The sequence below is a fragment of the Mesorhizobium sp. M4B.F.Ca.ET.058.02.1.1 genome (assembly GCF_003952505.1).
Lineage (GTDB): Bacteria > Pseudomonadota > Alphaproteobacteria > Rhizobiales > Rhizobiaceae > Mesorhizobium.
Genome location: NZ_CP034450.1, coordinates 1896701 through 2001129 on the forward strand (window position 1 = coordinate 1896701; position 104429 = coordinate 2001129).

The 104429-nt window shown below is 62.8% G+C and carries 133 protein-coding genes, 2 tRNA genes and 2 pseudogenes (2 of these 137 running past the window's edge); 74 read left to right on the top strand and 63 right to left on the bottom strand.

The window, feature by feature from the left end; all coding sequences use genetic code 11:
- Together EJ073_RS32060 and EJ073_RS09650 are read right to left on the bottom strand one after the other, a co-directional pair.
- Positions 1–13 carry the start of a hypothetical protein gene (locus EJ073_RS32060; RefSeq protein ID WP_245455523.1) on the bottom strand. 338 nt of this gene lie to the left of the window's left edge, so the window shows 13 of its 351 coding nt (coding positions 1–13); it begins with the start codon at positions 11–13; the stop codon falls past the left edge of the window.
- Positions 14–202: 189 nt separating this feature from the next.
- Positions 203–1945 (bottom strand): hypothetical protein, encoded by a 1743-nt coding sequence (locus EJ073_RS09650; RefSeq protein WP_126055518.1) that lies wholly within the window; start codon positions 1943–1945, stop codon positions 203–205.
- An 88-nt stretch (positions 1946–2033) separates the two neighbouring features.
- Here EJ073_RS09650 and EJ073_RS09655 point away from each other — a divergent pair, with 88 nt between their 5' ends.
- Positions 2034–2231 carry a hypothetical protein gene (locus tag EJ073_RS09655; RefSeq protein WP_126055519.1) on the top strand — a complete coding sequence of 66 codons (198 nt, stop codon included), beginning with the start codon at positions 2034–2036 and terminating at the stop codon, positions 2229–2231.
- Here the strand turns inward: EJ073_RS09655 and EJ073_RS09660 are convergent.
- From EJ073_RS09660 to EJ073_RS09705, 9 genes are all read right to left on the bottom strand, one after another.
- Positions 2228–4246, bottom strand: coding sequence for a hypothetical protein (locus tag EJ073_RS09660; RefSeq protein ID WP_126055520.1), 2019 nt, complete (start codon positions 4244–4246; stop codon positions 2228–2230). The two genes, EJ073_RS09655 and EJ073_RS09660, sit on opposite strands and share 4 nt — an antisense overlap.
- Entirely contained in the window at positions 4246–4527 is a 282-nt protein-coding gene (locus EJ073_RS09665) for a hypothetical protein (protein WP_126055521.1), read from the bottom strand. The genes EJ073_RS09660 and EJ073_RS09665 overlap by 1 nt, the downstream gene beginning before the upstream one ends.
- Positions 4524–4961 (bottom strand): hypothetical protein, encoded by a 438-nt coding sequence (locus EJ073_RS09670; RefSeq protein ID WP_126055522.1) that lies wholly within the window; start codon positions 4959–4961, stop codon positions 4524–4526. The genes EJ073_RS09665 and EJ073_RS09670 overlap by 4 nt, the downstream gene beginning before the upstream one ends.
- 2 nt (positions 4962–4963) lie before the next feature.
- Complete coding sequence (locus tag EJ073_RS09675; protein WP_210211281.1) at positions 4964–6613, bottom strand: hypothetical protein; 1650 nt, start codon at positions 6611–6613, stop codon at positions 4964–4966.
- Positions 6606–7415, bottom strand: a complete 810-nt coding sequence (locus EJ073_RS09680; protein ID WP_210211282.1) for a hypothetical protein — start codon at positions 7413–7415, stop codon at positions 6606–6608. The genes EJ073_RS09675 and EJ073_RS09680 overlap by 8 nt, the downstream gene beginning before the upstream one ends.
- Positions 7416–7606: 191 nt before the next feature.
- Positions 7607–7834 (bottom strand): hypothetical protein, encoded by a 228-nt coding sequence (locus EJ073_RS09685; protein WP_126055523.1) that lies wholly within the window; start codon positions 7832–7834, stop codon positions 7607–7609.
- Positions 7835–7916: 82 nt separating this feature from the next.
- Positions 7917–8234, bottom strand: coding sequence for a hypothetical protein (locus EJ073_RS09690; protein ID WP_126055524.1), 318 nt, complete (start codon positions 8232–8234; stop codon positions 7917–7919).
- Entirely contained in the window at positions 8234–9418 is a 1185-nt protein-coding gene (locus EJ073_RS31835; RefSeq protein WP_210211283.1) for a Gp49 family protein, read from the bottom strand. Before EJ073_RS31835 ends, EJ073_RS09690 begins: the two co-directional genes overlap by 1 nt.
- Positions 9415–9705 (bottom strand): hypothetical protein, encoded by a 291-nt coding sequence (locus EJ073_RS09705; RefSeq protein ID WP_126055525.1) that lies wholly within the window; start codon positions 9703–9705, stop codon positions 9415–9417. Before EJ073_RS09705 ends, EJ073_RS31835 begins: the two co-directional genes overlap by 4 nt.
- Positions 9706–10122: 417 nt before the next feature.
- Between EJ073_RS09705 and EJ073_RS09710 the strand changes: the two genes are divergently transcribed.
- The 34 genes from EJ073_RS09710 to EJ073_RS09845 all read left to right on the top strand — a co-directional run bounded on the left by EJ073_RS09710 (position 10123) and on the right by EJ073_RS09845 (position 24504).
- Positions 10123–10395: a hypothetical protein gene (locus EJ073_RS09710; protein WP_126055526.1), complete on the top strand. Its 273-nt coding sequence runs from the start codon at positions 10123–10125 to the stop codon at positions 10393–10395.
- Positions 10396–11032: 637 nt separating this feature from the next.
- Positions 11033–11359 (top strand): hypothetical protein, encoded by a 327-nt coding sequence (locus EJ073_RS09715; RefSeq protein WP_126055527.1) that lies wholly within the window; start codon positions 11033–11035, stop codon positions 11357–11359.
- Between the two features lie 366 nt (positions 11360–11725).
- A complete protein-coding gene (locus EJ073_RS09720; RefSeq protein ID WP_126055528.1) occupies positions 11726–11932 on the top strand; it encodes a hypothetical protein in 207 nt (68 codons plus the stop codon).
- Positions 11922–12155, top strand: a complete 234-nt coding sequence (locus EJ073_RS09725; RefSeq protein WP_126055529.1) for a hypothetical protein — start codon at positions 11922–11924, stop codon at positions 12153–12155. Before EJ073_RS09720 ends, EJ073_RS09725 begins: the two co-directional genes overlap by 11 nt.
- Positions 12155–12301 (top strand): hypothetical protein, encoded by a 147-nt coding sequence (locus EJ073_RS31475; protein ID WP_190233844.1) that lies wholly within the window; start codon positions 12155–12157, stop codon positions 12299–12301. The genes EJ073_RS09725 and EJ073_RS31475 overlap by 1 nt, the downstream gene beginning before the upstream one ends.
- Positions 12294–12440, top strand: a complete 147-nt coding sequence (locus tag EJ073_RS31480) for a hypothetical protein (RefSeq protein ID WP_190233845.1) — start codon at positions 12294–12296, stop codon at positions 12438–12440. Before EJ073_RS31475 ends, EJ073_RS31480 begins: the two co-directional genes overlap by 8 nt.
- Before the next feature lie 15 nt (positions 12441–12455).
- The gene (locus EJ073_RS31485) at positions 12456–12596 is read left to right on the top strand and encodes a hypothetical protein (RefSeq protein ID WP_190233846.1); all 141 of its coding nucleotides are present in this window, start codon (positions 12456–12458) and stop codon (positions 12594–12596) included.
- Between the two features lie 74 nt (positions 12597–12670).
- Complete coding sequence (locus tag EJ073_RS09730) at positions 12671–13084, top strand: hypothetical protein (protein ID WP_126055530.1); 414 nt, start codon at positions 12671–12673, stop codon at positions 13082–13084.
- Between the two features lie 85 nt (positions 13085–13169).
- Complete coding sequence (locus tag EJ073_RS09735) at positions 13170–13634, top strand: hypothetical protein (protein WP_126055531.1); 465 nt, start codon at positions 13170–13172, stop codon at positions 13632–13634.
- A gap of 474 nt (positions 13635–14108) precedes the next feature.
- A complete protein-coding gene (locus tag EJ073_RS09740) occupies positions 14109–14534 on the top strand; it encodes an NADAR family protein (protein ID WP_126055532.1) in 426 nt (141 codons plus the stop codon).
- 124 nt (positions 14535–14658) lie between these two features.
- Positions 14659–14871 carry a hypothetical protein gene (locus tag EJ073_RS09745; protein WP_126055533.1) on the top strand — a complete coding sequence of 71 codons (213 nt, stop codon included), beginning with the start codon at positions 14659–14661 and terminating at the stop codon, positions 14869–14871.
- Complete coding sequence (locus EJ073_RS32720) at positions 14868–14996, top strand: hypothetical protein (RefSeq protein ID WP_281033054.1); 129 nt, start codon at positions 14868–14870, stop codon at positions 14994–14996. The genes EJ073_RS09745 and EJ073_RS32720 overlap by 4 nt, the downstream gene beginning before the upstream one ends.
- Complete coding sequence (locus EJ073_RS31490) at positions 14993–15169, top strand: hypothetical protein (RefSeq protein ID WP_190233847.1); 177 nt, start codon at positions 14993–14995, stop codon at positions 15167–15169. Before EJ073_RS32720 ends, EJ073_RS31490 begins: the two co-directional genes overlap by 4 nt.
- Positions 15166–15630, top strand: a complete 465-nt coding sequence (locus EJ073_RS09750) for a hypothetical protein (protein ID WP_126055534.1) — start codon at positions 15166–15168, stop codon at positions 15628–15630. Before EJ073_RS31490 ends, EJ073_RS09750 begins: the two co-directional genes overlap by 4 nt.
- A 9-nt stretch (positions 15631–15639) precedes the next feature.
- Positions 15640–16230 (top strand): hypothetical protein, encoded by a 591-nt coding sequence (locus EJ073_RS09755; protein WP_126055535.1) that lies wholly within the window; start codon positions 15640–15642, stop codon positions 16228–16230.
- Positions 16227–16409, top strand: coding sequence for a hypothetical protein (locus EJ073_RS09760; RefSeq protein WP_126055536.1), 183 nt, complete (start codon positions 16227–16229; stop codon positions 16407–16409). The genes EJ073_RS09755 and EJ073_RS09760 overlap by 4 nt, the downstream gene beginning before the upstream one ends.
- Complete coding sequence (locus EJ073_RS09765) at positions 16406–16615, top strand: hypothetical protein (RefSeq protein WP_126055537.1); 210 nt, start codon at positions 16406–16408, stop codon at positions 16613–16615. The genes EJ073_RS09760 and EJ073_RS09765 overlap by 4 nt, the downstream gene beginning before the upstream one ends.
- A complete protein-coding gene (locus EJ073_RS09770) occupies positions 16612–16824 on the top strand; it encodes a hypothetical protein (RefSeq protein WP_126055538.1) in 213 nt (70 codons plus the stop codon). Before EJ073_RS09765 ends, EJ073_RS09770 begins: the two co-directional genes overlap by 4 nt.
- Positions 16814–17035 (top strand): hypothetical protein, encoded by a 222-nt coding sequence (locus tag EJ073_RS09775; protein WP_126055539.1) that lies wholly within the window; start codon positions 16814–16816, stop codon positions 17033–17035. The genes EJ073_RS09770 and EJ073_RS09775 overlap by 11 nt, the downstream gene beginning before the upstream one ends.
- 9 nt (positions 17036–17044) lie before the next feature.
- A complete protein-coding gene (locus EJ073_RS31495; protein ID WP_190233848.1) occupies positions 17045–17191 on the top strand; it encodes a hypothetical protein in 147 nt (48 codons plus the stop codon).
- 2 nt (positions 17192–17193) lie between these two features.
- Positions 17194–17517, top strand: coding sequence for a hypothetical protein (locus EJ073_RS09780; RefSeq protein WP_126055540.1), 324 nt, complete (start codon positions 17194–17196; stop codon positions 17515–17517).
- Positions 17514–17714, top strand: a complete 201-nt coding sequence (locus tag EJ073_RS09785; protein WP_126055541.1) for a hypothetical protein — start codon at positions 17514–17516, stop codon at positions 17712–17714. Before EJ073_RS09780 ends, EJ073_RS09785 begins: the two co-directional genes overlap by 4 nt.
- On the top strand, positions 17711–18094 hold the full coding sequence (locus tag EJ073_RS09790) for a hypothetical protein (protein WP_126055542.1): 384 nt from the start codon (positions 17711–17713) through the stop codon (positions 18092–18094). Before EJ073_RS09785 ends, EJ073_RS09790 begins: the two co-directional genes overlap by 4 nt.
- Positions 18079–19080, top strand: coding sequence for a hypothetical protein (locus EJ073_RS09795; RefSeq protein ID WP_210211284.1), 1002 nt, complete (start codon positions 18079–18081; stop codon positions 19078–19080). The genes EJ073_RS09790 and EJ073_RS09795 overlap by 16 nt, the downstream gene beginning before the upstream one ends.
- A complete protein-coding gene (locus EJ073_RS09800) occupies positions 19077–19592 on the top strand; it encodes an AP2/ERF family transcription factor (RefSeq protein WP_126055543.1) in 516 nt (171 codons plus the stop codon). Before EJ073_RS09795 ends, EJ073_RS09800 begins: the two co-directional genes overlap by 4 nt.
- A gap of 201 nt (positions 19593–19793) precedes the next feature.
- On the top strand, positions 19794–20012 hold the full coding sequence (locus EJ073_RS09805; RefSeq protein WP_126055544.1) for a hypothetical protein: 219 nt from the start codon (positions 19794–19796) through the stop codon (positions 20010–20012).
- Positions 20009–20335 (top strand): DUF4326 domain-containing protein, encoded by a 327-nt coding sequence (locus EJ073_RS09810; RefSeq protein ID WP_210211285.1) that lies wholly within the window; start codon positions 20009–20011, stop codon positions 20333–20335. Before EJ073_RS09805 ends, EJ073_RS09810 begins: the two co-directional genes overlap by 4 nt.
- The gene (locus EJ073_RS09815) at positions 20332–20535 is read left to right on the top strand and encodes a hypothetical protein (RefSeq protein ID WP_126055545.1); all 204 of its coding nucleotides are present in this window, start codon (positions 20332–20334) and stop codon (positions 20533–20535) included. Before EJ073_RS09810 ends, EJ073_RS09815 begins: the two co-directional genes overlap by 4 nt.
- Positions 20536–20539: 4 nt before the next feature.
- On the top strand, positions 20540–20812 hold the full coding sequence (locus EJ073_RS09820) for a hypothetical protein (protein WP_126055546.1): 273 nt from the start codon (positions 20540–20542) through the stop codon (positions 20810–20812).
- Positions 20809–21081, top strand: a complete 273-nt coding sequence (locus EJ073_RS09825; protein ID WP_126055547.1) for a hypothetical protein — start codon at positions 20809–20811, stop codon at positions 21079–21081. Before EJ073_RS09820 ends, EJ073_RS09825 begins: the two co-directional genes overlap by 4 nt.
- Positions 21082–21109: 28 nt before the next feature.
- Positions 21110–22312, top strand: coding sequence for a DNA-directed RNA polymerase (locus EJ073_RS09830; RefSeq protein WP_126055548.1), 1203 nt, complete (start codon positions 21110–21112; stop codon positions 22310–22312).
- Between the two features lie 78 nt (positions 22313–22390).
- Positions 22391–22879, top strand: a complete 489-nt coding sequence (locus tag EJ073_RS09835; protein ID WP_126055549.1) for an Ig-like domain-containing protein — start codon at positions 22391–22393, stop codon at positions 22877–22879.
- 147 nt (positions 22880–23026) lie between these two features.
- Positions 23027–23641, top strand: a complete 615-nt coding sequence (locus EJ073_RS09840; protein WP_126055550.1) for a hypothetical protein — start codon at positions 23027–23029, stop codon at positions 23639–23641.
- Between the two features lie 32 nt (positions 23642–23673).
- Positions 23674–24504, top strand: a complete 831-nt coding sequence (locus tag EJ073_RS09845; RefSeq protein WP_126055551.1) for a hypothetical protein — start codon at positions 23674–23676, stop codon at positions 24502–24504.
- Between the two features lie 3 nt (positions 24505–24507).
- Here EJ073_RS09845 and EJ073_RS09850 read toward each other — a convergent pair whose 3' ends face one another.
- Positions 24508–24708, bottom strand: coding sequence for a hypothetical protein (locus EJ073_RS09850; protein WP_126055552.1), 201 nt, complete (start codon positions 24706–24708; stop codon positions 24508–24510).
- Between the two features lie 270 nt (positions 24709–24978).
- On the opposite strand from EJ073_RS09850, the gene EJ073_RS32725 reads away from it, so the two are divergent.
- The 7 genes from EJ073_RS32725 to EJ073_RS09875 are packed head-to-tail and all read left to right on the top strand — an operon-like array spanning position 24979 to position 27549.
- On the top strand, positions 24979–25104 hold the full coding sequence (locus tag EJ073_RS32725) for a hypothetical protein (RefSeq protein ID WP_281033056.1): 126 nt from the start codon (positions 24979–24981) through the stop codon (positions 25102–25104).
- A gap of 42 nt (positions 25105–25146) precedes the next feature.
- Complete coding sequence (locus tag EJ073_RS09855; RefSeq protein WP_126055553.1) at positions 25147–25335, top strand: hypothetical protein; 189 nt, start codon at positions 25147–25149, stop codon at positions 25333–25335.
- Between the two features lie 19 nt (positions 25336–25354).
- Positions 25355–25663 (top strand): hypothetical protein, encoded by a 309-nt coding sequence (locus EJ073_RS09860; RefSeq protein WP_126055554.1) that lies wholly within the window; start codon positions 25355–25357, stop codon positions 25661–25663.
- A complete protein-coding gene (locus tag EJ073_RS09865; RefSeq protein ID WP_126055555.1) occupies positions 25647–26057 on the top strand; it encodes a hypothetical protein in 411 nt (136 codons plus the stop codon). Before EJ073_RS09860 ends, EJ073_RS09865 begins: the two co-directional genes overlap by 17 nt.
- A 49-nt stretch (positions 26058–26106) precedes the next feature.
- Positions 26107–26280 carry a hypothetical protein gene (locus EJ073_RS31500; RefSeq protein WP_190233849.1) on the top strand — a complete coding sequence of 58 codons (174 nt, stop codon included), beginning with the start codon at positions 26107–26109 and terminating at the stop codon, positions 26278–26280.
- Complete coding sequence (locus EJ073_RS09870; RefSeq protein ID WP_126055556.1) at positions 26277–26507, top strand: hypothetical protein; 231 nt, start codon at positions 26277–26279, stop codon at positions 26505–26507. Before EJ073_RS31500 ends, EJ073_RS09870 begins: the two co-directional genes overlap by 4 nt.
- Positions 26491–27549: a tyrosine-type recombinase/integrase gene (locus EJ073_RS09875; protein WP_126055557.1), complete on the top strand. Its 1059-nt coding sequence runs from the start codon at positions 26491–26493 to the stop codon at positions 27547–27549. Before EJ073_RS09870 ends, EJ073_RS09875 begins: the two co-directional genes overlap by 17 nt.
- A gap of 87 nt (positions 27550–27636) precedes the next feature.
- Here the strand turns inward: EJ073_RS09875 and EJ073_RS09880 are convergent.
- Both EJ073_RS09880 and EJ073_RS09885 read right to left on the bottom strand, forming a co-directional pair.
- Positions 27637–27713, bottom strand: a tRNA-Arg gene (locus EJ073_RS09880).
- Positions 27714–27768: 55 nt separating this feature from the next.
- Positions 27769–28074, bottom strand: a complete 306-nt coding sequence (locus tag EJ073_RS09885; RefSeq protein ID WP_126055558.1) for an ETC complex I subunit — start codon at positions 28072–28074, stop codon at positions 27769–27771.
- A 323-nt stretch (positions 28075–28397) separates the two neighbouring features.
- Between EJ073_RS09885 and EJ073_RS09890 the strand changes: the two genes are divergently transcribed.
- From EJ073_RS09890 to EJ073_RS09900, 3 genes are all read left to right on the top strand, one after another.
- The gene (locus EJ073_RS09890; protein WP_245455708.1) at positions 28398–29561 is read left to right on the top strand and encodes an NAD(P)/FAD-dependent oxidoreductase; all 1164 of its coding nucleotides are present in this window, start codon (positions 28398–28400) and stop codon (positions 29559–29561) included.
- Positions 29562–29655: 94 nt separating this feature from the next.
- Positions 29656–29732: transfer RNA gene (locus EJ073_RS09895), tRNA-Pro, on the top strand.
- Positions 29733–29831: 99 nt separating this feature from the next.
- Complete coding sequence (locus EJ073_RS09900; protein ID WP_126055559.1) at positions 29832–30320, top strand: hypothetical protein; 489 nt, start codon at positions 29832–29834, stop codon at positions 30318–30320.
- A gap of 198 nt (positions 30321–30518) precedes the next feature.
- Here EJ073_RS09900 and EJ073_RS09905 read toward each other — a convergent pair whose 3' ends face one another.
- The 5 genes from EJ073_RS09905 to EJ073_RS09925 form a co-directional block, all read right to left on the bottom strand.
- A complete protein-coding gene (locus tag EJ073_RS09905; RefSeq protein WP_126055560.1) occupies positions 30519–30941 on the bottom strand; it encodes a type II toxin-antitoxin system VapC family toxin in 423 nt (140 codons plus the stop codon).
- A complete protein-coding gene (locus EJ073_RS09910) occupies positions 30938–31192 on the bottom strand; it encodes an Arc family DNA-binding protein (protein WP_126055561.1) in 255 nt (84 codons plus the stop codon). Before EJ073_RS09910 ends, EJ073_RS09905 begins: the two co-directional genes overlap by 4 nt.
- An 80-nt stretch (positions 31193–31272) precedes the next feature.
- Complete coding sequence (gene hdaA, locus EJ073_RS09915; protein ID WP_126055562.1) at positions 31273–31977, bottom strand: DnaA regulatory inactivator HdaA; 705 nt, start codon at positions 31975–31977, stop codon at positions 31273–31275.
- Between the two features lie 6 nt (positions 31978–31983).
- Positions 31984–33186, bottom strand: coding sequence for an AI-2E family transporter (locus tag EJ073_RS09920; RefSeq protein WP_126055563.1), 1203 nt, complete (start codon positions 33184–33186; stop codon positions 31984–31986).
- Positions 33158–33715, bottom strand: coding sequence for a CDP-alcohol phosphatidyltransferase family protein (locus EJ073_RS09925; protein ID WP_126055564.1), 558 nt, complete (start codon positions 33713–33715; stop codon positions 33158–33160). Before EJ073_RS09925 ends, EJ073_RS09920 begins: the two co-directional genes overlap by 29 nt.
- Before the next feature lie 250 nt (positions 33716–33965).
- Here EJ073_RS09925 and purM point away from each other — a divergent pair, with 250 nt between their 5' ends.
- Genes purM through EJ073_RS09940 form a run of 3 tightly spaced genes read left to right on the top strand, consistent with a single transcriptional unit; the run spans position 33966 to position 36280 of the window.
- A complete protein-coding gene (gene purM / locus EJ073_RS09930) occupies positions 33966–35045 on the top strand; it encodes a phosphoribosylformylglycinamidine cyclo-ligase (RefSeq protein WP_126055565.1) in 1080 nt (359 codons plus the stop codon).
- The gene (gene purN, locus EJ073_RS09935; RefSeq protein WP_126055566.1) at positions 35042–35749 is read left to right on the top strand and encodes a phosphoribosylglycinamide formyltransferase; all 708 of its coding nucleotides are present in this window, start codon (positions 35042–35044) and stop codon (positions 35747–35749) included. Before purM ends, purN begins: the two co-directional genes overlap by 4 nt.
- Positions 35750–35764: 15 nt before the next feature.
- Positions 35765–36280: a histidine phosphatase family protein gene (locus EJ073_RS09940; protein ID WP_126055567.1), complete on the top strand. Its 516-nt coding sequence runs from the start codon at positions 35765–35767 to the stop codon at positions 36278–36280.
- Between the two features lie 199 nt (positions 36281–36479).
- On the opposite strand, the gene EJ073_RS09945 is transcribed toward EJ073_RS09940, so the two are convergent.
- Positions 36480–36707: a DUF680 domain-containing protein gene (locus EJ073_RS09945; RefSeq protein ID WP_126055568.1), complete on the bottom strand. Its 228-nt coding sequence runs from the start codon at positions 36705–36707 to the stop codon at positions 36480–36482.
- A gap of 565 nt (positions 36708–37272) precedes the next feature.
- Here EJ073_RS09945 and EJ073_RS09950 point away from each other — a divergent pair.
- Together EJ073_RS09950 and EJ073_RS09955 are read left to right on the top strand one after the other, a co-directional pair.
- Positions 37273–37941 (top strand): response regulator, encoded by a 669-nt coding sequence (locus tag EJ073_RS09950; RefSeq protein ID WP_126055569.1) that lies wholly within the window; start codon positions 37273–37275, stop codon positions 37939–37941.
- Positions 37931–39283 (top strand): sensor histidine kinase, encoded by a 1353-nt coding sequence (locus EJ073_RS09955; protein WP_126055570.1) that lies wholly within the window; start codon positions 37931–37933, stop codon positions 39281–39283. Before EJ073_RS09950 ends, EJ073_RS09955 begins: the two co-directional genes overlap by 11 nt.
- A gap of 11 nt (positions 39284–39294) precedes the next feature.
- Here EJ073_RS09955 and EJ073_RS09960 read toward each other — a convergent pair whose 3' ends face one another.
- The 9 genes from EJ073_RS09960 to EJ073_RS10000 all read right to left on the bottom strand — a co-directional run bounded on the left by EJ073_RS09960 (position 39295) and on the right by EJ073_RS10000 (position 48917).
- Entirely contained in the window at positions 39295–40173 is an 879-nt protein-coding gene (locus tag EJ073_RS09960; RefSeq protein WP_126055571.1) for an ABC transporter permease, read from the bottom strand.
- 97 nt (positions 40174–40270) lie between these two features.
- On the bottom strand, positions 40271–41125 hold the full coding sequence (locus EJ073_RS09965) for an ABC transporter ATP-binding protein (protein WP_126055572.1): 855 nt from the start codon (positions 41123–41125) through the stop codon (positions 40271–40273).
- Positions 41126–41289: 164 nt separating this feature from the next.
- Positions 41290–42303 carry an ABC transporter substrate-binding protein gene (locus EJ073_RS09970; RefSeq protein ID WP_126055573.1) on the bottom strand — a complete coding sequence of 338 codons (1014 nt, stop codon included), beginning with the start codon at positions 42301–42303 and terminating at the stop codon, positions 41290–41292.
- Between the two features lie 175 nt (positions 42304–42478).
- Positions 42479–43255, bottom strand: coding sequence for a 4-hydroxy-tetrahydrodipicolinate reductase (gene dapB / locus EJ073_RS09975; RefSeq protein WP_126055574.1), 777 nt, complete (start codon positions 43253–43255; stop codon positions 42479–42481).
- 62 nt (positions 43256–43317) lie between these two features.
- Entirely contained in the window at positions 43318–44127 is an 810-nt protein-coding gene (gene speB, locus EJ073_RS09980; RefSeq protein ID WP_126055575.1) for an agmatinase, read from the bottom strand.
- A 90-nt stretch (positions 44128–44217) separates the two neighbouring features.
- Positions 44218–46338: a molybdopterin oxidoreductase family protein gene (locus EJ073_RS09985; RefSeq protein WP_126055576.1), complete on the bottom strand. Its 2121-nt coding sequence runs from the start codon at positions 46336–46338 to the stop codon at positions 44218–44220.
- A 211-nt stretch (positions 46339–46549) separates the two neighbouring features.
- The gene (locus EJ073_RS09990) at positions 46550–47692 is read right to left on the bottom strand and encodes an FAD/NAD(P)-binding oxidoreductase (protein ID WP_126055577.1); all 1143 of its coding nucleotides are present in this window, start codon (positions 47690–47692) and stop codon (positions 46550–46552) included.
- A gap of 49 nt (positions 47693–47741) precedes the next feature.
- Positions 47742–48170 carry a hypothetical protein gene (locus EJ073_RS09995; protein ID WP_126055578.1) on the bottom strand — a complete coding sequence of 143 codons (429 nt, stop codon included), beginning with the start codon at positions 48168–48170 and terminating at the stop codon, positions 47742–47744.
- An 84-nt stretch (positions 48171–48254) separates the two neighbouring features.
- On the bottom strand, positions 48255–48917 hold the full coding sequence (locus tag EJ073_RS10000; RefSeq protein WP_126055579.1) for a peroxiredoxin: 663 nt from the start codon (positions 48915–48917) through the stop codon (positions 48255–48257).
- 149 nt (positions 48918–49066) lie between these two features.
- Between EJ073_RS10000 and EJ073_RS10005 the strand changes: the two genes are divergently transcribed.
- Entirely contained in the window at positions 49067–50788 is a 1722-nt protein-coding gene (locus tag EJ073_RS10005; protein ID WP_126055580.1) for a BTAD domain-containing putative transcriptional regulator, read from the top strand.
- 20 nt (positions 50789–50808) lie between these two features.
- Here the strand turns inward: EJ073_RS10005 and EJ073_RS10010 are convergent, their stop codons facing one another.
- The gene (locus EJ073_RS10010; protein ID WP_126055581.1) at positions 50809–52686 is read right to left on the bottom strand and encodes an ABC-F family ATP-binding cassette domain-containing protein; all 1878 of its coding nucleotides are present in this window, start codon (positions 52684–52686) and stop codon (positions 50809–50811) included.
- A 135-nt stretch (positions 52687–52821) separates the two neighbouring features.
- On the opposite strand from EJ073_RS10010, the gene EJ073_RS31505 reads away from it, so the two are divergent.
- Positions 52822–52959, top strand: a complete 138-nt coding sequence (locus EJ073_RS31505) for a hypothetical protein (protein WP_189347935.1) — start codon at positions 52822–52824, stop codon at positions 52957–52959.
- A gap of 122 nt (positions 52960–53081) precedes the next feature.
- Here EJ073_RS31505 and EJ073_RS10015 read toward each other — a convergent pair whose 3' ends face one another.
- The 4 genes from EJ073_RS10015 to EJ073_RS31510 all read right to left on the bottom strand — a co-directional run bounded on the left by EJ073_RS10015 (position 53082) and on the right by EJ073_RS31510 (position 55831).
- Positions 53082–53528 (bottom strand): MucR family transcriptional regulator, encoded by a 447-nt coding sequence (locus EJ073_RS10015; RefSeq protein WP_126055582.1) that lies wholly within the window; start codon positions 53526–53528, stop codon positions 53082–53084.
- A 168-nt stretch (positions 53529–53696) separates the two neighbouring features.
- Positions 53697–53900: a hypothetical protein gene (locus tag EJ073_RS10020; RefSeq protein WP_126055583.1), complete on the bottom strand. Its 204-nt coding sequence runs from the start codon at positions 53898–53900 to the stop codon at positions 53697–53699.
- The gene (locus EJ073_RS10025) at positions 53893–54942 is read right to left on the bottom strand and encodes a DMT family transporter (RefSeq protein ID WP_126055584.1); all 1050 of its coding nucleotides are present in this window, start codon (positions 54940–54942) and stop codon (positions 53893–53895) included. Before EJ073_RS10025 ends, EJ073_RS10020 begins: the two co-directional genes overlap by 8 nt.
- A gap of 55 nt (positions 54943–54997) precedes the next feature.
- Entirely contained in the window at positions 54998–55831 is an 834-nt protein-coding gene (locus EJ073_RS31510) for a hypothetical protein (protein WP_189347456.1), read from the bottom strand.
- Between the two features lie 110 nt (positions 55832–55941).
- Between EJ073_RS31510 and EJ073_RS10040 the strand changes: the two genes are divergently transcribed.
- On the top strand, positions 55942–56910 hold the full coding sequence (locus EJ073_RS10040) for a LysR substrate-binding domain-containing protein (protein WP_126055585.1): 969 nt from the start codon (positions 55942–55944) through the stop codon (positions 56908–56910).
- Positions 56911–57234: 324 nt separating this feature from the next.
- On the opposite strand, the gene EJ073_RS31515 is transcribed toward EJ073_RS10040, so the two are convergent.
- Positions 57235–57402 (bottom strand): hypothetical protein, encoded by a 168-nt coding sequence (locus EJ073_RS31515; protein WP_189347458.1) that lies wholly within the window; start codon positions 57400–57402, stop codon positions 57235–57237.
- Positions 57403–57539: 137 nt separating this feature from the next.
- On the opposite strand from EJ073_RS31515, the gene EJ073_RS31520 reads away from it, so the two are divergent.
- The 5 genes from EJ073_RS31520 (at position 57540) to EJ073_RS10060 (ending at position 61366) form a co-directional block, all read left to right on the top strand.
- Positions 57540–57710 (top strand): hypothetical protein, encoded by a 171-nt coding sequence (locus EJ073_RS31520; protein ID WP_189347460.1) that lies wholly within the window; start codon positions 57540–57542, stop codon positions 57708–57710.
- 77 nt (positions 57711–57787) lie between these two features.
- The gene (locus EJ073_RS10045) at positions 57788–59866 is read left to right on the top strand and encodes an ATP-dependent helicase (RefSeq protein WP_126055586.1); all 2079 of its coding nucleotides are present in this window, start codon (positions 57788–57790) and stop codon (positions 59864–59866) included.
- A gap of 404 nt (positions 59867–60270) precedes the next feature.
- Positions 60271–60567 carry a hypothetical protein gene (locus EJ073_RS10050; protein ID WP_126055587.1) on the top strand — a complete coding sequence of 99 codons (297 nt, stop codon included), beginning with the start codon at positions 60271–60273 and terminating at the stop codon, positions 60565–60567.
- Positions 60568–60634: 67 nt separating this feature from the next.
- Complete coding sequence (locus EJ073_RS10055) at positions 60635–60814, top strand: hypothetical protein (protein ID WP_126055588.1); 180 nt, start codon at positions 60635–60637, stop codon at positions 60812–60814.
- 249 nt (positions 60815–61063) lie between these two features.
- The gene (locus EJ073_RS10060; protein ID WP_126055589.1) at positions 61064–61366 is read left to right on the top strand and encodes a DUF982 domain-containing protein; all 303 of its coding nucleotides are present in this window, start codon (positions 61064–61066) and stop codon (positions 61364–61366) included.
- A gap of 101 nt (positions 61367–61467) precedes the next feature.
- Here the strand turns inward: EJ073_RS10060 and EJ073_RS10065 are convergent, their stop codons facing one another.
- The 3 genes from EJ073_RS10065 to EJ073_RS10075 all read right to left on the bottom strand — a co-directional run bounded on the left by EJ073_RS10065 (position 61468) and on the right by EJ073_RS10075 (position 63807).
- Positions 61468–62256, bottom strand: a complete 789-nt coding sequence (locus tag EJ073_RS10065; RefSeq protein ID WP_126055590.1) for a GGDEF domain-containing protein — start codon at positions 62254–62256, stop codon at positions 61468–61470.
- A gap of 237 nt (positions 62257–62493) precedes the next feature.
- Positions 62494–63069, bottom strand: coding sequence for a hypothetical protein (locus EJ073_RS10070; protein ID WP_126055591.1), 576 nt, complete (start codon positions 63067–63069; stop codon positions 62494–62496).
- A gap of 225 nt (positions 63070–63294) precedes the next feature.
- Positions 63295–63807, bottom strand: coding sequence for a DinB family protein (locus EJ073_RS10075; protein ID WP_126055592.1), 513 nt, complete (start codon positions 63805–63807; stop codon positions 63295–63297).
- A 272-nt stretch (positions 63808–64079) separates the two neighbouring features.
- Here EJ073_RS10075 and bluB point away from each other — a divergent pair, with 272 nt between their 5' ends.
- Positions 64080–64715, top strand: a complete 636-nt coding sequence (gene bluB / locus EJ073_RS10080; protein WP_126055593.1) for a 5,6-dimethylbenzimidazole synthase — start codon at positions 64080–64082, stop codon at positions 64713–64715.
- Between the two features lie 96 nt (positions 64716–64811).
- On the opposite strand, the gene EJ073_RS10085 is transcribed toward bluB, so the two are convergent.
- On the bottom strand, positions 64812–65018 hold the full coding sequence (locus EJ073_RS10085; protein WP_126055594.1) for a hypothetical protein: 207 nt from the start codon (positions 65016–65018) through the stop codon (positions 64812–64814).
- Between the two features lie 179 nt (positions 65019–65197).
- Here EJ073_RS10085 and ndk point away from each other — a divergent pair, with 179 nt between their 5' ends.
- Both ndk and EJ073_RS32730 read left to right on the top strand, forming a co-directional pair.
- A complete protein-coding gene (gene ndk, locus EJ073_RS10090; RefSeq protein WP_126055595.1) occupies positions 65198–65620 on the top strand; it encodes a nucleoside-diphosphate kinase in 423 nt (140 codons plus the stop codon).
- Positions 65621–66217: 597 nt separating this feature from the next.
- The gene (locus EJ073_RS32730) at positions 66218–66325 is read left to right on the top strand and encodes a class I SAM-dependent methyltransferase (protein WP_281033057.1); all 108 of its coding nucleotides are present in this window, start codon (positions 66218–66220) and stop codon (positions 66323–66325) included.
- A 59-nt stretch (positions 66326–66384) separates the two neighbouring features.
- On the opposite strand, the gene EJ073_RS10100 is transcribed toward EJ073_RS32730, so the two are convergent.
- Complete coding sequence (locus EJ073_RS10100) at positions 66385–66648, bottom strand: hypothetical protein (RefSeq protein ID WP_126055596.1); 264 nt, start codon at positions 66646–66648, stop codon at positions 66385–66387.
- A 237-nt stretch (positions 66649–66885) separates the two neighbouring features.
- Here EJ073_RS10100 and EJ073_RS10105 point away from each other — a divergent pair, with 237 nt between their 5' ends.
- Both EJ073_RS10105 and EJ073_RS10110 read left to right on the top strand, forming a co-directional pair.
- Positions 66886–68016, top strand: coding sequence for a helix-turn-helix transcriptional regulator (locus EJ073_RS10105; RefSeq protein ID WP_126055597.1), 1131 nt, complete (start codon positions 66886–66888; stop codon positions 68014–68016).
- A 183-nt stretch (positions 68017–68199) separates the two neighbouring features.
- Entirely contained in the window at positions 68200–68976 is a 777-nt protein-coding gene (locus EJ073_RS10110) for a DUF1194 domain-containing protein (protein ID WP_189347876.1), read from the top strand.
- A 15-nt stretch (positions 68977–68991) separates the two neighbouring features.
- Here the strand turns inward: EJ073_RS10110 and EJ073_RS10115 are convergent, their stop codons facing one another.
- The 6 genes and pseudogenes from EJ073_RS10115 to EJ073_RS10140 all read right to left on the bottom strand — a co-directional run bounded on the left by EJ073_RS10115 (position 68992) and on the right by EJ073_RS10140 (position 74146).
- A complete protein-coding gene (locus EJ073_RS10115; RefSeq protein ID WP_245455524.1) occupies positions 68992–69789 on the bottom strand; it encodes a YbaY family lipoprotein in 798 nt (265 codons plus the stop codon).
- A gap of 78 nt (positions 69790–69867) precedes the next feature.
- Positions 69868–70350, bottom strand: a complete 483-nt coding sequence (locus EJ073_RS10120) for a molybdenum cofactor biosynthesis protein MoaE (protein ID WP_126055599.1) — start codon at positions 70348–70350, stop codon at positions 69868–69870.
- A gap of 1 nt (position 70351) precedes the next feature.
- A complete protein-coding gene (gene moaD, locus EJ073_RS10125; RefSeq protein ID WP_126055600.1) occupies positions 70352–70609 on the bottom strand; it encodes a molybdopterin converting factor subunit 1 in 258 nt (85 codons plus the stop codon).
- A gap of 1 nt (position 70610) precedes the next feature.
- Positions 70611–71207 carry a CDP-diacylglycerol--glycerol-3-phosphate 3-phosphatidyltransferase gene (gene pgsA / locus EJ073_RS10130; RefSeq protein ID WP_126055601.1) on the bottom strand — a complete coding sequence of 199 codons (597 nt, stop codon included), beginning with the start codon at positions 71205–71207 and terminating at the stop codon, positions 70611–70613.
- A gap of 103 nt (positions 71208–71310) precedes the next feature.
- Positions 71311–73386 carry an excinuclease ABC subunit UvrC gene (uvrC, locus tag EJ073_RS10135; protein ID WP_126055602.1) on the bottom strand — a complete coding sequence of 692 codons (2076 nt, stop codon included), beginning with the start codon at positions 73384–73386 and terminating at the stop codon, positions 71311–71313.
- Positions 73383–74146, bottom strand: a pseudogene (locus tag EJ073_RS10140) (SDR family oxidoreductase). Before EJ073_RS10140 ends, uvrC begins: the two are co-directional and overlap by 4 nt.
- A 415-nt stretch (positions 74147–74561) precedes the next feature.
- Here EJ073_RS10140 and EJ073_RS10145 point away from each other — a divergent pair.
- Positions 74562–75206, top strand: coding sequence for an outer membrane protein (locus EJ073_RS10145; protein ID WP_126055603.1), 645 nt, complete (start codon positions 74562–74564; stop codon positions 75204–75206).
- Between the two features lie 95 nt (positions 75207–75301).
- Here EJ073_RS10145 and EJ073_RS32065 read toward each other — a convergent pair whose 3' ends face one another.
- The 6 genes and pseudogenes from EJ073_RS32065 to EJ073_RS10170 form a co-directional block, all read right to left on the bottom strand.
- Positions 75302–75451 carry a hypothetical protein gene (locus EJ073_RS32065; protein ID WP_245455525.1) on the bottom strand — a complete coding sequence of 50 codons (150 nt, stop codon included), beginning with the start codon at positions 75449–75451 and terminating at the stop codon, positions 75302–75304.
- A pseudogene (locus EJ073_RS32070) lies at positions 75452–75562 on the bottom strand (GFA family protein); the annotation flags it as partial.
- Between the two features lie 240 nt (positions 75563–75802).
- Entirely contained in the window at positions 75803–76186 is a 384-nt protein-coding gene (locus tag EJ073_RS10155; protein WP_245455526.1) for a TfoX/Sxy family protein, read from the bottom strand.
- A gap of 90 nt (positions 76187–76276) precedes the next feature.
- Positions 76277–76873 carry a glutathione S-transferase family protein gene (locus tag EJ073_RS10160; protein WP_126055605.1) on the bottom strand — a complete coding sequence of 199 codons (597 nt, stop codon included), beginning with the start codon at positions 76871–76873 and terminating at the stop codon, positions 76277–76279.
- A 271-nt stretch (positions 76874–77144) separates the two neighbouring features.
- Positions 77145–77528, bottom strand: coding sequence for a hypothetical protein (locus tag EJ073_RS31525; protein WP_189347729.1), 384 nt, complete (start codon positions 77526–77528; stop codon positions 77145–77147).
- A gap of 631 nt (positions 77529–78159) precedes the next feature.
- The gene (locus EJ073_RS10170; RefSeq protein ID WP_126055606.1) at positions 78160–78687 is read right to left on the bottom strand and encodes a DinB family protein; all 528 of its coding nucleotides are present in this window, start codon (positions 78685–78687) and stop codon (positions 78160–78162) included.
- 97 nt (positions 78688–78784) lie between these two features.
- Between EJ073_RS10170 and EJ073_RS10175 the strand changes: the two genes are divergently transcribed.
- A complete protein-coding gene (locus tag EJ073_RS10175) occupies positions 78785–79375 on the top strand; it encodes a TetR/AcrR family transcriptional regulator (protein WP_126059153.1) in 591 nt (196 codons plus the stop codon).
- Between the two features lie 6 nt (positions 79376–79381).
- Here EJ073_RS10175 and EJ073_RS10180 read toward each other — a convergent pair whose 3' ends face one another.
- From EJ073_RS10180 to EJ073_RS10195, 4 genes are all read right to left on the bottom strand, one after another.
- A complete protein-coding gene (locus EJ073_RS10180; RefSeq protein ID WP_126055607.1) occupies positions 79382–79834 on the bottom strand; it encodes a hypothetical protein in 453 nt (150 codons plus the stop codon).
- A gap of 183 nt (positions 79835–80017) precedes the next feature.
- A complete protein-coding gene (locus EJ073_RS10185; protein ID WP_126055608.1) occupies positions 80018–80866 on the bottom strand; it encodes a 23S rRNA (adenine(2030)-N(6))-methyltransferase RlmJ in 849 nt (282 codons plus the stop codon).
- Positions 80867–80873: 7 nt separating this feature from the next.
- Positions 80874–81497: a hypothetical protein gene (locus EJ073_RS10190; RefSeq protein ID WP_126055609.1), complete on the bottom strand. Its 624-nt coding sequence runs from the start codon at positions 81495–81497 to the stop codon at positions 80874–80876.
- Positions 81498–81513: 16 nt separating this feature from the next.
- Positions 81514–82158 (bottom strand): TetR/AcrR family transcriptional regulator, encoded by a 645-nt coding sequence (locus tag EJ073_RS10195; protein WP_245455527.1) that lies wholly within the window; start codon positions 82156–82158, stop codon positions 81514–81516.
- 135 nt (positions 82159–82293) lie between these two features.
- On the opposite strand from EJ073_RS10195, the gene EJ073_RS10200 reads away from it, so the two are divergent.
- The 3 genes from EJ073_RS10200 to galE all read left to right on the top strand — a co-directional run bounded on the left by EJ073_RS10200 (position 82294) and on the right by galE (position 85885).
- Entirely contained in the window at positions 82294–82767 is a 474-nt protein-coding gene (locus tag EJ073_RS10200) for a carboxymuconolactone decarboxylase family protein (RefSeq protein ID WP_245455528.1), read from the top strand.
- Between the two features lie 914 nt (positions 82768–83681).
- Positions 83682–84749: a UDP-glucuronic acid decarboxylase family protein gene (locus EJ073_RS10205; RefSeq protein WP_126055611.1), complete on the top strand. Its 1068-nt coding sequence runs from the start codon at positions 83682–83684 to the stop codon at positions 84747–84749.
- A complete protein-coding gene (gene galE / locus EJ073_RS10210) occupies positions 84746–85885 on the top strand; it encodes a UDP-glucose 4-epimerase GalE (protein WP_126055612.1) in 1140 nt (379 codons plus the stop codon). Before EJ073_RS10205 ends, galE begins: the two co-directional genes overlap by 4 nt.
- Before the next feature lie 228 nt (positions 85886–86113).
- Here galE and EJ073_RS10215 read toward each other — a convergent pair whose 3' ends face one another.
- Positions 86114–86593: a DUF995 domain-containing protein gene (locus tag EJ073_RS10215; protein ID WP_126055613.1), complete on the bottom strand. Its 480-nt coding sequence runs from the start codon at positions 86591–86593 to the stop codon at positions 86114–86116.
- Positions 86594–87036: 443 nt separating this feature from the next.
- Between EJ073_RS10215 and EJ073_RS10220 the strand changes: the two genes are divergently transcribed.
- Together EJ073_RS10220 and EJ073_RS10225 are read left to right on the top strand one after the other, a co-directional pair.
- Positions 87037–87963 carry a lysylphosphatidylglycerol synthase domain-containing protein gene (locus tag EJ073_RS10220; protein ID WP_126055614.1) on the top strand — a complete coding sequence of 309 codons (927 nt, stop codon included), beginning with the start codon at positions 87037–87039 and terminating at the stop codon, positions 87961–87963.
- Positions 87960–89003: a glycosyltransferase family 2 protein gene (locus tag EJ073_RS10225; protein WP_126055615.1), complete on the top strand. Its 1044-nt coding sequence runs from the start codon at positions 87960–87962 to the stop codon at positions 89001–89003. The genes EJ073_RS10220 and EJ073_RS10225 overlap by 4 nt, the downstream gene beginning before the upstream one ends.
- 395 nt (positions 89004–89398) lie before the next feature.
- Here EJ073_RS10225 and EJ073_RS10230 read toward each other — a convergent pair whose 3' ends face one another.
- The 3 genes from EJ073_RS10230 to EJ073_RS10240 form a co-directional block, all read right to left on the bottom strand.
- Entirely contained in the window at positions 89399–91819 is a 2421-nt protein-coding gene (locus tag EJ073_RS10230; protein WP_126055616.1) for a sulfatase-like hydrolase/transferase, read from the bottom strand.
- A gap of 375 nt (positions 91820–92194) precedes the next feature.
- Positions 92195–92935, bottom strand: a complete 741-nt coding sequence (locus tag EJ073_RS10235) for a hypothetical protein (protein ID WP_126055617.1) — start codon at positions 92933–92935, stop codon at positions 92195–92197.
- A 146-nt stretch (positions 92936–93081) separates the two neighbouring features.
- Positions 93082–93600 (bottom strand): hypothetical protein, encoded by a 519-nt coding sequence (locus EJ073_RS10240; protein WP_245455529.1) that lies wholly within the window; start codon positions 93598–93600, stop codon positions 93082–93084.
- A gap of 234 nt (positions 93601–93834) precedes the next feature.
- On the opposite strand from EJ073_RS10240, the gene EJ073_RS10245 reads away from it, so the two are divergent.
- Positions 93835–96504, top strand: coding sequence for a DUF6212 domain-containing protein (locus tag EJ073_RS10245; RefSeq protein WP_126055618.1), 2670 nt, complete (start codon positions 93835–93837; stop codon positions 96502–96504).
- Between the two features lie 226 nt (positions 96505–96730).
- Positions 96731–97018 carry a hypothetical protein gene (locus EJ073_RS10250; protein ID WP_126055619.1) on the top strand — a complete coding sequence of 96 codons (288 nt, stop codon included), beginning with the start codon at positions 96731–96733 and terminating at the stop codon, positions 97016–97018.
- Between the two features lie 35 nt (positions 97019–97053).
- Here EJ073_RS10250 and EJ073_RS10255 read toward each other — a convergent pair whose 3' ends face one another.
- Positions 97054–98058, bottom strand: a complete 1005-nt coding sequence (locus tag EJ073_RS10255; protein WP_126055620.1) for a glycosyltransferase family 2 protein — start codon at positions 98056–98058, stop codon at positions 97054–97056.
- Positions 98059–98199: 141 nt separating this feature from the next.
- Between EJ073_RS10255 and EJ073_RS10260 the strand changes: the two genes are divergently transcribed.
- Entirely contained in the window at positions 98200–101502 is a 3303-nt protein-coding gene (locus EJ073_RS10260; protein WP_126055621.1) for a DUF6212 domain-containing protein, read from the top strand.
- Positions 101503–101585: 83 nt separating this feature from the next.
- Positions 101586–102362 (top strand): OmpA family protein, encoded by a 777-nt coding sequence (locus EJ073_RS10265; protein WP_126055622.1) that lies wholly within the window; start codon positions 101586–101588, stop codon positions 102360–102362.
- Positions 102363–102413: 51 nt separating this feature from the next.
- On the opposite strand, the gene EJ073_RS10270 is transcribed toward EJ073_RS10265, so the two are convergent.
- The gene (locus EJ073_RS10270; protein WP_126055623.1) at positions 102414–103628 is read right to left on the bottom strand and encodes an MFS transporter; all 1215 of its coding nucleotides are present in this window, start codon (positions 103626–103628) and stop codon (positions 102414–102416) included.
- A protein-coding gene (locus tag EJ073_RS10275) for an FAD-dependent oxidoreductase (RefSeq protein ID WP_126055624.1) crosses the window boundary here: on the bottom strand, positions 103625–104429 show its 3' portion. It continues 590 nt past the right edge of the window; the window shows 805 of its 1395 coding nt (coding positions 591–1395); its start codon lies beyond the right edge, outside the window — the gene reads right to left on this strand; its stop codon occupies positions 103625–103627. The genes EJ073_RS10270 and EJ073_RS10275 overlap by 4 nt, the downstream gene beginning before the upstream one ends.

Here is a 104429-nt window from a genome sequence, read left to right on the forward strand (position 1 = left end):
CGACGAGCTTCATGACTGGTTCCTCTTGAACCAGCGGGAGAGCTCGATCGCACAGTGGTTCGGCTCGATCAGGCGGGACATGAGCCGGCAGAAGCGACATTGCGTGCCATGTTGCTCAGCCATCCGGGCACAGAGCGTCTGATCTCCTCGTCCACCGAGGAGACGGTTCAGAAAGCTCGATGCCCGGTAGAAGCTCATGGGATTACGGCACCATGGTCAGCACGCCGCCGTTGTTCCAAACGGCGCCCGAGACCAGCCCGGCGCTGCTCGTCGGAACGGCAAGCTTGAGATTGAGACGGGCACCGTCCCCATTCGGCAGGGTGGCCACATAGTTCGGATCCATGATGAATCGCTGAACCACCGTGGTCAGATGGTTCGAGAACATGAGGGTTGCGCCGTTGCAGTAGTTGCCGCCTGCCCGACCAACGTCGACACCGGTCCCTGCAGCGATCGTGCCTGCGAATGCCAGGCCGGCGGTCATGCCGTCGAAGTTGTTGCCGATGACGTTGAGGCACTTCACGCCACCGGTGCCGCCGCCAATATTGAGGCCGTAGGCATTGCCGCCAGCAACGGAGCCGCCCATGCGATTGCCGATGAAGTTGAAGACGTTGCCCCGGTAGGCGCGGATCGTGTTGTACTGACCATGCAGCGCGTCGTAGAAAGTGCAACCCAGGATGTTGACGTCCCGGAAATCCTGGTTCTGGCTCGTTTCCCAGAACTGCAGGTAGCCGGCGGGATAAGCCGCCTGGACGTTGCAGGACTGGAACGTGAGGCCTTCGCCCGAACCAAAGACAGGGGGCTTGATGCCGGTGGGCTTCATGTGGACTTCGTCCCACTTGTGGACGTTGCAGAAACCCACGCCACTGACGTCCTGCAGGCCCCAATGCACGCCACCACCCGTCGACTGACCGCGGCGGAACGAGCCCTGGGTGCAGCCGTAGAGATTGACGGCAACGCCGAGCTGGGAAACCGTGTTGATGAGGAAGTCTTCGAAGGAGGTGAGAGCCGACCCGGTCGTGATGAGACCGACGTCGAGAAGCGTGCCGTCGAACGTCGTCGAGCTCTGGATTAGGTACATGCGCGACAGGTTGAAGGCCATCGTATCGCGCGCATCGATCGCCCGGTTACCGGCGCCAATGGCACCAGCGGTACAACGAAGCTGCGAGCGCTGACCTGCTCCTGCACCATTGCCGCCGATGCCCTCGAAGCGCACGTTGCGGCGGGCGTTCAGATCGATCGAAGTGAAGTCGGCCGTTCCCTTCCAGGCGATGGTGCCGCCCTCGGTGGGCAGTCCGTCGATGAGGGCCTGGAGAGCAACCGTCTGATCCTCGCCCATGTTGCCGGTGAGGCCGTTCTGGTTGCCGTCGACATACAACAGGTCTGAGAATGACACTGCCCCCAGCAGGGCACGCACCTGAGCAAACGTCTTGTTCTCACGGGCCGTGGCATCGGCATTGTCGACCAGCATGGTGTTGGCCACCAGAGGCGGCAGAAGAGCATCGGCCGGGACATCGGTGGCAGCGACACCCGTGCCGTTCAGCTCGACGTACTCGTCGCCGGAGGCATTGCCGGTGTCGAAATAGATGCTGCCCGTCCGGGCGCCGAGAGCGGTCGGCGTAAAGGCCAACTGCACGGTCGCCGTCTCGCCCGGGAGAAGCTTGGCCGGCAGGCTCGACTTCAGGATGAAGTCGCCCTTCAGCTCATGGCCGTAGATGTTGACCTCGCCGTAGCCGCTGTTGGTCAGCACCGCGACCAGGCCGGACGACTCGCCATTGGTGACGGTGTCGTTGAAGGTCAGGGTCGACACCGAGATTTGCATTTCCTCCTTGCGTTTGCCATAAGGCATATCGCGGATTCGACGGCTGGACTGATCCTCGTCCTGGTCGATGAAATCCTGGAGGGGAATATAGCCCGCCATCTTCGGGTCAGTCGGGTCAACGGTCATGATTGTTTTCCTGAAAATGTAGGTTGAAAATAATCGGGCGATTTATCTGAAAATACCCGATCGATTATCGAAACACAAGGAGAGGATAATGCCATCGGACGAGAGAGCCACCGTGCTTTTCCTGCAGAATCTCACCGAGCAGGGATTTGAGGCCGAGATGGCGTATCCATCCTGGGCGGACGGTCAGCCGATCGTGAAACTCTCGGCCGACACCAAAATCACCGCCGCGGTCAAAGACGCATGGGACGAAGCAGTGGAGGAGGCTGATCGCCTCCCCCGTCGTTAGAGATATTGTCCCTGAGTTGCCGTAGTGCCAGCCACGTCGCCGGGGAACACATTGGCGCCGCCGCCACCCGTATTGATGATCGAGCTCGAATTGACGATGTAGCGCGTGCCTGTGGCAGCACCGGTCCAGGTAATGGGAGACGAGATCTGACCTGCCATTGTTGCATTGGCAAAGCTGGTGAAGGCCGGAGTACCGCTGACCGTCATCGCCAGACCACTCGCGAAGATGACCATGCCACCGTTCTGGGCTCCAACGTGAGTCGCGCCTCCGCCTGAGATGGTGGCATTGCCCTGGACCCAGATACGGCTCTGGTAGGCGGCGTTGAGCTGGGTGAAGCCAGCCGCCACCGGGCCATACTCCATCACCCCCACATAGAGATAGGAATCGTTGCCGTCGGCGTAGATGCCGTGACCGCTGGTGGTTGTCTGGACCTTGAAACCTTCAATCTTCCAGGCATCGCCCTGGTTCCGTGCGAGCACGGCGATGAACTGGCCGGTCGTGGAGATCACACAGTTCGCCGGCGTGGCGACATTGCCGCGCAGGACACAGGCGCTGCTCTTGGCGCCTTCCACACGGGGGAAGGCGATCGCCCCGGTGTAGGTGCCATCCGCAACCTGGACAGTGATGTTGAAACCATTGGCATCCAGCCCTGCGACGACATCGAGCGCCTTCTGGATCGTCAGGAAGGCGCCGCCGCTCGTGTTGGCCAGGCCGTTGTTGGCGTCATTGCCATCGGTGCGGACATAATAGGTTCGGGCGGCCGTGAGCACTTCACGCCGAGTCAGAGCAAGGAGCGTGCTCACGCTGGTCGAAAGATCGCTGACCTGCTTCTGCAGCTTGCCAAAAGCGGACAGCACGGTATCAGCAGCAGTGATCGCCGTGCCGGTTGCCAGGGACAGGCCGGTCAGGACACCCCCGAGAACCGTCGAGGCGAAGTCGGAGATCGTCGCCGCCAGCTGGGTGCCGGTGTGATTGGCCCGGTTTTTCAGGTTGGCGTCGGTGTCGTTGGCCGTGGCGCCACTCGCAATGCCGGCCAGCTTGGTGATCTGCGCTGCCGTCATGAACTTGTAGGCGGTCGCCGTATCGTCGATGTCGGCCGCGGTGAGCACAATCACACCGGTCCGACCAGCAACCGACTGCACCAGGTCAGTCTCGATCTTGAACCAGTTGCCGGCGAACGTCGTGGCCGAGGCATTGTCGACCGTGGCCAGGATCAGATCGTTGAGCTCGAACACGACACCGTTGACAGTGCCCGGGACCGAGACCTTGTACTGCCAACCGGCACGAGCTGCGCCGCCGGCCGGGAACGAACCGGTCGACGCATCCCACACACCCTTGAATGCCAGGGGCGTGCCGAGAGCGGTGATCGCCGCGACCACGGCATTGTAGGACGCCAGGGCAGAGGCGGCACTGGTAGCCGATTCATCGGCCGACGTATCAGCCGCAGCAGCCGATGCAGCTGCAGCCGCTACCTGGGCAGGGACGTCCAGGATCTCGGTCTCGAGACCCGCGACAGTCGTCACGTCCGCAGAGACACCAGCGACCGTGGTCACATCGCCGGAGATGCCGGCAACCGTCGTCACGTTGGGAGCGATGCCCGCTACGGTCGTGACATTGGCGGCGATACCGGCCACCGTCTGGATCTCGGTCAGATTGTCCAAGAGAGTGGCCAGGTTTGCCTGGATGTCCAGCAGCTCGGGAAGACTGCCGTGCAGCTCCAGGAGTTGCGTGAGATCGCCATGGATCGCCAGCAGCTGAGTGATGTTGTCGGCCAGGATGTTGAGGTCGCCGATGCTCGCGTCGATCGTGTCGATCTTGTCGATGATCAGGACCAATGCGTCGACCGCATCGATGGAACCAACGAGACGATACACCTCAGCCATGTGGGCCGAGACGTGCTTGACGTATTCGATGTATTCGGCGACCTGGCGGACGTGCTTGTAGGCCGAGCCGATCATCTTGTCGACGAGCTGGGCCTCATTGCCGCAGGCGCTGGTGGTGGGGGAGATGCCCATTAGACGAAGCCTCGCTGTTCGAGCTTGCTGTGCGATGTGGAGAAGGTCTGGTTCACCAGATCGCGCTGCTCGACTTCGAGACAGGCCGCTTCGTAGGCGCCGAGATACTCCTGACTTTTTACAATATTTTCCTGCCCGTTCATATGGCAAAACACTTTATAGGCGACAAATAGTCGGAGCGGATTTTCAAGGTAAATCGGGATTTCGATTTCCTGATCCAGAAGAGGATTGGGACCATCGATCCGATCATCGAGCTTCCGATGGCTGGCCTGGTAGGTCACCGTGAGCTCGGCGCCACCGACGGGACTGGGAACCTGGAGGATGTTCGGATAGGGCGTGAACAGCGAGTTGCAGTTCTCGGCGTCGTTGAGGACGAGCTTGCAGCCGGCGTCGTTGTAGACCCCAGGATTTTGATCAGATCGCCGGTGAACGGCTCGTCCGGCAGGTCCTTGATGTAGGGCCAGTCGACGTCGGAACCCGAGGTCTCGGCGTATTTCGGGATCAGGTGGTAGTTGGTGATCTGGTTCACCAGCTCGATCAACAGATCCTTCTCGCTCAGCAGGAAGCGGGAGTAGATCGCGAGCAGCGCATCGTTGGTGTATTGCACCAGCTGCGGCCGCTTTTCCAGGATGATCTGGCCGGAACCAGACTCCGAGATCGCCAGGTTGGAGAGCTCCCCAAACGAGAGCTGCCGGAACAGGTCAACGATTTTCATTATTAATCGCCTTTAAAAATCAGATAATCAAACGACATAAGAGGAAAGCGCGCTGGGCTCTTCGACGATCTCGTCGTCGTTCCAAGTCGGTCCGCCATTGTGCCCTCCCCGAGGACAGGCGCCTGTTCGCTTGGCTTCCACGCGTTCATGTACATTAGCATAGAAATCGTATCGAGGCAGTCGTCTTTTCCCTTGAGACCATTTTTGGTGGCCATCCGGATTTGTTGATAAAAATGCCCCATGATTTTCGAGGATTTCAACTCGGTCGGGAAATACATCTTCCCGGACTTGAACAGCGGCACGACCAGGTTGAAGCGGGCGAGCTTGTTGATCAGCGGCCGGATGCCGGGGTCGCCGGACTTTTCCGATGAGGCGAAGTTGAACCAGATGTTCCTGGTCAGCATCTCGGCCTGCAGCCACTTGATGAACGCCTTCTGCTGGCCGGACACTTCGATGCCCACCGACTGCGGCCGGTACATCTGAACCAGCTGGAAGAGCTTGTTGATCGACACGTCCATGGTCGTGCGCTCGCAGAAGCCGTCGACCCAGAACCAATCGCCATTGGCGTTGTAGGCCCAGACCGAGATCACCGAGAAGTCGGCCGTCTGCTTGTCGGAGGTGGCGAAGTCGGTGGTGATGTAGAAGTTGAACTGGCTCTGGCGCTCGAGCAGCTGGATGCGGGAGAACTCCCGGATCTCCTTGTCCTGGACCAGGCGTTCCTCGTCGGACGAGATGCGGAGCATGAGCTCCTGCATGAAGCCCTCGACCTTGCCATTCAGCACCGCATCTTCGTATTGCTTGACGATGAAGTCGTAGGTGAAGCGATCCTCCCAGGCGCCGCGGAATTCCTCGCGCGTGCAGGGGAAGCGCTCGCACACCGGCCAGACGTTGACGTCCCAGGCACCCGACTCGACAGCCTCGATGAGGATGTCTTCGTTGTTGAACGGCGTGCCGTTGAAGACGATCTTGCGACGGACCGGGTCGAGCGCGTAGTTGATACCCTTGTGGACCGTGTCCTTGATCGCCTGCATCGAGGCCTTGGACTTGGCGTCATCGTCGGAGACCAGGTCATCGAGCACCGCCAGCTTCGGGCGCTTGCCGAAGATCTTGGTGCCGCGGATACCGGTCTTGGCACCAAACATCTTGATGCCGAAGCGTTTACCTTCCTTGTTGGTGAACTCGATATAGTTGTCGGTGAAGTGCGCCTCGGGCAGCCACTCCTTCAGGAAGTCACTGTTATCATAGCGGAATTCGAGGTTCTTACGCGCCGACTTGACACCGTTGTCCATCGAGTCGGAGACGTAGATCATGCTGTCCAGCTCGCCGAATCCCGGCAGGTACTGGAAGATGGCGAGGAACGGAGCCAGGTATTCGAAGAACAGCGTGGTCTTGGCGGCGCCACGGAAACACAGGTTGGCGACGTTGCCGGTCGAGCTGGCCAGCTTGTCGAGCATCTTGAGATGCACCGGCGGCGTCTTGTGGCTCTCACCCTCGGCGCCATTCACCAGCTTGATGAAGTTCATGAACACCAGGCTGAAGTCCGCCGGCACGTAGGATCCGTCGTTGAGCCAGGTGTAATCGACCTCGTCCAGCCACTCGTCGAGCGACTTCTTGATGACCTCGCGGCCCGAGAGCTCCAGCCGATTAGACATCGGTGGCCTCGTCCTTGTTGATCAGGCGGGAGGCGGCGACGTCGATCGTCTTCATCTGGCCGCTCTCGATCAACTCGCGTTGCTGCTGGGCCAGCCTGCCCAGCATGTCGCGCATCTCCCTCATGCCGGAGTTGTCGTCGATGGTGATCTTCAGATCGCCGCCCTTGACTTCCGGCTTCTTGAGGTGGGTGAGCAGACCGATCGCTGCCTCGGCCTGGACCTTCTCCGAGTTGGCATTGACCATCAGGTTGGCCAGGTGGTTGATCGCTTTCTGGTGGATGTCCTGGTTCAGCACCCAGGTCGGAACCAGGGACTGCTCGAGAACCAGGTTGACCAGCTTGCCCCGGGCGAAGGCCGACACGTAGGCCGAGATGTCCTTCTTCGAGGCACCCTTGGCGATCAGGGCCGCGTAACGCTGCGGGAAGGTGCGGGCATAAGCGTCTTCGTTGCTGTGCCCCATCAGCTTGAACGACACGTAGGCGACGGCGCTGAGGTAATCCTCAGTCTTGAACTTGCCGTCCTTGAGCACGGCCGTGTAGCTGATGAAGTTCTCGCGGATGTTCTCGGCCACGATCGGGTCGGTCGAGATCTGGTTCAGCGTGTTGACCAGGTTCGGGGTGACCGACGCGCGAAGGTGCGAGGGCAGAGCCCGCTTGAGATCATCCTCGGTCAGCGAACCAGAAGCGGGAACCGGAGCGGATGCGGCGACTGCAGGTTGTGCCGGCTGTGGAACACTCGGGGGCGTTACCGCGGCAGCCGGTTGCGGCGCCAGCGGCGGATTATCAAAAAGGGACTTCGTCATATTATTTCCTTGCACGCAATTATTTTTATGGTAATCATAACACCATATTCGGTGTCCGAGTTTTTAAAAATCAATTTTTGATTATCTTTTGAAATCCCTCCGGCGTTTTGTGGGTTTCCGCCGTTGAGGGTTTGAGGGCCGAGAGCAGCTGTCCCCTCCTTGCGGTGCGCTCTCGGCCCTCGTCCGTTTCATCACTCCGCATCCTCGGACATATCGATGATCGTATCGCAGGCGGTACAGACCACGTCGAAGCCTGGGAACGTCGCGTCCTCGGCCGAGTTCGTGATCAGCGTGAACGCCTTGTTGTTGCAGACCGAGCATTCCATGATGGTGTCGTCGGGCAACTTCTCGACGATCACCTCGGCAGACGCCTCGATGCGCTCGATCTTCTTGGACCGGAAGTCGACGATCTCAGCCATCAACCCTGGCCCTTTCGAGCCAGGATCTTGCGGACGTGCTGCTGCATCTGCCGCAGCTCTTCCTTGTTGATGACGACGGCGGTCACCGGGCACCGACCTTGCGCTTGCCGGTCTCGGTCTTGAGCATCCGGGCCATCATCCAGACGGAACCAGCTGAGGTGGAGGCGACGTAGATCACGCCGGCGACGGCGATCTGCCACCAGGTTCCCTTGGTCGCGGCGTCCCAGATCATCCCCCAGATGAACAGCTGGTTGACGTACCAGATGCCATTGGAAGCGATCGACCATTTCCAGTGATGCATGACGTCACCCGAGTTTCTCGATCGGGAGACCGCGGTGAAGACGGCGTTCTGAACCAGGCAGAGCGCAGCGAAGACGAGCATTGTGAGGAGGAAGCTCATCACCAGTCCACCTTCATCTCTTCAGCCGCCGGCTTGCCGATCAGCGCCACGGCTTCGGCACGCGCCACCCGCTTGGCCAGGGCGTGCTTGTAGCCCTCCATGTTGTTGACCTGGACGTAGAGGTCCTTGCGGTCGGCGGCCGGCAGACGGTGGAAGTCTTCGGTGCGGAGGAAGGCTTCGAGCTTCTCGTAGCGTTCGGTGAGTTGGGAGAGTTCCAGCTTGGTACGGTCGAGCCAGGTGCCCCAGACCATCTTAGCATCCTCGGGCTTGCTCGCCTCCTCGGCCGGCTTGAAGGGGCAGAGATCCTTGTCGGCCAGTCGCTCGTTAAGCCGGTCGCGGAGAGCGACGTGAGCGCGGTAGATGGCATGCCAGTCTGCGTCGGTGTCGTGCTCGATGCCAACTTCCTTGGCATCCTCGGTGACGTAGGCAACCAGGAATGGCTCGGCATCCTCTTCTTCATCGAGAATGACGATGAGTGGTTTGGTGCCGCTGGTCTGGCTCGCCGTCCCGGACCCTTCCGCGCTTGCGGCTGCCGGCTGCGCCTCGGCCGCGCGCACGGGCCGGTAGGCTCGCTCGAACACGTCCTTGGGGGACCAGGAGACGTAACCCTTGAAGATGTCGGTGTTGGGCTTGTCGCGGGGGTCGGCGTATTCGACCAGGTAGCCAATATCGTCACCATCCTCGTCGGCCGGTAGCTGCCAACCACGAAGAAAGTTGTATTCGAGCCGGCTCATCACCTTGGCGTTGATCACCTTGGTTCCGATATAGGTGTGCATGTTGGGGCCGGGCGCAATGGCGCCTTCCAACAGCTTCTGGTCGCGGGCGATGCGGCTCTTCAGCTCGTAGCCCATCAGCGCCCACATCTTGTTGACGGCATCGGTGCGCGCCAGGCGCTGGCCGATCTCGGCATTGAAGTTGGCCGGGTCGGCGCACGCGCTCTGTCCCAGGACGGTGAAACCGTTCCACAGGCGCAACACACAGATGGTCAGGAGAGCCAGGTCAGCTGGCGTTCCCTTGATAGCGTTCTGTCCAGAGGTACTTGCGTAATCCTGGTTGGACTGCTGGTCGCCCTGCGATGCGGTGAAGTAGTGCTCGGAGATGATGGCCGCGTTGACGGCCTCGAGAGTCACGCGCTCGCCAGCGCTCTTCTCGATCAGCTCCTGTTCAGTGACGGGCTTGTTCATTTTGAAATAATCCCTTGTTGAAAATGGATGATAATCAGCGACGGCGATCGGCGCTGTACTGGGTCATGAGCTCGTCGTGCTCTTTGCTTTTTTGGGATCTTGACCAGGGTCCGCCAGCCGGGAGCGATCTCATGGGTCCAACCCCTGGCGTCGACGATCAGATGCCCGTTGGCGCCGTAGTCCGGATAGGGGACATTCTTCTCAGACACCGCGTCATGCACCTCGTACTTGGCGCCGTCGGGGTAGGTGTACTGGCGCCGGTGTTCGTTCTCGATCTGCTTGGTCATATTATTTCCCTTGCATTATCCGTTGTGGTTTATAAGATAATCGACGTAGGTTTTAGACCACTATTAGTTTCATAATGCAAGAGGGATTTTTTATGAACGTAATTCGGGATTATCTCCCATGGCTGATGTCAGCCATAACCATCTACATGACGGTCCTCGCCGGGAATAAGTCGCGGCGGGCTTGGCTGATCGGCCTGGGGAGCCAGGGGCTCTGGCTGACTTGGATCATTTCGTCCGGGGCTTGGGGCCTGCTGCCGGGGTGCTTTGCCCTGACGATCGTCTACGCCCGCAACCATCTCAAGTGGAGGAAGTCCTGATGGAACAGGTCCTCACCGAACTGCTTCGCCAGTGGCTGCCTTTGGGTGGCGCCTCGGTGGCTTTCATCGCCACCTACTTCCTGCTCAGGCACTTCGCCTGATGAGCCAGGAAGCAAAGACCCTCGCCCCGACGCTGAGCGACGATGAGATCGAGGACATCCTGGAAGGCCAGGAACCAATGGAGCCGATGACCGTCTGCATCGACTCACCCTACGGCAACCTGGTCCTGCCGATCGCCATGATGATGGACAAGTTCGGCAATCCTACCGAGATCGAGTACGACACGAAGACCCTGCTCTGTGGATCCGCGGAGCTCGGCTGGTACGAGATCGACGTCGAGGCCGGCTCCTGGGTGAAGCCCACTCTCCATTAAATCATAATGATAGACAGCGATTAATTCGATTTCAGAGGGGGCTTGCCAAGTGCGACCCCCTTTCTCTATGCTTATGTCATCCTGATTTGCGGAACCCCCGCCTACCCCTGTCGAATTCCTCTCCTCTCTTTCCCTAAGAAAGAAAATAAAGAGAAGGAAAAGACGGACGGGCGAAGCTATAGGTGAATCCTGTAAGGATTCCCCCACCCAGCTATAAGAAACCCACCCAAACATTATAACCATAATCAATACCACAGTGATTAGAAAATCATTATGGGAAAATCCCGCGCTATATTTTTGGGGGATTTAATAGGTAATCATTAAGCCCATTATCTGGTTCATTATATAAATAATATTATATAATTAATCGCAGTACGGATTTTGTGATAATTACGTCCAGCATTATGGGAAAAATATTATAATTATTTTCGCAGTACGGGAAATCCCATAGTTACGTTCTGACGTAGTATTCACACCGGGGTACTCCCCATCATCTTCAAGTACCCCCCGGGTGTGCATCCCATCACACCCTCACACCACCCCGGTGCTTCGCTCCTTCTGGTTCATCTGGCTCATCGGATGCGGGCTTCGCCCGTTCTGGATCATTCATCATCCTCAACCATTGGAGCTTATCATCATGGCTACTGTTCTCAGCGCTTCTAACGCTACTGCAACGTCTATCCTCAGCACGGTGCAGACGCTGGCTATCACTGCACAGCGTACCATCAACACGGCAGCTGCCGGGCTTGACATGCTGGACACATACGTCGAGGACGCAAGGACTCGTCAGGTCGACGCATCGAAGATCGCTCGTCATCACTATCGCAAGAACCTTTTGCTCGAGGCATCCATCGAGCAGGCCCGCAAGGAGCAGCAGCTCACAAGGGAGATCGGCAACGATCAGGTGCTCAGCAAACTGTTCTCTGACAATCACGCAGAACTGGAGGCGCTCTTCGCCTCCTAATACCACTCTGTGGTCTAGGCTTCGGCCTAGATCACCGGTATTTTCTCGATAGTATATTCTAATTATCGAGTTAATGCGCAGCATTAACCACGAGGGCATGACGAGCGAAGCGAGTCATAACCGAGTGAGTTAATCCCACACGATAATGTGGGGACAAATCCCCTGAATCAGATCATGTTCAACCCAACACAGCTGAGCTGCGTTGAGTTCAAGGCACACGACGTAGGGCCATTCGCTTCCCGCAAGGGCACACTGGCTTAGCTCTACCGGATCTGCATGCCTTGGGCTCTGCCCAGCTCAGCCGTAGGCCACGACCGAGATGCGTAGCATCGAGAGAGTGAGCTCCCAAACCTTGGAGACTGCACAATGGACCGCTCGTCCAATCGCACTCGCATGCCTGCTGTCGAATATACGATCACTCACTTCTCGAGTGATCCGCTCGCACAGCTCAATCATCAGGCTCACGGATCACATTCGTGGGTCGACGATGAGTTCGACCACTTCGCTGATGAGGACACGTTCCTCCATCACGATCGGCTCGCTCCCATCTGGGAGATGACCAATGCCCGCTAAGAAGCCCTTGGACTTCGAGCTCGATACCGACTTCAAAGCCTTGAAGCAGGTCGAGGTCGAGCATGATCGCATGCTCACCATCAAGCCCGTCTATAAGCTGATCGATCTCATTCTAATGATGTCGATCTGCGCTGGCATGGGCTTCGGTGCCATGGCGCTCTACGATCGCGCACTCGATCGTGGTCCGGTCATCTGCTCGGTCACCGCAGGGACCTGTCCCTGATGAACCAGATCCTCGCAGACGGGGCATCGCTCTATGAGCTCTTGTGGCTGATACCGATCATCGCGGCATTCGCGGTGATCAACGTGCTCTGGATCCTGTTCATCGATCGTATCTTCGACCGGGTCGAGGACAACGTCGATGAGTGAGATCCTCATCGAGCCAGAATGGGACAAGACCATCGCCGAGATCTCAACGTGGCTTCGTGCCACCAAGCAGATCGCGTTCACACCGCGGTCTGGCAAGCCATTCATCGTCCATCCAAAGCGCATCTCGATGAGGCGCTGAACCAAGGAGACCATCATGTCAGTTCGCAAGGCTGACCTCGTTCGCGAGAACATCGTCAAGCAAATGGACGATGCTCGCAGCTGTGGTGATGAGGAAGAATTCGAGCGTCTTCGCAAAGAACTGGAATACCTCGACACTCATCGCAGCGAATATTGATCGCTTTCTCTGGTTGGCGCTTCGCGCCTTCCGGACTGTTCAACCTCAAACCAAAACACATGGAGCTACCACTCATGTCCATCCTCGATTTCACTGCACCGAAGACCCAGCAGACCAGCCGCACGCCGTTCGCCGGTCTCACCAGCGTCGGTCATGCCAACTATGGCGAACGTCCCAAGGCCAAGGTCTGGCTGAACGTCGGCTACGAGAAGAACGGCAAGTTCATCAACCTGCCGATCGGCCTGCCCATCGACACCATGGAAGCGGGCGAAGTCCGCGGCCAGAACGAAGACTGGGTCAAGCAGCGCACAGCCCAGAACGAGCTGCTCAAGGCTCTGCAGGCCATGGGCGCCGCCTTCGCGCCGGGTCAGGAAGAGACCATCAACCTGACCATCAAGCTGCGCCGTGTGAACGAGCAGCTCGAGGTCGCCAAGGACCAGAACGAATACTCGTTCGATCCGGCCTCGCTGCTGGTCGCCGCCGAGTAAACCTCAACCGGGAACCAAGGATAAAACCTTGGTTCCCATTTCATTTTTCACCGACGGTATCACCGTCTAATCCGGGATCATCACCATGAAAATGCTCAGCTTTTTCTTCGCTGCTTTCGCTCTCATCGCCTCGTCGATCATCCCGGCCAATGCGGCAACCGCGCTCTGGGAAAAGCAGGGCGCCTGGGAAATCTATGGCGACACCAGCACCGACTCGTGCGGAGCCATGGTCCAATACGACAATGGCCTCACGCTCAGCGTGCTGTTCCTCGACAACACGGCCGCGATCGCCATCGTCTGCACATCGGTGACCAAGGGCCAGTCCTATTCGGTCAAGGTCGGCGTCTCAACCGGCGAACATGGGACTCTCGAGGCTGTTGCGTCCAGCAACGACACCGTGATGTTCCTCAACATCAACCAGAACACCGTCAAGGCACTCGTCAAGGCGCAAGTGATCTACATCGAGGGTCTCGGCGGCTTCGATCTCACCGGATCCAAGGCTGCCATGGCTTCGGCCTGGCAGTGCTACGAGACGCTCAACAGCTTCTGAAGATTACCGATCGGGATTGATCTCCCATCGGCCAAACCTCAGCTCCTAACCATCGCCTGTGATGCACAGGTCGCGAGCCAGCATAGGAGTAACGCATGTGTATGTGACCCTTCGGGGACTCTCGTACCGTTCGCTCTGGCCATATGTGCCAGTCATAGCGCCCTCATCAACCACCGCTCATCCGAGCACATCTGGCGCATCGGACTTGAACTAATCTCTCAATTGGCCAATCAGCAACCGACGATAACATCAAGGCTGCGGGGCCATAATACCCATCGCTGAATGCGCGCCCAGACACCGGCGTTAACTGTGACCGTGAGCCAAACACGCAAAATGGGGTCGAGCAGAGGACTGAAGCAAAGCCGGTTGGTCTCCGTTATCGGACCTCATACGTACAACTGAGGGGCGCTCTTCCTGACCGGGAGCGTCCCTCCTTTTAATTCATAATCGATAGACAGACAGGAGCCTGAGCTAATGAAGGAAATCCTTGAATTCTCTGGCGAATATCGCTGGCTGTCCAACTTCTTCATGGTCCATGTGACCATCGGGCAGTTGACGTTCGCCAGCACTGAGCACGCCTACCAGGCTGCCAAGTCGCTCGACCCAGTGGACTGGAAAGATGTTATCGAATGCGTCTCGCCAGGCGCTGCAAAGCGCATGGGCAGGAACGTCACGCTCCGGCCAGACTGGGAAGACATCAAACTCGATGTCATGCGCGAGATCACCGCGGCCAAGTACGACCAGCATCCTCATTTGCACGCCAAGCTCATGGCCACCAAGGGCATGAATTTGGTTGAGGGCAACCACTGGGGTGACACCTTCTGGGGCGTCTGCCGCGGTAAGGGCGAGAACCATCTCGGCCGCATTATTATGGAATATCGAGACAGACATTTTCCTTAAAAATAATCAGGAAAAATGCCTGTGGATAACCCCGGAAAGTAGGAATCGATTTGACTTCGGTTCCTATTATCTAAATACCAATTCAACATTTTCGAAAAAATCGGCTGTAAGGAGCCTAAACCCTATGTCGTGGAAACCAGAGGTGTTCGTCGAAGGCAAATGGTCTCGCAATGGCCTGGTCTTCGCTACCAAGGAAGAGGCCGAGGCCAACGCCAAGGACCTGATGTGGCGCTGGACGATGGTCCAGGATTCGCGTGCCGCGGAGAGTACCGATCCGGTCAACTACACCTACATCGGCGGCGAGCTGAAAGCCGTCCAGCAGGAAGCCAGCACATGATCAGTTATCTCACCGGCGGCAATCTCTGCTACGGCCAGCCCGTCAACATCCTCGGGCTGGTCATGACCATCGTGGTGGCTCTTGTCATCAAGGACATAATCAAAAGTCTTTGGAGGAACCGATGAACAAGCGCGAGATCAAGCAGCGCATTTACCTAACCGGCAGTCGCATGACGGGCTACCAGGTTTTCCACAATATACCTGGCCCGACAATCGATTGCTTCGTCGACAGTGCCAAGATCGGCAACGCCATCATTCGCGCATTGCGTGAACTGGCCTACAAGGACAACCAGAAATGAGCGAGCCCATCACCATCGGCATCCACACGATGCAGATGAGCGACAACCGCGAGGAGTATTTCGTTTTTGTCCGTCGAGGCGATCGTGAGATCACGCCTCACAGCTACCGCAGTCCGTATCGCAACCGGGCTGAATATGAGGTGGCCGAGTGGAAGCACGTTCTACTCGGCTGGCCGAAGCCTGATCTGATGGATCCACAATATGCGGATCCGAAAGCACTTAATGAAGTGGACCCGGCTGACAAGCTCGTCGTCGTGCTCGAAGGCGGCCTAGTCTCACACATCGCAGGCACCGGCATCATGGTCGGACGCACTGTCCACGTCATCGATTACGACACCGATGGTGCAACCATCGGAGACAGCGAGCTTTACGACATCGAGCAAAGTGACGGCAGCACTACCACTGCCTACTTCAACACCGAAACCGTGGGCGAGATGACAATCACGCTCCCAACCGATTGAGAGAACCAAATGAGCTACCTCGCATATGCCGGCATCGGCTCGAGAGAGACCCCTGCCCAGACCATCAAGGTCATGCGCCATGTCGGAGCCTATCTCTGCTCGCAGGGATGGACACTGCGCTCTGGTGCAGCTCCTGGCGCCGATAGTGCCTTCGAGCTGGGCCACAACGACCAGGCATTCCAGGATGCTGCTCATCCCGAGAAGGAGATCTACCTGCCCTGGAAGGGCTTCAATGGCTCCGACTCGAACCTGCATCCCGAGCGGATCCCGTTCAGCGACCAGGAGATCAGCCTGGCCAAGAACACACATCCAGCCTGGCATCACTGCTCGCCGTCGGCAAGGCGCATGCACACCCGCAATGTGCGGCAGATCCTGGGCTGCGAGGCCGTTAATGGCCCGACAGTCACACCGGTCAAGTTCGTGATCTGCTGGACCGAGGGAGCCAAGATGAAGGGTGGCACAGCCCAGGCTCTGCGCATCGCACAGTCGTGCGAGATCCCGATCATCAACCTCGGCTTCGCCAAGGACGCCGGCGAGCTGGAGAAAATGGTTCTGCAGATCGACGCTCTGCAGGCCCAGTTCAAGGAGCAATACGCATGAGCGACACGACCATTGCTCCACTCCAAAAGCATTACCAGGAGAGCCTGGACTATTGGCGCAAGGCGCTCAGGGAGCTGCATTTCGAAGAGGAACGGCTCCGTTTCCAGGCAGAAGTCTGCGCCGGCCGGATCCTTCGTCTCAAGCGACGGGCCTATGAATCGGGAGTCGAAATCAAATGACCCTTCGGGAGAAAGTATTCGAGAACCTTCAACACGCCAAAGAAAATGGCGATTTCGAGCCCGGCGGTTTCCTCCATGGGGAGACCGTCGAGCAGCTGGCCGATGACATGGTGGCCTATGCCGCGGACGTTGAGGACGAAGATCCGAAAGATCTGATTCCTCACATCCAGGCCTGGCTGGACCAAGAAGGGATTCAGATCAAATGACCAAGAAACAGGAGAAATTCCTCGCCGGCGTGTTCGGCACCCTGCTGCTCGCAGCTATCGCTGTAGCATTCGGCGGATTGACATTTTGGCTGTTCGATCACGTCGGGCCGCTAACATCAATCACCTGCTTGATCATTGCGATCGCTCTGTTCGCCGGCTTCATGAACGCCAGCACACCCGACAAGAAGGAGGAGAGCAATGAGCCATAAGCAACGGCCTTGCCCTTGTGGCTCGGGCCTCCAATCATCCTGGCAGCACGATGCCCGCGGCATTCCCATGTGCCGCACATGCGTGCGCTGCCACACCGCCAAGATGGACGGCTACCGGGCCGACGTCATCAACAACCCGAACTACGATGCGGATGAGCCGATCGACGACGATCCGCCATCCTTTCATCAAGAGTCGTTCGACGATTATTAGGAGAGAGCCATGTTTCACAGCATCTACCGGGGTTTCGTCATCTGGCGAAACACTGAACCCGGCTATGCGCTCCGGTGGACTGCCAAGCATGACAACGGGGACAAATTCGCTGCGGATACCCTGGCCGGGCTTCGTCAACTCATCAGAGAGGCGTGACAATGGACGAACTCATCAAGGCCGTGAAAAGCCTCATCAGCGACATCGAGAGCATGCAGCTCGTCCCTGACGATCGAAATGCATCCGAATGGGTCTGGTTCGGTCCCTTCTCTGAATGGGAGACCGGCGATGGCACGGTCGAAGTCGAGTGGCCGAACCTAACCATCTCACTTGAGACAGTGAAGAAGCTGCTCGAATCCAAGACCATCGACGGCCAGGTTGTCGACAAGCAGAAGGCTCTCGACAACGCCCTGCTCAAGGGCCAGGGCCGCGAGGTCGACCTGGCGCTCAACCAGCTGCACGTACCCGGAGCATTCAAGAAATGAAAATCAGCGAACTCATCAACACCCTGCAGCAGATCCAGGTGACCTATGGCGACATCGCCATCACCGGCGGCGCCATGCTCGATGACGTCCCGCTCTCGCAGGTCAGCGTCACTGACGTCGAGGGCATGGAGGTCTGGCCGCACGACCCCAATGGCGTGGCCGGCAAGCACAAGATCGACGGGGTCTTCTTCCAATGAGCCTGGTCTTTGTCTTTGGCTCCAACACATCCGGCCGGCACGGCAAAGGCGCTGCGCTGGCCGCCAGGCGCTACCACGGCGCTGTCTATGGCGTCGCCAAGGGCATGACGGGCAACAGCTACGCCCTGCCCACCTGCAACGATTACTTCCAGCCTCTATCGCTCGATCTCATCAAGGACGAGGTGGAAGACTTCCTGGGCTTCGCCGCTGTCAATCCGCAGCTGGGCTTCCAGGTAACCCGAATCGGCTGCGGCCTCGCCTATTACAAGGACGAGGACATTGCTCCGATGTTCCGCCAGGCGCCGCAATTCAACGTCTTCTTCGACGAGAAATGGAGGCCGTTCCTCGGGAACGGGTATGACTATTGGGGGAGCTTCTAAGCCTGATTCTAAAGGTCCTGGGCATCGCCCTGGCCATCACCAGAGAAAGGTCGCTGAGAAATCAGCGGCCTTTTTTGCATCTCCCTTCTGCTACCACAACAAGGAGACCATTCATGTTTCAACTGCTCAGACAAGCCGAGATCGGCCCGGAACCAGAGGGCATGGACACCTCCCGAGCGCTCGAGTTCCAGATCGAGATCGAGAAGCTCTTCCACAAGAACCAGCTCTTCCCGCGGATCAAGGGCGAGTTCACCAACTGCAAGGAGTTCGACTTCGAGAAGCACATGCGGGCCAACAGCATCGAGCCGGAGTTCGGATTCGATCTCCTGGTTCAGATGGTCCTCAACAAGCGAGCGCCGTTACAGACCCTGGTGGGCGCCCTGCGCAAGCATTTCGACGGCGACTGCCAGAAGACCGCCGACGAGCTCGTCAAGGCTGTGTCGGCCGACCTGGTCGACTGGAGCCCTGTCGCTCGCCAGTTCGTCGTGCGCTACGGCATCTCGCCCGACATCCAGGAGGATCTCGATCGCTACCAGTATCCGCTACCGATGGTGGTCAAGCCAAAGGAGCTGACCTGCAACCGCTCCAGCGGCTACTACACCGGCAAGGATTCGGTCATCCTGCGCCACAACCACCATGAGCTCGACGTCTGTCTGGACCACCTCAATGCGGTCAACAAGACCAAGTTCAAGGTGAACCAGCAGGTGGCAACCACCGTCAAAAACCGCTGGCGCAACCTCGACAAGCCCAAGCCCGACGAGGAAGCCGGCGAATACCAGAAGCGGGTCAAGGCGTTCGAGAAGTTCAACAACTCGGCTTTTGATGTGATGCACCATCTTGGTTTGGCTGCTGAAGGTGAATTTTATTTCACCCATAAAGTGGACAAACGGGGCCGCACATACTGTCAAGGCTACGTTTGCAACTATCAGGGCAATGCGTGGCAAAAAGCCATGATCGAATTCGCAAACCAGGAGGTTACCGAGTGACTCTACCGACCCAAGCCGAACTCAAATTGGCTTTGGATTACGACCCAATCACAGGAACATTCACATGGACTCACCATGAGAGTGTATATGTCAATGTTAGGGGCAAACAGACTGGAACGTCTGGTAGTCGTGGGCATAGGCATATCGTGTTTAAGGAGAAAATCTACAAGGCACATCATGTAGCTTGGGTTATCTCTCACGGTTATTGGCCGTCCAAAGTCGATCACGAGGACAATGATCGTGCCAATAACCGTTTGATCAATTTGAGAGAAGCGACATCGTTACAAAATCAACAAAATCGGACAATCTCGAAAAATAATACGTCCGGTTATAAGGGGGTCATCTCCAGGAAAAACGGGAAATTCGAAGCCAAGATAATCGTTAACAAACGGTATACATATCTCGGCAATTTTGATGATCCAGCGGAAGCGGCTAGAGCCTATGATCAAGCCGCCGTCACACATTTTGGGGCTTTTGCCAGAACCAACAAATCCTTGGGATTAATCCCATAACGAGTTTGCAAATCAGGAGATAATCGACTAGCATTTTCTCTGTCGATAATCAGGAGACGGAAACGATGGTCCGAACCGATCACACTCTTCGATGTAGGATCGAGATTCCTCCTCCTTATGGCTAGTCGACCCAGCCTGACGTAGGACCCAACCCACCAACAGCCCCTTCGGGGGCTGTTCCTATTTTGGAGATAATCCGACATGATAATCGACAAACTTGGTGACTACCGAACCAGGGATGGTCGGAAAGCCAACATCTTCGGGTTCAACGACAATGACGTCACCTTCCCTGTCCGTGGTGCTGTCTACAAGATGTACCGCGGCAAGGAGAGGCCACGGGGCTACTTCATCTGGATGAAAGACGGCCGCTCCAGAGCTCTGGGCGAGTCCGGCCTCGACCTGGTGGATTTCATCGGATGAGCATCGTTCCGAAACCACCGATCCAGAAGCTATTCGAAAATCTCAACACGCCGGCAATCGAGCCGGCGGTTTGGAACAAGCACCATGGCCGGATGGTTCCGGAAGATGCCGTCTACATCGGCCGCGGCTCGGAGTGGGGGAACCCTTACGTGATCGGCAAGCACAGGACCCGTGAAGAGGTCATCGAGCTCTACCGCACCAAGATCCTGCCCTACCTGGATCGAACCTATCTCAAGACCCACCTCAAGGGCCGGCATCTGGTTTGCTTCTGCAAGCCGGCGGCCTGCCATGGCGATCTGCTGCTCAAGGAGGCAAACAAATGACACTCAAAGGCTACACCAGCGGCGGCGCGATCCACGTCACCCTCGGCGACGGCGCCTGTCTCGGCATCGATGACAAGGACCAGCTGTTCATCCTGGATCGCAACGGCACCAGGATCGATCTCAATCGAGCTACCGTCACCCGATTCACCCAGCTGCAGGAATGTCTGGGCCGGCTGATCATTCACGCTCTGCCGGAGTGATCTGATGCCCAGAACATTCAGCTACCTGACCAGCAGCAAGGACATCGACATCGACTGGCTCAGTGTCGACAACATGCTCTACGAGCGTGATTCCGTCCAACTCACCGAGCTGCGCTCGAACTGCAAGACCGCCATCATCGAACAGCACCTGGGCTACGGCCCAGGCAATCCCATGGCCGATGATCCGAACGTCAAGTTCTACCGGTCCCGATATCTCGGCAAGGACTGCTACTTCATCGCCAAGGATGACGTGCAATACATCTTCAGCCAGCCATGACCCACGTTGATATCGACGTCGACATCTGGCGTGACGGCCGAAATGTTCACGGCCTATTCGACAATGGGTTGCTTCGGGACAGCTACCCTTACATCGACTATTCGGGAACCAAGTTCCTGAAGGACCAGGTCTCTCTGAAGAACATCCTCTTCGAAACCTTCGAGCCCGACTTCAACGGGCTCTACCCGTTCATGCTGCGGAACCGCTTCGTCTTCTTCCAGACCAAGGAGGATGCCGAGCTATTCCGCGGCCTGCTCTACATCTATTAATCCCCATCCAATCAAGGAGCGCTACCACATGTTCCAACAGTTCACCGGCAAGGAATACCTCAAGATCGATATCGCCGGCAGCTTCGGCTACGACAAGCAGGACTGGGACGATCGCATCGGCTGGTTCGACCAAAACGAGCATCAGCTCCATGCCCTGGTTCCCCAAGCTGAGGAGCCCGCTCTCTTCTACGCCGGCGTCCTGGCCTGGGAGAAGGCCAAGGAGGGCAAGGCTTCCGGCTATCCGATCTCGCTCGATGCCACCTGCTCGGGCATCCAGATCCTCGCCTGTCTCGCCGGCGATCGCAGGGCAGCCGAGATCACCAATGTCGTCGACACCGGCCATCGCCGGGATGCTTACGTCTCGATCTACCAGGACATGGTCAACGAGCTCGGCGAGACGGCCAAGATCGACCGCAAGCAGACCAAGCTCGCGATCATGACCCACTTCTACAACTCAGCGGCGATCCCGAAGCAGATCTTCGGCGAGGGCCAGCTGCTCGGCCTGTTCCACGACAAGGTTAACGAGAATGCCCCGGGAGCCAATGAGATCACCAACACCATGCTGGCGATCTGGGACCCGACGGCGCTCGTCAACGAATGGGTGCTGCCCGACAACTTCCATGTCCACATCAAGGTCATGGGCTCGGTCACCGAGGCCGTGCAGTTCCTCAACGAGCCGTTCGACATCACCTACAATGTCAACATGCCGATCAAGGGCGGCCGCTCTCTGGGCGCCAACATGGTTCACTCCATCGACGGCATGGTGGTCAGGGAGATGCAGCGCCGGTGTCACTACGACCCGGCGAAGATCGAACAGCTCACCAAGCTGCTCAATGCCGGTGCTGCCGGCAGGAACACCCACAGGCCGCAGGACAAGCTGGTGATGGCCCTCCTGGATCATTACCGTGCCTCCGGCTTCCTGTCGGCCCGCATCCTCGAGCTGCTCGACCTGGAGAACCTGGGCCATATCCCCCATGCCCTGGTTCGCAACCTGATCGCATCCCTGCCTGAGAAGCCCTTCGAGGTGATCTCGGTGCATGACTGCTTCAGGTGCCTGCCCAACTATGGCAACGACCTTCGCCGGCAGTACAACAACCTGCTGGCGGAAATAGCGGAGTCGAATCTGCTCGGCTTCATCGTCTCGCAGATGGTCGGCAAGCCGATCCAGATCAACAAGCTGGATCCTCACCTGGCGCACGACATCCGCAACACCAACTATGCTCTATCCTGATTATCTCTGATAATGTATTTTGGACCCACTTCCTGATTTTCAGGGAGTGGGTCCCCTCATTTTCAGGAAAAGATAGACATGAGCAATTTCAACATCGGCCTCAGTGCCGACAACAAGACGGTCTACGTCACCCGCGGCGGTGATGCTCTGCCCGGCGGCGCAACCAATGTGCTGACCGATTTCGTGCATGACGACACTGCCGACGTCGTCGACGCCAACCCGGAGAACCACGTCCTCTTCCATCACGTCCAGGAAGCCCTCTACCATGCGGGAATCCTCGACATGCAGTCGGTCTCGATCGTCGTCAGCGGCGCTCTTGCGGCCGAGTATCTGTCGGCTGCGGCCGTCACTGTCGCCGATCCGGGCACCGTTCCCATCGTGATCAAATACCAGCCGGCCAACGTCAATGCCGCCAACGCCGACTTCAACTTCGTCTCGGCCAATCCGGCTGTCGCCACGGTCAGTGCTGCCGGCGTCGTTACCGGTGTCGCCAATGGCTCGACCACGGTCACGGCGACCGAGAAGGGTGGCACCAAATCGGTGGTCGTTGCCGTCACCATCACTTAACCAGAAAATCCCCACATTATAATGTGGGTAGATTATCAGTTATCCACAGCCTCCATTTCTTTTTGAAATGGGGGCTTTTTTTCTGGGCTGGGGAAAGATAATAAGCATCACGGAACATTTCAAAATATGTCGGAAACAATGACCTACATGACCGATACCCAAAGGGTGGAGCTCTCGCTCCCTGTTCACATCATGCTGAGCGTGCTCGTCTCTGGCGCCAACTGCGCCGAACCAGCAGGCAGACCGACAGACATCAGTCCGGCCGGCGTCGAGAACTGGAAGGCCCAGTGGCACCAGTTCAACGAGCGCCTGGGCAAGGACCCGATCTTCCAGAAGTCCTATCAGACTTTCAGGAAAACCCGGGAGTTGCTCGTCGCTGCCTGCTCTGAAGCGCTCGCCGGCGTCTATCCGGAGAAGAAGGAAATGTCGCTTCTCCGGCGCATCGAGCGCATCCATACCGAGATCGTCGAGCCTTACGTCAAGGCCGACAATCCCGATCCGCGGAAGATAGGCATCATTGCCTTCTACCTGCTCCAGCACCTGGTCGAGACCCGGACGATCATCGTCCCCGAGGACAGCTCCTTCGGCAAGGCTCTCGAGTTCATGCTGCCGGCGCTCTCCCCATGGGAGGGATCCACCGAGCAGGAGATCCAGGACTACGAAGCGCTGAACAGGTCGGCACAGAAGCAGGTCCGCAAGATCCTCCTCCATCTGCAGCAAGAAGGGTATTATAAATATATCCCTATACCATTAGCTGCATAATATTATCTTGATAATCTGAAAGGGATTATCTGATGGACATCCAGACCCTCATCGACAAGACGGCTGCCGGCAACCGGGAGACATACGAGCTGACGAAGGAAAACTTCGAGGCTCTACTCGCCCGGGCCGTCGAGCTGCAGAACCAGCTGAAGCAGACCCCCACCCCCGCTGTCGCCATCCCAGAGACAACACGCGATCTGGAGGCGGCTGGCCTAGAGGCCGCCTGCAAAGCGATGTGCAAGCCATCTGGCCTCTCTGCGTGGCAGAACAACATGCCATACGCCGAAGCCGCCATCCGCGCCTATCTCGCCTCCTCCTCGGCAGCACCATCAGGAGAGGCGGAGCCGGTGGGCGAAACGGCAGACCTGATCGAGCGGCTGCAAGACTGGATGCGCGAGCCGGACTTTTCCGACGAGTTCAGCGTTGAAGATATCACCGACTGGATAAACCGCCGGCCGACACACATTGCGCCGAAGTTGGCCGCTCGCCTCACCGCCATGCAGGCGGAAGTGGAAGCGTGCCAGCGCAAGTCAGAGGCATATCTGAAAAGCGGAAACCTCGCCATCGATGACGTTGCTCGGCTGCAGGCAGAACTGGACGCGGCGAAGGCGGTGATAGCCAATCTGCGGATGATCGTGGACGTCTACTCAGAGGCCAGAGACGCCCGCGCCGAAGCCCTCACCGCTGCTACCGCAGTAGCGGTGCCGGGGATGGTGCTGGTGCCGAGAGAGCCGACACTGGAAATGTACAATGCGGCCTACTCTTGGTTCGGCTCAAGCCGTTTCAATTTCGGCGAAATGTACCGAGCCGCCCTCGCCGCATCCCCCTCCGCACAGACAGATGGAGGGCGGGATGGCCGGTGAGCGCTATTCTTTGATGATGCGCTGCCTGCGCTTGATCTCGCGTTCGATAGCCTCGCGGATCATATCCAGGCGCGGCTCATCCTTTGCCAGAACGGCATCGATCCTCGCCGTCATGCCCTCGGCAAGTGGCAAGCGGAGTTGCTCTGTCCATTCTTTCTTTCGTCCCACACGGCGCTGGATATCGTGTTCCTGAATTTGTAGCAAGTCGCACCTTTTTCGTGTACACGCTATTGCATATATCATGTACCTGATATAAATTCAATCAGGTACATGAAACGGAGACCGATAGAAATGGCAACGGATATGGTGGACCGAATTTTGGGGCCTCGCACGGTAGCCTCCGCCATGGAGGGAATTCGCAATTGGGATCGCCGCGCGGGTTCGATGCCTCTCCTTTCCGAGCAGCTTTCCTTGATGAAGGACGGGGCTCAAACGTGGTCTACAACGCATTCTTGGCCCGCCGTCAGAGACGCGATGACTAGGCTTGGCCTTGTGCTGGCACTGGAGCCGCTGCGCGATGACGGCTTCATTTTTCCGAGAACCGAGATCACCGAACTTGGCCGCGAGGTTCGCGCCGAACTCACTGGAGGGCGGGGATGAGCGCGCCTCTGAAAATGTCCCGCGAAGAGATGGAGAGTGGGGATGAATCGCGAAATTCTCATCATTGTCCGCGATATCCTGCAGGCAGGGAAATGTGCCGTTTCAAAGGAAAGCAGCGATGAATATGTCGCCGCTGCCGCCTTCGTTTTTGATGAGGGACTGTTCTTCTTCCGCGATGAAGCGCTGAAAATTGTTGAGGCAGAACTCGCGGAGCCCTCCAATGCCCTCTAACCCCGGCCAGGAGCGGGCCATGCCCGATGTAGAGCGAATTGCGGCCGAGTTGCGGGCGATCATCGACCACGACGCATCACTTGGTTTGAAGCCGCCGCTGCACGCCGAAATCCGCGCTCTTCTAGACGAACTGGCACGTCAAGGCGAGGCGTTGAAGCTGGCGAGGGAGGCGCTGGACGCAATGGTTCACGCCGTGTGCGGTGAATCTGGCTTTGCGAATGCTGTCCGAGTGAACAGCGGTTTTGCTTATCCGTGGCCAGCGCTGGATGAGGCGGAGGCTTTGGCAATAGAAGTGATCATGGAGAAGACCGATGAAAAATACCGTTAAGTTCGACGCCGTTCTCGACATGAACGACCCGCAGTTTGCGGAGAAGCTTCGCGCGGCCATTGGCGCCGAACCGGGCGAGCCCATCGAAGTCAGAACGCCTCAGTTTGACCGAACGGACGGGCTGACAGTTCCGAAGCCTATCATGGACTTCGCCAAGCTGCCCGCTCTTTTTGAGGAAACCCTCAAACAGATCGGTTGTCAGAAATGGGACGAGCCCGACAAGGAAGGCAACGTTCTCTGGCTCTACCCGGCCGAATGGTACGACCACATTCCAGAAGGCCACGTCATGCGCTGCATCGACGGGCATGACTATCCGTTCAGGCATGGCGAGACTGACAACGACATGCGCTTCGGCGCTCTCGCTTACGGTTTCCTGAGAAAGGCAGCGCCATGACCGTCACCCGCGCCGCCCGCGCCTTCCTCTCTACACTGGAGGGGAAGTAATGGTCACCCGCCCGACCCAGAAGATGGTCGATGAAGCCACCCTGGCGCTGTTCAACCACAACAGCGACCAGGCGCTTCAGTCATCCATCGAGCTGCAACTGGTTACCCGGCCAACCAAGGAGGTTGTCAAGAACCTCCGGGCATGGGCCGATTATCTGGAGGAGCGATCGTGACCCGATCGCTCGCCATCTCTCAGCGCCAGGTGCAATCCCTGATTCGGGCAGCCGAAGCAGAGAAAGCCATCGTGGAAGTCAAGGTCGGAAATGCAATTTACCGACTTATCCCCAAATCTCGGGCAGATGAATCGAAAGACGCTCTTGACGAGGACTCTTCGCCGGCGGCCTTTAAGACCTTCGAGGAATATCAGGCCTGGAGGGATAGCCGTGCTGGTAAAGATTAAGGGCATCCACAAAGTCAAGATGACGCTCGCCGACGGATCCAAGGAGACCTACTACTACGCCTGGCGTGGCGGACCCAGGATGAAGGAGAAGCCGCATACCGAAGCTTTCTCCCGGGAGCATGCCCGTCTCAGGGAGAAGGCCGCCGAGACGGTCAAGGTGATCCTCACCCTGGATCATCTGATCGAGCACTTCACCGGGCCGGAGCATCAGCGCAATCCCGACTTCCTGGTTCTCGCCGAGAGCACCAGGGTCGATCATCTCTATGCCTACAAGCTGGTTCGAAAGCACTGGCCGGAATGTCCCCTCGCCTTCACCCAGGCGAAGGGATTCAAGGGCGATATTCGCAAGTGGCATCGCTCCATGCGAGCCAATCCACGCAAGGCCGACAAGGCACTGTTCTCGCTGTCCAAGGCGTTCTCCTACGCCATCGAGACCGAGTATCAGGGCATCGAGAAGAACCCATGCACCGGCATCAACCGGCTCTACGAGGGATCCAGAAAGGAATTCCTCTGGACCCAGGAGCAGATAGAACTGGCTCGCGCAAAGCTTGAGCCGCATCTGCTGCTGCCTTTCGAGATCGCTCTCGCCACCGGCCAGCGCCAGGGTGACATCCTCGCCATGAGCTGGAAGCAGTGGGACGGCAAATACCTGCAGTTCGCCCAGTCGAAGACGGGCAAGAAGCTCAAGGTGCTGGCCAACACCCGCATCAAGACCATGCTCGACACCCTGCTGCCGGCCAACAAGGACAAGCTGCGGATCTGCCTCAACTCCCGCGGCCGTCCGTGGACCAAGGACGGTTTCAAATCTTCCTGGGGCAAGGCCATGAGCTCGGAAGAGATCAACATCGAAGGCGTCACCTATCACGATCTGCGCGGCACATTTATTTGCGAGCGCGCTCGTGAAGGATCCTCGATCGAGGACATTACACGCATCTCCGGCCACTCAATGGCCGAAATCAGATCGGTGCTGGAAAAGCATTATCTCGCCACCGACCAGGGGCTTTCCGACGCGGTTATCCTGCGCTCTGAAAAGAACCCCTAGAGAACAAAAATTGTAAAATGACTGTAAAAGGGTCTAGAAAAGGTCAGAAAATGAGCTACCACCAAACGAAAATATCCAAGGAAATCATGGCGATCCCGGCAGGATTCGAACCTGCGACCATCGGCTTAGAAGGCCGGTGCTCTATCCAGCTGAGCTACGGGACCGCTGGCCGGCCGCGCCGGCTGATGCTTCGCGAAGGGCGCCGTCCGGCTTGCCGGCTCAGTGCGTCCAGGGCGTCCTGCGGTCATAGCGGAAATTCTCCGCGTAGGAAATCTGCCGGCGCTTGGGCTCCTTCGGCTCCTCGACGCGGAAGGCAAGGCCTTCCTTCTCGGCATAGGCCACCGCCTCTTCCCTGGTGTCGAAAGTCAGCCTGATCTGGCTCAACATGTCGCCAGAGGTGGTGTAGCCCATCAGCGGGTCGATCTTCTTGCGCTGCGCGGGATCGAATTCCAGCACCCAGCGACCGGTCTTGGCCTTGCCGGATTGCATCGCGGTTTTGGCTGGGCTGAAAATGCGCGCGGACATGTCCACCTCGTTGCTCCCCGGAGCAGCACTCCAGGCGTTTGTACCGACGCCCGCCCTCGAAAAGCCCTATTCAGGTTCTCCCGGTCGCGCGCCCACCCCGTCATTACTGTGCAATGACGCCGGCGGCAAGGCGGGTTTGCAACGGACCGCACGACGATTGGCAATCGCGCGGGCGACGATTGGCAATCGCGCGGGCGACGCGGTCGGCGACGTTTTGAAAACGCGCCTGCGACGTTTTGCAAACGCGCCTGGTTGGCGCGAGACTGGAGGCGGCATATGTCGGATACACTGGTGTGCCACTCACGGCTATGACAATGACAGACATGGCAGCGGAAACCTTGCCGGCCGGCCGACCGGGAACCTTCGAGGGCGCGATCGTGATCGGCGCCGGCGCCGCCGGGCTCGCTGTGGCCCAGGCGCTCGCCGCTGCCGGCGTGGCGACACAGGTGCTGGAGCGGGAAAACAGGCTGGCCGAACCCTGGCACAGACGGCATGAGAACCTGCATCTCAACACCCACCGCGATCTTTCCGCGCTGCCCGGTGTCGCCTATCCCGCCGGCACGCCGGCGTTTCCGCACCGCACCACGGTGATCGGCCACCTCAATCACTTCGCCGAAGCGCACCGGCTGCCGGTCGAATTCGGCATCGCCGTCAAGGACGTGAGCTTCAACGGCGATCACTGGACGGTGAGGACCAGCGCCGGGCCGCGGCGCGCGCGCCATGTCGTGGTCGCCACCGGGCGCGACCGACAGCCGTTCATTCCCGTCTGGAAAGGCATGGAGGACTTTCCCGGGCGCATCGTCCATTCGGCGGATTTTGGCGCGGCGAAGGACTATGAGGACAAGAAGGTACTGGTGGTCGGCGCCGGCAATTCGGGCTTCGACGCGCTCAATCACCTTTCCGGAGCCAAGACCGGACAGATGTGGCTGGCGGCGCGCAACGGCCCCTCGCTGTTGCCCAAGCGCATCGGACAGATCGCCGTGCACCGTTTTTCGCCTTTCATGGCGCGGCTGCCCGTGCGGCTGGCGGACTGGGCGATGGCGCTGACCCAGCGCCTTGTCTTCGGCGACCTCAGCAAATTCGGCCTGCCGCGCGCGCCCTTGGGCGGCGCCAGCCGCCTCGGCTCCGACTATACGGCGATCGCCTCCGACGACGGCGCCGTCGATGCCATCAGGGCCGGCAGGGTCATCGTGGTGCCGCAGGTCAGGGAATTCACCCGCGACGGCGTCATCCTGGATGACGGTCAGACCATCACGCCCGACGTCGTGATCGCCGCAACCGGCTATCGCACCGGGCTGGAGCCGATGCTCGGCCAGCTCGGCGTGCTCGACGGCAAGGGCGTGCCGCTGTTCAACGGCGCCGACAGCGATCCAAAGCTGCCGGGCCTGTGGTTCACCGGCATGCGGCCGAGCATCCGCGGCTGCTTTGCCAATGCTAGGATCCAGGGCGCCGCAATCGCCCGCAAGATCGCCGGACAGCGGCGCTGAGCGGCTGCAGGGCGCAGCGTTTTTTCCCGCCCTTCCCTTTTTTCTTTTCGTGGGTTGCCTTCGCGGGCCCGGAACCCTATACGCCGCGAGGCCTCGGAGTGTAGCGCAGCCTGGTAGCGCACCTGATTTGGGATCAGGGGGTCGCAGGTTCGAATCCTGCCACTCCGACCATTCCAGCTATGGGCCGGAGCATGGGCGCCAGTTTGCAAACGCGGCAAGCCAATCCGCCTCGATCCGGGCCAGTAAGGCTCCAGCCATGGCCGCGTTGTCGTGGCGGTCCTCGACCGGGACGACTGGTTGCAGAACACCGATGTCATTGTGCTGGTCGACGCGAGGAGGCGGCGCCTGACGTGGGTGCCGCGCGATCTCTGGTCACCGATGACCGGCGACCGCATCAACAAGGCTTTCGCGCAGGGCGGCGGCGCGCCGCTGCTCAAGGCGCTGGCCGAACTCGGCTTTCGGGCCGGGAGCGTGCTCTGCCTCAGGCGCGCGGCAAGCGAGGCCGCACTCGCAGGCATCTCCGTCACCGTACCGGTCAGCGAGCCGCTCGACTTCTGGTATCCGCTGACTCCAACCGGCCGCATCGAGGACGGCAGGATCGAGGTGTCAGCTGCGGAAGCGCACGGCACATCACCTGATACAACTCGCCAAAACCCGGGAATACCTGGTCACGCGCTACAGCCCGCAAACGACCTCCTATACGCAGATCAACAGGCTGCTGGCGACCCTGGAGGAACTTGCCGGGAAGTGGGGAATTAGGCGAACCGCCTTGTTGAATTGTCTATTTCGATGGGTGAGTTCGATGTCTCTGAAAGGCAAGCTCGCCGGGCGAGAACCCCAACCGCCTTGCACCCGGCGAGCCTACAACCCGATCTGGAACGTGATCGGGACCGGGGTCAGCCGGCATATTGGACGGTGCAAGATGGATGCCAGTGGCTTGGTCCAATATTGGGACAGCTACGTCGCATTTTGCCAAGGATCGACGACTGGTATGCCCGCCGCATGAAAGGCCGACGTGTCACGCGAAGCGACGTGGAAGCCTTTGGCATCGGCGATAGCCGCTATATAGCCGTCGGGTATGGGGAACCCCTTGCCCGCCGTTCTGGCTTTTGCGGCAAGGCCGGCATACTGCCGCGCTGCCTGCACGTCGAATGGCAGAACGCGCTGATCAAACACCGCGCATATGCCAGCAAAGGCCTCAGCCAGGACATTCTTGCGGCGCCCCGCAGGCATCACCTCGATACCGAATAGCACCTCTGCGAGCGTAACGCTGGAAATATACAATGTTTCAGCAGCCTGATCGTCCAGCCATGCCAGCACCGCCGGATGGGGTTCCGGCCTCATCACCTCCGAAACGACATTGATGTCCAGGAGAATCATTCAAATCTCAGGGGCTCGGCCGGGCTTTTGTCGCGGACCTGCTCCAGCGCATCGACATCCTCGTCTTTCACGCCGGCGCGGCGGGCGATTTCGGACAGCAAAGAGCCCAGCTTCACGCGCCCCTCGGGCCGCACGGCGTTCTCGAGTATGGCCCGGATCTCCGCCTCCGTGCTTCGGCCATGGATGGCGGCCTGCACGCGCAGAGCGCGGTGGGTTTCTTCCGGAATGTTTCTGATCGTCACAGATGGCATTGATATCATTCCGATGTCATTGACATCACTCAGATATCACTATCTGGCTCCGATGTCACGCGTCGGCTGCCGAACAAGACTCAAATCTCGAACTCGCCCTGCCCTTCGTCCATGGCGCTGACGGTCTCGGCGGCGAGCGCCCGGGTGATCGGCGTCTTGCGCTCCAGGGCCGCGCGGTCGAGGCGTCCAACCACGCGCATGGCGGTGGCCAGCGAGCGTTCGATGCGCCTGACCAGATATTGCACGACATGCGGCTCCACCTCGACCTGGCGGTCGGCGAAGAGTTTGGTGATGACGCCGGCAAGCAAAAGATCGTCGGGCTCGTGGATCTCGACGGTCGCGGCAGCCTTCAGCCGCGAGATGAGATCGGGCAGTTCGACACCCCAGGCCGAGGGAAAGCGCCTGGCCGTCAGCAGCAGGCTGGAGCCGGCGCCACGGACCGTATTGATGAGATGGAACAGGCCCGTCTCGTCAACCGGATGCTTGTCGACATCGTCGATCAGGACGGACCTGTGGCCGAGGTCGGCGATGCACTCTTCGATGCGTCCGGCATCCACCCTTAGCGCGCTGGCGCGGGCCTGCCAGATCGAGGCCAGATGCGTCTTGCCGGAGCCGGCCGGGCCGGCCAGCACCACGACCGGCGAAGGCCAGTCGGGCCAGCGATCGACCAGCGCCACCGCCTGGGCGTTGGTCGAAGACACCACGAGCTCGTCACGTGAATAGCCCGTGCCGTGACCGAGATCGAGCGGCAGCTGGCGCGGCGGATCGGTTCTGTCAGCGGCCATGGCGCGTCAGCCGCGCGGCTTGGCGCCCCGCCGACGGTCGGCCGGCAGTCGCGGAATGGGCTCGGTGACGTGGCCCTTGTAGAGCGGCGATTCGAGGTAGCGGGCAATGGCGAAACGCACCAGCACGGCGACGGCCGCCGAAGCCGGCACAGCGATGAGAAGCCCGACGAAACCGAACAACGCGCCGAAGGCGAACAGCGCGAACATCAGCCAGACCGGATGCAGGCCAACGCTCTTTCCCACCAGCCTCGGCTGCAGGATGTTGCCCTCGATGAACTGGCCGGCGAAGAACACGCAGGCCACTGCAACAATCATCACCCAGTCCGGCCAGAACTGGACGAAGGCGACGCCGACGGCGAGCACAAGTCCGGTCAACGAGCCAACATAGGGGATGAAGGAAATCAGCCCGGCGAAGAGGCCGATGAGGATCGCGAAGTTGAGGCCGGTCAGCGTCAGGCCCGTGGCATACATGCCGCCGAGCACCAGGCAGAGCGTGCCCTGGCCACGCACGAAGCCGGCGGTCGCGATGTTGATGTCGCGGGCGATCACGCGCACCGTCTCGACATAGTCGCGCGGCACCCAGCTGTCGACGACGGCCACCATGCGGTCCCAGTCGAGCAGCATGTAGAAGGCGACCACCGGCGTCACCACGAAAAGGCTGACCACCGAGACCAGCGCCACGCCGGAACTCCAGATCGAGGTAAAGACAGTGGTGAGCAGGCCGAAGCCGGAGGTGAGCAGCGAGTTCAGCCCGTCGCGCAGGCTGTTGGCGTTGACGCCGAACCTCTGTTCCAGCCATTTCGGATCGAAGCTGGTGATCAGCGCCTGCAGGCGGGTAAGGTATTCCGGCAGCTTGCCGGCGAAATCGGCCATTTGCGTCGCCAGAACCGGAACCAGGATGACGAAGGCGAGCACCAGGACGACGATGAAGGCGATCAGGATGACCACCGTCGCCATCAGCCGGGAGAGGCCGAGACGCTGCAGCCGGTCGGCGACCGGATCGAGGAAATAGGCGAGCACCATGCCGGCGACGAAGGGCAGAAGGATGCTGGAGAAGACATAGAGGAACAGCGCCAGGAACACGGCCGTGCCCAGCCAGAAGAATACCTGGCGGCGGAACGCCAGGGACGCGGCTTCGCCGGCCGCCGCTGCCTCGGCGGCCGCTTCGATGGATCCTTGGTCAGGTGCCCGGTTTGGAGCCTTCGCCATAGCCGCTCATGTGCCTCAGCCAGGCCACGAGATAGGCCGCGGCCGAAGCCACGGTCAAGACCCCGGACAGTAATATGAGCGCCGGCCGCAACGGATCGGGGTGGATGGAAAACGCCAGTTCACCCAGCACCACCGCCGCCAGCACGATCTGGATTGCGGTGTTGGCCTTCGACACAAAGAGCGGTTTCACCTCGACCGGATGCGCCATCACTGAAGACAAAAGCACCGCGCAAACGATCAGCGCGTCGCGCGAGACCATGGTGACGACCAGCCACAGCGGCAATTGTCCGATGAAGCCCATGACCACGAACACCGAGACCAGCAAGAGCTTGTCGGCCATCGGGTCGAGATAGGCGCCGAGCTTCGAAACCTGGTTGTAGCGGCGGGCGATGAAGCCGTCGACGCCATCGGAGACGCCGGCGATGAGGAAGCCGGCAAAGGCCCAGTCCCAACGCGCTTGCAGCATCGCCAACACCACGGCGGGCACCAGCAGCAGGCGCATGATCGTGATCATGTTGGGGATGGTCAAAGTGTGCCCCGTCGCGTCTTGTCGAGAGATAGATGATGGAGATGGAAGGCTGGCGCAAGCACTACGCTCCTCATTCTCTGACGTTGGCGAATGGCGAAAGCTGCGATGCGGGCCAATCTCGCCTTCAGGGGGATCGGCTCACGCAGAAGAACGTTTGTTGGGGGGCAAAACCGCCGCACCGCCGCGTCATCCTTGCTCCCCGAAACCATTCATGCGAAGAGCCCGCAATGGAAACAGCGACGAGCCGGACATGACCAAGCGCGATACAGCCGAGCGCAAGAACGGGCTCACCTATGCCGAAGCGGGTGTCGACATCGATGCCGGCAATCTGATGGTCGAGAAGATCAAGCCGCTGGTGCGCGCGACGCGCCGGCCGGGCGCCGATGGCGAGATCGGCGGCTTCGGCGGCCTGTTCGATCTCAAGGCCGCCGGCTTCACCGATCCGGTACTGGTCGCGGCCAATGACGGCGTCGGCACCAAGCTCAAGATCGCCATCGATGCCGGCAAGCACGACACGATCGGCATCGACCTTGTCGCCATGTGCGTCAACGACATCGTCGTGCAGGGCGCCGAGCCGCTGTTCTTCCTCGACTATTTCGCCACCGGCAAGCTCGACCCCGACCAGGGCGCATCGATCGTCGGCGGCATCGCCGTGGGCTGCCGGCAGGCCGGCTGCGCGCTGATCGGCGGCGAGACGGCCGAGATGCCCGGCATGTACCACGGCAAGGACTACGACCTCGCCGGCTTTGCCGTGGGCGCGGCCGAACGTGGCCAGTTGCTGCCCACCGACGACATCGTCGAGGGCGACGTGCTCTTGGGCCTTGCCTCCTCCGGCCTTCATTCCAACGGCTATTCGCTCGTGCGCCGCATCGTGGCTAGCAGCGGCCTTGCCTGGAGCGACCCGGCGCCGTTCAACGACGAGGCGACGCTTGCCGAAGCGCTGCTCGAGCCGACGCGCATCTATGTGAAGTCGATCCTCAAGGCCATCCGCAACACGCATGGCATCAAGGCGCTCGCCCACATCACCGGCGGCGGCTTTCCGGAGAACATTCCGCGCGTGCTGCCCAAGGATTTTTCCGCCGAGCTCGACCTCAACGCCATCGACGTGCCGCCGGTGTTCGCCTGGCTGGCCAAGACCGGCGGTGTCGCGCCGGAAGAGATGATGCGCACCTTCAACTGCGGCATCGGCATGATCCTCGCCGTGGCCTCCGGCCAGGCGGCGCAAGTGGCCGCCGTGCTGCAGGAGGCCGGCGAGACGGTGACCCCTATCGGCCGCATCGTGCCGCGCCGCGACGCCGGCGTCATTTACCGGGGCTCGATCGGCCTATGAGCAGGAAACGCACCGTCGTTCTGATCTCCGGGCGCGGCTCCAACATGACGGCGCTGATCGCGGCGGCGAGCGATCCGGCCTACCCGGCCGAGATCGTCGGCGTCATCTCCGACCGGGCCAACGCCGCCGGCCTCGCCATCGCCGCCGCGCGCGGCATTCCCACCAAGGTGATCCAGCGCTCGGATTATGGCAGCAAGGAAGCGCATGACGGAGCGATCGATGCGGCGCTTGCCGGCTTCGGCGCCGAGATCGTCGCGCTGGCCGGCTATATGCGCATCCTGGGCGCCCGCTTTGTCGAGAAATGGCTAGGACGGATGGTCAACATCCACCCTGCCCTCCTGCCCGCCTTCAAGGGGCTGGACACGCATGCTCGCGCCCTGCGCGCCGGCGTTCGCATCCATGGCTGCTCGGTGCATTTCGTCACCCTCGACATGGATGACGGCCCGATCATCGCTCAGGCCGCCGTGCCGGTGATGGTCGGCGACAATGAGGACACGCTCGCCGCCCGCGTGCTCAAGGCCGAGCACCGGCTCTACCCGCTGGCGCTGGGGCTGGTCGCCGAAGGCAAGGCACGCATGCAGAACGGCCACACCGTGCTCGCCCACTTCGCCGACGATGCCGAAAACGGCAGTTCCGTGGTAATGGCGCCCGACCCGCTGCGCGAGGAAAGCGATCTCGAACAGCTGGCGCGGATCACGCCTTGAGGGATTGGGGGCGGCATGGCGACAAGACAACTCCTCATCCTGCGCCACGCCAAGTCGAGCTGGGACGATCCCAAGCTTGCCGATTTCGACCGGCCGCTCGGCCCGCGCGGTCTGAAGACGGCGCCGCTGATTGGGCGCGAGCTTTCCCGGCGCGGCTGGCTGCCTGACCTGGCGCTGGTGTCGGCCGCGCTGCGCACCCGCGACACATGGCGGCTGGTCGCGGCCGAATTGCCGAAGAGCGCTGCGGCGGAATTCACGGATGCGCTGTACGAGGCGGCGGCGGTGGATGTGCTGGCCGTCGTGCGCAAGGCCGATGCGGCCAGCCTTTTGGTGCTCGGCCACAATCCCGGGCTCGAGGACTTCGCGCGGCGGCTCGCGGGTTCGGGGTCGGATGCCCGCGCGCTGCGGAAGCTCGAGGAGAAATTCCCGACGGCGGCATTGGCCCGGTTTGTCTTCAAGGGAGACTGGGCGGATCTCGGCTTCGGCGGCGCGCGGCTGACGCATTGCATCAGGCCGAAGGAGTTGGGGTAGCGGCCTTGGGTTAGTCGCGGCGCGGCCCTTGGTGCTTGCGGGGCCGAAAGACAAAATCCGAACAAAGCGACAGGGCCGAAGCTGCCGATTTGATTCAGGCTTGCGCAAAAGCGAAGCGGCGGGACAAGCCCACCGCCTCGAGGCATTCGATGACCGAAGTCATCAGCGATTGCCGACCAGGTCAGGTTGTCGGGTCCGCTTAACGGCCCCAGATGCCTTGGCCGGATTCAGGCTGGGCGACTTCGGAGGTGGTCTTGCCATGCTCGACCGGCTTGCGGATCGACGCCGTGGTCGTGATGTCGACATTGGCGGCAGGCTGGGTGACGGCCGGCTGGTTGACGTTGTTCGAACCATAATGGTCACTGCCGGCGAAGGCGCTGCCCGTGGCAACGAGGAAGGCGGCGGCGGTGAGAGCGATCTTGGTCATTCAGGTACTCCAGTAGTTCTGTCTTCTGTCCGTCAAGTGGCGTGCCTTGGGAGGAATTCGCGTCGCTCGGACCACCCCGAGATGGGCCGTGGCCGCTGTCGTTTCCAGTCACGAAGTTGTGCCGAAAAGACCTTCGGCGCGGCGCTTGAAATCCGGCGCAAGGCTTCCTACTGCCACACTGTTATCTCGCGATATCAATCAGTTAGTAAATTCCACCCGCCACGGGTGCCAAGATCACTTGAGCCGGCGTTCACAACCTGATGCACAATGCGTCAACATAAATCGAACCGATCGGTTCTGTTTTCGTCGATTGGCGCCTGATCACTGCCCGCGGGGAGGTGCCGGTTGCTTTCCATGCGGTCGTTCAGCGACATGAATCCAACACGCAGCGCCTCTCGTCGGTGACCTCCCTGCCGCTCTGCAGTGGCCAAGCCAGCTAAGGTTTGCCTTGTGGGCGGATCGATATTATCCGTTGTGTGCGTGCACCCCATCGGACGCTGCCGGCTGCGTTGGTCGAAAGGTCGACGAGACTGCGGCGGGCAAGATACCTGAACTGCGATAGAAAATGCGGCTGCTGCTTGTCGAAGACAATCGCGAACTGGCTGATTGGTTGGGCAAGACGCTGCGCCAGGCCAATTATGTCGTCGACATCGTCCATGACGGCGAGGATGTCGAGCATGCGCTTGCCGCCGGCGACCATGCGCTGGTGATTCTTGACCTTGCGCTGCCGCGCATGGGCGGCCTGGACGTGCTGCGCATGCTCAGGGCGCGCGGCAACCGGGTGCCGGTGATCGTGCTGACCGCGAACGCCAGCCTCGACGGGCGCGTCAAGGGCCTGAACGAAGGGGCCGATGACTATCTGGCCAAACCGTTCCAGGTCGAGGAGTTGGAGGCGCGCATCCGCGTCCAGTTGCGGCGCGTCAACGACCGGACCGCGCCTGTCGTTGCCTGCGGCGATCTCGTCTTCGACACCAACACGCGGCTGTTTTCGCTGGCCGGCGAGACCCTGGCGCTGACGCCGCGCGAGCACGCCGTGCTGGAGCAGCTGATGGTCAAGGCGGGACGCACGGTGAGCAAGGCGGCGCTCTCGTCGGCGATCTTTGATTTCGAAACAGACGCCGACCCCAGCGCCATCGAGATCTATGTGCATCGCCTGCGCAAGAAGATCGAGGGTTCGCGCGTTCAGATCGCCACGCTGCGTGGCCTTGGCTATCTGCTGCGCGATGCCGGTTAGCAGCCTCCGCCTGCAGCTGCTTGCCTGGGTGGTGCTGCCGCTCGCCGGGCTCGCCACCATTAATTTGTGGACCAGCCATCGCAACGCGCTGGCGACCGCCGACCTGGTGACGGATCGCATGCTGGTGGGTTCGGCGCGCGCCATCGCCGAACAGGTCGCAATCGTCGACGGCGTGCTCGACGCCACTGTGCCGCCGGCAGCGATCGAGATGTTCGACACCGGCGACCGCGACAGCGTCTACTATCGTGTCGAGACCGCGGGCGGACGGCTGCTGACCGGTTATCCCGACCTGCCCGAGGCGCAGGATCGCCCGAGCCTGGAAGCGACCTATCGCGACCGCACGTTGCGGCTGCTGACCTTCAGCCATGCGGTGATCGGCGCCGGCGCGGACTCGCCGATTTCCGTCACCGTCGGCGTCACGCTTGCCGGACACGATGCGATGGCACGGCATTTGTGGTTCAACGCTTTTGCCCAGCAGCTGATGCTGGTGGCGATTGCCGGCGTCTTCGTGCTGCTCGGCTTGCGCCGCGGCCTGGCGCCGCTGATCAGGCTGCGTGATGCCGTGCGTTCGCCGGCTCGCAGCGACCTCGATCCGATCGAAGTCACTGGCGCGCAGAGCGAGATCCGGCCGCTGATCGACGCGCTCAACGCCTATATGGAGCGAGTGCGGGGGCAGATGGCGGCGCAGCGGCGCTTCATCGCCAATGCCGCGCACCAGTTGCGCACGCCGCTGGCGCTGCTGTCGACGCAGGCGAGCTACGCGCTGCGCGAAAGTGCGGCCGATCAGCGCCAGGAGGCGCTGGTGGCGCTGCAGGCCAGTTCCGGCCGGCTGGCGCGGCTGGCCGAACAGCTCTTGACCCTGTCGCGGGCCGAGCCTGGAAGCCGGCGGCCGCGCGCCGATCGCATCGACCTGACGGAAGCCGCCCGCCATGTGCTGGAGACGCAAGCGCCGGCAGCGCTTGCGCGCAACGTCGATCTCGGGCTCGACGAAAGCGGGCCGGTGCCAGTGGTCGGCGACGGCACCATGCTGCGCGAGATGATCGTCAACCTGGTCGACAACGCGCTGCGCTACACGCCGGCTGGCGGCACCGTCACCGTCAGACTGGCCGCCATCGATGGCGAAGCGGTGCTGACGGTCACCGACGACGGGCCGGGCATCCCGGCGGACGAGCGAGAGCATGTCTTCGAGCGCTTCTACCGCCTCGCCGACGCAACCGAGGAAGGCAGCGGCCTTGGCCTCGCCATCGTACGCGAGGTGGCCGAAAATGCCGGTGGCCGCGTCACCCTCGCGGATGGCGCGGCCGCCGGCCTGGTGGTCGAGGTGCGGCTGCCCCTGGCCTAGCAATCACAGCTTCATGTCCCCTGCTCGTTGAACGAGGCCGGGCGCCATTTGACGACATAGTCCTCGAAGCGGGTGATGATGAACTCCACCACAAGCGCCATCACCGCCAGGATGATCATCGCCGCGAACACGCCATTGGCGTTGAAGGCGCCCTGCGCCGTCGAGATCAGCAGGCCCATGCCTTGCTTGGCGCCGAGGAATTCGCCGACCACGGCGCCGACCAGCGCGAAGCCGAAGCTGACATGCAGGCTGGCCAGGATCCAGCTCATCGCCGACGGAATGATGACCGAGGTGGTGATCTGGAACGGCGAAGCACCGAGGATCTGTGCGTTGGCGATCATCGACCGGTCCGCCTCGCGCACGCCCTGGAAGGCGTTGGCGAAGACGACGAAGAACACCATCACCACGGCGAGCGCGACCTTGGAGGCCATGCCGAGGCCGAGCGCGATGATGAACACCGAGCCCAGCACCACGCGCGGCACCGAGTTGGCGATCTTGATGTAGATCGAAAAGACGTCGGCCAGCAGCCGGTTGCGGCCAAGTATGATGCCGGCAGCGATGCCGCCTACAGCGCCGATGACGAAGCCGAGGAATGTTTCTTCCAGCGTCACATAAATCTGCAGCCAGAGCGGGCCTTGCGAGGTGCCTTCGGTGACCCACGACCAGATCTGCTGCCAGATGCCGGACGGGCTGGCGAAGAAGAATGGATCGATGATGTTGTAGTCGGCGCCGAGTTCCCACAGGCCGAGGAAGACGACCAGGATAGCCAAGCGCAGGCCGATGACCAGTGCATGGCGGCGTCGCAGCCGCACCCTTGCCCGGGCTTCGGCGACGGCGATGGAGGTATTGCGGGCAGCGGCCCGGTCAACGGTGGGAGAGATGGCGGTCATGGCGGTCTCCTCTCGGAGCAATTCCAGGAAAAGTGCCAAGCGGTTTCCGTCCGGAATTGCGAAAAACAAATCATTGGAGCGGGTCAGCCGCCCAAGTCTAATGGCCGGTCTGCAGGCTGCGGCTCTGGCCGAGCTGCACTTCCTCGCGAAGGTCGTTCCAGATCACTTTGGCGATCTCAACGAATTTCGGGTCATAGCGGATGTCGGCCATGACGCGCGGGCGCGGCAGGTCGATGCGGTAGACGCTCTTGACCGTGCCCGGCCCCGCCGTCAGCACATAGACCTTGTCGGCCAGCGCCACCGCCTCCTCGAGGTCGTGCGTGACGAAGACGACCGAGGATTTCTGCTCCGACCACAGGTCAAGCAGTTCGTCCTGCATGGCGGTGCGGGTCTGCATGTCCAGCGCGCTGAACGGCTCGTCCATCAAAAGAATCTTGGGCTGGTTGATGAAGGTCTGGGCCAGCGCGACGCGCTTGCGCATGCCACCCGAGAGCTGATGCGGATAGTGCTTTTCGAAACGGCCAAGGCCGACGCGGCCGATCCAGTCACGCGCCCGTTCATAGGCCCGCGCCTTGGACACGCCGCGATAGAGCGGGCCGGCGGCGACATTGTCGATGACGCTGCGCCACGGAAACAGCGCATCGGCCTGGAAGACGAAGCCTATGTCGCGGCTGATCTCGGTGACGGGCTTGCCCATGACGCGGACATTGCCGGTCGTCGGCCTGAGCAGGCCGGTGACGAGGTTGAGCGTTGTCGACTTGCCGCAGCCGGTCGGCCCGACGACACAGGCGAACTCGCCGCGCGCGACCGTCATGGTGAAATCGCGGATCGCCGTCATCATGTGGCCGTCGGGCGTGACGAAGCGAAGCGTCACGTCATCAATGGCGATCGCGGCATCGGACGGCGGCGCGGCCGGAGACAGCTTCTCGGCCGCCATGGATTGCAGTTGCATGGCACACTCCTGTCGTGATGGGGCATGGATGCCAGCGGCACAAGCTCCTTTGGCTTGTCGTCCATCTGCATCTGGAAAGGCGCCGCTGCCGGATTGATTCAGCGGAGCGGCGCAAGTCATTGTTGCTCAAGGGCGGGCCGGGCGTCCGCCGTCGCCGACCGATGCTATTTGGCGGCGTCGACGAATGCCGTGGTGTAGGTCTTCGACAGGTCGATCTCTTTGCCCTGCAGGCTCTTGGAGAAGGTCGAGAGAACCTTAAGCACGGTTGGCGGGCCGTCGGCCGGCATGCGGCCGTCCGGCGTGAACATCGCCTTGCCGCCGGCCAGCCCCTGGACGTAGAGGTCCCTGTTACCGGCGTAATAGTCCTTCGGCATCTTGTCGGCGATCTCTTCGGCCGAATGGGTGGCGATGAATTTCATCGTCTTGACGAAGGCATTGGCGAGCTTCTGCGCCTCCTCCTTGTGGCTCTCGATCCAGGCCGACTGTACGTAGAAGGACGCCGCCGGATAGGGTCCGCCCAGCGCTTCCTTGGTCTTTTCCGGCGTACGCATGTCGACGAGGATGCTGGCCTCGCCGGTCTTGAGCAGCTTGGCAATGGTCGGCTCGGTGGTCATGCCGGCCTGGATCTGGTCCTGCTTGACGGCGGCGATGAAGGTGTTGCCGGCGCCGACTGGCAGCAGCGTGTAGTCACCCGGCTTCAGGCCGTTGCGCACGGCCAGGTACTGGGTCAGGAAATCGGTCGACGAGCCGAGGCCGGTGACGCCGAGGGTCGCGCCCTTGAACTCGGCCGGCGACTTGATCTCGGGGTGCTTGGCCGACACCAGCTCGACCTCGCCCGGCGCCTGGCTGAACTGCACGATCGACTGGATGTACTTGCCCTTCGACTGCAGATCGACGGTGTGGTCGTAGAAGCCGACGACGCCCTGCACGGCGCCCGCCAGCAATTCATTCTCGGCTTCGACGCCGGCGCGCGAGTTGACCAACTCGACATCGAGCCCCTCGTCCTTGAAGTAACCGAGCTGCTGGGTGAGCACGGCCGGCAGATAGATCTGCTTTTCCATGCCGCCGACGATAATGGTGATCTTGTCGGCCGCTGATGCCGCCGTGGCGCCCGTGGCGACAATGGCAAGCGTCAGCGCCGCTGAACGCAAGGCGCACTTCGAGATGAAACCAGTCACGTAAATTCCTCCACCTGGGCGACGCGCTATCTGGCGACGCCGCATTTTCTTCCTTGCCGGCCGCTCCCAGGCCGGTCACGGCAAGCGCCGCGACGCTGTGATGGCATGCCCAAGCTTTCAGCTGGCTTTCAGTCATTTTAGCGGCTGCCGAAATGGAACCCGGCGAGTTTGCCGGTTAGGAGGCGCCGAGAGCCAGCACGTCGCGCATGGTGTACTCGCCGGGTGGGCGACCGGCGACCCACAGCGCGGCCGCCATGGCGCCGCGCGCGAACATCGAGCGGTCGTCGGCCGAATGCGACAGCGTCAGTACCTCGCCGTCGGCCAGGAAGCTGACGCTGTGCTCGCCGACAATGCTGCCGCCGCGCGCCACCGCGAAGCCGATCTCGCCGGACGGACGTGCAAATGTGACGCCGTCGTGGCCGCGCCGCGCCGCGTCTGCCAGCGCAACGCCCCGTCCCTGCGCGGCCGCATCGCCCAGCATCAGTGCCGTGCCCGAGGGCGCGTCGACCTTTGAGCGGTGATGCGCCTCGAATATCTCGATGTCGCAATCGCCGGGGCCGAGCGCGCGCGCCGCCTGCTCGACCAGCCCGGTCAGCATGTTGAGGCCGAGCGAGTAACTGCCGGAACGCACGATGGCGATCTTCTTCGCGGCGGCGGCGATCGCGGCAAGTTCGGCGGCGTCGAAGCCGGTCGAGCCGATCACCAGCGCCGGACCGCCGCGCAGGGCGCAAGCCTCGGCAAGCTCAGCCGACGCGGCCGGCGTGGTGAAGTCGATGACGACGTCAGCAAGCGCCAGCGCTTCGTCGCGCTCGTCCAGAACCTCGCCGGTGGCGCCAGGCCGGTGGAAGCGGGCGGCGAGCGCCAGACGCGGATCGGCCACGACGGCTTCCACCATCTGCCGGCCCATGCGGCCGAGCGCGCCGGCTATGGCGATCCTGAGCGGCTGCGGCATGGCTATTCCTGTCGAGAGGCTAGTCGGAACAGAGCTTTAGCACGCCGCCTTGCCAAATTGATTCAGCCGGCAGTCGCGCCATTCGTCTTCAGCATCATGCCGGCGATCTCCTTTACCAGTTTGGCGGCGACAAGCGCAGTGACGTTGGAGAGGTCCTGGCGCGGATTGTATTCGACGACGTCGGCGGCGACGATTGGCTGGTCGATTGACTGGATCAGACCGATCACTTGGCGGGTAGTGAACCCGCCTGGTTCGCGATGGGAAATGCCGGGCGCGAAGGCCGGATCGAGAGCGTCGATATCCATGGAGACATAGACCGGCGTCTTGAGGTCAAGCCGCAGCCCTTCCTTGAAGTGCCGCATCTCCACCACCTCGACACCGAAGCGCTTGAATTGGTCGCGGTGGTGGTCGTTGACGGTGCGCAGGCCGACCTGGATCAGCCGGTCGGCAAGCCGCTCCTCCATAATGCGTGCGAAGGGCGAGGTGTGCGAGCGCGGATTGTCATCATAGGCATGATAGATATCGGGATGGGCATCGATATGCAGGATCGTCAGGCTGGGGTGGCGGCGCCGCACCGCGCGCAGCAGCGGCCAGGTGATCGCATGGTCGCCGCCGAGCGAGATCAGCGGATGGCCGGCATCCAGCGCGCGACCCACCTCGTCTTCGATCCGCTCCCACGGATCGCCGGCCTGCGCGAAATCGATATCGCCATGATCGATGAAGCGGTCGCTGAGGTCAAAGCCGGTTTCCGACCATGAACTGTAAGCATCGCTGGTGAGCTCGCGCCGGATGAGCGGCGGCGCTTCGGCCGCACCGCGCAGCCAGGACGAATTCTCATCATGCGGAATGCCCAGAAGCGAGATCTTGCTCACGACATCCTCCCTCGTCGCAACAGACAGGGTGTCTCTATAGACGCGGGATCTGGCGGCTGCGACGGCAGGCGCTTGGGCCAGATCGCGGGGTCAGGCCCTAAGCTCTTGCGGCTTGCGCAACCACACCTTGTTGTCGTGCAGCGCCGCACCGCCATAGGGCGCCGGCGCGTCGGCGCCGGTCAGCACATTGATGCCCTCGCCGCGCTCATGCGCGCTGTTCGGCCAGATGCCTTCGGCGATCACCACGCCACGCTGGATGCCGTCGAAGAACTTGGCGTGCAGCACCAGTTCGCCGCGCTGGTTGCCGACCTCGACGCGACCGCCATCGGCAAGCCCCAGCCCGGCGGCATCCTCGGGATGCAGCAGCAGCACCGGCCTGCCCTCCTTTTGCTTCGACACCGGCGTCTCGGCAAAGGTCGAGTTGAGGAAGTTGCGCGCCGGCGAGGTGGTCAGCCGGAACGGATGCGCCTCGTCCGCTGCCTCGATCAGCTCGACATGGTCGGGGAATTCCGGCAGCCGCTCGACCGGCCCGAACAGGCCCATGCTCCTCGGCGGCCGGTTGGGCGCCGCCTGTCCTGACCAGTCGGGGCGGAAGCGGAATTTTCCGTCCGGATGGCCGAAGCCGTTGATGAAATGCGCCGCCTCGAAATCCGGCTGCATATCGATCCATTTCTGTTCCTTCAGGCTGTCGAAGCCGCCCAGCCCGCGCTTGCCGAGGATGATGTCGATATGCTCCTTCTCGGTCAGGCCGAAGCCCGGCCTGTCGCCGACGCCGAGCCGTTTTGCCAGCTCCTCGATGACGAAATGGTTGGTGCGCGGCCCCTCGGGCGGATCGATCAGTTTTGGTCCCAGCGTGATGTGCTGGTTGCCGCCGCCCTTGTAGATGTCGTCATGCTCCAAAAACATCGTCGCCGGTAGCACGACATCGGCGAGCCTGGCCGTGTCGGTCATGAACTGTTCGTGCACGCAGGTGAACAGGTCGTCGCGCAGAAAACCCTGCTTCACCAGCCGCTGCTCGGGCGCGACATTGACCGGATTGGTGTTCTGGATGAGCAGCGCCGTCACCGGCGGTCCGCCATAGAGCGCGTCGCTCGCCCCGGTCAGCACGGGGCCGATGCGCGAGTGATCGAGATGACGGATGTTGGGATCGCGCATCGCTGTACCTTCGAGCACGTCCTGGTTCAGCTTGAAGATGCCCGAATTGGAGTGGAAGGCGCCGCCGCCCTCATATTGCCAGGCGCCGGTGACGGCGGCGATCGAGGCCGCAGCGTGCATGTTGACCGAGCCGTTGCGCTGGCGCGAGAAACCGTAGCCGAGGCGGAAATAGGTCTTCTTCGTCGTGCCGACGAGATGCGCGAAGGTTTCGATCTCGGCGACATCGAGCCCGGTGATCGCTGCCGCCCATTCCGGCGTTTTTGTCCGCAAATGCTCTTCCAGCCCGCGCGGATCGTCAGTGTATTTCTCGAGATAGGCGCGGTCGGCAAAACCGTCGCGGAACAGCACATGCATGACCGCGCAGGCCAACGCGCCATCGGTGCCGGGCCTCAGCACCAGGCCCATGTCGGCCTGTTTCGTTGTGGCATTCTCATAGACGTCGATGACGACGATCTTGGCGCCGCGTGCCTTGCGTGCCTTGATCGCGTGGGTCATGACGTTGACCTGGGTGACCACGGCGTTGGTGCCCCAGATCACCACGCAATCCGACTTCGCCATCTCGCGCGGGTCGGGACCGCGCAGCGCGCCCGCCCCCGCCATCCATCCGGTCCAGGCGAGATTGGTGCAGATCGAGCCGAAGAAGCCGGAGTACTTTTTCGCGTGGCGCAGCCGGTGGATGCCGTCGCGCTGCACCAGACCCATCGTGCCGGCATAGTAATAGGGCCAGACCGTCTCCGAGCCGTATGTCTCCTCAGCCTTGAGGAACTTCTCGGCGACGAGGTCGAGCGCCGCGTCCCAGCTGGATTCCTTCCAGGCGCCCTCGCCCTTGGCACGCGCCCTGATCAGCGGCTTCAGCAGGCGGTCGGGATGATGAACGCGGTCGGCATAGCGGGCGACCTTGGCGCAGACGACGCCAGCCGTGTAGCTGTTGGCCTTGGCGCCATGGACGCGGCCAATGCGGTTTTCGTCGAGCAGCTCGACTTCGAGCGCGCAGGTGGACGGGCAGTCGTGCGGACAGGCCGAATGGCCGAATCGCAGCTTGGCGTGCTGGTTCATGGGGGTTGTCTAGCGGGATTCAGGCGCGGCGTGTAGGTCCAGATTGGGCGCGAGTTGGCACTGTTCTGCCAAGATGTGCTGCGCAGTGGGGTTGCGGCAGTAGGTCTTTTTGCGCGGCGTTGAAACAGCCAATCTCCCCACTTGTGGGGGAGATTGGCTGTCGCTGCCGGTTTCGCCAATCGCCAACCTCGGGGATTGGCGCGACGCCCCCTCACATGCCGAACCAGCGCGCGCGGCGGCTGGAGCCGAAATGCTCCTTGTCGGCGCGCAGCGCGAGCGAGGCTTCGTGGTAGGTGCCGGTCGGCTTCGGGCCGGAGAAGAAATCGACCTCGACCTTGCCGATGCGGCCGCCGCCGAATTCGATGTAGCAGGTGCCGAAGCCGTCATACTGTTTCGCCGTGCCGCTGTTGGTGAGCTTAACGATCAGGTCGCTGGCGACGGCACGCGCCGCACCCTCCGCGAACACGCCGGCCTTCGGCGTGCCGGTGTTGGCGCCGTCGCCCACGGCATAGACGCCGGCATAGTTCGTCTCCAGGGTCCTCGGATTGACCGTGATCCAGCCATTCTCTGCCATGCCGCTGGCTATCACCACGTCGGGCACGCGGTGCCTGGGCACGCCGAGGAACAGGTCGAATTGCATCTCCACGCCGTCGTCGAGGATTGCGACCTTCCGCGCATTGTCGATCGACGCGACGCGGCGGCCCGGAATGAAGCCGATGTTTCGCTCGACGAAGGCGGCGACCAGGGCGCGCGAGGTTTCCGGCGACGGCGGCACCGGGCTCGGCAGCGGCAGCACGAAGTTGATCTCGCAGGCTTCGCGCACGCCGCGCTTGACCAAGTAGTCGTGCAGCATGAGCGCGCATTCGCTGGGCGCCGGCGGGCATTTGTAGGGCGCGCCGCAAACCCCGACCAGCGCCCTCCCCTTGGTGAAGGTGGGCAGAACGTCGCGCAGCCGCTCCGCACCCGCGACGGTGTAGAATTCGTTGGTGTCGGCGAGCCCCGGCGTGGCGTCGAAATCGTAGTCGGCGCCGAGCGCCACGACGAGGAAATCGGCCTCGTGGACGCCGCCATCGGTGGTGACGCGCCGCCGCTCCGGGTCGATCGCGGTGACCGTCTGCCTGAGCAGGTGCACCCCCGGCTTCGCATAGTTGGAATAAGGCAGGCGCACGGCGTCCGCGGTCCTGTGGCCGAACATCACGTCGAGCTTGGAAAAGCCGAAGACGAAGGCGTCGCTCTTGTCGATCAAGGTGACGTCGATGCCGTCGCCGAAGGTCTCGGAAAGCAGGCTGGTAAGTTCGAGGCCGCCAAAACCCGCCCCAAGGACGAGGACGCGCGGCTTGCTGGAAGTGTTCATGTTATCCTCTCATATTTGCTTGGAATGACGCGCGTCGTACCCAAGGTCCCTATGACCCGTGCCTGAGGGTGGCGGCGTCCTCGGCGAAGATCACGCTGAAAAAGCCGTCGATCATTGTCAGCGTGTCGGCATCGCTCATGCCGGGCAGCGCCGGGAAGTCGCCCTCCAGATCCACCTTCGTCCTGCCGCCCATCGGCGTGTAGCTGTGGGTGAACCGCGCGCCGTCGAAGGCGCCGCCGGTCAGCCTGGTCTCGATGCCGCGCGGCGGATCGAGCCTATGCTGGACCTGCATGGCGAAGGTGCTTCCGTCGGGATTATAGACCTCGGCGTCGAGCGTGACGATGCTGCCGGCCACGCCCGCGAGCCGGTGGCTCTTGAAGGCCAGATGCCGGTGGTTGCCGGCGCTCATATATTCGAACAGCCGCTCCGGCGTGGCGTCGAAGACGGCGATGGCGGGCTTGACGTAATGCACGGTCATGGCGGTCTGCTCCTGCGATTGTGCCAGGGCGCGCGACCGGGAAGCGTCTCGCCGCTCCCCGGCCGCGGCCCACGCGGCCGCGGCTCAGGCGTGCGGCTGCGGGACGATGCGGATGTAGGGCTTCGGCGCCTTCCAACCGTTCGGGTAGATCTTGGCCGCTTCGTCGTTCGACACGGAGCCGGCGATGACGACGTCCTCGCCCTGGCGCCAGTTGACCGGCGTCGCGACCCGGTGCTTCGCGGTTAGCTGCAGGGAGTCGATGACGCGCAGGATCTCGTCGAAGTTGCGGCCGGTGGTCATCGGATAGGAGATCAGCAGCTTGACCTTCTTGTCCGGCCCGATGACGTAGACGTTGCGCACCGTCTGGTTGTCGGCCGCCGTGCGGCCTTCCGCCGTGTCGCCGACGGTGGCCGGCAGCATGTCGTAGAGCTTGGAGATCGCAAGCGTCGGGTCGCCGATCATCGGGTAGTTCGGCGCATGGCCTTGCGTCTCCTCGATGTCCATGGCCCAGCTCTGGTGCCGGTCGACGGGGTCGACGCTGAGCCCGATGATCTTGACGTTGCGCTTGTCGAATTCAGGCTTGAGCTTGGCCATGTAGCCGAGCTCGGTGGTGCAGATCGGCGTGAAATCCTTGGGATGAGAGAAGAGGACGCCCCAGGACTCGCCGAGCCATGAATGGAAGCTGATATGGCCTTGCGTCGTCTCGGCTTCGAAGTCCGGGGCGGTGTCGTTGATGCGGATGGACATGGTGAGTTCTCCTGTATGAATAGGTTGACGCGGCGATACTGACCGACCGGCGTTCCTCCACCGTTCCCCGAATGCGCTTTGCGTGTGCCGGCTCTTTCAATCGGCATCGATGCAGGACTATGGTTGCCCGGGGCGTCTGGGGAGCTGAAATGCGTGTAGAGGTGGATTTGCTTGGCCAGTTCCGCGTGTCCGTCGATGGACGCGCGGCTTCCGCGGCCGCATGGCGGCGCACCAGCAGCGTGACGCTGGTCAAATTGCTGGCGCTCGCCCGGCGCCACCGGCTGCACCGCGAGCAGGTGATGGACGCGCTGTGGCCTGACCTCGAGCCGGAGGCGGCGGCCGCCAACCTGCGCAAGGCCGTGCATTTCACCAGGCGCGCGCTCGGCGCGCATGAGATCATAGAGCTCGACGGCGAGATCGTGGCGCTGGCGCCGGACGCCGAGATCGCCATCGATGCCGCGCTGTTCGAGGTCGAGGCGACGGCAGCGCTGCAGGCGGGCGATAAAGTCGCCTCGGAGCGGGCGGCCCAGCGCTACGGCGGCGACCTGCTGCCGGAGGACCGCTACGCGGAATGGGCGGAAGAGCCGCGCCAGCGTCTGCGCGAGCTCCATGTGCGCCTGCTGGAAGTGGCCGGCCTATGGGAGCGGTTGCTGGCGGTCGACCCCGCCGACGAGCGTGCCGCGCGGGCGCTGATGCAGGCGGCGCTCGAGGTCGGCAATCGCGGCGAGGTCGTCAGGCAATTCGAGCGGCTGCGCGAAAGCCTGCGCGTCGATCTCGGCGTCGGCCCGCAAGCGGCGACGGTCGCCATCTACGAGAAGGCGCTGGCGCTCGGCGATGCGCAGCCGACCGGGATCGCCGAGCGGGTGCGCGGGCTTTTGGCCTGGGGCATCATCCAGCTCAACAGCGGCGACTTCGGCGATGCCGGGCGAAAGGGCACGGAAGCCCGTACGCTGGCGATCGCGGCCGCACTCGGGCGCGAGGTCGGCGAGGCCAGCGCGCTGATCGGGCTCGCGGCGCACATGCAAGGCCAATGGCAGGAGCTTTTCCAGTCCGAATTCGTCGACTGGGTTCGCGGCGCGCCAAGTGTTGCCTCCAATGTCTTCGACGGCCATCTGTGCCTGGCGGAATTCTGCCTCTACCGGGCCGGCGGCCATGAACACATGGCAAAGGCGGCGCGCGAGCTTTTGGGCATCGCCGAGGCCGCCGGATCGGTTCCAGGCCGCGTGCTTGCCTCGCTGATCCTCGGCGAGGCGGAGCTGTTCTCGGGGCGGCTCAGGGCAGCCGAGGAGCTGTTGACCAGCGCAGCCCAGCTCAGCGCTGCAGCGCGCGCCCCTTTCGGCGAGGCGCTGGCGCTGCATCGACTCGGCGAAATCGCGCTGGCGCGCGGCCAGAAATGGCGCGCCGGCCGGCTCCTGCAGAAGGGCTTGCGTCTTGCCGAATCGACATGGCTCGCCCCGCATCTGCTGATCCGCTTCCAGGCGCTGGCGGTCGAGGCGGCGGCGACGCAATCGCAGGCGATGGAGGCGATCCGGCAAGGCGATCGCCGGCTCGCCGAAAAATGCACCTGCCAGCCCTGCTCGATGGGTTTCCGTGTCGCGTCCTCGATCGCTCTGGCCGAGGCCGGCGAACTCGACCAGGCGAGCCGGCGCATCGACGAGGCCGAGCGGCTGGCCGGCATGTGGCAGGGCGGACCGTGGGTCGCCGCCGTCTGGGAAGCGCGCGGCGTGCATCGCCAGGCGCGGGGCGAAAGCGACCAGGCATCGGCACTGCTGCGCGAAGCGGCCGCGCGCTACGCCGAGCTAGGCCGCCCGCGCGACCGGGAGCGATGCCTGGCGCGGGCGCAAGCGGTCGAGGTGAGGTTGGCCGGGTAGAAGGCGCCTCGCCTTCTCCCCTACTCCGCGATGCCTTCCTCGTACTCGGCCGACATCGTCAGCCATTTGTCCTCGTTGGTGGCGAGCGTGGCGGCGAGTTGCGAGCGCTCCTTGGCCAGCCGTGTCGCGGTCGAGGGGTCCTTCTCGTAGATCGCGGGATTGGCGAGTTCGTCCTCGATCAGGTCGATGCGCTTGCGGATGCGGTCCATCAGCGCCTCGGTGGCGCGGATTTCTTTCGCCAGCGGTTCGAGCGCGGCGCGGCGCTGGGCTGCTTCGCGGCGGCGGTCGGCCTTGGAGGCCTTGTCTGCTTCCTTCTGTTCGCGGCGGATGGAGGAAACGCCGGTGACCAGCGTCTTGTAGTCCTCAAGGTCGCCGTCATAGGGGTTCACCGCGCCGTCCTTGACCAGCCACAGCCGATCTGCGGTGGCCTCCAGCAGATGGCGGTCGTGCGAGATCAGGATCACCGCGCCGGGGAAATCGTTCAGTGCATGGATCAGCGATTCACGGCTGTCGATGTCGAGATGGTTGGTCGGCTCGTCGAGGATGAACAGGTTCGGCCCGTCGAAGGCCGACAGGCCCATCAGTAGCCGAGCCTTCTCGCCGCCGGAAAGATCCTTGGCCGCCGTGTTCATCTTCTCGGTCGTGAGGCCGAACTGGGCGACGCGGGCGCGCACCTTCGATTCCGGCGCCTCGGGCATCAGCCGGCGCACATGCTCATAGGCGTTTTCCTCGGGGCGCAGATCGTCGAGCTGGTGCTGGGCGAAGATCGCCACTTTCAGGCCCGGCGCCACGGTCATGGTGCCGGTCTCGGCCTTGAGCCGACCGGCGAGCATCTTGGCGAAGGTCGACTTGCCGTTGCCGTTGGCGCCGAGCAGCGCGATGCGGTCGTCGGCATCGATGCGCAGCGTCATCTTCTTCAGGATCGGCGCGCCCTCGGTGTAGCCGACATTGACGCCGTTGAGCGCAACGATCGGGGAGGCCACCGTCTTCACCGGCTCGGGGAAGGAAAACGGCCGCACCGTGTCGTTCACGATGGCCGCGATCGGCTTCATCTTCTCCAGCGCCTTCAGGCGCGACTGCGCCTGCCTGGCCTTGGTGGCCTTGGCGCGAAAACGCTCGACGAAGGACTCCATGTGCTTGCGCGCCGCTTCCTGCTTGACGCGGCTCTTCTCCTGCAGTTCGCGCTGCTCGGTGAGCTGGCGCTCGAACTGGTCGTAGCCGCCGCGCCAGAAGGTCAGCTTCTTCTGGTCGAGATGGACGATCGAGTTGACGGCGCGGTTGAGCAGGTCGCGGTCGTGCGAGATCAAAAGCACGGTGTGCGGATATTTGGAGACGTAGTTCTCCAGCCACAGCGTGCCTTCGAGGTCGAGATAGTTGGTCGGCTCGTCGAGGAGCAGAAGGTCGGGCTCGGAGAAGAGCACGGCCGCCAGCGCGACGCGCATGCGCCAGCCGCCGGAGAAGGACGATGCCGGACGCTTCTGCGCGGCGTCGTCGAAGCCGAGGCCGGCGAGGATGGTGGCCGCGCGGGACTCGGCCGAATGCGCGTCGATGTCGGCCAGCCGCGTGTGGATCTCGGCGATGCGGTGCGGATCGGTGGCCGTCTTTTCCTCTTCGAGCAGTGCCTGGCGTTCGGCATCGGCCTTGAGCACGATGTCGATCAGCGGCTCCTCGGTGCCCGGCGCCTCCTGCGCCACCTGGCCGATGCGGGTGTTCTTCGGCAGGCTGATCGAGCCGGTCTCGGACGGGAAGTCGCCGGTGATCGCCTTGAATAAGGTGGTCTTGCCGGTGCCGTTGCGGCCAACAAGACCCGCCTTGGTGCCGGCCGGCAAGGTCAGCGAGGCATGATCGAGAAGCAGGCGCCCCGCCATGCGCAGCGAGAGATCGTTGATGATAAGCATGGCCGCGCTTTTGCACGGCTGGCCGGCGCTTCGCAAGTGCCACGCCTGGACGAGGCTTCGCCAGCGGCCGCGGGCGGCCTGATTGCAAAAAGCGCGGCCGGGGGAACCAGATGCGTCGCGAGGCGTTTGAGGCCGGTGATCCGCTACGTCGCCCTCGCCTTCATCTTCTTCCAGGTCGCCACGACAGCCGCGCTGGCGACGCAGGTCGTGCTGTTCGACGGTAGTGGCGACGGCGCGGCATCGCTGGAGGCGGCACAACTGGCGGGACAGTGAGCGCGGCGCCGAAGCAGTGTTCGACGCAAACCTGAACGTCAACGCACCGCCGCAACGCGCCGTGCAACCAGATGGTCACACGGCGTCGCTGCGTCGGGGAGCCTTATCTTCGATCCGGAAAATCAGGCCTTGGGCTTGCGCTTCGCCACCTTGGTCGGCTGAGCCGCGGCCGGCTTGCGGCCAAGGCCGGAAGATTTGGCCAGCGCCGAGCGGGTCGCCGAATAGCTGGGCGCCACCATCGGGTAGTCGGGCGCAAGGCCCCATTTGGCGCGATACTCGTCCGGCGTCAGGCCGTGGTCGGTGGCGAGATGCCGCTTCAGCGACTTGAACTTCTTGCCGTCCTCCAGGCAAACGATATGGTCCGGAAACACCGAGCGTTTTGGATTGACGGCAGGATTGAGCACCGGCGCTTCCTTGGCGGCGGCAACGGCGCTCAGCTTGCGCACCGAGGCGCTGACGCTGGCGATCAGATCCGGCAGTCCGGAGGCCGGAAGCGGATTGTTGCCGACATAGGCCGAAACAATGTCGGCGGTCAGTTCAATTGCGGTCTTGTCATCGATATTGTGCAATTTTTTTTCCCTCTGCCGGCGATCAGGTCACCAGCTATAGTTGTAGACTTTTGATGATGTATCGATTTTGACCGTGCTCCCCAACGGATCGACAAGATTCAATAAACCCTGCAGACTCAATACGAGCTGATATTTTCATGGCCTCGGGATTCGCGCAATTTAGAAAATCTAATACTTCGAGGCGACAGACTTGGACGGGTCGGGATCGGCCAAAATTTCGAGAATACGCTTCCAACGGGCACAACGACCGAAATCTTTCTGCTCAATAGCCTTTTCCGCCTTCATCGCGGCGTAAAGCGGCGCCTCGGCGCCGAATTCCTTTACCAGCCAATGCGCTTCCTGTCTGGCGCGGCGTTCGTCCTCGTCAAGCATTGTTCCCGGCCTCCGGACCTTCGATGCCCACCGCAATGCAACTGCCAATGACGAGGACGGCCCCGGCAACGGCCGTCGTCGTCAGCGTCTCGCCCGAAAGCGCCAAAAGCAGCGTCGAGGCGATCGGCGTGAGATAGGCGGCAACCGCAACCTTGCCGCCTCGGTCGAGCTTCAGCGCCCGCGACCAGAAATAATAGCCGAGCCCCATCGGGCCGGCACCGAGATAGAGCCCGGCAACGACATAGACCCCAACCGGCCAGGCGACGCCGTCGCGCAGGCACCAGGCGAAGGTCAGGGCCACGCCGGCAAGCGCGGACGGCAGCAGGAACCGGTCCGGCGGCGTGGCCAGGCGGCCGACGGCGATCGAATAGAAGGCCATGCACAGCGCCGAGCCGAAGGCTGCGAGATAGCCGGCGGGATTGCCCTGGAACCATGATTGCTCGCGCCCGCCCGAGATGACCAGCGCCACGCCGAGAAAGCCGAGCGCGGCGGTGATGCCGAGCAACACGGGGCGGCGCGGGCTGTCCAGCACGATGATGGCGGCCGCCACCATCAGCGGCCAGGTATAGGCGACGAGGTTGGCCTCGATCACCGGCATCGCGGCAAAGGCGATGTATTGCAGGACCATGGTGCCGACGAGGCCGATAAAGCCCACGGCAAAGGCGGCGAGGTTGGTTGTCTCCCCCTTCTCCCCTTGTGGGAGAAGGTGTCGCCGAAGGCGACGGATGAGGGGTGTTCCAGCTTGGCAACGACGGCGATCCCGCCAACACCCCTCATCCGTCTCGGCGCTGCGCGCCGATCCACCTTCTCCCCTAAGGGGAGAAGGTAAGGTGCGCAGCCTGATCAGCGCAAAGACCAGCGCGGCGCCGGTGAATTGCAGGAACTGCACCAGCGACACCGGATGATTTTCAAGCAGCGACTTGCCGACCAGCGCATTGGTCGACCACAGCGCCACCGCGCCTGCGGCAAAGGCCAGCGCGGCCGCGGGAGCCGTTCCATCCCGGACGATCCGGGATGGCGTCCTGTTTTCCTGCCTGGCCATGAGCTGTTCCGAATTGTGGATCAGTAAAGCAAGCCGGTTCCCGCCCATGACCTCATTACCATGATTCCCTGGCACCGCCGGAGACCGGTTCGGTGACCGGCTGCGGCGCGGGATGTTGTTCGGCAAAACGGCGATAGGCCGGCAGCTGATTGTTCCAGACGTCATCGGCCAGCTCGTTCACCCATTCGCGGTCATGATCGTTGTCGGCGGCGAGGTAGAACATCCGGTTGTCGTCGACATAGGGTTTTGCGACCGAACGCTGGTTGAGCACCAGGGTGACGCGCGAGCCGAGCTGGATGGGCGCCGTGCGGTGCAGCACGCCGAGGAACTGGCCGAGCGTCGCGTAGTTCATCTTGTGGTCGATGCGCATGATGCGGTTGCGCGGGATCTCGCGTCCGGATTCCAGGATCGCCCGCCCGGTCTCGGAATCATCGCAATAGATCTCCAGATGACCGCCGATCAGCGGATCGCTGATCGACAGCGGGATGAGCTCGGTGACCGGCACGCCGTCGCAATGCCATTCGACGGCACCGTCCTTGGGATTCATGAAGGTGACCGTCGAGCCGACGATCGACAGCGGATAGGGCTCGAGCTTGGTGCCCATCATGTCGGAGAGCCGCTCCAAGCGGAGCTTGTCGTTCAGCAGTTCCTTGATCTCGGGAATGTAACGGTCGGCGCCGGTGATGAAGGTAAGATCGAGATGCTTGTGGATGGCGTGGCTGGACTTCAGCTTCAACGCGGCCTCCTCGATCGCGGCAAGCAGCGCCGGGTCGTAGCCGTGCAGATACTGCGCGACGCCGAAGCTCGACACTTTCCAGGCGGTGTCGTGGCCGATGATGGCTTCACGGCTCATCGCATAGCGCAGTTCGGGGATGGTATGGGCGTTCATTCTACTTCTCCAGGTGGGGGCAACACTTGGTAAACAGTCGATTAATCCGCCCACCCCTGTAAATTTAGGAATGCTGGTGCTACCGTAAGCCCAGCTTAAGGTCGAAAACGGTGCGTCTGCTCAGTCAGGTCAACCTCAATTCGCTGAAGATCGTCGAGAGTGCTGCCAGGCACGGGAACTTCACGCGCGCCGGCGAAGAACAGTTCATCACCGCCTCGGCAGTCAGCCAGCGCGTCAAAAGCCTGGAAGATCAGTTGCGCTTCAAGATCTTCCAGCGCGGCGGCAACGCCGTGTCGCTGACGCCGGAAGGCGAGACCTATGTGTCGCGGGTGCGCGAAGCCCTGGAGCGGATCGTGGCGGCGAGCATGGAAGCGACCGGGCAATCACAGGCGCATGTGCTCAAGATCTCGGTGCTGCCAACCTTCGCAGCGCGCTGGCTGTTCCCGCGCCTGCCGATGTTCCAGCGGCAATATCCAGACATCGAGATGCGCGTCTCGACCTCCTACGCCACGCATGAGTTCGCGACCTCGGAGATAGATCTCGAAATACGCTATGGCGACGGCAGCTTCCCCGGGCTGCAGGCGGACCTTTTGTTCAAGGAAGACCTGACGCCGGTGTGCAGCAGGAAACTCTTCCACGAGATCCTCGGCGACAAGCCGCTGTCGAAGGTGACGCCGGATGATCTTCGGCATTTCACGCTCCTCCATTCCGACACCTGCACCCAGAACTGGCAGTCATGGCTTGCCTTTGCCGGGGCGAGCTTCGTGCTCGGCGAGACCAAGAGCATATATTTCGATTCCTGCATGATGTCCTACGAGGCGGCCAATGCAGGCCTGGGCTTTGCCGTCGCCAACCGCGCCTATATGGCGAGCGACATCCGCGCCGAGCGGCTGGTGGCACCGTTCGCGGTGCATCACCCCAACACCGCCGGCTGGTACTTCGTCAGCCCCGATACCCAGCACGCGGCGCGCAAGGTTGTGCTGTTCAAGCAATGGGTGATGGCGGAGGCGGCGCTGACTCAGCGCCAGCTGGACCTTGAGATCGCCGGGGTGCCAGTGAGGCGGGCGGCGATGGCTTGAGACAGCCGCTCGCTCATTTTTGAGGCTATACTTCACACTATGTGGGCAACCATCAGGTACAAATGACGATGCCCTGTCGCAACTCTGGGTTTTTGTTGTAGATTTCACACAATACACGAATTTTCAGACGAATTTCACACAATTCGAGAAGTCTTCCCCAACCCATCCCCTGACCTGGCGGCAAGACTCAGCTATAGTCTGTTTTGCGGCGGGCCTGACTTTCCCGCTTGGCCGGCGCTTTCCGCTTCCTCCCAAGCAGCGCCGGCCTTCTTCTTGCAGCGCCTGTGGTCATCTCGCCGCGCCGATCGCTTCATGAGCGGCGCGTCACTGCGCCGGCGGCGTCCCCTGCTGGTCGCCGCCAGTTGTGGACTTCGGCACCGGGTTCTTGTCGACCTGCGGATTCTGGTCGACGGGCGCCTTGGTCGGCTGGACATTGTTGTCGCAGGCGGCGAGCGCGAGCCCCAAAGCCAGCAGCATCGGAAGCTTCATCATGACAACCTCCTCTCGTTCGCCCCTTTTATGAGGGCAAACGAGGGGATGGCTGATTGGTTGCACTTCGAGCAGGTGGCGAGGAAGACGGCGGAACAAAATGCCCCCTCCCCGGTTGGTCCGCCGAAGGAGAATTGATCATGTTCCGTCTGCTGATTGTTGGCCTGTTCGCCTATGCGACCTACCGCTTCGCCAAGAAGGTCATCGACGAGGTGCCCGACAGCTTCGAGCCACTGCCGCTGCCGGAGGATGAGGAACGCCGGTCGCTGCGGCGCCAGTCGGCGGCAATGGGCGTAGAGACACGGCGGTAGGCAAGCCAAACTCCCCTGGCGGAGATTGGCAGCGTCGCAACCATTGCGAACAAAGCGGAAACGATGCTTGATGGGCGATGAACCTCGCCATCCGTGATTCGTCTTTCCGGCCTGCCTATCTCGACAAGCTCAATGCCGAGCAGCGGCTGGCCGTCGAGCATGGCGACGGCCAGGTCGCGCCGCCGCTGCTGGTCATCGCCGGCGCCGGTTCCGGCAAGACAAGCACGCTCGCGCATCGCGTGGCGCATCTGATCGTCAAGGGCGCTGATCCGCGCCGGATCCTGTTGATGACCTTTTCCCGTCGCGCTGCATCTGAAATGGCCAAGCGCGTCGAGCGGATCGCCGGCGAGGTGCTGGGGCGCGACGCTTCCGTCATCGCCGACGCGCTCTTCTGGGCCGGCACCTTCCACGGCATTGGCGCCAGGCTCTTGCGCGACTATGCGCTGGAGATCGGCCTCAACCCCGCCTTCACCATCCATGACCGCGAGGATTCCGCCGACCTGATGAACCTTGCCCGGCACGAGCTTGGCTTCTCCAAGACCGAGGGCCGCTTCCCGACCAAGGGCACCTGCCTGCAGATCTATTCGCGCGCCGTCAACGCGCAGACGCCGCTCGGCGAGGTGCTGGGCGCGGTGTTTCCGTGGTGCGCTGGCTGGGCAGACCAGCTCAAGGAACTGTTTTCGGCCTATGTCGAGGCCAAGCAGGCACAGAACGTGCTCGATTACGACGACCTGCTGCTTTACTGGGCGCAGATGGCGACCGAGCCGGAGATCGCGGCGCATCTGTCGTCGCGCTTCGACCATGTGCTGGTCGACGAATACCAGGACACCAACCGGCTGCAGGCGTCGATCCTGACGGCGCTGAAGCCCGACGGCTCCGGGCTGACCGTGGTCGGCGACGACGCGCAGTCGATCTACTCGTTCCGCGCCGCGGAAGTGCGCAACATCCTCGACTTCCCAAAGCAGTTCGCCCGGCAAGCGTCGATCGTCACGCTGGAGCGCAACTACCGCTCGACCGAGACGATCCTGGCGGCGGCCAATGCGGTGATCGGCGAGGCTTCCGAGCGCTTCACCAAGAACCTGTGGAGCGAGCGCAGATCGTCCGAGAAGCCGCTCCTGGTCAGCGTGCGCGACGAGGCCGAACAGGCGAGCTATGTCTGCCAGGCGATCCTCGCCGAGCGCGAGGCCGGCACGGCGCTGAAGTCGCAGGCGGTGCTGTTCCGCGCCTCGCATCACAGCGGGCCGCTGGAGATCGAGCTGACGCGCCGCAACATCCCCTTCGTCAAGTTCGGCGGGCTGAAGTTCCTCGACGCCGCCCATGTCAAGGACATGCTGGCGGTGCTGCGCTTTGCCGAAAATCCGCGCGACCGCGTCGCCGGCTTCCGCGTGCTGCAGCTGTTGCCGGGGATCGGCCCGTCGGCCGCCGCGCAGATCGTCGAGACGATGGCGACATCGCTCGACGAGGCGATGGGGCTTGCCCGCTACCGGCCGCCGCAGCGCGCGGCCGAGGACTGGCCTCCCTTCCTGTCGCTCTACGAAGGCCTGCGCGCGGGCGCCAAGTGGCCGGCAGACCTGGAACGGATCAGGCTCTGGTACGAGCCGCATCTCGAGCGCATACATGAGGACGCGACGATGCGCCGCGCCGATCTCCTACAGCTCGAGCAGATCGCCTCCGGTTACCCGTCGCGCGAGCGTTTTCTCACCGAGCTGACGCTCGATCCGCCTGACGCAACCAGCGACGAGGCCGGCCCTCCGCATCGCGACGAAGACTATCTCATCCTGTCGACCATCCATTCGGCCAAGGGCCAGGAATGGAAGAACGTCTTCGTGCTCAACACAGTCGACGGCTGCATCCCGAGCGACCTCGGTGTCGGCAGCAAGGAGGACATCGAGGAGGAGCGGCGCCTGCTCTATGTGGCGATGACGCGGGCCAGGGACACGTTGCATCTCGTCATGCCGCAGCGTTTCTTCGTGCACGGCCAGGCGGCGCGCGGCGACCGCCATGTCTATGCCGCGCGCAGCCGCTTCATCCCAGCCTCGATGCTGAATGCCTTCGAGCAGACGTCCTGGGCGAGCGTGCAGGCGAAGGACGATCCGCGCCGCCAGCCGCAGGTCCGCGTCGACCTCGGCCAGCGCATGCGCGGCATGTGGAAATAGGCGAGATCTTGCCTGCGGCATGCCTGTAGCGGCGGTGGCGTGATCTTGCTTTCCTGCACCCGGCACAGACACCCCAGTCGTGCAGACATGGCCCAATGCACCGCCGCGCTGCCAGGCAGACTGCGGGGAAGCGGCATGATCGGCAGATGCCGCCCGTTGATGCGGCGACGCCCTGCGCCATCGCTGACGGGAACCAGCTGGCATCTGTGCGCGTGACGCGCGTGACCGGCGCCTATGCCGTTTCCATGGATTGTCTGGTCCTCCATGCCCCGGATGCGACGGACTGATTGGGTCCGCATCGCGCCGGGCCTCACGAAACGTGTCAGGGGCCCGCTCCATCGCGATGGAACCATCCACCGCCGGACGGGTTTCCGTTAGCGGGACCTAATGCAAAGGAGGCAATGATGAACAAGCTGATCCTCGCGGCCATGCTTGGCCTGGCAACGCTGGCGCCGACTGCAATTCCGGCGCAGGCGGCAAGCCTGACGATCACCACCGACGACGGCACACGCTACAGCGACGACTATTCCTGGCGCCGCCATCATCGCCATTATGCCATGCGTGACTATGATCGTGACTATCGGCCCCATTGGCGCCATCACGACCGCGACCGCTGCAAGGTCCGGGTGCACAAGCGCTGGCACCACCACCGCCTCGTGATCAAGCGGGTGTGGAGCTGCGGCTGGCACCGGGGCTGGTGACATCGGGGGATGGGCGCGAACCACGGCTAGAGGCCGGTGAGCGCCCGCCCGCCGAGGGAGGGCTCAAATGCGCTTAGTTCCCAGCAGCATGAGCCGTCGGCAGCGGCTTGGCCAATTGGCCGGACGGCTGTTCGTCAATGTCGTTGCCGCACTTGTTGCCGGCGTCGCCATCCTCTTCCTGGCGCTGTCGACGCACCATCCGGGGCCATCCGCGCCGGACCAGTTCATAACGACCGCGGCGCCATGACATTGGCCGGAGTCCATCTATCGTCGTAGCGCAGCGCTTCGACCAGCACAGCAAAGGCCGGCGAGGACCGGGCAGTGAGAAAAGGGGAACCCACTAACCCTTCTGCCCTTCTGCCCTTCTGCCCTTCTGCCCTTCTGCCCTCTGCCCTGAAAATCATGGAACCTCCCGCCGCCTTCCGCGTTCCTTGGCGTTCGACCCCCGACCGGAGAGCGGCGCCCGCCATCTCCGCCCCAAACCCAAGAGGCCAGAATGCACGACAGGACGTTCTTCACCCCGGTCGCCCTCACCGTAGGCGCCGGCCACAAGCGCATGATCGCGTCACTGTTCGACATGCATGAATTCCTGACAGAATTCCCGCCGTCGCGGCGGCGGCTGAGCTATGGTGCCGCGGTGAAGGCCTGCGAGGCCGCGCGGGCCGGAGGAATCTCCGCTGAGGCGGCACGCGATGCGCTGATCACCTTCGCGGTTACGGCAGGCATCCTCTGGCCCGCCGCCCAGCCCGCCGTCTCGGTCAAGCCGGTGGCGCGCAGCTTTGGCGGCTATGCGGCATGAAGTGAGTGAGTAGCGAATAGGGAACAGCGAGTAGGGACGGCAATGAATGCGCCAGCCGGCGCACAGCCATTCGCTATTCGCTACGCACTATTTGCTACTTCTCAATGAACCGTCGCGGCGTCGTCGGTCAGCGTGCCAAGCAGCGCGGCCGTCGCGAAGCTGACCTGGTCGCGGCCGTTCGACTTTGCCTTGTAGAGGTGGCTGTCGGCCGTCCGGTACATGTCGGCATAGGTGGTGTTGCCGCTGAAGGCGACGCCGCCGATGCTAACCGAAAGCGGACAAGGCCGGCCGTCGGGCGAGAATTCCACCTCGCGGATGCGCCGCCTGATCCCTTCGGCGACCAGCCAGGACTGCGACGCGTCGGCGCCGGGCAGAAAGACCGCGAACTCCTCGCCGCCGATGCGGCCGACAATGTCGGCGCCGCGCAGTTGGCCCTTGATCGTCTTGGCGATCAGCTTCAGCGCCTGGTCGCCGCAATCATGTCCGAGACGGTCGTTGATGGTCTTGAAATGATCGGCATCGACGATCAGGAAGGCGCCGGCATCGACGACCGCCTGGCTGCGGGCCTGATCGAGATAGGCCTCGACGAGCATCGAGAAGGCGCCGCGGTTGAACACCGCCGTCAGACTGTCGGTGGCCGCGACGATGCTCAGCGCCTTCTGCGCGACGGCCAACTGGCGCATCTTGAACATCAGGAAGAAGAAGAACGATCCCGCCAGCACGAGCGGCAGCAAAAGGTCCGTCATCTGCGCCCGCCACAGCGCATCGGGCGACAGCAAGGGAAAATTGTAGGAATCGACGAAAAAGGCCGCGGCGATGCAGACCGCCGTGCCGGCAATGGTGACCGCGATGACCCTGCCCCAGCTCGTCGGGGACAAATCGATGCGCATTCCCTTGCTCCACTACAACTGGCCTATCTTGCAGCCGGAGCGCAAACGAATTCCTAACATATTAGTTGCAATTCAAATGTGGTTAACCGCCTGTCGAAGGGCGACCGCCAGCTGTAATGCGCAAAAGGCCCGCCACCTCGTTAGCGCCTGGATAGCGGGCCTTCCGACTGGCCGGAGGCCAGGAGAGTGCCGGCGCACGGCCTCACGGCTGGTTCGACACCCCCCTCGCCGGAAATGTCAGTGCCGCGCGATCATCAGGCAGAGCTGCCGCAGGTCGCGATCATAGGTGCCTTCGCTGCTGAGCACGTCGACGCAGCGCTTCTTCATCCGTGCCAGTTGGCCGCTCGACATTTCGGCGACAACGGAGGCCAGGTTCGGAGTTCCGGGCGGAGTCGCGCCGGGAGCTCCAGGAACGGTGCCGCCAACACCGACATTGGCGCCAACGCTCGTGCCGCCGAGCGTCACGCCGGCCGCGCTGTTGGTGCCGTTGCCCAAGGTCGCAGTGGCTCCGGCGCCGTTGGTGCCGCCGATGGATGCCGTAGCCGTGGAATCGCTCCCGCCGATGGTGGCGGCCCCATTGGCGCCACCCGAGCCGCCGATCGAAACGCTGGCGCTGGTGTTGCTGCCACCGAAAGATGCATTTGCGTCAGCCCCATCTGGGCCGCCCGCATTGGCGTCGGCGCTGTTGCCGCCAACGGATACGCCGCCAAGTCCACCAAGCCCGACGCTTTGCGCGTTCGCCGGCATGGCAAGAACAACGATGATTGCACCACTCGCCAATGTGCTGGCGAATCTCTTTACGATACTAGCCATAACACTCTCCTGTGTGGTTACTACTTCTGCATTGCAGCATTCTGCAACTTAAACGCACGTTCGTTCTTCGAAAAGATACGTGGAGAGTGGTGTTTTGGTTTCTTTAGCTCGTGCTCATATCACGAATCGTAGTTTTCAATCGCTGCACTTCTGCTCGAAAGATTTAGACGAAATTTCTCTTATTTTAAATTTCAGGAACTTAAGCACCGGGTTCCTGCCGGAACGTCAGGCGTAAGCGCGGCCTTCCTCGCTGCGCTGGAACAGCACCAGGTCGAGCGGCACAGATGGTCGGCCAAGCACGGTCAGGATCATGTGCGCATGGCCGCGATGATGGGTCTGATGGTTGAAGAAATGGCTGAGCGCCGGCGCCAGCCGCTGCGAGATGGTGCGCATGTCCGAAAGGGTCATGTAGGAGAAGCGGCCGGCGAGCGCCTTTTCGCTCATGCCGTCGATCCAACTGATGATCCGCTTGTCTTCCGCTTCGCGCGCCAGCCTGAGAACGGACAGGGCGCGGTGGACAATCCTGTCGATACTCGCCGGCGCGTCGCCCTCGCCGCTGAAGCGCTTCATCCAGACGCGGTCAGCGACCAGGAGATGGTTGAGCGTTCCCATCATCGAGCCGAAGAAGGCACCGACATCGCGCTCGAACTCCGCGTCATCGAGATCGGCGGCGGCATCGTAGATGCGGCCGTTGGCCCACTGGTTGTAGGCTGCAAACATCATGAAATGCTGTTTCATCTCTCCGTCCTCGCTCGCGTTCCAGTTCAGGCCTACCTAAACCCTTGGAGGATTCGCGCCAATGACGATTCTGGGCGAGTAAGGGAATAGGGCAGTAGGGAAGATAGGGAGGGATACCTACTGCCCCACTGCCCCTACCACCTCCTCCCTCCCCAAATGCGACAAAGTGGACGTGCCTGCGTCGCTTCGCGTGCCTCACCGCCGCCTTGATCGGGGCAAAGAAAGAAGCAGCCGGGCAGACCCGGGCAATCACACGAAGGCAGCGCTGCGGCATGGCATCAGCCCCGGATTTCTCCGACGAATTTCGCCTCGGGCTCATCACCTTGATGCAGTGGCGCCGGGACGTCAGGCGTTTCAAGACGGCGCCGCTTGACGACGGGACGCTGGAACGGTTGCTGGCGCTGGCCAGCATCGCGCCATCCGTAGGCCTCAGCCAGCCCTGGCGCTTCGTCGTGGTCGACGCCCCAGAGCGCCGCGGGGCCGTGCGAGCCTGTTTCGAGCATTGCAATGCCGAAGCGCTGCAATGTTTTTCCGGCGAGCGGGCGGCGCTCTATGCGCGACTGAAGCTCGCTGGGCTGGCCGAGGCGCCCTGCCAGTTCGCGGTCTTCGCCGACCGCACGACGGCGCAAGGCCATGGGCTCGGCCGCCTGACGATGCCCGCCACCATCGACTATTCGGCGGTCATGGCGGTTCACACGCTGTGGCTGGCGGCTCGCGCCGAAGGCATAGGCATGGGCTGGGTGTCGATCCTCGATCCGGCCGAGATCGCCCGCATCCTCGACACGCCGCCGGAATGGACGCTGATCGGCTATTTCTGCCTGGGCTACCCCAGCGAGGAGGATTGCGTGCCGACGCTGGAGCGTGAGGGCTGGGAACAACGGCGCCCGGCAGTGATCCTCAGGCGATAGCGCGCCTCGGCGTTTTGAAGAACGCTGAACCACTCCAGATATTTGTCCTACGCAAGCCCGAACGAAAAACCGCTACACACTTTTCCTGGAATCCGGTCACTTCGCCGCATCCTTGTCGACGAGCCTGACGCAGATCGGATCGCCCTGCTCCATGCGGGCGCACTGCCATTCCGGGCCGAAGCCGAAATTCTCGCGCGATCCCATTCCGGGATGGAGCAGCAGGACGAAGGCCACGGCACCGAGGAGGACGGCGACAAGCAGGATGCCGGCTACATCCCCGCGTCTCAGATAGGGCCAGTTCATCTCGCGCCGCGCCCGGCTTCCTTCGTTCCTGTCCCGAGCCTCCATTGTCGCGCAAAGCGCCGCCCTTGGCTAGAACGCCGCCGGCAAGTGCTTCCCTTGGCGCTCCCCTTGGCAAGGGGCGAAGCGGCTTGTATAGAGCCCGCCACCCCGCAATCCATTCTCATCACAAGGACGACCCAATGGCGATCGAACGCACCTTTTCCATGATCAAGCCGGACGCGACCCGGCGCAACCTGACCGGCGCCATCACCAAGATGCTGGAAGACGCCGGCCTGCGCGTCGTCGCCTCCCGCCGGGTGTGGATGAGCCGCCGCGAGGCGGAAGGCTTCTACGCGGTGCACAAGGAACGCCCGTTCTTCGGCGAACTGGTGGAGTTCATGTCCTCGGGCCCGACCATCGTGCAGGTGCTGGAAGGCGAGAACGCGATCGTCAAGAACCGCGACGTGATGGGCGCCACCAACCCGGCCAACGCCGCCGACGGTACCATCCGCAAGGTACATGCGCTGTCGATTGGCGAGAACTCCGTGCACGGTTCCGACGCACCGGAGACCGCGGCGCAGGAGATCAGGTACTGGTTCTCCGACACCGAGATCGTCGGCTGAACCTTCAGCACGACGAGTGATTGAAGGCGGCAGCCGGTCGGACCGGCGCCGCCTTTTCGATTCCTGAGGGGTGGACAGACCCGCCGGTCGCGCTAGGTTGATGCCATCGGTGATAACTTCCCAAGGGCATCGCCGGCTGTGAGTGACTATCGCGCTTCCGCCCCTCCAACCTGAAGCGGGCGATGATCAATCCCAAGGTTTCCACCAGCGGCGTCGCCTACCCTGACGACCTTGTCCTGCTGAAGCGTATCTATGACCGCATCTGCCAGGAGCGGGGCATCGGCACCGGCAGCCCCGAAGCCGCGGACCTTGCCGCGCAAGCGATGGCGCTGGATCTTCGACGAAGACGAAATCAGCCGAAGCCTCTCCAGTCAGTAGTGCCTGCCGGGAATTTCCGGCTTGGATTGAAGCGGCGATCGAGACATTCCAGCAGGCCAGGCCGACCAGCGCCATTCCCGGCTTCTTCCAAGGCACCGAAATGCCGTCGAGCACCTGGTGGGAGGCGTTATGGCCAGACCCCGCCGGTGTGCTGAGATCCGGCACGGAGGCGATCGACCTTTGCTGCGGCGACGGTTGGTTCACCTTGCCGATGGCGGCATGGCCCGGCACGTCGTTGGCATCGACATCGATGCCAGCCAGTTGGAGGCCGCCCGGCGGCGGCTGACTTACCACTATGGCGCGCTTTTCGAGAAGGCAAAGGGCTGAGCGCAACCGTTGCCGGACCTACGCAGCGGATGCCCGCCGCCCCTCGCGGCGGATTCCCGTCATTTCGGTTGGCGCTCCTTCACATTCGCATGCTCGTTCGCCGCTTCCGTGTCGGTTGCCGGCGTCTGGGTATCGGCGCCGACAAACGGACTGCCCTGCCCGGGCGCGAGGTCGCCGCTGTGACCGGCCTTGTTGGGCTGCAAGGCCTGGCTGTCGGGACTGAGGCCATGCTGGAGGGCCGTGACCAGATGGTCGTCCGCCCTGGCCATGCCAGCGAAGGCAATCAGCGATGTGGCTGCAAGGATAAGCGCGTGCTTTTTCATATCTGGACTCCTTTGAGTGGCCAGATCGAGCCGCTTTCGATCCGGGCGACTTCAGTGAGGGACGTATCCCTTTTGCCTGCCCGCCATATGGAAGGAAACGCTCAGCGCGGTCGGATTATTCCGGCGATAGTCTCGCAGCCGCCCCCAGGAGGACGATATGGCCAGCCATTCCGGCCTTCGCCGATCGGTGGTATCTTTGACGCGTGTGGTAGCCCATCCATCGTCAGGTAGACTCTTATGGCTGCCGATCGGGGAATCGCGTCCGCGATCGAGAATTGCTACGACGCCGCGTTCGAATTCGGGCGGTGGCCGCAAGCGCTGCAAAACCTTGCCGATTCCCTGGGGACGACGAGTTGCGTCATCCGCGTCCGTGATGACACGCACCCTTTTCGGAGCGATCAGCGCAACCGGACCAGGCCGACCCCGGACTCGACAGAGCACGCTGAATTCGCGGCGCTCTGGCTCGAAAACATCGAAGGCGCTCCCGACCCACATCCGGAGAGGGCAGAGCGGCTTTCGAAGCCCGCAATTTGCTTCACAGTCGAGGACGAAATCACCACGCCTGAGGAGCGGAGGTTTCTGCCCTACTATCAGGAAATAGCCGGTCCAGGACATCGTGAGTGGTGGGCGGCCGTTTGCTTCCCGGTGAAGAAGCGCAGATGGGTTCTGTCGATGTACCGCGACGCCCGCAGCGGGCCATTCGATCCGTCCGCGGCCGATCATTTCCTGCGCGCGGCGCCGGACCTCAGCCGGGTCATCAGCCTGGCCGAGAAGATCTGGGAGATTTCGCTCGACCCGACCCTGGCCGTCCTCGATCAGTTCAATTTTGGCGCGGCGCTGCTCGACTGCCACGGGCGCCTGACGCGTTGCAACGAGCATGCGGATGCACTGCTCGGCTCGGGCCTCGTAGTTCGCCATGGCCACATCCACGCAGCCGACCGGGAGAGCGATTCCCGCCTGCAGCGGATGATCAGCGCCGCCGTCTCAAGCCCAGTGGACGGGTCGTTTTTGGCCAGCCCGGAAGTCATCACCCGCGACGCTTCGTTCTGGCTCCTTGCCGAGCTGGTGCCGATGACTGCATTCGTGCGCGACCTGTTCAACGGCGGTGACTTTCTGCTTTGCTTCACCGACCTTGTGAGGGAACATGCGCCATCGGCACGCTTGCTCGGCCAGGCTTTCCAACTCACGGCAGCCGAAGCGCGGCTGGCTTGCAGCCTGACCGCCGGCGACGGGATCGACGCCGCGAGCGCCCGATTGGCGATTGGCCGTGAAACCGCGCGAACCCAACTCCGCGCGATCCTCGCCAAAACGGGAACGCATCGCCAGGCCGAACTCACGGCGCTGCTATCACGCTTGCGCGCCCCCTAACACCACTGAACTGCGCGTCACCCATTCGGGTGAAGCGCGCATGCGCTTGCCACCGCATACTTCCCCAACAGATTGCCGAGATCGCGCCTATGGAACCCGGGGCAGTGCTGGATGGCATTATCGTTGGGCAAAGATATTCATTCCAACTCGCGGGCGCGGCCGGCACGATCGCGCATCGCGGCAATGGCGTTCCTCATCGGCGCATTTTGCTCGGTGTCGCTGGCGGCTGAACCAGCAAGGCCCCTCGTCGACCTCGAACTGGTCCTCGCGGTGGATGTCTCGTCCTCGATGAGCTTGTCCGAACAACGGGTCCAGCGTGACGGTTATGTCAGCGCATTCCGGCATCCGGACCTCGCTGGAGCCATAGGATCGGGCGCACGCGGCATGATCGCTGTTTCATATCTCGAATGGGCCGGGCCGAACTATCAGCGCGTCGTTCTGCCCTGGACGATCGTCGGCAGCTACGACGACGCCAAGCGGTTCGCCGACGCCCTGGCGGTCGAGCCTGTCACAGCGCAGGCAGGCACTTCCATTTCGGGCGCCCTTCTGTCAGCGGGCGACCTGTTTGCAAAGAGCCGCACCGCAGCGGCGCGCCGGATTATCGATGTATCGGGAGACGGTCCCAACAATGCCGGCCTGCCCGTCGCGCCGATACGCGACAGGCTGACAGGCTCCGGCATCACCATCAATGGACTGCCCGTCTCGCTGCCGCGCGGTGGTTCAAACGGCTTCCAATCCTTTGGCGAGCACTATCTCAATCTTTACTACGAGCGCTGTGTCATTGGCGGACCGGACTCATTCTTGATCGGAATCGACGATCTCGGGCAGTTCGAAGTCGCGATCCGCCGAAAGCTGCTCCTTGAGATCGCGGGCATGCCCGCGCGGCCCAGACTCGCGTCCTACAGCCCGGCAGGCGGCCGGATGTTCGACTGCTCTATGATCGGAACCACCGCGCGGTAACGCGCTTGTGCTGGCCTAGGGACGGAAAGCCGCTCCCCAGCTTTCCAGAAATCTAGCTCGCGGCATTGAAACGCAGGATGACGCGGTCGTCCTTGTCGGCGATGATGAGCTTGCCGGCGTCGAATGGTAGGAGGCGGCCTTGGCCAGCGCCTCGAACAGCGCCTTCTCCTGAGCCATGACCTCAGGCGCGCAGGCCATGTAGGTCGAGCCGATGTCGCTGATGGCGATCTTTTCGCCGTCCACCTTGGCGGTGGCGAAATAGGCGTTGCAGGGGCCCTTGCCGCCGGCCTTGCCGCCCTCGTCCACCCGGAACGTCGCCTGCGGGTCGGTGATGACGCCGATGCCGTCGATATATTCGACCAGCCAACTCTGCCCGAGCAGCGTATCCGCCGTTGGGTCCTGCGCCACCATCTTCAGCACGATGGTCTCAGGCTTATCGCTCAGCGGGTCGACCTGATGGCGCGTATCGGTGATGAACAGCAGCTTGTCGTCGACGGTGATGCGCGCCTGCAGCGCGTAGGTCATGTTCGGGCGGACGACCCGCGGGTCGAAGCTGATCTCGAACTTGATAGGCACCTGGCCCGCCGGCGCTACCTTGCGCTCGCCGATGATGGCGGCCGGCGCGTCGGCCAGCGACATGTCGGCAAGCTGCACCGAGAGCACGGCATTGGGCGGCAGCGCGATACGCTCGCGATACATCACCTCGCCCTTCAGCGTCGTCTCGGCGGCATCGGAGAATTCCGGCACCGCAAGTACGCCAACGACCAACGGCACCAGGCCGAAGATGAAGAATTCAGCGATCCTGTCCAGCATGACCCAGCTCCCCTAGGTTGCGCCAGCCAACGCAGGGTCCTGCAGGATTGCGGTCAATACATGGCCACGGGGTGGATTCTAATCGGTCGGCTTCGTCATCCAGCGCTCGGCTGCCTCGTCGTCGGCCTCCTTGGCCTCGACCCAGCCACCCTCGGAAGCATCGGCACGGTGCTCCTTCTTCCAGAAGGGCGCGCGCGACTTGAGGTAATCCATGAGGAAATTCGCCGCCTCGAATGCCGCCTGCCGGTGCGCCGAAGCCGCCACCACCAGCACGATGTTCTCGCCGGGCCGGACCTTGCCGTGGCGGTGGATGACGGTCAGCCCCTGCAACGGCCAGCGCTGGACCGCCTCGGTGGCGATGCGACCGATCTCGGCCTCGGCCATGCCCGGATAGTGTTCGAGCTCGAGGGCGGCGAGCCTGCCCTGCTCGTCGCGGCAAAGACCGGAGAAGGTCACCACGGCGCCGATATCGGCACGTCCCTTGGTCAGCCCGGCGATTTCGGCGGCGACGTCGAAATCCTCGCGCTGGATGCGTATTGCAGGCACCACAGCGTCCGCCACCTCAGCCCCCTGTCATCGGCGGGAACAGCGCGATCTCGCGCGCGCCCGCGATCTTCTCGCGGTGGCCGACATGTTCCTGATTGATGGCGACGCGGATGACGTCAGGAAATTGCAGCGCGTTCTCGTATTCCTCGCCGCGCGACTTCAGCCAACGCAATAGGTCTGCCACCGTCTCGATGCCGGGTGGCAGGTCGACATCCTCTTCCGGCTTGCCGATCCGCTCGCGCACCCAGGCGAAATAGATGAGCCTGGTCGCCATCTCACTCGTCCATGATGTGCTTGAGGCCGGCGCGGAAATAATCGTAGCCGGTGTAGAGCGTCACGAGAGCTGCGATCCACAGCAGCACCAGTCCGGTCTGCGTGGTCAGCGGGAAGATCTTGTCGCCGGCGGGGCCCGCCAGCAGGAAGGCGATGGCGACCATCTGGATGGTGGTCTTCCACTTGGCGAGCTGGGTGACGGGCACGGACACCTTAAGCGCCGCCAGATATTCGCGCAGGCCAGAGACCAGGATCTCGCGGCATAGGATGATGATCGCCGCCCACAGCGACCAGCCGGCGATGCCGGCATGGCGGTCGGTGTCGGCGGCAAGAAGCAGCAGGCAGGTGGCGACCAGCAATTTGTCGGCGATCGGATCAAGCATCTTGCCGATGTTGGAGGTCTGCTGCCAGGCGCGCGCCAGATAGCCGTCGAAATAATCGGTGATGGAGGCGAGCAGGAAGATGACCAGCGCCGACCAGCGGGCGAAGTCGCTCGACTTCAGATGTCCCTCGAGAAAGAAGCACAGCACCACCAGCGGCACCGCGATGATACGGGCGTAGGTGAGGATGTTCGGCAGGTTAAACGCGCGCTGGGCCATGTCGTTTTGGGTACTCTCTCCGCTGCGTACTCAAATCAGAAGGGAATGTGGGGGGTCAACTGGTCAGATTCGATTGGTCAGGCGAAAATAGGCGCAAGAATGGTCAGCTGTCATGAAAATGGTTGTAGACCAGCTTGGCCATCTGTTCCGAAATGCCGTCGACCTTGACCAGGTCCTCGACCGCGGCGCGGCTGACGGCCTTGGCGGTGCCGAAATGCAAAAGCAGCGCGCGTTTGCGGCCGGGGCCGATGCCGGCGATCTCGTCGAGCGGACTCTTGACCATCTCTTTCTTGCGGCGGGCGCGGTGCGAGCCGATGGCGAAGCGGTGAACCTCGTCGCGCAGTCGCTGGACGAAATAGAGCACGGGGTCGCGCACCGGCAGCGAGAAAGAGTCCCTGCCCCTGACGAAGAAGCGCTCGCGGCCGGCGTCGCGGTCCTGGCCCTTGGCGATGCCGATCGCGGCGACGCGGTCCTCGATGCCGAGATCGGCGAGGATCTTGCGCACCGCCGTCATCTGGCCCTGGCCGCCGTCGATGAGGATGACGTCCGGCCAGGCCGGAAAGCCGCCATTGGCCTCGATGCCGTCCTCGCCGTCATCCTCGGCCGGTGCGCCTTCCGCCTCCTGCCGCGTGTCGCCATGCTCCTTGAGCAGGCGCGAGAACCGCCGCTCCATGACTTCGCGCATCATGCCGAAATCGTCGCCGGGCGTGATCTCAGTCGAGCGGATGTTGAACTTTCGGTACTGGTTCTTCACGAAGCCTTCCGCCCCGGCGACGACCATGGCGCCGACGGCATTGGTGCCCATGATGTGCGAGTTGTCGTAGACCTCGATGCGCACCGGTGGCTTGGCCAGGCCGAAGGTTTGCGCAAAGCCCGACAGCAGGCGCGCCTGCGTCGATGTCTCGGCCAGCCTGCGGCCGAGCGCCTCGCGCGCGTTCTGCAGCGCGTTGTCGGTCAGGTCCTTCTTCTCGCCGCGCTGTGGCACGGAGATCGACACCTTGCGGCCGGCGCGGGTCGACAGCGCCTCGGCCAGAAGTTCCTGCTCCACGACGGCGTGCGACAGCAAGATGGCGCGCGGCGTCGGCTTGTCGTCATAGAACTGCGCCAGGAACGAGCCCAGCACCTCCGCCGCCTCCAGCGCCGGGTCGGCCTTGGGGAAATAGGCGCGGTTGCCCCAGTTCTGGCCGGTGCGGAAGAAGAAGACCTGGATGCAGGTCTGGCCGCCCTCCTGGTGGACGGCGAAGACGTCGGCTTCCTCCACCGTCTGCGGGTTGATGCCCTGGTGCGCCTGCACATGCGAGAGCGCGGCCAACCGGTCGCGGTAGATGGCGGCGCGCTCGAAATCGAGCTCCTCCGAGGCCTGCTGCATGGCGGCGGAGATTTCCGTCTTCACCTTCAGACTGCGGCCCGAGAGAAAGTCCTTCGCCTCGGCGACCAGCCCGGCATAGTCCTGGTGCGAGATCTCGCCGGTGCAAGGACCGGCGCAGCGCTTGATCTGGTAGAGCAGGCAGGGCCGGGTACGGTTCTCGTAAAAGGAATTGGTGCAGCTCCTCAAAAGGAAGGCACGCTGCAGCGAATTGATGGTGCGGCCGACCGCGCCGGCGGAAGCGAAGGGGCCGAAATAGTCCCCTTTTCGTGAACGCGCGCCGCGATGCTTGTAGATGCCGGGCGAGACATGGTCGCCGGTCAGGAGGATATAGGGAAACGATTTGTCGTCCCGCATCAGCACGTTGAAGCGGGGCCTGAGCCGCTTGATGAGGTTCGCCTCGAGCAGCAGCGCCTCGATCTCGGTCCGGGTGACGACAAATTCCATCGTCGCCGTCTCGCGCACCATGCGGCCGATGCGGGCGGTGTGAAAGCGCCCCTGCGCGTAGTTGGTGACGCGCTTCTTCAGGCTGCGCGCCTTGCCGACATAGAGCACGTCGCCGGCGGCGTTCATCATGCGATAGACGCCGGGCGCGTTGGGCAGCCGCTTGACGAGCGTCTGGATCACCTCGGCGCCGACCATGCCATCGGCGTCGCCGGCATGCGGCGTCCAGTCGATCGTGGTGAAGGCAACATCCGGTCCGGCTGTCTCCGGCTCGACAATCTCCTCGACCGACTCGTCCTCGAGGTCGAGGTCGGGCGGCAGGTCGTCGGCGTCGCCGTTTCGTTTGTGCTTCTGATCTGTGGGACTCATTCCACCATGCCTGTCACATCGGGCGTCTGCCATGCAAGGTGCTGGCCGCCGTCCAGCGCGATCATCTGGCCGGTGACCGAGCGCGCGTCCCAGAGATAGCGGATGGTAGCGCCGAATTCGGACAAATCCGGGCCGCGCTTAAGGATCAGCCCGTCGAGCTGCGCGGCGAAATCATCATCGTCCTGGCGCGCGCTCTTGAGCGTCGGGCCCGGGCCGATAGCATTGACGCGGATGCGCGGGCCGAGCGCCTGCGCCAGCATCTGGGTTTGTGTCCACAGCGTCGACTTAGACAGCGCATAGGAAAAATAGCGCGGTGTCGGCCGCCACACGCGCTGGTCGATTATGTTGACGATCAGCCCTCCTCGCCTCGCGGCAGGGCGCGGGCGAAATTCTGCGCCAGAAGCGCCGGCGTCTTCACATGGATGGCGAAGTGGCGGTCCCAGGCCTGCCAGTCGAAATCCTCGACACGATCGTCGACGAAAAGCGAGGCATTGTTGACGAGCAACCTGACCGGCCCAAGCGCCGCCTCCGAGCGGCCGACGAGATCGCCGACGGCGTCCATGTCGGTGAGGTCGCCCGCGATCACGGCGGCGCGGCCGCCCTCGCCCCTTATGCGTTCAGCCAGCGCCTCTGCCTCGGCACCCGAGCGGTTGGCGTGGATGGCGACGGCAAAGCCATGCGCGGCCAAATCCTCGACGATCGCTTTACCGATCCGTTTTGCCCCACCCGTCACCAGCGCTGTCCCGGCGGCTTTGCTCATCTGTCAATCCTCAAATCGCCGCCTCGATTCCGGAAGCCGGCACATTATGACGGGGCAAGGGGTTAAACGCCATTTCCACCTGGGGCGGGAATGTGGCGGAACGGCCTCGTCGCAACCTTTGCGTGATCCGGATTCGCGCCGGCTGGATCGCAATATAGGACGCTGGACTCCTTGCACCAAGCCGCGTGCAGCGCAGCATGGAAGCCCTGCTGACATTTCGCTGTTGCGAAGATGCAACGTCACGGTTCAGCCTCATTCGCGCCGGGGAATGACCCAAGTTCAGGTTCGCTTCAGCCGCATTTCGACACGACATTTGGAACCGTTGAGCGCCGGGTCCGTTTATCCCCCCGGACGGGTCTTGGGGCGCTCATGAACAACAAGCCTATGTGTCCTGTGGCTTAAGGAGTAAAGAACAATGCAAGCCAATCTCAAATTCGCGCCGCTCGCGGTCGCGCTCGGGCTCTTCGCCCTTAGCGGTACTGCCTTCGCGGCCGACGTCATCTCGGAAGAGCCGCCGGCCCCCGCTCCGGTTGCCGAGCTTCCCGTCGCTTCCTGGGCCGGCCCGTATCTCGGCCTGAGCGCCGGCTATGGCTTCAGCGGTCATGCCGACGTTTCCGGCGGTCCCGACATCAAGACCAAGGGCTTTGTCGGCGGCGTCTTCGGCGGCTACCAGTGGCAGCAGGAGAACTTCGTGTACGGTGCTGAAGCCGATCTCGGCTACAATGGCGTCAAGGGTTCCAGCGCCGGCGTCGAAGCCAAGGGCGGCCTGGATGGCTCGCTGCGCGCTCGCCTCGGTTATTCCGTGACGCCGGAAATCCTGCTCTACGGCACCGGCGGTCTTGCGGCCAAGAACCAGAAGATCGACGACGGCGTCTCCAGCGACAGCAAGGCGATGCTCGGCTGGACGGCCGGTGTCGGCACCGACATCAAGATCACCGATAACGTGTTTGGCCGTGTCGAGTACCGCTACACCGACTACGGCGACAAGGACTTCGACAATGTCGGCAACGTCGAGTCGAAGGACAACCGCGTCACCTTCGGCGTCGGTATGAAGTTCTAAGTCGTCCAAGCCACGACACGAAAAAGCCGGGCCTCGCGCCCGGCTTTTTTTGTGCCTGCACTGGAACGGATGCGGCCCCCTCACCTATCAGCTTGTCAGGTGCTTGGTCGATCGGCTGGCTTTTCCTGGAAGCCGTCATGGGCGGGTATCGACGGCAGCCGCTCGAGCCATGTCATCCGCGAGCGCATCAAGACCTGCGCATCGGGCTGGTAGTCGTCCGGATTGGTCATGGTGGCGGCGTGCACATGGATCTCATGAGGCCATCTGTCCGAGCGGAAATAGAGTCTCGTGCCGCAGGACGGGCAGAAGCCGCGAAAGGTGTTCGGGCTGCTTTCATAGTGGCTGATCTCGCCGATCCAGGCTCATCTGCTCCGGCCGCATGCCCAGGAAGGCCGTCAACGGGGCGGACGTGGCGCGCCGGCAATCGGCGCAGTGGCAGACCAGATTGCGTGTGATGTCCCCGGAATAGGTCCAGGTGACCGCCTCGCACATACAACGTCCCGTCAGAAACGCCATCGCAATCCTCCCGCCGGCCGCGTTGCCGAGCCGGTTCACGACACCAGTCGATGCAGTGCAAGATAGGCTGCTCCATCAGCTCACATGCGCTTCTTTGCGACCTTGGCTGGCTTCGATTTCGGCGGCAGCGTCTCGACGAAGGCCAGCGCGAGATCGAGCCAGCTGTCGAGATCGGCCTCCGTCGCCGTGCCCTCAGGCGCGACGTGGACGTAGCCCTCCATCGCCCGGCCGCCCATTTCCATTGGGCGGGCATGCGGACGCGCGGCGGCGGTCTCATGCGCCGCTTTGCCGACACGCACCAGCAGTCCTCGCTTCGAGGTACCGATCAGCATGTTGCCGTTGAGCATGAAGCAGGTGCCGCCGAACATCTTCTGTTCAGTGAAGGCGCGCTGGCCGAGAGCCGCGCGCAGGCGCTCGACCATGGGGTCTGGCGCGACGCTGGTTTTGGTGACTGACTTCGCCATGCTCACCACTCCGACTTGGGGAGTATCAGGCAAGCATGGAAGTGGATGGGGTTCAAGCTAGTCTCCCCTTGGGGGAGAAGGGGAAGGCGCCTACGCCGGCACGGCCGGTTTCAGGTCCGGGAACTTCTCGTCGAAGCGCGCCGCCCAGCGGGTCAGCCGGCCGCGGCCTTTTTCCCATTTGCCGGCGAAGCGCAGCGCCAGATAGCCGAGGGTGGCGCGCAGCGCCATCTGGCCGGCGGTGATCTTCTTCGGCAGCTTTGGCGGGTTGGCGTTGAGCAGATCGAGCGCGGTGGTGATCTTCGCCCACTGGCGATCGAGCCAGGGCTGATAGACCATCTCTTCCGGCCGCGTGCGCCGCTCATAGACCATCGACAGCGCGCAATCGCAGATGCCGTCGGCCAGCGCTTCCAGCACCTCGGCCTCGAGCCGCTTGTCGGGATTGCGCGGGAACAGCGCGTTCTTCGATACGCGATTGAGGTGCTGGGTGATGGCGCGGCTGTCGTAGATCGAGCGGCCGTCGTCGAGGACCAGCACGGGGATCTTGCCGAGCGGATTGGCGCCGATCAATTCGGCCGGCTTCTCCTCGGTCTTGACCGGTACGAGGTCGATGGCGATGCCGGCATAGAGCGCGGCCATGCAGACCTTCGAGCTGTAGGGAGAGGTGGAGGCGTAGAGCAGCTTCGGCATGGTCGGGTTCCTGTTTGTGTGCGCGCACTGTTGACCGATCATGGCCGGCAAGACAACGGCCAGTGTCGCGAAACCGGACAGCCAGTGCGCCGGCAACGAATTGCCGGGGAAGCCGAACAACAAAAAAGCTCCCGGAAGTTCTGCCGATGGCAAAGTCCCGGGAGCTTTAGGGGGAGCGTCCGCTCCAGCTTCGCCAGTGGCGCCGAACTGGCGAGAGGGGTACCGACGGCACCCGCCCTCACCTGTCCTTGTCGCGAGCGAAGCTACGCGATTACTTCTTGGCGGCCGGCTTCTTTGCCGGAGCTGCCTTCTTCACTGCAGACGCCGACTTGGCGGCGGCGGCCTTCATCGGTGCCTTGGTGGCGGGCTTGGCCGCGGCCTTGGCTGCAGGCTTCTTGGCGGCAGGCTTCGCTGCTGCCTTGGCGGCGGGCTTGGCTGCGGCCTTGGCGGCGGGCTTGGCTGCGGCCTTGGCGGCGGGCTTGGCCGCGGCCTTTGCGACCGGCTTCTTGGCGGCGGGTTTCGCCGCTGCCTTCACCGGAGCCTTGGCGGCTGCCTTCGGCGCTGCCTTCTTCACTGCAGGTTTCGCGGCAGCCTTCGGTGCCGCTTTCTTTGCCGGCGCTTTCGCCGCCGGCGCCTTGCTTGTCGTCTTTGCCATGCGATGCCCCTTGCGTTTTGCCGGCGATCGTCAGTGATCCGGCATGCTCATGCATATCTGACTCGCGGCTTTCTAGCCAGCGAAGCATTACACTGAATTTCGCAGATTAAATTTCTGTTAGGGCGAAAGCATGCTCGCAATGATCGGCACAAAAGTCCGCGGAGATTCTTCGTAGCTCGCCGCGAACTTCCGCGAGAGAAATTGAAGCCACGCGACTCATGCGATCTTCTGGTCAAGCGCGGGAACTCTTGCAATGGCGGTGCTCGCGCGAGCTCACGCGAAGGGCTGTCGTATCGGCTTGCTTGATAGAGCGACTGCAGAACAACTCAAAACTTAATGCGAGCTTGTAGCTCATATATATTCAGACCCGATCTAAGTGGCGGGGAAGCAGCATTCGCTGCGGGACAGCGTTCTTCTCTGAGCCGCCGACTTTCGTCACTCGGCAAGCCAAACCGTTGGCTTTCCGTCCGCTGCGCGGACCGCTCCGCAACCCTCACTTTGGTAGAGATTGGCCGTTGCGCCGGCTTTCGTCAGTCGCCAATGCTGCAGGGTTGAATGGCGCGCGAAGGAATGCCGTGTCTTCCGCACCGCGCAGCCGCTTTTCCCTTGAAATATAAAGGCTTTCGGGCCGTCACAGCCCGGCCGGCTCTGACACCAACTGCAGCCTTCGCGACGGCTCGGTCCGATGGAGATGGACGGCAAATGTGTCCCAGGGCGGAGTGACGGCGATTTGCGCGAGGATGCGGCCGATCTCGCCGCGATGATAGCCGCCGTGGATGACGACATGGGTCAGCATTTCCTGGCGCGACATCATCGCCTTGTCGCCATCGGTGAAGATGAACGGGACGAGCTCCGCCAGAAGTTGCGGCGTTACCGCATCGAGATAGTCGCGATACCAGCGGTCCATCGCTTCGACATCGGCGCGCAGCGCATCGAGCGACGGCGTGTCCTCGGTGTTGTCGGAAACATAGCCGTGGCGCGTGCCGGAAAGATGCGCGGCGAATATCTTCGACACGACGAGATTGTGATTGAGCAGACGGATCGCTGCGTGGCGCTCGCTTGCGTGCGCTTGCGCGAGGTCTGCGAGACTTTCAAGCAGCTCGGCGTTGGCCCAGGCCTGATAGTCGAAGAGGCTGCGAAGCAGGGAAAGCGCGCACATCGCCGTTGTTCCTTTTTGTGAAAATGTGAGTATCTTGTTTATATTCTCGCGAGGCGGAACAAACATGTCTACTCGCATTGCCAAGCCGCGCATGCGCATGCGCAAGGTGCCGCGCCAGGCGCGTTCACGGGCGACCGTCGAAGCGATCATCGAGGCGGGTGCTCATGTTCTGAGCGAGCTCGGATGGGCAGGCTTCACCACCAACAAAGTGGCCGAGACGGCCGGCGTCAGCATCGGCTCGCTCTATCAATATTTTCCAGACAAGCTGTCGCTGCTCGAAGCGATCCGTCGCCGCCATTTCGATCAGGTGCTGTCGGTGATCGCCGAATCAGCCGAAGGCGGCAAGCCGCTCAGGCGATTCGCGCAGGAGCTGGTGCGCGGCATGATCGAGGCGCACAGCATCCATCCGACGCTGCATCAGGTGCTGCTCGACGAGGCGCCGGGCGATCGCGGCTCACGCGCCGCGCATGCCTCGTTCCAGACCCGCTATCTCGAACACTACACGGCCGCCGTGGCGCAGTACCGCAGGCGCCGGAAAGACGTCGAGACGATCGCGCGCGTGCTGTCCTCGGCGGTCGAGGGCGTGATCCACAATGCGGCGCGACGGGACATGCTGGATGCGCCGGAACTGCGCAAGCAACTCGTCGAGCTGATCTGCGCCTATCTTTCCGGCGCGCGGACAGGATAGCCGCGCCTAGCGCAGCACGCGGCAGCGGCCGTTGTAGACCATCCAGCGGTCGAAGCCCGAGACGCAGAATTCGACATTGTCGCCGATCGATGCGAAGCCCTGGCCCTCCTCGATCAGGTACCAGATGGTACGGGCGCGGCCGTCGGACAGGCTGACCGTGGCGCCGCAATAGCGGCGGCCGATCGGCCATTCCTCGCTGGCCGGCAGGTAGCGGTGCTGGTGGATGCGGCTGAAATCGGTGATCGCGACATCCGGCAGATGCGGGACGTGGCGCACCTGATAGGCGAAACGGTCGGTGATCTTGTTCAGCACCCAGGCCTCACCGCAGACGCCGCTGTCCTCGTCGGAATAGACGGCGAGGTCGGCGGCATGCGCCGCCTGGGTGAAGCCAAGCGATGTGCCAAGCGGCGTGCAGAGCGAGATCAGCGCGGCAAGAGCGGAACGAGCGAAGCGAGTCATGGCAGCCTCTCGAGATCGATTGTGCACACTGTGCGGATTCGCTTGGCGGCGGTCAAGCGATTGCGACGGCAATGGTTTCCGAGGCGTGGCCGCCGGCATCGGCGGCCGATCCCAGCCGGCGCAGGCCATCCCATCCGCTCGCGCCAACGGGCTGGGTGGAAGCCACGCCGCGCGGTCAGTGCCCTACTCGCCCGCCAGCCAGTCCAGCGTCCAGCGCGACGGCTGCGCGACTGCCGTCACCTTGTGCAGGGCCGGCAGCAGGATCCGCAACTCGCCTTCCAGCGTGAACGGCGGATTGACCACTACCATGCCGCTGCCGTCGAGGCTGGGCTCAGTTGATGCCGGCCGGATCTCGAAGCCGATGTCGAGCAGTTTCGGGATGCCCGTCTCCTTCAGCGCCGCCCTGAACGCCGCGACCGCCTTGCGGTCCTTGATCGGATACCAGAGCGCGTAGATGCCGCCCGGCCAGCGCCGGTGCGCTCTCGACAGCCCGTCGACGATGCGGGAGAACTCCCCTCCCTCCTCGAAGGGCGGATCGACGAGCACGAGGCCCCGCTTCTCCTTCGGCGGCAGGTGCGCGCCGAGCGCCAGCCAGCCGTCGAGCTCGATCACCCTTGTCTGGAAATCGCCGGCGAAGACCGCCTTCAGCCGCTCCGCGTCATGCGGATGCAGTTCGATCGCCGTCAGCCGGTCCTGTTTGCGCAGCAGGTGCCTGGCGATCAGAGGCGAGCCGGGATAGTTCTTCACCCCGCCCTCGGGGTTCAGGGCACGAACGGCCTCGAGATAGGGCGCCAGCAGGGCGGTGACCTTGGCATCCAGATGCGCGTCGACCAGCCGGCCGATGCCGCCCAGCCATTCGCCGGTCTTCTGAGCTTCCACCGACGACAGGTCGTAGCGGCCGATGCCGGCATGGGTGTCGATGACGCGGAAGGCCTTGTCCTTCTGCTTCAGATAGTCGAGCAGACGCGTCAGCACGACATGCTTGACGACATCGGCGAAGTTGCCGGCGTGGTAGGCGTGGCGGTAGTTCATGCCGCCCTCAGTTCGACAAGCCGCCGCGGCCCCAGCGCGGCGGTGGCGGCTGCGAGTTGGGGTTCTGTGGCCTGCCGCCGCGACCGCCGAACGCGAAGGAAAGCACCAGCCCGATCAGCCCGACGCCCATCATCGCGTAGCCGACCGGCCGTGCCCGCTCGTCGATGGCGCCGGCTTCTGCGCGCAGCACGAGATCGACCGCCCGGATCGGGATACCCTCGGCATCGCCCGGACCGACGGTAAAGAGATAGGGGCCGGGGCTGACCGCCTGGATCACGCCCGCCTCGTCACGGAAGATCTTGTCCGGCAGTTGCGGGCTTGCCTGGCGCGGATTGTCGGAATGACTGAATTGGAGCGTCGAGGCGAGCGCGGTGCGGCCGCCGGTGGCGGCGGTCAGCGTCAGCACGGTGCGCTGTTGCGAGACGATGCGCTCGGCCCGCGCCGTGAGGTCGACCAACACCCTCAGCGGCGCGTCGCGCGCGGCGAGCGGCACCGTCACCGGCCGGAAGCGGCCCTGCTCATACACCCGCCAGGTGCCGATCTCGTGGCCGGAGAAATTGCTCATCGCCCAGGGATAGAGGACGCCGATGGCGACGCCGGCGAGGAGGACAAGAACGAAAAGGAAGCGCATCGAAGGCCTTGGCTAGCTAATTCCCGTGGCCGCGAGCGCTTCCACCTTTTGCGGTCGCGGCCCGAGCACCATCGCGAATCCGCTCCATTTCGTCCAGCAGCATCTCCAGGCCGAGATCGAAGGTCTTGTCGAAACCGGCGGTGCCGAAATAGGCCCCGGCCGCCACGACGCTGGGAAAATCACGGGCAAGCTCTTCGTTGCTGACGGTGGTGACCGCCGACGGGCCTTTGGCGTAGCCCGCGGTCTCATCGAGGATCGCCCCCATCAGATAGTAGCCAGCGGCGCGAAACAGCCGGGCGCTAAGCTCGGGACCGAATCCGCCCGCCTCGAATACGCCGATGATGCTGTTCAGCTTGGCCAGACATGGCGGCGAGTTCATGCGGTAAACGACGATGAACGGCGCGAAGGCCGGGTGTTCGGTGGCGACACGGCGGAACTCCTGCATACCGACGCGGACCCGCTCACGCCAGGGCAGGCTTTCATCGGGGACCACCAGCGCGCTCATCTGCCGATCGACAAGCGTCTCGTAAAGATGCGCCTGCGAGGGGAAGTGATGGTAGATGCTCATCGCCTCGCAGCCGAGCGCGGCGGCCAGCTTGCGCATCGAGAAACCGGAAAGCCCTTCCCGCTCGATCACCTCGAAGGCGGCGTCCTCGATCATCTCGCGGGACAACCGGCCGCGTGTTCGCTTTCTTTTGCTCGATGAGTCCATGGCGGCGCTTGACAACTTACACTGTAAGGTTCATTTTCGGCCATACCTTACATCGTAAGGCTATCAAATACCAGAGGAGAAACAATGTCGACCCATCGCACGCTTTCAAATTCCACCCTTCGCCTGGCGTCCGCATCAATGCTCGCGGCCGCTTGCGCCTTGACCCTGACCTTGGCCTCGGCGCCTGCCCAGGCCGACGACTACGACGCCGCCATCAAGGACATCCAGTCGACCATGGGCGGCGTGCCGAGCTTCGTGAAGCAGTTCCCGAAGGCCGGTCTGCCCGGCGCCTGGGCCGAGGTCAAGGCCATTGAGCTCAGCGACAAGACGGCGCTGCCGCCGAAGGTGAAGTCGCTGATCTCGCTGGCGGTCGCGGCACAGATTCCGTGCAACTACTGCATCTGGTCGGACACGCAGGACGCCAAGCGCGCCGGCGCTACCGACGAGGAGATCCAGGAAGCGGTGGCGATGGCCGCGATCACCCGCCACTGGAGCACCATCTTCAACGGCATGCAGGTCGATTTCGAGCAGTTCAAGAAGGAGATGGGCGGGGAGTAGGCCGCCGGTGGCAAAGGTTTCGACATGATCGACAAGGCCCGCCGTTCGCGGGCCTTGTCGTCCATTGGTGAGCCCCCTTCCTCCCAATAGCGCAGGTGGCTCGAATGCCTGCCCGGACGTCCTCGGATGTTATCCCCGCAGGCGGTTTTTCGTCGGGCGACGCCCGGCTCGCCCATTGCACCCCAGAGTGGAAACGCCACTGCGAGCCGGGTGAAACCCGGCCGGCCGCCGGCACCGAGCAGCACCGCCTCAACCTGCCCTGCAGGCGGGCGACGGTTCCCGGCTCGCCCCCACGGCGACCCGCGCAGGACTGCCAGCAATTGCGCCAGTTTTCGCCGAGACTGTTTGTGGTCCGGCTAACCACATCTGTATTTCCCAAGCTTATCCAAGGACATCCGCAGCGCGTCGAAAGATAGACTTGCGATGCACTTGCCGGCTCGATCATCCGACACCTTCAAGCCCGCCAGTGCCGTTGGCCACAAAGCTTTCCCAGCGACTGGAGTGCCTGCTTCGCCGCTGCCTGCGACCGCTACGGCCTCGCCATTCCAGGCCGGCGGAAAAAGCCGATCCGCGCGGCTCATGATTAACCAATCGCGAACGAGTGAGGTTAACAAACAGCTAATTTAGTTGACTACTATCCCCACAGGTATATTTTTATATGCGTTGGGTGTGCAATTTGGGCGAGCAAGATCGGCGATGGTGGCAACCAGACGCGTGATCGCGATTCACGGGGCATAGCAGGCTGAGCGGCAACCAATAAGCCGTACAGTACAGCTCCCGCAAACTCAGACGTTTTTACGCACATCATGGGTGATGGCACCTTTGGCTGACGCCGGGGGTTCGCCACGGTTTCAGGACTTGGTCGAGCCTTGCCCGACCGGGGTGGTGGTGTGCGTGCCGCGTAAGGGGGAGTCATGAGCAGGATTATGAAGGTCGTGAAACTTGGCCCGGGGGCTGGCCGCAAGGGCGCCAATGCCGATCGTGGTCGTGCGCTGGTCGCCGGTGGCGCGGGGTTCCTGGGTTCGCATTTGTGCGAAAGACTGCTGCTGGACGGATACGAGGTCGTCGTCCTCGACAACTTCCACACCGGGAAGCGCTACAACCTCAATGGCATGCATCGCGACCCGTTCTTCACCTGCATCAAGCACGACATCGTCGATGTGCTGCCGATGGACCTTGCGGTCGACGAGATCTACAACCTCGCCTGCCCCGCCTCCCCGCCGCATTACCAAGCCGATCCGATCCATACGTTCAAGACGAGCGTGCTGGGGTCGATCAACCTTCTGGAGCTCGCCCGTCGCCACAAGGCCAAGATCTTCCAGGCTTCGACCTCCGAGATCTACGGCGACCCGCTGGTGCATCCGCAGCCCGAGAGCTATTTCGGCAACGTCAACACGCATGGCCCGCGCTCCTGCTATGACGAGGGCAAGCGCTCGGCCGAGACGCTGTTCTACGACTATTCGCGGACATACGGCATCGACGTCCGTGTCGCCCGCATCTTCAACACCTATGGCCCGCGCATGCAGCCCGACGACGGCCGCGTGGTGTCGAACTTCATCGTCCAGGCGCTGCGCGGCGAGGACATTACCGTCTACGGCAGCGGCACGCAGACGCGCTCATTCTGCTTCGTGGACGACCTCATCGAAGGCTTCATCCGGCTGATGAACGCCCCGGCGGCGGCAGCGCACCCGGTCAATCTCGGCAACCCCGTCGAGTTCACCATCATGGAGCTGGCGGAGCTGGTCGTCGGTTACACGAACTCCCGCTCGCGCATCGTGCACCGGCCGCTTCCGGTCGACGATCCGAAGCAGCGCAAGCCCGATATTTCCTTCGCCAGGCAGCATCTCGGCTGGGAGCCGAAGGTCGCCTTGAGCGAAGGCCTCGCCCACACCACGGCGTATTTCGACGCACTGCTCGGCGGCCGCCGGTTCGCTGCCGCGCGCAGCAGCCACAGGTGGGCCAGGGAGGCTGCCGTGTCATGACTCGTCGCCCCGTCCTCGTAACCGGTGGCGCCGGCTTCATCGGCAGCCACACCTGCAAGCTGCTCTCGGCAGCCGGTTACCTGCCGGTGGTCTACGACAATCTGAGCCGCGGCAACGAGGAATCCGTCTGCTGGGGTCCGCTGGTTGTCGGCGATATCCGCGATCGCCGGGCGCTCGATCGGGTGATCACCACCCGTCGGCCACAGGCGATCATCCACTTCGCAGCACTCGCCTATGTCGGCGAGTCGGTCGGCGAGCCGGCCGACTATTATTCGACCAACGTGGCGGGAACGATCTGCGTGCTCGATGTGGCGCGGACGCATGGCATCGACAACATCATCTTTTCCTCGAGCTGCGCGACCTACGGCGTGCCCGAGACCCTGCCGGTGCGCGAGACCTCGCCGCAGAACCCGATCAGCCCCTATGGACGCACCAAGCTGATGGGCGAGCAGATCATCAAGGACTATGCCGCGGCCTATGGCATGAAATACGCGATCCTGCGCTACTTCAACGCCTGTGGCGCCGATCCCGAGGGCGAGCTTGGCGAATGGCATACGCCTGAAACGCACCTCATACCCAGAGTATTGATGGCGGCGTCCGGTATTATCGACGCGATCGAGGTTTTCGGCACCGACTACGACACGGCCGACGGCACCTGCGTGCGCGACTACATCCATGTCAGCGACCTTGCCCGCGCGCACCTCAAGGCCCTGATGCATCTGGAAACCGGCGGCGACAACCTTTCGGTCAATCTCGGCACCGGCCGAGGCGTATCCATCAATGAGATCCTGGACGCGGTCGGCCGCATGACGGCGCGACCGGTTCCAGTCGTCCATCGGACACGGCGTCCTGGCGACCCGGCCGAGCTCTATGCCGATCCGAGCCTGGCGCGCGAGCAGTTGGGCTTCGCGGCGGAGCTCTCCGACATCGACACCATCGTCAGAACGGCCGCACCCTTCTTCGGGCTGGGTCCGGCAACGCCGGCGCCGGCAATTCCTGTCCCGGCTGTCACGGCCACGTCGCGCGCCAGACGCGCGCCGCGCGGCACGAACACCGGCAAACAACGCCAGCCCGCAAGGCTGACAGTCGTCCCAGTGAGTAATGTGTCGGGGCGCGGGCTCGCTGAGTTGGGTTGAGGGCTCTCTCAGCGGGCCTCTTCTTGTCTGATCTGCCTGCGGCGGCCAGACCTGATTGCCGGAGCGGTTCGGCTTTTTGAATTGCCGACCCGCTCGAAATATTGTTCTACGCAGTTCCAGGCAACCACTACGCACCTTCCTGGAATTGCTTCGGGCGGTTCAGCGTTTCATGAAATGCTGAACCGCCCTATTTCTTTGTTCGACCGGATCCGTTTCAGCGCAGGCGCTTCAGCTCTTGGACTCCACCAGCTTGCGGGCCGTATCGAACTCAATGCTCTTGGCGTCGCCTTCCTGGAATTTCCGATGCTCGTCGGCGGCATTGCCCGAAGCGTGCTTGAAGCTGTACCATCCGCCACCGGGCTCCATGCGCTGCTCGACATTGCCGTTATGGATGCGATGGCTGAAGCAGGTGCGGATCGGCGTCGCGGCATAGGTCTTGGACCGCCAGACAAGCTCCATGCACATCTTGCCGTCATTGGTCAGCAGCCATCTGCCTTCAGCGATGGAGGTGGAATCCGGTTTCGCCGTCCAGGCGCGCAGGCGCCTGTCCTGCGCGAAATAGGCGGCTCCATCCGCCCAGTTCCACGTGCGATCCGCGTAGTAGAGCTGCATCTCGAACGCCGTTGGAACGGCCTGGGCGGGGGCACGATCCTTCGCGGCTGCCATATTCACGGCAGCGGCAAGCTCGCCACACGCAATGAGAGCCATCAGCCAGGCGCGCCTCGCAAATGGCCGTTGCCGCGCCCGACTTTCCGCTTGATATGGCAATGCGTATTGAGCAGTCGGTATGGTGCGCGGTCGCATGTTGGTGGTCGCCTCCCCGATCCAGCGCCAACACGCACTCCAAGCCTTCCCCAAGGCATCGCAGTTGCCGCCCCCGCCCGCTATTAACCGCCACGCGCAGAGCGGTGTCAATCGGCGTTGTCGAACGGATCGAACACACCTTCTCGACGGGCCGGAACCAAGCTTGTGGATTCCAACAGGCTGCTAGTCTATAGGAGCAGCCGCATCGAAGGAGCCGCGGCCTTTGGGCTTTGGGCCTACGGGCCGCCGACAACCGGCAATGGATCCGATCCCCGGCCGATGCCGGGAATAGCGGACATCATCCGATGCCCACCGGAACGCGGTGGCGGAAGCCTGCGGAGAATTGGTTGAAACGAGCAGTCTCGATAGTCGTTACCCTGGCGCTGCTGGCCTGGCTTGCCAGCGACGCGCGCTGGAAGATGGTGGGCGACGCCTTCGACCGCGTCACGCCCGCCGCCTTCGTGGCCGTGGCCGTTGCCTTGTTCGTCACCTACGTGCTGCGCGCGCTGCGTGTCTGCGACGAATTCCGCGGCGAGGTGAACGGCCGTTTCGGCGCCTGCCTGCGCGTCATCCTGATCCACAACGCGATGATCAATGTCGTGCCCTTCCGCGGCGGCGAGACGGCCTTTCCGCTGCTTTTGCGCCAGGTTTTCGGCATCCCGATCATGCGCGCCAGCGCCTCGCTGCTATGGTTCCGGCTGCAGGACGCCTTCGTCGTCGGCATCCTCGCGTGCCTGGTGTGGCCAGGGCTGCATCCAGCGCTGCGGGCTGCGGGGATCGCGGCGCTGATGGTCGTCGCCTGGTACCTGCCCCGCTGGGCGCGCGCGCCGCACGACTGGGCGGGGCGCGGCCGGGTGGTGGCCAAGCTCGGCCGTATTCGCGACATCTTCACCGAGGCGACGGGACGCTCCCGCTACGGCTGGTGGTGGACGGTCGCCAACTGGGCGCTGAAGCTTTCGGTGCAGGCATGGCTGCTGGCGCTGATGCTGGGGACATCCTTCACGACCGCCTTTCCGGGCGTGGTCGGCGCCGAGGGCGCGGCTATCTTGCCGGTGCAGGGCGTCGCCGGCTTCGGCACCTATGAGGCGGGCGCGGCGGCGGCATTGCTCACCTCCGGCATCGCCTTGAAAAGCGGCCTGCAGGCGGCGCTCGCCCTGCATCTGTTCATCTTCGGCTCGGCCATCGCCACCGGCGCCATCGCCTGGCTGTTCCCCTCGAAATCAACGCTACCGGAAGATCCGGCCGCGGAAGCTGCAAGGAAGCCCTCGCTATGAACCTGCTGCCCATCCCTGCATCGGGTTTGCCCGACGGCGCGGTCATGCCCGAGCATAAGCTCTCGATTGTCATTCCGATGTACAACGAGGCCGACAATGTCGAGCCCCTGCTCGCCCGCATCCATCAGGCGATGGAAGGCTACAGCCAGCCGTGGGAAGTGGTGCTCGTCGACGACGGCAGCACGGACGCGACGCCGGCTGAGATCCGGCGGCTCGCCGCTGAATACGGGCCGCACGTGCACGCGGTCGAGCTGGTACGCAACTACAAGCAGACCGCCGCCATGCAGGCAGGACTCGACGCTGCGCGCGGCGATGTCATCGCCACCCTCGATGGCGACCTGCAGAACGACCCGTTCGACATACCGCGAATGGTCTACCGCCTGCTCAACGAGGACCTCGACCTCGTCGCCGGCTGGCGCAAGGACCGCCAGGAGGGCTTTCTGATGCGCCGGCTGCCCTCGCGCATCGCCAACAGGTTGATCGCGCGCGTCACCGGCGTGCGGCTGAAGGATTATGGATGCAGCCTGAAGATCTTCCGCGGCAGCGTCATCCGCAGCGTCAGGCTCTATGGCGAGATGCACCGCTTCATCCCGGCCTGGCTGGCGACGGTGACGACGCCGCGGCGCATCGCACAGGAAGTGGTGACCCATCATCCGCGCATCCACGGCCAGTCCAAATACGGCATCTCGCGCACCTTCAGGGTCGTGCTCGACCTGGTGTTCATGTATTTCTTCATGCGCTACCGCACGCGGCCCGGACATTTCTTCGGCGGCATCGGCATCGTGCTCGGCGCGGTGGGCTCGCTGGTGCTTGCCTATCTCCTGTGCCTGAAACTGTTGCTCGGCCAGGACATCGGCACGCGCCCGATGCTGTTCACCGGCTTCTTCCTGCTTATCGCTGGGGTGCAGATGGTGACGTCCGGTGTGCTGGCGGAATTGCTGGCGCGCGTCTATCACGAGGCGAACGGGGTGTCGGCTTATGTCGCGCGGCCGCGGCCGGATGAAAGCGACAGCGACGGCTGGTATCGCCTGGCGTCATGATTTGACCGGACTCTCATGGAACTTGCGCCAGCAATATCCCACCAAGGCCCAGGCGCGGCAGCGCGACGCTAGAACCTGCCGCGGTTGCGAGGTCGAGGACGGGCTGCGGAAGTTCGTCGACTGGTACCGCAGGCAATGGCGGCCGGAGGGCAAGAGGCAAGGCGCAAGGCCTGCGCCAGCCTCTCGCCCTCGGCTCGCGCCCCCCGGCGAAAGATCTGTGTCGCGAACAGTGGTCCGAATGCCGACTGCCTGTCTCGCTGCTCCGGAAATATTAGAGGGGGCTGATTAAAATTCAGGCAAACGGCGTGGTGAGCACCGTCTTTAACCGCCGTGCCGGATATTATTAGAATGCGAACGATCGTCCGGGCATCGAGGGGCGCCCCGCCCAACGCCCCCTACACGCATCCGTCGACAAACGGGCCGTTCACCCACAGCGATCCGTTGTTGTACATGCTGGTGCCGCTGCCATCGGTGTAGCCGGTGGCCCGGTTGTCGATGTGCAGCCTGCTGTTCGGCACCAGCTGGCCGTTCACCTTGACGCTCTTGATGAACAGGTTGCGATCGCCTGGCTTGCCCTGCCCAGCCCACAGGTCATTGGCAAAACGAAGCTCGATCAAATGCGGGCTGGCCACGGCGCTGAGGTCGACACGGAACGGTTTTGCATCCGCCGACGCCGCCTGCAGCTCGGCGCCGATCTCGTCGGGCGTTACGGCCTTGCTTTGCACGCCCGACACGTTGATCTGGGCGACGGGCTTGCCATCCACCAGGACATCCAGGCGCGGCGGTCCTTCGAACTCCGTGCCGGTGGCGTCGATCTCCAGGTTGGTGACGGTGCAGCGCGCGGTGTTTTTGGCCTCGGCAGCGACCAGATCGGCGACGCGCCGCCGCTGCGACTGCACCCATCCGGCGATCGGCTGCAGCAGCGCGTTGCGGTCGCTTTTGTCGTTGAAGAGATTTGTCCGCTCGTCGGGATCGGCCTTGAGGTCATACTGCTCGACCTTGCCGGTGGTCGCGTTGAAGACGACCTTGCGGTCGTCCTCGCGGTAGCCGAACAGGAAGCCAGCCCAGGGATTGAAGAAGAAGGTCTTGTTCGGCCGCTGCTCGCTGAACAGGCTGCGCCCCTGCCACTGCTTGGGCAGCGGAAGACCGAGTATGTCGAGGATGGTCGGGGCGATGTCGACGATGCCGCCGACGGAATGCACGACCTGATCATGGAAGAGATGCTTGTTGATCATGATCAGCGGGATGTGGACGTTCTCCTCATAGATCGCGCTGGCATGGACATAGTCGTCATGCTCTCCGAACGCCTCGCCATGATCGCCAAGGATCACGACCAAAGTCGAATCGAGCTTGCCCGACTGCTTCAGCGACTCGAGGATTTCGCCAAGCGCCGTATCGCCGACCTTGAGGGCATTGAGGTAGGCATTGAATTTTTCGTCGTCCGAGTAGTGGACCAGCCCGGTGTGGGAGGAAGGCGCCATCTTCGAGAACATCGGGCTGTCGGTGATGTAAGGATAATGGGTCATCGCCGTGAACATGATGGCGAAGAAAGGATTCCCCTCGTCCTTGTTCATCCAGTCGATGGTCGACTGCGCCGTGCACAGATCACTGTTGTAATCCATGTTCTTCCAGTGCTCGGAACTGAGCTTGAAGGTGGGAGTGGCGCATTTCTGCCCGCGATAATCCTGGATCGTATCAAGCCCCTTGTTGAGCAGGAATTCGTCGACGCGCTGGAACCGGGAATCCGCGCTCCAGAAGAAGCCGGTGCGAAAGCTGTGCGCGGAGAGCGTGTTGGAGATCGAATCCAGCGGCAGATACGGATGCTGCATCGTCATGCCGTAGTATGAGATGTCGTTGTACATCGAGGTAAACAGAGAAAATAGCGAGTAATGCGTGGAAGGGGCATGCGCGTAGATGTTGTCGAAGCGTATGGAGTCCGCGGCATAGCTCTTGATGTTCGGCGTGACCGGGTACTTGCCGCCAAACGTCTCGATGTATTTTGACGGCACCGACTCCATCATGAAGATCAGCACGTTCTTGATGGGATTCGGCGTCGGCGCCTTGAAGCTGGAGGTTTCCGGCGGACGCTCGCCGACGCTGGCGACATCTGGATCCTTGTCGTTGGCGCTCATGGTCAGCACCACCGGCGTCGGACTGAGCAGGGCCGATTCGACGAAATGCACGATCGGATTGTCGATCTTCGCCGCCGGCAGCGCTTCCGCATGCACGTGATAGCCCGTGCCGACCAAGGCGCCCGCGACGCCGAGCACGAGTGCGCCCAGAAGGACCCTGTGACCGATGACACCCAGCCGCAGCCACAGTCTGGCCGCGGCAGAGCCGAGAACAAGCACCAGGGCGATGGACACCGACAGGATAGCGACTTCCCTGAAGTTGAGCGCGTCGCCCATGGCGTTCCTGGCGTCCGCATTCTGGAGGAAGTCGCCATAGACCAGCCACTGGAAGGTGAACGGCTCGCCCAGCATCTTGACCAGATTTATGTTCGCAAACCCCCAGCTCAGCGACACCAGGACGGCAAGGTAGAAAAGGAAGAAGACGACGGCGGACCCAAGACGGCTGGCCTTGAGCAGAAAGAGCAGGATCAAGGCTGTCACCGTCATCGACGCTATGACGACGAGGTCGTAGTAGCTCGATGCCAATCCCTTGGGGATGGATGCCACAAGGCCCCCAAGCGTCGTTTGCGGATCGACGATGATGCTCCGGTAGACGCCAAGCAGCAGCCACGACAGCAGACCAGTGCAAATGATCTGCAGGCTCATGCACCGGAAACGCACGTCGCGCGCCGAAATCGGGCTCACCTTCGATGCTCTCCGGACGCTCACGGCTCTGCCCTGCCCGCCATGCCGGTACGGCTCGCCGAGCCAGTGCCGCCAATGATGTCGGCAATCGCAGCAACACTCATAGGAATACCCGCCGCCAGTTTGCGCTTCGGCCCGGCCACGGCCAAAAGCCTTCAAACCCCCATGACAGAATCGGTCTGCGCCGAAAAAGAGTCAACAAAATCAAGCATGCGTTAACCAAGCTTGTTGAGGATTGGTTAACCGAACGCCTGATCGACGCAGCTTTTGGCCCGCCGCCTGCCGGTCCGGACATCGGCTAAGGGTCGGAAGCCGACGAACTTTCGACGCAGGGCGACGGCGGCGCCGCGACCGCCCTCGCCGCCCGCACCGCCCTCACCCCAGCGCGTATAAAGCTTCCGTGGAAATGGCCCTGAAATAGGCGGTGAATTCCCAGTAGTTCTCGATGCGCTCGGCAAAGGGGCGCGGCGGCGACTTCAGGGTCTCAGTCTTGAAACGGTCGAGGCGCTGGGAGCCGCCGAGATAGGCTATGATGGCATTTCCGACCAGCGGATCGGCGATGTCGCCATAGTGGATCGGGAAATATGGCTGCCCGGTCTCGAACAGCACGGATTTGATCTTGGCCCGAAACAGGTTGAGTTCGTTGAGGTAAGAATTAAACCGGTCGATGTCGAAACGCACTTTCTTGCGGTCATCGCCAGCGGGCAGCGGCTCCGAGGCATCGACAGTCCAGACGCCGGACGCCTCGGCCTCAAGCAGTGAAAGGAAGGACGCGACCGGGTTCCTGACGAGCCAGAGCTTCTTGACGCTGTCGTCTTCCAGCACCGGAAGAATGGCCGGCCGCGTCTGCTCGGGAAATAGGTGGAAGCCGACAAAGCGGGCCACCGGGTCGTCGAAGATCCGCGCGATGAATTGCTCGGGGTCGGCGTCACGCACCTCGACGGCCTCACGGGGCAGGTTCATCTTCTCGTGGTAGTCGTTGCGCAGGCCGACAAAGGTCGAATTGAAGACCTCGCCATGCATCACCATCCCGTCATACTGATTGAGATGGCGGTTGAGCGCTTGGGATCCGGTCCTTGGCGAGGCGATAAGCACGAACTTTTGACATGGCTGCATTCGCACGAGGCCCGCGAAGACGACGACGGCACCGAAAATACACCAACGACCCCTTGGATCAATTGCACCGCCGCAGCATGGATCGGCGATGGCGGGCGCTGCCCAGCGCCCGCCATCGTGATGCTTTTCAACACTGGTTCGCGGGATCAGCCGCCGCGCAGTCGGGTCGGACCGAGGCTGGCGATGGTCGTGCCGCGCTGTTCGGAAGGACATGTCGGCAGAAAGCGGCTCGCATCGGCGTAGGTCATCGTCGCGATGGAACCCTTCAGCCCGCCGCGCTTGGCGATCCAGCCGCGAACCCAGCCGGGATAGTTCTTCATCATGAAATTGGCGGCCACCTGGTTGCCGCGCGCGCCGGCGCCATACGGCAGGTGAAAGCCGAACGACGCGCGCTGCGTGATGCAGACCTTGCTCCTGGGCATCGACAGATAGAGTGTGCAGGCCGAGTCGCAGGCGCCGCTGAAGCGCACGAAGGTGCCGCTGCGGCGCATCTTCAGCGCACGGATAGCATAGTCGATCACATAGCCGCCGCGGTCGCCGCTGATCGTCTTGACGTTGGCACTGCCGAGGTTGATGCGCGGCCGCATAAGTTGGTCGGCGGAGCTCGCCGAGACCGTGGCGCCCATTACGACGAGCGCACCGAGAAACATCATTGTCGTTTTCATTTGCGCCTCCTGATATGCCGTCATGACTAGCCAGGAGCCGTAAAGATTGCTTATGCCGCGTCGCTAAAGTTGTAACAGTCGTTTGATTGCACAGCCATTTTAGGAACTGCTTGAGGACTTGGTTTACCGACAGCGCAGAAGCATGATCACCAAAAAGTAAACCTGGCACGGGCATCATGACGGAAGGGATCGCGCCGCGGAGGCGCTTGCGGTGGAACTGAACAAGGAATTTCGATGGCCGTTGGTGGCAAGGAGCTAAGGCCGTTGCAGCCGGAAGGCGGGCGTCGCCGCGTCTGTGTCATGACGAGCGTGATCGGCCGTCGCGGCGAAGACGAAGCGGCCATGGTCGCGCTGGCCAGGCTTTTCGCCGCGGACGGCGACGAGGTCACCCTGCTATGGGTGCCGGGCCAGCAAGAGCCCTCCTCCGAAACGATGGCGGCGCACCGCCACGCGCTGGAGACGACCTCGGTCCGGCTGCATGTGCTCGACAGCTCGGATCGGTTGCTGCCCTCGCTGGCGACGCCCGAGAGCCGGTCGGCCGCCGTGCTGCACTATCTCGAACGGTCCGGCCACGACCTGGTCTATGCGCCGCTCGAGGGCGGGCTGCCCTACTTCACCTTGCTCGCGGCCGAGACAGCAGCGTTCACCGCGCCGCCCATCGTCATCGTCGCCCATGCTCCCGCGCAATGGGAGCATGAAGCCGACAAGGCATTCATGGACAGCACCTCGGCGATTGCCGTCGCCTTCATGGAGAAATATTGCGCCGAGATGGCCGACGGGACGATCTGCGTGTCGGCAGCCTTACGCAGGTGGATGGTGTCGAAGGGCTGGAAGGCCAGGAAGTTTTCGGTGATACCGCTGTTGCGGGACGCTGTAGACCCTGCCGGCGCGCTGCCGTCGACCGGCAAGGGAAGCGCAAGCGAGCTTGTCGTGCTGGCCGGGTGGCGGCATCGCGATGGTCTGACGCTGTTGTGCGATGCGCTGGACATCCTTGCGACGGCGGCGCCCAAGGACCTTAGCATCACCGCCTTTGGTCCGTTCGGAAGGATCATGGGCGAGCATAGCGGCGGACTGGTTGTGCGGCGCGCCGAGCGATGGCCGTTCAAGCTTAACCTGTTGGCGAATGCGGACCTGAACACAAGGCTCGACCGTGCCGCCAGGACCGGGGCGCTTGCGGTCGTTCCCGCGCGGGCCGCATCGACCGGCGCGACCGTCGCAGCCTGCATCGAGGCGGGGTTGCCGGTCGTTGCGACCAATGTCGGCGCGAACGCCGAGGCCTGGCTGGCCGAGGCGGGCCAGCCAGGCCTGGTCGAGCCCGACCCCGCCGCGCTGGCGCAGGCGATCTCGGCGGCGCTCGACGATCCGCCGCGCGTCCAGCGGATCGACCGCCTGCGCCAAACCCGGCAGGCCTGGCTGGATACGCGCGATCCGCCGCGCAGGCGGGCCCGCAAGGGCGCCGGACCATCGCCGCTGGTTTCGATCGTCATGGCCCATCGCAACCGGCCGTCCTATCTGAAACAGGCGATCGCGGCGGTCGAGGCTCAGACCTACGAAAATCTGGAACTGGTGCTGGTCGACGACGGCAGCGACCTGGACGAAGCCAGGCGATTGCTGGACGCGCTGGAACCGGGCTTCCGCCAACGCGGGTGGAAGATCCTGCGCCGGCCGCACAAGCACCTCGGCGCGGCCCGAAACGCCGGCATTCGCGCCACGCAGGGCGAACTGGTCCTGTTCGCCGATGACGACAATGCGCTGTTCCCGGAGGCGGTCGAGCATTTCGCCCGCGCCATGTCGGCTTCGGGCGCGGATATCTGCACCGCGTTCCAGTTGATCTTCTACGAGGACACCGTGCCCGACGACCGCGGCGACGGGCTGATCCACTATCTGCCGCTAGGCGGCCCCGACGCGCTCGGCCTGATCCACAACGTCTATGGCGACGCCAATGCGATGGTGCGCCGGTCTGTCTTCTCGCGCATCGGATACCTGGTCGAAGAGCCGGGCTATGCTATGCACGACTGGGAATTTTTCGCGCGGGCCTCGCTTGCCGGGCTGAAAATCAGGCCGATCCCGAAGCCGCTTTACTGGTACCGGTCGAAACCGGACGGCATGTTCCGGATGTCTAACTGGTATGACAATCGCCGCCCGGTCCTGAAGACATTTGGCTCGAGCCAGTTCGATGGCGCCGGGCTGCTGCACCAACTGGCCATCGCCCAGAATACGACACGGTCCGAAATCGAGAGCGCACGCGAGAACCTGCGGTACACTCCCGCCTATCGAGACTATCTGGAGCTCTGCGACCTCGAGCCGAACAGCGATGCGACCCTGGAGAAGCTGGCGCGCATCGCCCGCTCGGTGGGCCGCGGCGATACCGCGGCCGGCTTGCTTGGACGGCCCGCAGCTGTCGATGTCACGGAACGTCCCGATGATGGCGGCGGTTCAACCATCCTCGTCTTTGATGTCTTGCGGACCGCCAGGCTGCTGACGCCGCGCGTCTCGGCCCTGCCGCTGCTGCTTGTCGCGCCGGATGGCGGCGGGGTGTTCCTGCGCCCCCACCCCGACGGCGCGGTGGCGGCCTCGCTCGATCATCAGTTTCCTCCCTTCTTCCGGGCGATCGAGGCTACAGTCGAAATCGCGCATGCCGACGCGCCGGCACTGGACTTCGCGCTTGCGCTTGCCCGCCCCGATCAGACCATCGACTGGCAGAGGGACATATCCGGGCAGACCCTTGCCTTCTCGGGCTGGATGACGGTCGCGGACAAATTCGCGCGCCGTAGCCTGGTGGCGACGCTTCGTGCACGGCGCAAAATGCCGCTCTCGATCATGCTTGCGGTTCGTTTCGCCGGAAGCCCCAACGGCGCTCCGACCAACGCCTTCTTTCGGACGCTGACACTGATCGGCGACTGAACCGCGTCGTGCGGGAACGGATTCAGCCGGCGCGCTTCAAATCTTTGTTTTCATGCACGTCGTTCTCCCAAAAACCGCCGGAGCGTTAGGGCGACATGCAGCGCGTCGGCCGCGGATCCGGCCGTTAACCTTGCGCCAGGATGGCGCCCGGCACGCCACGGATATGGTTGACAAATTGCTAACAAAACAATAATTTCAATGTGGTGCGTGGTGAAAGGGGCTTGTTATGCGTAAAATCCAATCGCTACTATTGGGTGGGCTAAGTATTCTTGGCGTGAGCGTCGCTTTCTCTGGCGCGGCGCAGGCGCAATTCGAAGGTGGGATCCAGGAGGCCGAGCTCGCTTGCGAGCAGGCCCTGAAGATCGGTACGATCGAGGCGCTCGAAGACTATCTGCATCGTTATCCTAATGCTCCGACGGCCTGCAAGGCGCTTGCCCTGAACACGCTGGCGCAATTCAATCCGAACGGCGGCGACGGAAATAACGGTGATGGCGGCGGCGGTTACGGCGGGTAGAATCAGCCGTATCCACAATTCGATCGTTCGTCAGTTCAAGTGGCCGCGCTTTGACGCGGCCTAACGGCGTTTGAGACGAACTCGGCGTAGCGATCCGAGGTTCTCATCCAGCCGAGTTCGACAAGTTGCGCGGCGTCACGATAGCGAACGGAGCGTTGGTCCCGAAGCGACAGTTTCGGATCGCGCTCCAATGCCTCCATGTAGGCGGCGCGCTCCTCCAGGGTCTTTTCCTTAAGCTGCGTGTTCTCGCTCAGTGACGACGCTGATTTCTGGCGGAAACCCCAGACGAATTTGAAATGCAGCAGCGCGACGCGGAGCTCGCTGAACTGAACCTTGCTGATCGTGTGCTGGGCCACATGATAGCGCCTGCCCCGCTCCCATCGCACGATCGGCACCTTGGTCAGACATGGCGGGAAGGTCTGCTTGAACCGGCCGTGCCAGAAGACGCGCTCCCTGACGCCACCGAACATCTGCTGCGGCGGGTACTTGCCGTCACGCGCCCGCAGCCAGCCCGGTTCCGGATCGAAATAGGGTGAGGCCTCGATAAGCGGGAGCGTGCCGTCATAGTGGCACTCCGCCAGCGGGCCGTCGGCGTACATGTCGATCATAGAGCCGATCACCGCGTCGGCGTCGGTCGAGTCAAGATAGTCGCAAAGCCGGTGCAGGCTCACCCGCTCGAAATCCGGGTAGACCAGCAATTCGTCGGCGTCGATCGAGAGGCACCAGTGGCCAGTGCCGAAGACGTTCATCAGCGTGTTGATCCAACGCGGCGGATCGATGTTCTCGGCGAAGTGCGATCCTTCCGTGTGGAAGCAATGGCTGTCCGGCTGCTCCAGGATCAGTTCGAGCGTCCCGTCCGTCGAACCATTGTCGAGGAAGAAGAAACGATCGACGCCGAGGCCGCGATAGTGATCGAGAAGCTTGGGCAGCAGTGTCGCTTCATTGCGCAGTCCGACAAAGCACAGGATCTCGCCCTTGCTTACGTCGATCTGCCGGTCGTCCAGCCGTTCGAGGTGTTTCGGAGATCGATGGCCAAGCATGCGAGCGTCATGATCCGGGTTACGCGAAAGCGAGTGGGTATTGTGGCTCCGCGCGGCGATTATCCCCGCGAGACAATTATCAAAGTGTTATCCTACTGTTGGCAAGACTGTCCGCTGCCGCTGATGATCAAGGGGGACTGATTGAGCATTGGTTCTAAGCTAGGCGCGACGCCCAAGGCCAAGCGACAGGCAAGCCACAAGCCCCGCAATGTATGCGTCGTTTCAGAGGTCGAGTTCGGTTCGATTTCGACCGCCGATCCGGGGTCGGCGACCTACGCGCTGGCGCAATATCTTGCGGTAACCGGCGACACCGTCACGCTGCTATGGGTGCCGAGCCCGATCGGCAGCCAGCCCGACGAGGAGGAGATCGCCAGGCTCGGCAAATGGTGCTTCGACAATTTCCTGGTGCGGCTCGAACTGTTGCCGCAGTCGCCCGAGCTGCTGCGCGGCCTGGACTCGAGCGACAAGCATTCGGTGGCCGTCTACCATTACCTCAAGCAGAACGCTTACGACGTCGTCTACTTCGCGCTCGAGGGCGGACTGGCGCATTTCCCGACCGTTGCCAAACGCACCGGGGTCTTTCCCGATCCGCCCGCGATCGTCGTGCTCGCCCACGAACCGCTGGTGTGGAAGCTGCAGGCCAATGGCCGGGCGGTCGAGCGCAAGGAGCAGATGACCATCGCACATATGGAAAGGACCTCGGCAGAGACCTGCGACCATCTCGTGGTCACCGGCCAGTCGGTGCTCGACTGGATGACCAAGGCAGGCTGGAAACTGCCCGCCAGCCGCCACGTCGCCGTCCCGCTCGTGCCGGAGGAATGGCGTTCGAACTTCCACTCCGATCCCTATCGGCGGCGACCGCGGCTCACCACCGAAATCGTTCATTTCTCCGGCACCGAGGCGCGCAGCGGGCTGACGCTGTTTTGCGATGCGCTCGATCGTCTGGCCGACAGCGGCATCACCGACCTGGCGGTGACGGTCGTCGGCGCGTTTGGCCATATGCTCGGCGAGCATTCGGGCGGGATGATCGTCCGGCGCGCGCGGCAATGGCCGTTCAAGCTGAAGCTGCTGCCCATTCGCGACGAACCCGAGATCTTCCGATACCTGCGGCAGAGCCATGCGCTGGTGGCGATCACGCATGCGGCTGCGCAGCTTCCGATGGACGTGGTCGCATGCCTCGACGAGGAGGTCTCTTTCGTCGCGACGGACGTCGGCAGCATACGCGACATGCTGCACCCGAAGTCGGCCGACACCGTCATGATGGAGGCTTCCGCGTCCGCCATCGCGGCCAAGATCGCGGAGGCGCTGCAAAGCCGCGCGATCAGCCCGGCGAAGCCGCTGCACGGGCGTGCGGCGCGCGAGAAGGCCTGGAGCCGGCTGCACGCGAAATTCCGCCGGGAGCCGCGCAAGGCCGCCGGCTCGCGGCGGAGCCGGCCGCCACTGGTGTCGATCATCACCGCGCACTACAACCGGGCGCGGCTGCTGCCGCAGGCAATCGCCTCGGTTCGGCGCCAGGACTATCCCAACATCGAACTGATCGTCGTCGATGACGGCAGCACCGATCCTGAGGCAATCGAACTTTTGGCCGACCTCGAACCGGAGTTCGAGCAGCGCGGCTGGCGGATTATCCGGCAGAAGAACGGCTTCCTCGGCAAGGCGCGCAACACAGGCATCCGCGCCGCCAAGGGCTCGCTGATCCTGTTCCTGGACGACGACAACGCACTCTTCCCGAACGCGGTCAGCACGTTCGTCGCAGGCATGCAGAATTCCGGCGCCGACATCTGCACGACCTTCGCCAAATGGCTTAACGAACCCTTCGTGCCACCGGATACTAAGGGCGGATACATGCTCTACTTTCCGGTCGGAGGGCCGCCCGACATTGCGCTGATCACCAATCCCTATGGCGACGCCAATGCGATGTTCCAGCGCGAGGTGTTCGACAGGGTCGGCTATCTCAATGAAGAGCGCGGCTTTTCAGCGAGCGATTGGGAATTCTTCCTTCGCGCGGATCTGGCGGGCCTCGAGATCATCACCGTGCCGGAGCCGCTCTATTGGTACCGGTCGGCGCCGACAGGGATGAACCGGAATGCCGAATGGCTGAGGAACCGCAGGCCGATCATCGACGTCTTCCGCAAGCACAAATTCGCGCATACGGACATGTTCGTGCAGCTCGGCATCAGTTCGAATACCGCCAGTCATGAAAAGGACCTCAACCTCTGGAACCTTGAGCTGCGCGTCAAGGACGAGCGCTATCTCAGGCTGAGCTCTGGCCCCGCCAACGCCGCCGATGCGATGCAACTGCTGGCCGAGATCGCGGCCCGCGAGGGCAGGCCAGACACGGCGATCTCGCTGCTCGCCCATGCCGGCCGGTCCGACTTCACACTCGGCGTCGTCGACATGCTCAACGCAGCCGCCGACGAGACCGTGCCGGAGCTGCATTCCTCGCTTTACCGCGAGCAATACCTTTCGGCCGAGCCGCTGCGCCTTGCTCATGTCGCTTCGCATCCCGATGCCGTTGCGGATTTGCTGAGCTATGTCGAACGATCGCCGGATCAGCTGTTTCTCGAAGCAAGGGGCGGCAACGTGACGATGGCCCTGCTGAAGGGCGTCTGCCCGCCGGGCGTCATCGGCGCAAGCTGCTGGATCTACCTCGACGAGGACCTTACTGGAACCGCGCAGTTCCAGCTTGCGATCGTCGACGCGGAAAACCAGACTTTCGGCGAGCTTGCCGGAATGCTCGATTTTGATGGCGGGAGCGGCTGGGCCGATGTCAGCCGGCCGCACGAGCCGCGCGAAATAAGAACGGCCATCAGTTCGCCGGCGTCGGGCCGGCGCGATCTGCTGCTCGCGGTCCGGTGCGGCGGAGGCCGCCCGCAGGCGCGTGTGCTTGGCGGCTTTTCGAGCATCCAGATTCGCCATGTCGTTTCGAACGGGGCGAGACACCCGCGTCTCAACGCGCCGCAGGAGCGCCGGCGCATGCGCCGGATTACCAATGACGAGATCAAGCAAGCCTCGCTCGTAACCAACCATCCCTCCGACCTGCCGACGCTGCTCGTCGCCGGCGACGATGGCGGCCTGTTCCTGCGGCCGAACACGCATGGTCCGGTTGTCGCGGCCCTCAAGTCGGCTTTCCCGGCTTTTGCCAGAAGTGTCGTCGCGACGGTGGAGATCGCCCATGAGGAGGCGTCGCCCTTCGAGTTCGCCATGGCGCTGGGCAGGCCGGAGGAAAAACTCTCGTGGAAAGGCGATGCCCCGAGCGGCGCCCTCGCCTTCTCCGGATGGACACGGGTTCCGAGACCTTTCGAGCTGCAGGATTTGAAAGTCTCGATCCGGGAAATAGATCGCAAATGGCTGACGATCTACCTGGCCATCCGCCTGCCGCGCGGCTCCAGGCCGATGCCGTCCAATGCCTTCTGGCGCAAGCTGCTGCTGTTGTGGGACTGACGAGCGCGCCGGCCGCGGTTTGCCACCTTGCCGCAGTAAAGAATGCGGCGTTAGACTAAGCCGCAGCGAGAGGCGCCAAGACAATGAAGAAATCATTCATCCTTGTTCTAGCCTTTATTAGCACTGCCGCAAGTACGGTAGATTTCAGCGCGGTCGCCCAGGAACGCGACCTTGGCCCAAACTGCACGCAGTGGAACTCCTATCGCGTCCTGTTCAACAAGGGCGACGGCAAGATATCGACGGATTCCGCCAGCGCGTTGAAGGCCTTCATCAAGGATGCCGGACAGGATTGCGGCTACAGGCTCTATGCGACGGCGAGCAAGGAAGGTGGCTACGACAAGGCTGACGGCATTGCCGGCCGCAGGCTGAATGCAACCAGCGATTTCCTCAAGGCGCAAGGCGTCAAGCCGGAAATGGTGCTGGCGCTTTCGCATTGGGTCGACGATGGCGCCGCCGACACGAAAACGGCACGCAGCGCGATCCTGTACACCTTGCCGAAGCAAGGGATATCGTGCCGGCAATACGAGAAGCGCGCGCCTGTCCAGGTCCATCTGTTTTTCGACAGCCAGTCCTCTGTGATTTCATCGCAGATCAAGGATGACCTCGATAAGTTCGCCGCGAGCATCAAGGACTCGCGTTGCAACGTCGAACTGACGGCGTTGGCGGCCAAGGAATTCAAAGGCGCCAATGCCGCAAAGACAAACAAGGCGCTGGCCAAGCAGCGCGTGAAGGCGATGGTGGACATTCTGACCGCGGCCGGGATCGACAGTGACCGGCTCATCGACACGAACGTCGAATATATCGGCGACAGCAAGCCGAACACCGCCAGGAATCGCCTGGCGACCGCATCGCTGATGTAGCGGCCCAGGGAACGTGAATCCGCAGGCGCCATCACCCGCGCCGCGCTTCGGCTATCCCGGCTGCAAGTGGACGCCCCTGTCGCGGACCAGCAGCCAGCGCAGGCTCCATGCCAGCACGACATTGAACAGCGCGAGGCCGCCGAGCACAGCGAGCGTGCCCTGCGCTCCAGTCCATTGCATCAGCACCGCGCCGATCGACGGCGCGGCCGCCTGTGCAATCAGGCTCGGCATGGCAAGACGGCCCATCAGCTTCGCGTAGCCTGACGGACCGAACAGGGCGAGCGGCAAGGTGCCGCGCGCGATCGATTCGAGACCGATGCCAGCGCCGTAGAAGCCGAGCGCCACCGGCACGGCCGGCATGCCGGCCCACAGCGCCAGGACACCGATGGCGACGAAGCTCGCCGAGGCAAGCTTGGTCCAGATCGGATGGTGATAGCGCGCGATCATCATCTCGACCGCGCGCGCCGTTACCTGCGAGGGGCCCACCAGGGCTCCGAGACCGACAGCGGCGGCGAGCGCCAGGTCGCCGGCCTGCAGGATCGACAGCAAATGCACCGAGAGCGTCGAGGAAATCACCGCCGCCAGCGTGATGGTGCTGGCGAGCAAGGCCATGACGGGCAAGGACGGGTTGACTGGCCTTGCAGCGGCGGCGTTTCGATCCACATCGGATGCCGCGCTGCGTTGCGGCACCCGGCGCGGCAGCAGCGTGAGATAGAGCGGCAGCGCGATGAGGAGTTGCACGGCGGCATAGGCAAGGCAAGCGCCGCGCCAGCCGATCGTGCTCAACAGGAAAGCCGAGATCGGCCAGCAGACGGTGCTGGCCAGGCCGCCGAACAGGGTGAGCGTGGTGATGGCCGAACGCGCGCTATTGCCGTAAAGGCGGCCAAGCGTGGCGAAGGCGGCGTCGTAGAGTCCTGCCCCCATGCCGAGCCCGATCACGAGCCAGGCACCGATATAGACGGGAAGCGAGGGCGCCGCGGCCAGGCCGATCTGGCCGGCGCCGATGCAGAATGCGCTGAAGGCGAGCACGTTACGGCCGCCATGGCGCTCGATCGAGGAGCCGACGCGCGGCGATATCAGGCCGGCGACGAGAAGCCCGAGCGACAAGCCGCCAACCACCCATGCCAGCGGCCAGCTGGTGTCGCGGGCCACCGCCGGTGCGATGACCGCCGGCAGATAGTAGGACGAGCCCCACGCCATGATCTGCGTCAGGCCGAGCACGGTGATGATGATGCCGCGGCCGCGCATGCCGGCCATGCTGCTCATGCGGCAACGCCGCAACCGCAGCCGCCCCTGCCGGCGGCTTTCGCCTCGGCGTCGGCGACGCAGCAGCCGTCCGCCGCTTCCGGGGCCGGACCACCACAGCAGCCGGCGAACGTCTTGCCGGTCACGGTGACCCCACCCGGCACCGTGCAGACGCCGGTCTCGGGCAGGACCAGTTGCACCGCATCGGCCGAGGCGACGTCGCCGGCCAATGCGGCCGCGACCGAGCGCACCTGCTCGTAGCCGGTCAGCAGCAGGAAGGTCGGCGCCCGGCCATAGCTCTTGATGCCGACCGTATAGACGCCGGGCTCGGGATGGCTGAGCTCGCGGTGCCCATGCGGCGGCACGTCGCCGCAGGAATGCTCGTTGGGATCGATCAGCGGCCCCAGCGCCCTGACGCCTTCCAGCCATGGATCGAGGTCGAGCCGCAATTCCCTGGTCAGGCTGAGATCGGGCCGCTGGCCGGTCGCGGCGACGATTCGGTCGATAGGGCCGATGCGCCGCAAACCGTCCGCCGTATCGCCCTCGACAATCAGCCGGCCGTCTTCCTCGCGAATTGCCGTCGTGGCAAACCCTGTGACCAATTGGACGCGGCCGCTCTCGGCAAGGTCCCTGACGTCGGATCCAAGTTCACCGCGGGCCGGCAAGGCATCAAGATCGCCGCCGCCATAGATGCGCACCAGATCGGTGCCGCGCGTCGTCCAGATGAACGTTGTGCCCGGCTCGTCATCCGCCACCCTGGCCAAGTCGAGCAGGGCATTGGCGGCCGAATGGCCGGACCCTGCCACCAGCGTGGCGCGGCCG

Bases quoted from the DNA above. Each gene is read 5' to 3' on its own strand.
- EJ073_RS09815 (WP_126055545.1), top strand. From the start codon at position 20,332: ATGACACTCAAAGGCTACACCAGCGGCGGCGCGATCCACGTCACCCTC.
- EJ073_RS09650 (WP_126055518.1), bottom strand. From the start codon at position 1,945: ATGACCGTTGACCCGACTGACCCGAAGATGGCGGGCTATATTCCCCTC.
- EJ073_RS10060 (WP_126055589.1), top strand. From the start codon at position 61,064: ATGCACGACAGGACGTTCTTCACCCCGGTCGCCCTCACCGTAGGCGCC.
- EJ073_RS09940 (WP_126055567.1), top strand. From the start codon at position 35,765: ATGGCGACAAGACAACTCCTCATCCTGCGCCACGCCAAGTCGAGCTGG.
- EJ073_RS10020 (WP_126055583.1), bottom strand. From the start codon at position 53,900: ATGCTTGACGAGGACGAACGCCGCGCCAGACAGGAAGCGCATTGGCTG.
- EJ073_RS10205 (WP_126055611.1), top strand. From the start codon at position 83,682: ATGAGCAGGATTATGAAGGTCGTGAAACTTGGCCCGGGGGCTGGCCGC.
- EJ073_RS10000 (WP_126055579.1), bottom strand. From the start codon at position 48,917: ATGTCCATCCGCATCAACGACACCGCCCCGGACTTCGAAGCCGAGACG.
- EJ073_RS09685 (WP_126055523.1), bottom strand. From the start codon at position 7,834: ATGGCTGAGATCGTCGACTTCCGGTCCAAGAAGATCGAGCGCATCGAG.
- EJ073_RS31475 (WP_190233844.1), top strand. From the start codon at position 12,155: ATGAACCAGATCCTCGCAGACGGGGCATCGCTCTATGAGCTCTTGTGG.
- EJ073_RS09805 (WP_126055544.1), top strand. From the start codon at position 19,794: ATGATAATCGACAAACTTGGTGACTACCGAACCAGGGATGGTCGGAAA.
- EJ073_RS10250 (WP_126055619.1), top strand. From the start codon at position 96,731: ATGCGTAAAATCCAATCGCTACTATTGGGTGGGCTAAGTATTCTTGGC.
- EJ073_RS09780 (WP_126055540.1), top strand. From the start codon at position 17,194: ATGGACGAACTCATCAAGGCCGTGAAAAGCCTCATCAGCGACATCGAG.
- EJ073_RS09655 (WP_126055519.1), top strand. From the start codon at position 2,034: ATGCCATCGGACGAGAGAGCCACCGTGCTTTTCCTGCAGAATCTCACC.
- EJ073_RS09885 (WP_126055558.1), bottom strand. From the start codon at position 28,074: ATGTCCGCGCGCATTTTCAGCCCAGCCAAAACCGCGATGCAATCCGGC.
- EJ073_RS10170 (WP_126055606.1), bottom strand. From the start codon at position 78,687: ATGTGCGCGCTTTCCCTGCTTCGCAGCCTCTTCGACTATCAGGCCTGG.
- EJ073_RS09715 (WP_126055527.1), top strand. From the start codon at position 11,033: ATGGCTACTGTTCTCAGCGCTTCTAACGCTACTGCAACGTCTATCCTC.
- EJ073_RS09660 (WP_126055520.1), bottom strand. From the start codon at position 4,246: ATGGGCATCTCCCCCACCACCAGCGCCTGCGGCAATGAGGCCCAGCTC.
- EJ073_RS09810 (WP_210211285.1), top strand. From the start codon at position 20,009: ATGAGCATCGTTCCGAAACCACCGATCCAGAAGCTATTCGAAAATCTC.
- EJ073_RS32720 (WP_281033054.1), top strand. From the start codon at position 14,868: ATGATCAGTTATCTCACCGGCGGCAATCTCTGCTACGGCCAGCCCGTC.
- EJ073_RS31480 (WP_190233845.1), top strand. From the start codon at position 12,294: ATGAGTGAGATCCTCATCGAGCCAGAATGGGACAAGACCATCGCCGAG.
- EJ073_RS32730 (WP_281033057.1), top strand. From the start codon at position 66,218: ATGGCCCGGCACGTCGTTGGCATCGACATCGATGCCAGCCAGTTGGAG.
- EJ073_RS09920 (WP_126055563.1), bottom strand. From the start codon at position 33,186: ATGGCGAAGGCTCCAAACCGGGCACCTGACCAAGGATCCATCGAAGCG.
- EJ073_RS09985 (WP_126055576.1), bottom strand. From the start codon at position 46,338: ATGAACCAGCACGCCAAGCTGCGATTCGGCCATTCGGCCTGTCCGCAC.
- EJ073_RS32725 (WP_281033056.1), top strand. From the start codon at position 24,979: ATGACTAGGCTTGGCCTTGTGCTGGCACTGGAGCCGCTGCGCGATGAC.
- EJ073_RS09675 (WP_210211281.1), bottom strand. From the start codon at position 6,613: ATGTCTAATCGGCTGGAGCTCTCGGGCCGCGAGGTCATCAAGAAGTCG.
- EJ073_RS09865 (WP_126055555.1), top strand. From the start codon at position 25,647: ATGAAAAATACCGTTAAGTTCGACGCCGTTCTCGACATGAACGACCCG.
- EJ073_RS09735 (WP_126055531.1), top strand. From the start codon at position 13,170: ATGAAAATGCTCAGCTTTTTCTTCGCTGCTTTCGCTCTCATCGCCTCG.
- EJ073_RS10270 (WP_126055623.1), bottom strand. From the start codon at position 103,628: ATGAGCAGCATGGCCGGCATGCGCGGCCGCGGCATCATCATCACCGTG.
- EJ073_RS10115 (WP_245455524.1), bottom strand. From the start codon at position 69,789: ATGCTGGACAGGATCGCTGAATTCTTCATCTTCGGCCTGGTGCCGTTG.
- hdaA (WP_126055562.1), bottom strand. From the start codon at position 31,977: ATGGCCGCTGACAGAACCGATCCGCCGCGCCAGCTGCCGCTCGATCTC.
- bluB (WP_126055593.1), top strand. From the start codon at position 64,080: ATGGCATCAGCCCCGGATTTCTCCGACGAATTTCGCCTCGGGCTCATC.
- EJ073_RS31490 (WP_190233847.1), top strand. From the start codon at position 14,993: ATGAACAAGCGCGAGATCAAGCAGCGCATTTACCTAACCGGCAGTCGC.
- EJ073_RS31510 (WP_189347456.1), bottom strand. From the start codon at position 55,831: ATGAACGCCCATACCATCCCCGAACTGCGCTATGCGATGAGCCGTGAA.
- EJ073_RS10160 (WP_126055605.1), bottom strand. From the start codon at position 76,873: ATGCCGAAGCTGCTCTACGCCTCCACCTCTCCCTACAGCTCGAAGGTC.
- EJ073_RS09755 (WP_126055535.1), top strand. From the start codon at position 15,640: ATGAGCTACCTCGCATATGCCGGCATCGGCTCGAGAGAGACCCCTGCC.
- EJ073_RS10105 (WP_126055597.1), top strand. From the start codon at position 66,886: ATGGCTGCCGATCGGGGAATCGCGTCCGCGATCGAGAATTGCTACGAC.
- EJ073_RS10055 (WP_126055588.1), top strand. From the start codon at position 60,635: ATGCGCTTAGTTCCCAGCAGCATGAGCCGTCGGCAGCGGCTTGGCCAA.
- EJ073_RS09840 (WP_126055550.1), top strand. From the start codon at position 23,027: ATGACCGATACCCAAAGGGTGGAGCTCTCGCTCCCTGTTCACATCATG.
- EJ073_RS09670 (WP_126055522.1), bottom strand. From the start codon at position 4,961: ATGAAAATCGTTGACCTGTTCCGGCAGCTCTCGTTTGGGGAGCTCTCC.
- EJ073_RS09820 (WP_126055546.1), top strand. From the start codon at position 20,540: ATGCCCAGAACATTCAGCTACCTGACCAGCAGCAAGGACATCGACATC.
- EJ073_RS09770 (WP_126055538.1), top strand. From the start codon at position 16,612: ATGACCAAGAAACAGGAGAAATTCCTCGCCGGCGTGTTCGGCACCCTG.
- EJ073_RS09680 (WP_210211282.1), bottom strand. From the start codon at position 7,415: ATGACGAAGTCCCTTTTTGATAATCCGCCGCTGGCGCCGCAACCGGCT.
- EJ073_RS10050 (WP_126055587.1), top strand. From the start codon at position 60,271: ATGAACAAGCTGATCCTCGCGGCCATGCTTGGCCTGGCAACGCTGGCG.
- EJ073_RS09745 (WP_126055533.1), top strand. From the start codon at position 14,659: ATGTCGTGGAAACCAGAGGTGTTCGTCGAAGGCAAATGGTCTCGCAAT.
- EJ073_RS09710 (WP_126055526.1), top strand. From the start codon at position 10,123: ATGAGCCAGGAAGCAAAGACCCTCGCCCCGACGCTGAGCGACGATGAG.
- EJ073_RS10155 (WP_245455526.1), bottom strand. From the start codon at position 76,186: ATGGCGAAGTCAGTCACCAAAACCAGCGTCGCGCCAGACCCCATGGTC.
- EJ073_RS31515 (WP_189347458.1), bottom strand. From the start codon at position 57,402: ATGATGAAGCTTCCGATGCTGCTGGCTTTGGGGCTCGCGCTCGCCGCC.
- purN (WP_126055566.1), top strand. From the start codon at position 35,042: ATGAGCAGGAAACGCACCGTCGTTCTGATCTCCGGGCGCGGCTCCAAC.
- EJ073_RS10255 (WP_126055620.1), bottom strand. From the start codon at position 98,058: ATGCTTGGCCATCGATCTCCGAAACACCTCGAACGGCTGGACGACCGG.
- EJ073_RS10185 (WP_126055608.1), bottom strand. From the start codon at position 80,866: ATGAACTACCGCCACGCCTACCACGCCGGCAACTTCGCCGATGTCGTC.
- EJ073_RS09720 (WP_126055528.1), top strand. From the start codon at position 11,726: ATGGACCGCTCGTCCAATCGCACTCGCATGCCTGCTGTCGAATATACG.
- EJ073_RS31520 (WP_189347460.1), top strand. From the start codon at position 57,540: ATGTTCCGTCTGCTGATTGTTGGCCTGTTCGCCTATGCGACCTACCGC.
- galE (WP_126055612.1), top strand. From the start codon at position 84,746: ATGACTCGTCGCCCCGTCCTCGTAACCGGTGGCGCCGGCTTCATCGGC.
- EJ073_RS09905 (WP_126055560.1), bottom strand. From the start codon at position 30,941: ATGATTCTCCTGGACATCAATGTCGTTTCGGAGGTGATGAGGCCGGAA.
- EJ073_RS09690 (WP_126055524.1), bottom strand. From the start codon at position 8,234: ATGAGCTTCCTCCTCACAATGCTCGTCTTCGCTGCGCTCTGCCTGGTT.
- uvrC (WP_126055602.1), bottom strand. From the start codon at position 73,386: ATGAGTCCCACAGATCAGAAGCACAAACGAAACGGCGACGCCGACGAC.
- EJ073_RS09955 (WP_126055570.1), top strand. From the start codon at position 37,931: ATGCCGGTTAGCAGCCTCCGCCTGCAGCTGCTTGCCTGGGTGGTGCTG.
- EJ073_RS09910 (WP_126055561.1), bottom strand. From the start codon at position 31,192: ATGCCATCTGTGACGATCAGAAACATTCCGGAAGAAACCCACCGCGCT.
- EJ073_RS31525 (WP_189347729.1), bottom strand. From the start codon at position 77,528: ATGGCAAAGACGACAAGCAAGGCGCCGGCGGCGAAAGCGCCGGCAAAG.
- EJ073_RS09835 (WP_126055549.1), top strand. From the start codon at position 22,391: ATGAGCAATTTCAACATCGGCCTCAGTGCCGACAACAAGACGGTCTAC.
- EJ073_RS10025 (WP_126055584.1), bottom strand. From the start codon at position 54,942: ATGGCCAGGCAGGAAAACAGGACGCCATCCCGGATCGTCCGGGATGGA.
- EJ073_RS10245 (WP_126055618.1), top strand. From the start codon at position 93,835: ATGGCCGTTGGTGGCAAGGAGCTAAGGCCGTTGCAGCCGGAAGGCGGG.
- EJ073_RS10190 (WP_126055609.1), bottom strand. From the start codon at position 81,497: ATGCGCTTCCTTTTCGTTCTTGTCCTCCTCGCCGGCGTCGCCATCGGC.
- EJ073_RS09760 (WP_126055536.1), top strand. From the start codon at position 16,227: ATGAGCGACACGACCATTGCTCCACTCCAAAAGCATTACCAGGAGAGC.
- EJ073_RS09950 (WP_126055569.1), top strand. From the start codon at position 37,273: ATGCGGCTGCTGCTTGTCGAAGACAATCGCGAACTGGCTGATTGGTTG.
- EJ073_RS10225 (WP_126055615.1), top strand. From the start codon at position 87,960: ATGAACCTGCTGCCCATCCCTGCATCGGGTTTGCCCGACGGCGCGGTC.
- EJ073_RS10235 (WP_126055617.1), bottom strand. From the start codon at position 92,935: ATGCAGCCATGTCAAAAGTTCGTGCTTATCGCCTCGCCAAGGACCGGA.
- ndk (WP_126055595.1), top strand. From the start codon at position 65,198: ATGGCGATCGAACGCACCTTTTCCATGATCAAGCCGGACGCGACCCGG.
- EJ073_RS09990 (WP_126055577.1), bottom strand. From the start codon at position 47,692: ATGAACACTTCCAGCAAGCCGCGCGTCCTCGTCCTTGGGGCGGGTTTT.
- EJ073_RS10065 (WP_126055590.1), bottom strand. From the start codon at position 62,256: ATGCGCATCGATTTGTCCCCGACGAGCTGGGGCAGGGTCATCGCGGTC.
- EJ073_RS09960 (WP_126055571.1), bottom strand. From the start codon at position 40,173: ATGACCGCCATCTCTCCCACCGTTGACCGGGCCGCTGCCCGCAATACC.
- EJ073_RS09730 (WP_126055530.1), top strand. From the start codon at position 12,671: ATGTCCATCCTCGATTTCACTGCACCGAAGACCCAGCAGACCAGCCGC.
- EJ073_RS10005 (WP_126055580.1), top strand. From the start codon at position 49,067: ATGCGTGTAGAGGTGGATTTGCTTGGCCAGTTCCGCGTGTCCGTCGAT.
- EJ073_RS09775 (WP_126055539.1), top strand. From the start codon at position 16,814: ATGAGCCATAAGCAACGGCCTTGCCCTTGTGGCTCGGGCCTCCAATCA.
- pgsA (WP_126055601.1), bottom strand. From the start codon at position 71,207: ATGGCCCAGCGCGCGTTTAACCTGCCGAACATCCTCACCTACGCCCGT.
- EJ073_RS31500 (WP_190233849.1), top strand. From the start codon at position 26,107: ATGGTCACCCGCCCGACCCAGAAGATGGTCGATGAAGCCACCCTGGCG.
- EJ073_RS10240 (WP_245455529.1), bottom strand. From the start codon at position 93,600: ATGAAAACGACAATGATGTTTCTCGGTGCGCTCGTCGTAATGGGCGCC.
- EJ073_RS09830 (WP_126055548.1), top strand. From the start codon at position 21,110: ATGTTCCAACAGTTCACCGGCAAGGAATACCTCAAGATCGATATCGCC.
- EJ073_RS10215 (WP_126055613.1), bottom strand. From the start codon at position 86,593: ATGGCTCTCATTGCGTGTGGCGAGCTTGCCGCTGCCGTGAATATGGCA.
- EJ073_RS10100 (WP_126055596.1), bottom strand. From the start codon at position 66,648: ATGAAAAAGCACGCGCTTATCCTTGCAGCCACATCGCTGATTGCCTTC.
- EJ073_RS09725 (WP_126055529.1), top strand. From the start codon at position 11,922: ATGCCCGCTAAGAAGCCCTTGGACTTCGAGCTCGATACCGACTTCAAA.
- EJ073_RS31835 (WP_210211283.1), bottom strand. From the start codon at position 9,418: ATGAACAAGCCCGTCACTGAACAGGAGCTGATCGAGAAGAGCGCTGGC.
- EJ073_RS10070 (WP_126055591.1), bottom strand. From the start codon at position 63,069: ATGGCTAGTATCGTAAAGAGATTCGCCAGCACATTGGCGAGTGGTGCA.
- EJ073_RS09995 (WP_126055578.1), bottom strand. From the start codon at position 48,170: ATGACCGTGCATTACGTCAAGCCCGCCATCGCCGTCTTCGACGCCACG.
- EJ073_RS09965 (WP_126055572.1), bottom strand. From the start codon at position 41,125: ATGCAACTGCAATCCATGGCGGCCGAGAAGCTGTCTCCGGCCGCGCCG.
- EJ073_RS09705 (WP_126055525.1), bottom strand. From the start codon at position 9,705: ATGACCAAGCAGATCGAGAACGAACACCGGCGCCAGTACACCTACCCC.
- EJ073_RS10195 (WP_245455527.1), bottom strand. From the start codon at position 82,158: ATGATCGAGGACGCCGCCTTCGAGGTGATCGAGCGGGAAGGGCTTTCC.
- EJ073_RS09765 (WP_126055537.1), top strand. From the start codon at position 16,406: ATGACCCTTCGGGAGAAAGTATTCGAGAACCTTCAACACGCCAAAGAA.
- EJ073_RS10045 (WP_126055586.1), top strand. From the start codon at position 57,788: ATGAACCTCGCCATCCGTGATTCGTCTTTCCGGCCTGCCTATCTCGAC.
- EJ073_RS31495 (WP_190233848.1), top strand. From the start codon at position 17,045: ATGTTTCACAGCATCTACCGGGGTTTCGTCATCTGGCGAAACACTGAA.
- EJ073_RS09740 (WP_126055532.1), top strand. From the start codon at position 14,109: ATGAAGGAAATCCTTGAATTCTCTGGCGAATATCGCTGGCTGTCCAAC.
- EJ073_RS09855 (WP_126055553.1), top strand. From the start codon at position 25,147: ATGAATCGCGAAATTCTCATCATTGTCCGCGATATCCTGCAGGCAGGG.
- EJ073_RS09750 (WP_126055534.1), top strand. From the start codon at position 15,166: ATGAGCGAGCCCATCACCATCGGCATCCACACGATGCAGATGAGCGAC.
- dapB (WP_126055574.1), bottom strand. From the start codon at position 43,255: ATGCCGCAGCCGCTCAGGATCGCCATAGCCGGCGCGCTCGGCCGCATG.
- EJ073_RS09790 (WP_126055542.1), top strand. From the start codon at position 17,711: ATGAGCCTGGTCTTTGTCTTTGGCTCCAACACATCCGGCCGGCACGGC.
- EJ073_RS10180 (WP_126055607.1), bottom strand. From the start codon at position 79,834: ATGACTCGCTTCGCTCGTTCCGCTCTTGCCGCGCTGATCTCGCTCTGC.
- EJ073_RS09785 (WP_126055541.1), top strand. From the start codon at position 17,514: ATGAAAATCAGCGAACTCATCAACACCCTGCAGCAGATCCAGGTGACC.
- EJ073_RS09945 (WP_126055568.1), bottom strand. From the start codon at position 36,707: ATGACCAAGATCGCTCTCACCGCCGCCGCCTTCCTCGTTGCCACGGGC.
- EJ073_RS10145 (WP_126055603.1), top strand. From the start codon at position 74,562: ATGCAAGCCAATCTCAAATTCGCGCCGCTCGCGGTCGCGCTCGGGCTC.
- EJ073_RS31485 (WP_190233846.1), top strand. From the start codon at position 12,456: ATGTCAGTTCGCAAGGCTGACCTCGTTCGCGAGAACATCGTCAAGCAA.
- EJ073_RS10175 (WP_126059153.1), top strand. From the start codon at position 78,785: ATGCGCAAGGTGCCGCGCCAGGCGCGTTCACGGGCGACCGTCGAAGCG.
- EJ073_RS10010 (WP_126055581.1), bottom strand. From the start codon at position 52,686: ATGCTTATCATCAACGATCTCTCGCTGCGCATGGCGGGGCGCCTGCTT.
- EJ073_RS10265 (WP_126055622.1), top strand. From the start codon at position 101,586: ATGAAGAAATCATTCATCCTTGTTCTAGCCTTTATTAGCACTGCCGCA.
- EJ073_RS10200 (WP_245455528.1), top strand. From the start codon at position 82,294: ATGTCGACCCATCGCACGCTTTCAAATTCCACCCTTCGCCTGGCGTCC.
- purM (WP_126055565.1), top strand. From the start codon at position 33,966: ATGACCAAGCGCGATACAGCCGAGCGCAAGAACGGGCTCACCTATGCC.
- EJ073_RS09890 (WP_245455708.1), top strand. From the start codon at position 28,398: ATGGCAGCGGAAACCTTGCCGGCCGGCCGACCGGGAACCTTCGAGGGC.
- EJ073_RS10085 (WP_126055594.1), bottom strand. From the start codon at position 65,018: ATGAACTGGCCCTATCTGAGACGCGGGGATGTAGCCGGCATCCTGCTT.
- moaD (WP_126055600.1), bottom strand. From the start codon at position 70,609: ATGGCGACCAGGCTCATCTATTTCGCCTGGGTGCGCGAGCGGATCGGC.
- EJ073_RS09845 (WP_126055551.1), top strand. From the start codon at position 23,674: ATGGACATCCAGACCCTCATCGACAAGACGGCTGCCGGCAACCGGGAG.
- EJ073_RS09825 (WP_126055547.1), top strand. From the start codon at position 20,809: ATGACCCACGTTGATATCGACGTCGACATCTGGCGTGACGGCCGAAAT.
- EJ073_RS10110 (WP_189347876.1), top strand. From the start codon at position 68,200: ATGGCGTTCCTCATCGGCGCATTTTGCTCGGTGTCGCTGGCGGCTGAA.
- EJ073_RS09860 (WP_126055554.1), top strand. From the start codon at position 25,355: ATGCCCGATGTAGAGCGAATTGCGGCCGAGTTGCGGGCGATCATCGAC.
- EJ073_RS10075 (WP_126055592.1), bottom strand. From the start codon at position 63,807: ATGAAACAGCATTTCATGATGTTTGCAGCCTACAACCAGTGGGCCAAC.